The organism is Methylobacterium sp. C33D (assembly GCF_053345825.1).
The window spans coordinates 1-108,682 of sequence record NZ_JBKFAV010000007.1 but is presented as its reverse complement, the minus strand read 5'-3'; the positions used below and the strand labels follow the sequence as shown (position 1 = coordinate 108,682).

The 108,682-nt window shown below is 73.2% G+C and carries 116 protein-coding genes and 1 pseudogene (1 of these 117 cut by a window edge); 67 read left to right on the top strand and 50 right to left on the bottom strand.

Annotated elements, in window-relative coordinates; all coding sequences use genetic code 11:
* The 6 genes from proC to ACLBXO_RS07095 all read right to left on the bottom strand — a co-directional run.
* Positions 1-681, bottom strand: the 5' portion of a protein-coding gene (proC, locus tag ACLBXO_RS07120) for a pyrroline-5-carboxylate reductase (RefSeq protein WP_447685023.1). The gene continues 123 nt to the left of window position 1, outside the view; the window shows 681 of its 804 coding nt (coding positions 1-681); its start codon is at positions 679-681; the stop codon falls past the left edge of the window.
* 26 nt (positions 682-707) lie between these two features.
* Positions 708-1,217, bottom strand: coding sequence for a type III secretion system chaperone family protein (locus ACLBXO_RS07115; RefSeq protein WP_020090942.1), 510 nt, complete (start codon positions 1,215-1,217; stop codon positions 708-710).
* Between the two features lie 290 nt (positions 1,218-1,507).
* Positions 1,508-1,792, bottom strand: coding sequence for an accessory factor UbiK family protein (locus tag ACLBXO_RS07110; protein ID WP_447684940.1), 285 nt, complete (start codon positions 1,790-1,792; stop codon positions 1,508-1,510).
* Positions 1,793-1,996: 204 nt separating this feature from the next.
* Entirely contained in the window at positions 1,997-2,245 is a 249-nt protein-coding gene (locus ACLBXO_RS07105) for a hypothetical protein (protein WP_331315544.1), read from the bottom strand.
* Between the two features lie 133 nt (positions 2,246-2,378).
* On the bottom strand, positions 2,379-3,095 hold the full coding sequence (locus tag ACLBXO_RS07100; protein WP_331315543.1) for a PhoH family protein: 717 nt from the start codon (positions 3,093-3,095) through the stop codon (positions 2,379-2,381).
* 576 nt (positions 3,096-3,671) lie between these two features.
* Positions 3,672-6,071 carry an ATP-dependent helicase gene (locus ACLBXO_RS07095; protein WP_447684939.1) on the bottom strand — a complete coding sequence of 800 codons (2,400 nt, stop codon included), beginning with the start codon at positions 6,069-6,071 and terminating at the stop codon, positions 3,672-3,674.
* A 357-nt stretch (positions 6,072-6,428) separates the two neighbouring features.
* Here ACLBXO_RS07095 and ACLBXO_RS07090 point away from each other — a divergent pair, with 357 nt between their 5' ends.
* The gene (locus ACLBXO_RS07090; protein ID WP_447684938.1) at positions 6,429-9,866 is read left to right on the top strand and encodes an AsmA protein; all 3,438 of its coding nucleotides are present in this window, start codon (positions 6,429-6,431) and stop codon (positions 9,864-9,866) included.
* Between the two features lie 96 nt (positions 9,867-9,962).
* On the opposite strand, the gene ACLBXO_RS07085 is transcribed toward ACLBXO_RS07090, so the two are convergent.
* The gene (locus ACLBXO_RS07085) at positions 9,963-12,098 is read right to left on the bottom strand and encodes a S9 family peptidase (RefSeq protein ID WP_447684937.1); all 2,136 of its coding nucleotides are present in this window, start codon (positions 12,096-12,098) and stop codon (positions 9,963-9,965) included.
* Positions 12,099-12,469: 371 nt separating this feature from the next.
* Between ACLBXO_RS07085 and ACLBXO_RS07080 the strand changes: the two genes are divergently transcribed.
* The 3 genes from ACLBXO_RS07080 to ACLBXO_RS07070 all read left to right on the top strand — a co-directional run bounded on the left by ACLBXO_RS07080 (position 12,470) and on the right by ACLBXO_RS07070 (position 15,460).
* The gene (locus tag ACLBXO_RS07080) at positions 12,470-14,167 is read left to right on the top strand and encodes a porin (protein WP_447684936.1); all 1,698 of its coding nucleotides are present in this window, start codon (positions 12,470-12,472) and stop codon (positions 14,165-14,167) included.
* A 124-nt stretch (positions 14,168-14,291) separates the two neighbouring features.
* Positions 14,292-14,519, top strand: a complete 228-nt coding sequence (locus ACLBXO_RS07075) for a hypothetical protein (protein WP_331315561.1) — start codon at positions 14,292-14,294, stop codon at positions 14,517-14,519.
* Between the two features lie 92 nt (positions 14,520-14,611).
* Complete coding sequence (locus ACLBXO_RS07070; protein ID WP_447684935.1) at positions 14,612-15,460, top strand: DUF6456 domain-containing protein; 849 nt, start codon at positions 14,612-14,614, stop codon at positions 15,458-15,460.
* A gap of 15 nt (positions 15,461-15,475) precedes the next feature.
* On the opposite strand, the gene ACLBXO_RS07065 is transcribed toward ACLBXO_RS07070, so the two are convergent.
* Positions 15,476-15,904 carry a SufE family protein gene (locus ACLBXO_RS07065; protein ID WP_331315535.1) on the bottom strand — a complete coding sequence of 143 codons (429 nt, stop codon included), beginning with the start codon at positions 15,902-15,904 and terminating at the stop codon, positions 15,476-15,478.
* Positions 15,905-15,984: 80 nt separating this feature from the next.
* A complete protein-coding gene (locus tag ACLBXO_RS07060) occupies positions 15,985-17,076 on the bottom strand; it encodes a sensor histidine kinase (RefSeq protein WP_447684934.1) in 1,092 nt (363 codons plus the stop codon).
* 405 nt (positions 17,077-17,481) lie between these two features.
* On the opposite strand from ACLBXO_RS07060, the gene ACLBXO_RS07055 reads away from it, so the two are divergent.
* The 3 genes from ACLBXO_RS07055 (at position 17,482) to ACLBXO_RS07045 (ending at position 19,863) form a co-directional block, all read left to right on the top strand.
* Positions 17,482-17,817 carry a DUF3761 domain-containing protein gene (locus ACLBXO_RS07055; protein ID WP_331315532.1) on the top strand — a complete coding sequence of 112 codons (336 nt, stop codon included), beginning with the start codon at positions 17,482-17,484 and terminating at the stop codon, positions 17,815-17,817.
* Between the two features lie 116 nt (positions 17,818-17,933).
* The gene (locus ACLBXO_RS07050; protein ID WP_447684933.1) at positions 17,934-18,590 is read left to right on the top strand and encodes a hypothetical protein; all 657 of its coding nucleotides are present in this window, start codon (positions 17,934-17,936) and stop codon (positions 18,588-18,590) included.
* Complete coding sequence (locus ACLBXO_RS07045; protein WP_447684932.1) at positions 18,559-19,863, top strand: DNA-packaging protein; 1,305 nt, start codon at positions 18,559-18,561, stop codon at positions 19,861-19,863. Before ACLBXO_RS07050 ends, ACLBXO_RS07045 begins: the two co-directional genes overlap by 32 nt.
* 327 nt (positions 19,864-20,190) lie before the next feature.
* On the opposite strand, the gene ACLBXO_RS07040 is transcribed toward ACLBXO_RS07045, so the two are convergent.
* A complete protein-coding gene (locus ACLBXO_RS07040) occupies positions 20,191-20,424 on the bottom strand; it encodes a hypothetical protein (RefSeq protein WP_447684931.1) in 234 nt (77 codons plus the stop codon).
* Positions 20,425-20,482: 58 nt separating this feature from the next.
* Positions 20,483-21,469: a hypothetical protein gene (locus ACLBXO_RS07035; protein WP_447684930.1), complete on the bottom strand. Its 987-nt coding sequence runs from the start codon at positions 21,467-21,469 to the stop codon at positions 20,483-20,485.
* A gap of 30 nt (positions 21,470-21,499) precedes the next feature.
* On the opposite strand from ACLBXO_RS07035, the gene ACLBXO_RS07030 reads away from it, so the two are divergent.
* The 3 genes from ACLBXO_RS07030 to ACLBXO_RS07020 are packed head-to-tail and all read left to right on the top strand — an operon-like array spanning position 21,500 to position 24,617.
* Entirely contained in the window at positions 21,500-22,693 is a 1,194-nt protein-coding gene (locus ACLBXO_RS07030) for a phage portal protein (RefSeq protein ID WP_447684929.1), read from the top strand.
* 41 nt (positions 22,694-22,734) lie between these two features.
* The gene (locus ACLBXO_RS07025) at positions 22,735-23,301 is read left to right on the top strand and encodes an HK97 family phage prohead protease (protein WP_447684928.1); all 567 of its coding nucleotides are present in this window, start codon (positions 22,735-22,737) and stop codon (positions 23,299-23,301) included.
* 23 nt (positions 23,302-23,324) lie between these two features.
* Positions 23,325-24,617 (top strand): phage major capsid protein, encoded by a 1,293-nt coding sequence (locus ACLBXO_RS07020; protein WP_447684927.1) that lies wholly within the window; start codon positions 23,325-23,327, stop codon positions 24,615-24,617.
* A gap of 49 nt (positions 24,618-24,666) precedes the next feature.
* Here ACLBXO_RS07020 and dps read toward each other — a convergent pair whose 3' ends face one another.
* From dps to ACLBXO_RS07005, 3 genes are all read right to left on the bottom strand, one after another.
* The gene (dps, locus tag ACLBXO_RS07015) at positions 24,667-25,212 is read right to left on the bottom strand and encodes a DNA starvation/stationary phase protection protein Dps (protein WP_331315528.1); all 546 of its coding nucleotides are present in this window, start codon (positions 25,210-25,212) and stop codon (positions 24,667-24,669) included.
* Positions 25,213-25,339: 127 nt separating this feature from the next.
* Complete coding sequence (locus ACLBXO_RS07010) at positions 25,340-26,251, bottom strand: S1 family peptidase (RefSeq protein ID WP_447684926.1); 912 nt, start codon at positions 26,249-26,251, stop codon at positions 25,340-25,342.
* Between the two features lie 119 nt (positions 26,252-26,370).
* The gene (locus tag ACLBXO_RS07005; protein WP_447684925.1) at positions 26,371-27,120 is read right to left on the bottom strand and encodes a S1 family peptidase; all 750 of its coding nucleotides are present in this window, start codon (positions 27,118-27,120) and stop codon (positions 26,371-26,373) included.
* 25 nt (positions 27,121-27,145) lie between these two features.
* Between ACLBXO_RS07005 and ACLBXO_RS07000 the strand changes: the two genes are divergently transcribed.
* The 12 genes and pseudogenes from ACLBXO_RS07000 (at position 27,146) to ACLBXO_RS06945 (ending at position 37,510) form a co-directional block, all read left to right on the top strand.
* Positions 27,146-27,709 (top strand): head-tail connector protein, encoded by a 564-nt coding sequence (locus tag ACLBXO_RS07000; RefSeq protein ID WP_447684924.1) that lies wholly within the window; start codon positions 27,146-27,148, stop codon positions 27,707-27,709.
* Between the two features lie 22 nt (positions 27,710-27,731).
* Positions 27,732-28,085, top strand: coding sequence for a head-tail adaptor protein (locus ACLBXO_RS06995; RefSeq protein WP_447684923.1), 354 nt, complete (start codon positions 27,732-27,734; stop codon positions 28,083-28,085).
* On the top strand, positions 28,082-28,510 hold the full coding sequence (gene gp17 / locus ACLBXO_RS06990; protein WP_447684922.1) for a tail completion protein gp17: 429 nt from the start codon (positions 28,082-28,084) through the stop codon (positions 28,508-28,510). Before ACLBXO_RS06995 ends, gp17 begins: the two co-directional genes overlap by 4 nt.
* Positions 28,511-28,521: 11 nt before the next feature.
* Complete coding sequence (locus ACLBXO_RS06985; RefSeq protein WP_447684921.1) at positions 28,522-28,932, top strand: phage major tail protein, TP901-1 family; 411 nt, start codon at positions 28,522-28,524, stop codon at positions 28,930-28,932.
* 5 nt (positions 28,933-28,937) lie between these two features.
* A complete protein-coding gene (locus ACLBXO_RS06980; protein ID WP_447684920.1) occupies positions 28,938-29,345 on the top strand; it encodes a gene transfer agent family protein in 408 nt (135 codons plus the stop codon).
* 50 nt (positions 29,346-29,395) lie between these two features.
* Positions 29,396-29,560, top strand: a pseudogene (locus ACLBXO_RS06975) (phage tail assembly chaperone); the annotation flags it as partial.
* Between the two features lie 9 nt (positions 29,561-29,569).
* Positions 29,570-30,184, top strand: coding sequence for a phage tail tape measure protein (locus ACLBXO_RS06970; RefSeq protein WP_447684919.1), 615 nt, complete (start codon positions 29,570-29,572; stop codon positions 30,182-30,184).
* 42 nt (positions 30,185-30,226) lie between these two features.
* On the top strand, positions 30,227-30,868 hold the full coding sequence (locus tag ACLBXO_RS06965) for a phage distal tail protein, Rcc01695 family (protein WP_447685022.1): 642 nt from the start codon (positions 30,227-30,229) through the stop codon (positions 30,866-30,868).
* Positions 30,869-30,882: 14 nt separating this feature from the next.
* On the top strand, positions 30,883-31,758 hold the full coding sequence (locus ACLBXO_RS06960) for a DUF2163 domain-containing protein (protein WP_331315522.1): 876 nt from the start codon (positions 30,883-30,885) through the stop codon (positions 31,756-31,758).
* A complete protein-coding gene (locus ACLBXO_RS06955) occupies positions 31,755-32,339 on the top strand; it encodes an NlpC/P60 family protein (protein WP_447684918.1) in 585 nt (194 codons plus the stop codon). Before ACLBXO_RS06960 ends, ACLBXO_RS06955 begins: the two co-directional genes overlap by 4 nt.
* Positions 32,327-36,235 (top strand): baseplate multidomain protein megatron, encoded by a 3,909-nt coding sequence (locus ACLBXO_RS06950; RefSeq protein WP_447684917.1) that lies wholly within the window; start codon positions 32,327-32,329, stop codon positions 36,233-36,235. The genes ACLBXO_RS06955 and ACLBXO_RS06950 overlap by 13 nt, the downstream gene beginning before the upstream one ends.
* 18 nt (positions 36,236-36,253) lie before the next feature.
* Positions 36,254-37,510, top strand: coding sequence for a DUF2793 domain-containing protein (locus ACLBXO_RS06945; protein WP_447684916.1), 1,257 nt, complete (start codon positions 36,254-36,256; stop codon positions 37,508-37,510).
* Positions 37,511-37,532: 22 nt separating this feature from the next.
* On the opposite strand, the gene ACLBXO_RS06940 is transcribed toward ACLBXO_RS06945, so the two are convergent.
* On the bottom strand, positions 37,533-38,093 hold the full coding sequence (locus tag ACLBXO_RS06940) for a GDSL-type esterase/lipase family protein (protein WP_447684915.1): 561 nt from the start codon (positions 38,091-38,093) through the stop codon (positions 37,533-37,535).
* A 78-nt stretch (positions 38,094-38,171) separates the two neighbouring features.
* Between ACLBXO_RS06940 and ACLBXO_RS06935 the strand changes: the two genes are divergently transcribed.
* From ACLBXO_RS06935 to ACLBXO_RS06855, 17 genes are all read left to right on the top strand, one after another.
* On the top strand, positions 38,172-38,666 hold the full coding sequence (locus ACLBXO_RS06935) for a phage tail tip lysozyme (protein ID WP_447684914.1): 495 nt from the start codon (positions 38,172-38,174) through the stop codon (positions 38,664-38,666).
* A gap of 61 nt (positions 38,667-38,727) precedes the next feature.
* Positions 38,728-39,258, top strand: a complete 531-nt coding sequence (locus tag ACLBXO_RS06930; RefSeq protein WP_447684913.1) for a hypothetical protein — start codon at positions 38,728-38,730, stop codon at positions 39,256-39,258.
* 56 nt (positions 39,259-39,314) lie between these two features.
* Positions 39,315-39,659, top strand: coding sequence for a hypothetical protein (locus ACLBXO_RS06925; protein ID WP_331316555.1), 345 nt, complete (start codon positions 39,315-39,317; stop codon positions 39,657-39,659).
* Between the two features lies 1 nt (position 39,660).
* Positions 39,661-39,879, top strand: a complete 219-nt coding sequence (locus ACLBXO_RS06920) for a hypothetical protein (protein WP_447684912.1) — start codon at positions 39,661-39,663, stop codon at positions 39,877-39,879.
* Between the two features lie 197 nt (positions 39,880-40,076).
* Entirely contained in the window at positions 40,077-40,448 is a 372-nt protein-coding gene (locus tag ACLBXO_RS06915) for a PepSY domain-containing protein (RefSeq protein ID WP_012321896.1), read from the top strand.
* 34 nt (positions 40,449-40,482) lie between these two features.
* The gene (locus ACLBXO_RS06910; RefSeq protein ID WP_012321897.1) at positions 40,483-41,160 is read left to right on the top strand and encodes a response regulator transcription factor; all 678 of its coding nucleotides are present in this window, start codon (positions 40,483-40,485) and stop codon (positions 41,158-41,160) included.
* Positions 41,157-41,324, top strand: a complete 168-nt coding sequence (locus tag ACLBXO_RS06905; RefSeq protein WP_447684911.1) for a hypothetical protein — start codon at positions 41,157-41,159, stop codon at positions 41,322-41,324. Before ACLBXO_RS06910 ends, ACLBXO_RS06905 begins: the two co-directional genes overlap by 4 nt.
* Positions 41,325-41,339: 15 nt before the next feature.
* Positions 41,340-42,758, top strand: coding sequence for an ATP-binding protein (locus ACLBXO_RS06900; protein WP_331315518.1), 1,419 nt, complete (start codon positions 41,340-41,342; stop codon positions 42,756-42,758).
* A gap of 199 nt (positions 42,759-42,957) precedes the next feature.
* The gene (gene ccmI, locus ACLBXO_RS06895) at positions 42,958-44,445 is read left to right on the top strand and encodes a c-type cytochrome biogenesis protein CcmI (protein WP_447684910.1); all 1,488 of its coding nucleotides are present in this window, start codon (positions 42,958-42,960) and stop codon (positions 44,443-44,445) included.
* Positions 44,446-44,643: 198 nt separating this feature from the next.
* Positions 44,644-45,156 (top strand): cytochrome c maturation protein CcmE, encoded by a 513-nt coding sequence (gene ccmE / locus ACLBXO_RS06890; protein WP_447684909.1) that lies wholly within the window; start codon positions 44,644-44,646, stop codon positions 45,154-45,156.
* Positions 45,157-45,166: 10 nt separating this feature from the next.
* Entirely contained in the window at positions 45,167-47,167 is a 2,001-nt protein-coding gene (locus ACLBXO_RS06885) for a heme lyase CcmF/NrfE family subunit (RefSeq protein ID WP_447684908.1), read from the top strand.
* The gene (locus tag ACLBXO_RS06880; RefSeq protein WP_447684907.1) at positions 47,167-47,631 is read left to right on the top strand and encodes a cytochrome c-type biogenesis protein; all 465 of its coding nucleotides are present in this window, start codon (positions 47,167-47,169) and stop codon (positions 47,629-47,631) included. The genes ACLBXO_RS06885 and ACLBXO_RS06880 overlap by 1 nt, the downstream gene beginning before the upstream one ends.
* A 97-nt stretch (positions 47,632-47,728) precedes the next feature.
* A complete protein-coding gene (locus ACLBXO_RS06875) occupies positions 47,729-48,385 on the top strand; it encodes a glutathione S-transferase family protein (protein ID WP_447684906.1) in 657 nt (218 codons plus the stop codon).
* Positions 48,386-48,782: 397 nt separating this feature from the next.
* Positions 48,783-49,256 (top strand): formate dehydrogenase subunit gamma, encoded by a 474-nt coding sequence (locus tag ACLBXO_RS06870; protein ID WP_447684905.1) that lies wholly within the window; start codon positions 48,783-48,785, stop codon positions 49,254-49,256.
* Positions 49,253-50,812 (top strand): formate dehydrogenase beta subunit, encoded by a 1,560-nt coding sequence (locus ACLBXO_RS06865; protein WP_447684904.1) that lies wholly within the window; start codon positions 49,253-49,255, stop codon positions 50,810-50,812. The genes ACLBXO_RS06870 and ACLBXO_RS06865 overlap by 4 nt, the downstream gene beginning before the upstream one ends.
* 10 nt (positions 50,813-50,822) lie before the next feature.
* Positions 50,823-53,684, top strand: a complete 2,862-nt coding sequence (fdhF, locus tag ACLBXO_RS06860; protein WP_331315506.1) for a formate dehydrogenase subunit alpha — start codon at positions 50,823-50,825, stop codon at positions 53,682-53,684.
* 9 nt (positions 53,685-53,693) lie between these two features.
* Positions 53,694-53,987 (top strand): formate dehydrogenase subunit delta, encoded by a 294-nt coding sequence (locus ACLBXO_RS06855; RefSeq protein ID WP_447684903.1) that lies wholly within the window; start codon positions 53,694-53,696, stop codon positions 53,985-53,987.
* Between the two features lie 201 nt (positions 53,988-54,188).
* Here the strand turns inward: ACLBXO_RS06855 and ACLBXO_RS06850 are convergent, their stop codons facing one another.
* On the bottom strand, positions 54,189-54,851 hold the full coding sequence (locus ACLBXO_RS06850; RefSeq protein ID WP_447684902.1) for a 3-oxoacid CoA-transferase subunit B: 663 nt from the start codon (positions 54,849-54,851) through the stop codon (positions 54,189-54,191).
* Between the two features lie 24 nt (positions 54,852-54,875).
* Positions 54,876-55,616, bottom strand: coding sequence for a CoA transferase subunit A (locus ACLBXO_RS06845; protein WP_331315502.1), 741 nt, complete (start codon positions 55,614-55,616; stop codon positions 54,876-54,878).
* 319 nt (positions 55,617-55,935) lie between these two features.
* On the opposite strand from ACLBXO_RS06845, the gene ACLBXO_RS06840 reads away from it, so the two are divergent.
* A complete protein-coding gene (locus tag ACLBXO_RS06840; RefSeq protein WP_447684901.1) occupies positions 55,936-57,768 on the top strand; it encodes an AsmA family protein in 1,833 nt (610 codons plus the stop codon).
* Between the two features lie 67 nt (positions 57,769-57,835).
* Entirely contained in the window at positions 57,836-58,615 is a 780-nt protein-coding gene (locus ACLBXO_RS06835; RefSeq protein WP_447684900.1) for a DUF1499 domain-containing protein, read from the top strand.
* Positions 58,616-58,628: 13 nt separating this feature from the next.
* Here the strand turns inward: ACLBXO_RS06835 and ACLBXO_RS06830 are convergent, their stop codons facing one another.
* Together ACLBXO_RS06830 and ACLBXO_RS06825 are read right to left on the bottom strand one after the other, a co-directional pair.
* Complete coding sequence (locus ACLBXO_RS06830) at positions 58,629-59,507, bottom strand: MBL fold metallo-hydrolase (RefSeq protein ID WP_447685021.1); 879 nt, start codon at positions 59,505-59,507, stop codon at positions 58,629-58,631.
* Positions 59,508-59,750: 243 nt separating this feature from the next.
* Positions 59,751-59,927 carry a hypothetical protein gene (locus ACLBXO_RS06825; protein WP_447684899.1) on the bottom strand — a complete coding sequence of 59 codons (177 nt, stop codon included), beginning with the start codon at positions 59,925-59,927 and terminating at the stop codon, positions 59,751-59,753.
* Positions 59,928-60,132: 205 nt separating this feature from the next.
* Between ACLBXO_RS06825 and ACLBXO_RS06820 the strand changes: the two genes are divergently transcribed.
* Complete coding sequence (locus ACLBXO_RS06820; protein ID WP_007568853.1) at positions 60,133-60,309, top strand: DUF1328 domain-containing protein; 177 nt, start codon at positions 60,133-60,135, stop codon at positions 60,307-60,309.
* A 190-nt stretch (positions 60,310-60,499) separates the two neighbouring features.
* Here ACLBXO_RS06820 and ACLBXO_RS06815 read toward each other — a convergent pair whose 3' ends face one another.
* Positions 60,500-60,847, bottom strand: a complete 348-nt coding sequence (locus ACLBXO_RS06815) for a NepR family anti-sigma factor (protein ID WP_331315489.1) — start codon at positions 60,845-60,847, stop codon at positions 60,500-60,502.
* Between the two features lie 174 nt (positions 60,848-61,021).
* Here ACLBXO_RS06815 and ACLBXO_RS06810 point away from each other — a divergent pair, with 174 nt between their 5' ends.
* Both ACLBXO_RS06810 and ACLBXO_RS06805 read left to right on the top strand, forming a co-directional pair.
* On the top strand, positions 61,022-61,825 hold the full coding sequence (locus ACLBXO_RS06810) for a response regulator (RefSeq protein WP_192706375.1): 804 nt from the start codon (positions 61,022-61,024) through the stop codon (positions 61,823-61,825).
* 449 nt (positions 61,826-62,274) lie between these two features.
* On the top strand, positions 62,275-62,637 hold the full coding sequence (locus tag ACLBXO_RS06805) for a hypothetical protein (protein ID WP_331315488.1): 363 nt from the start codon (positions 62,275-62,277) through the stop codon (positions 62,635-62,637).
* 165 nt (positions 62,638-62,802) lie between these two features.
* On the opposite strand, the gene ACLBXO_RS06800 is transcribed toward ACLBXO_RS06805, so the two are convergent.
* On the bottom strand, positions 62,803-62,991 hold the full coding sequence (locus ACLBXO_RS06800; RefSeq protein WP_010683678.1) for a con-10 family general stress protein: 189 nt from the start codon (positions 62,989-62,991) through the stop codon (positions 62,803-62,805).
* Positions 62,992-63,231: 240 nt separating this feature from the next.
* On the opposite strand from ACLBXO_RS06800, the gene ACLBXO_RS06795 reads away from it, so the two are divergent.
* A complete protein-coding gene (locus ACLBXO_RS06795) occupies positions 63,232-63,438 on the top strand; it encodes a hypothetical protein (protein WP_331315487.1) in 207 nt (68 codons plus the stop codon).
* A 16-nt stretch (positions 63,439-63,454) separates the two neighbouring features.
* Here the strand turns inward: ACLBXO_RS06795 and ACLBXO_RS06790 are convergent, their stop codons facing one another.
* Complete coding sequence (locus ACLBXO_RS06790) at positions 63,455-64,171, bottom strand: electron transporter (protein WP_447684898.1); 717 nt, start codon at positions 64,169-64,171, stop codon at positions 63,455-63,457.
* Positions 64,172-64,349: 178 nt separating this feature from the next.
* Here ACLBXO_RS06790 and ACLBXO_RS06785 point away from each other — a divergent pair, with 178 nt between their 5' ends.
* Positions 64,350-64,793, top strand: a complete 444-nt coding sequence (locus ACLBXO_RS06785) for a cyclic nucleotide-binding domain-containing protein (RefSeq protein WP_331315484.1) — start codon at positions 64,350-64,352, stop codon at positions 64,791-64,793.
* On the opposite strand, the gene ACLBXO_RS06780 is transcribed toward ACLBXO_RS06785, so the two are convergent.
* A complete protein-coding gene (locus ACLBXO_RS06780) occupies positions 64,794-65,234 on the bottom strand; it encodes a VOC family protein (protein WP_447684897.1) in 441 nt (146 codons plus the stop codon).
* A 171-nt stretch (positions 65,235-65,405) separates the two neighbouring features.
* Between ACLBXO_RS06780 and ACLBXO_RS06775 the strand changes: the two genes are divergently transcribed.
* Complete coding sequence (locus tag ACLBXO_RS06775) at positions 65,406-66,086, top strand: L,D-transpeptidase (protein ID WP_447684896.1); 681 nt, start codon at positions 65,406-65,408, stop codon at positions 66,084-66,086.
* A 25-nt stretch (positions 66,087-66,111) separates the two neighbouring features.
* On the opposite strand, the gene ACLBXO_RS06770 is transcribed toward ACLBXO_RS06775, so the two are convergent.
* Positions 66,112-66,405 (bottom strand): hypothetical protein, encoded by a 294-nt coding sequence (locus ACLBXO_RS06770; protein ID WP_447684895.1) that lies wholly within the window; start codon positions 66,403-66,405, stop codon positions 66,112-66,114.
* A 209-nt stretch (positions 66,406-66,614) separates the two neighbouring features.
* On the opposite strand from ACLBXO_RS06770, the gene ACLBXO_RS06765 reads away from it, so the two are divergent.
* Positions 66,615-67,118, top strand: coding sequence for a thermonuclease family protein (locus tag ACLBXO_RS06765; RefSeq protein WP_331315478.1), 504 nt, complete (start codon positions 66,615-66,617; stop codon positions 67,116-67,118).
* A gap of 13 nt (positions 67,119-67,131) precedes the next feature.
* Here the strand turns inward: ACLBXO_RS06765 and ACLBXO_RS06760 are convergent, their stop codons facing one another.
* Positions 67,132-68,250 carry an AI-2E family transporter gene (locus ACLBXO_RS06760; protein WP_331315476.1) on the bottom strand — a complete coding sequence of 373 codons (1,119 nt, stop codon included), beginning with the start codon at positions 68,248-68,250 and terminating at the stop codon, positions 67,132-67,134.
* Between the two features lie 301 nt (positions 68,251-68,551).
* Between ACLBXO_RS06760 and ACLBXO_RS06755 the strand changes: the two genes are divergently transcribed.
* The 6 genes from ACLBXO_RS06755 to ACLBXO_RS06730 all read left to right on the top strand — a co-directional run bounded on the left by ACLBXO_RS06755 (position 68,552) and on the right by ACLBXO_RS06730 (position 71,832).
* Positions 68,552-68,860 carry an acyl carrier protein gene (locus tag ACLBXO_RS06755; protein ID WP_010683687.1) on the top strand — a complete coding sequence of 103 codons (309 nt, stop codon included), beginning with the start codon at positions 68,552-68,554 and terminating at the stop codon, positions 68,858-68,860.
* A gap of 22 nt (positions 68,861-68,882) precedes the next feature.
* Positions 68,883-69,362: a 3-hydroxyacyl-ACP dehydratase FabZ family protein gene (locus ACLBXO_RS06750; protein WP_331315474.1), complete on the top strand. Its 480-nt coding sequence runs from the start codon at positions 68,883-68,885 to the stop codon at positions 69,360-69,362.
* Between the two features lie 7 nt (positions 69,363-69,369).
* Positions 69,370-70,518 carry a beta-ketoacyl-ACP synthase gene (locus ACLBXO_RS06745; RefSeq protein ID WP_447684894.1) on the top strand — a complete coding sequence of 383 codons (1,149 nt, stop codon included), beginning with the start codon at positions 69,370-69,372 and terminating at the stop codon, positions 70,516-70,518.
* Positions 70,519-70,889: 371 nt separating this feature from the next.
* Positions 70,890-71,099, top strand: coding sequence for a cold-shock protein (locus tag ACLBXO_RS06740; RefSeq protein ID WP_012321928.1), 210 nt, complete (start codon positions 70,890-70,892; stop codon positions 71,097-71,099).
* 124 nt (positions 71,100-71,223) lie between these two features.
* Positions 71,224-71,592 (top strand): DUF6481 family protein, encoded by a 369-nt coding sequence (locus ACLBXO_RS06735; RefSeq protein ID WP_331315499.1) that lies wholly within the window; start codon positions 71,224-71,226, stop codon positions 71,590-71,592.
* Between the two features lie 39 nt (positions 71,593-71,631).
* On the top strand, positions 71,632-71,832 hold the full coding sequence (locus ACLBXO_RS06730; protein WP_331315498.1) for a hypothetical protein: 201 nt from the start codon (positions 71,632-71,634) through the stop codon (positions 71,830-71,832).
* Positions 71,833-71,844: 12 nt separating this feature from the next.
* On the opposite strand, the gene ACLBXO_RS06725 is transcribed toward ACLBXO_RS06730, so the two are convergent.
* A complete protein-coding gene (locus tag ACLBXO_RS06725; protein WP_447684893.1) occupies positions 71,845-72,333 on the bottom strand; it encodes an N-acetyltransferase family protein in 489 nt (162 codons plus the stop codon).
* On the bottom strand, positions 72,330-73,097 hold the full coding sequence (locus tag ACLBXO_RS06720) for an NAD kinase (RefSeq protein WP_331315496.1): 768 nt from the start codon (positions 73,095-73,097) through the stop codon (positions 72,330-72,332). Before ACLBXO_RS06720 ends, ACLBXO_RS06725 begins: the two co-directional genes overlap by 4 nt.
* Before the next feature lie 143 nt (positions 73,098-73,240).
* Between ACLBXO_RS06720 and cutA the strand changes: the two genes are divergently transcribed.
* The gene (cutA, locus tag ACLBXO_RS06715) at positions 73,241-73,594 is read left to right on the top strand and encodes a divalent-cation tolerance protein CutA (RefSeq protein WP_447684892.1); all 354 of its coding nucleotides are present in this window, start codon (positions 73,241-73,243) and stop codon (positions 73,592-73,594) included.
* Positions 73,595-73,950: 356 nt separating this feature from the next.
* Positions 73,951-74,523 carry a hypothetical protein gene (locus tag ACLBXO_RS06710; RefSeq protein WP_447684891.1) on the top strand — a complete coding sequence of 191 codons (573 nt, stop codon included), beginning with the start codon at positions 73,951-73,953 and terminating at the stop codon, positions 74,521-74,523.
* 46 nt (positions 74,524-74,569) lie between these two features.
* On the opposite strand, the gene ACLBXO_RS06705 is transcribed toward ACLBXO_RS06710, so the two are convergent.
* The 4 genes from ACLBXO_RS06705 to ACLBXO_RS06690 all read right to left on the bottom strand — a co-directional run bounded on the left by ACLBXO_RS06705 (position 74,570) and on the right by ACLBXO_RS06690 (position 79,103).
* Positions 74,570-75,706 (bottom strand): glycosyltransferase, encoded by a 1,137-nt coding sequence (locus ACLBXO_RS06705; RefSeq protein ID WP_447684890.1) that lies wholly within the window; start codon positions 75,704-75,706, stop codon positions 74,570-74,572.
* A 67-nt stretch (positions 75,707-75,773) separates the two neighbouring features.
* Positions 75,774-76,532 carry a lysophospholipid acyltransferase family protein gene (locus tag ACLBXO_RS06700; RefSeq protein WP_447684889.1) on the bottom strand — a complete coding sequence of 253 codons (759 nt, stop codon included), beginning with the start codon at positions 76,530-76,532 and terminating at the stop codon, positions 75,774-75,776.
* Positions 76,533-76,627: 95 nt separating this feature from the next.
* Positions 76,628-78,157: a phytoene desaturase family protein gene (locus ACLBXO_RS06695; protein ID WP_331315473.1), complete on the bottom strand. Its 1,530-nt coding sequence runs from the start codon at positions 78,155-78,157 to the stop codon at positions 76,628-76,630.
* Positions 78,158-78,254: 97 nt separating this feature from the next.
* Entirely contained in the window at positions 78,255-79,103 is an 849-nt protein-coding gene (locus tag ACLBXO_RS06690; RefSeq protein ID WP_331315471.1) for a type 1 glutamine amidotransferase, read from the bottom strand.
* 197 nt (positions 79,104-79,300) lie between these two features.
* Between ACLBXO_RS06690 and ACLBXO_RS06685 the strand changes: the two genes are divergently transcribed.
* Both ACLBXO_RS06685 and ACLBXO_RS06680 read left to right on the top strand, forming a co-directional pair.
* Entirely contained in the window at positions 79,301-79,615 is a 315-nt protein-coding gene (locus tag ACLBXO_RS06685; RefSeq protein WP_331315469.1) for a hypothetical protein, read from the top strand.
* A 115-nt stretch (positions 79,616-79,730) separates the two neighbouring features.
* The gene (locus tag ACLBXO_RS06680) at positions 79,731-80,228 is read left to right on the top strand and encodes a cache domain-containing protein (RefSeq protein ID WP_447684888.1); all 498 of its coding nucleotides are present in this window, start codon (positions 79,731-79,733) and stop codon (positions 80,226-80,228) included.
* 29 nt (positions 80,229-80,257) lie between these two features.
* Here ACLBXO_RS06680 and ACLBXO_RS06675 read toward each other — a convergent pair whose 3' ends face one another.
* The 7 genes from ACLBXO_RS06675 to croR form a co-directional block, all read right to left on the bottom strand.
* Entirely contained in the window at positions 80,258-81,451 is a 1,194-nt protein-coding gene (locus tag ACLBXO_RS06675) for an ABC transporter permease (protein ID WP_331315465.1), read from the bottom strand.
* Complete coding sequence (locus ACLBXO_RS06670) at positions 81,448-82,425, bottom strand: ABC transporter ATP-binding protein (RefSeq protein WP_331315463.1); 978 nt, start codon at positions 82,423-82,425, stop codon at positions 81,448-81,450. Before ACLBXO_RS06670 ends, ACLBXO_RS06675 begins: the two co-directional genes overlap by 4 nt.
* A 4-nt stretch (positions 82,426-82,429) precedes the next feature.
* Positions 82,430-82,849 (bottom strand): DUF2141 domain-containing protein, encoded by a 420-nt coding sequence (locus ACLBXO_RS06665; protein ID WP_331315461.1) that lies wholly within the window; start codon positions 82,847-82,849, stop codon positions 82,430-82,432.
* Between the two features lie 38 nt (positions 82,850-82,887).
* Complete coding sequence (gene crtI, locus ACLBXO_RS06660) at positions 82,888-84,477, bottom strand: phytoene desaturase family protein (protein WP_331315459.1); 1,590 nt, start codon at positions 84,475-84,477, stop codon at positions 82,888-82,890.
* Between the two features lie 243 nt (positions 84,478-84,720).
* A complete protein-coding gene (locus tag ACLBXO_RS06655; protein WP_447684887.1) occupies positions 84,721-85,722 on the bottom strand; it encodes a helix-turn-helix domain-containing protein in 1,002 nt (333 codons plus the stop codon).
* A 179-nt stretch (positions 85,723-85,901) separates the two neighbouring features.
* Positions 85,902-86,729, bottom strand: coding sequence for a TrmH family RNA methyltransferase (locus ACLBXO_RS06650; RefSeq protein WP_447684886.1), 828 nt, complete (start codon positions 86,727-86,729; stop codon positions 85,902-85,904).
* 1 nt (position 86,730) lies between these two features.
* On the bottom strand, positions 86,731-87,204 hold the full coding sequence (gene croR, locus ACLBXO_RS06645) for a 3-hydroxybutyryl-CoA dehydratase (RefSeq protein ID WP_020090850.1): 474 nt from the start codon (positions 87,202-87,204) through the stop codon (positions 86,731-86,733).
* Between the two features lie 189 nt (positions 87,205-87,393).
* On the opposite strand from croR, the gene ACLBXO_RS06640 reads away from it, so the two are divergent.
* From ACLBXO_RS06640 to ACLBXO_RS06630, 3 genes are all read left to right on the top strand, one after another.
* Entirely contained in the window at positions 87,394-87,999 is a 606-nt protein-coding gene (locus ACLBXO_RS06640; RefSeq protein ID WP_331315453.1) for a cation transporter, read from the top strand.
* Positions 88,000-88,032: 33 nt separating this feature from the next.
* Positions 88,033-88,884 (top strand): metallophosphoesterase, encoded by an 852-nt coding sequence (locus tag ACLBXO_RS06635; RefSeq protein WP_447684885.1) that lies wholly within the window; start codon positions 88,033-88,035, stop codon positions 88,882-88,884.
* A 141-nt stretch (positions 88,885-89,025) separates the two neighbouring features.
* On the top strand, positions 89,026-89,910 hold the full coding sequence (locus ACLBXO_RS06630; RefSeq protein ID WP_447684884.1) for a transporter: 885 nt from the start codon (positions 89,026-89,028) through the stop codon (positions 89,908-89,910).
* A gap of 185 nt (positions 89,911-90,095) precedes the next feature.
* Here the strand turns inward: ACLBXO_RS06630 and ACLBXO_RS06625 are convergent, their stop codons facing one another.
* Positions 90,096-91,541, bottom strand: a complete 1,446-nt coding sequence (locus ACLBXO_RS06625; RefSeq protein ID WP_427507275.1) for a homospermidine synthase — start codon at positions 91,539-91,541, stop codon at positions 90,096-90,098.
* A 377-nt stretch (positions 91,542-91,918) separates the two neighbouring features.
* Here ACLBXO_RS06625 and ACLBXO_RS06620 point away from each other — a divergent pair, with 377 nt between their 5' ends.
* The 4 genes from ACLBXO_RS06620 (at position 91,919) to ACLBXO_RS06605 (ending at position 96,903) form a co-directional block, all read left to right on the top strand.
* On the top strand, positions 91,919-92,095 hold the full coding sequence (locus ACLBXO_RS06620; RefSeq protein WP_331315446.1) for a hypothetical protein: 177 nt from the start codon (positions 91,919-91,921) through the stop codon (positions 92,093-92,095).
* Between the two features lie 112 nt (positions 92,096-92,207).
* Positions 92,208-92,897, top strand: a complete 690-nt coding sequence (locus tag ACLBXO_RS06615; protein ID WP_331315445.1) for an invasion associated locus B family protein — start codon at positions 92,208-92,210, stop codon at positions 92,895-92,897.
* Between the two features lie 137 nt (positions 92,898-93,034).
* A complete protein-coding gene (locus ACLBXO_RS06610) occupies positions 93,035-96,427 on the top strand; it encodes a hypothetical protein (RefSeq protein WP_447684883.1) in 3,393 nt (1,130 codons plus the stop codon).
* Positions 96,424-96,903: an AAA family ATPase gene (locus ACLBXO_RS06605; RefSeq protein ID WP_331315440.1), complete on the top strand. Its 480-nt coding sequence runs from the start codon at positions 96,424-96,426 to the stop codon at positions 96,901-96,903. Before ACLBXO_RS06610 ends, ACLBXO_RS06605 begins: the two co-directional genes overlap by 4 nt.
* A 19-nt stretch (positions 96,904-96,922) precedes the next feature.
* On the opposite strand, the gene fliP is transcribed toward ACLBXO_RS06605, so the two are convergent.
* Genes fliP through ACLBXO_RS06590 form a run of 3 tightly spaced genes read right to left on the bottom strand, consistent with a single transcriptional unit; the run spans position 96,923 to position 99,280 of the window.
* Positions 96,923-97,699 carry a flagellar type III secretion system pore protein FliP gene (gene fliP / locus ACLBXO_RS06600; RefSeq protein WP_447685020.1) on the bottom strand — a complete coding sequence of 259 codons (777 nt, stop codon included), beginning with the start codon at positions 97,697-97,699 and terminating at the stop codon, positions 96,923-96,925.
* A gap of 29 nt (positions 97,700-97,728) precedes the next feature.
* The gene (locus ACLBXO_RS06595) at positions 97,729-98,796 is read right to left on the bottom strand and encodes a lysylphosphatidylglycerol synthase domain-containing protein (RefSeq protein WP_447684882.1); all 1,068 of its coding nucleotides are present in this window, start codon (positions 98,794-98,796) and stop codon (positions 97,729-97,731) included.
* Positions 98,797-98,851: 55 nt separating this feature from the next.
* A complete protein-coding gene (locus ACLBXO_RS06590) occupies positions 98,852-99,280 on the bottom strand; it encodes a hypothetical protein (RefSeq protein ID WP_447684881.1) in 429 nt (142 codons plus the stop codon).
* 195 nt (positions 99,281-99,475) lie between these two features.
* Between ACLBXO_RS06590 and ACLBXO_RS06585 the strand changes: the two genes are divergently transcribed.
* Both ACLBXO_RS06585 and ACLBXO_RS06580 read left to right on the top strand, forming a co-directional pair.
* A complete protein-coding gene (locus ACLBXO_RS06585; RefSeq protein ID WP_447684880.1) occupies positions 99,476-100,786 on the top strand; it encodes a capsule biosynthesis protein in 1,311 nt (436 codons plus the stop codon).
* Positions 100,787-100,887: 101 nt separating this feature from the next.
* Complete coding sequence (locus ACLBXO_RS06580; protein ID WP_273561427.1) at positions 100,888-101,172, top strand: hypothetical protein; 285 nt, start codon at positions 100,888-100,890, stop codon at positions 101,170-101,172.
* A gap of 115 nt (positions 101,173-101,287) precedes the next feature.
* Here ACLBXO_RS06580 and flbD read toward each other — a convergent pair whose 3' ends face one another.
* The 8 genes from flbD to ACLBXO_RS06540 all read right to left on the bottom strand — a co-directional run.
* Positions 101,288-102,649: a sigma-54-dependent transcriptional regulator FlbD gene (gene flbD / locus ACLBXO_RS06575; protein WP_331315434.1), complete on the bottom strand. Its 1,362-nt coding sequence runs from the start codon at positions 102,647-102,649 to the stop codon at positions 101,288-101,290.
* Positions 102,650-102,706: 57 nt separating this feature from the next.
* Complete coding sequence (gene fliN, locus ACLBXO_RS06570) at positions 102,707-103,039, bottom strand: flagellar motor switch protein FliN (RefSeq protein WP_012321962.1); 333 nt, start codon at positions 103,037-103,039, stop codon at positions 102,707-102,709.
* Between the two features lie 10 nt (positions 103,040-103,049).
* A complete protein-coding gene (locus tag ACLBXO_RS06565) occupies positions 103,050-103,661 on the bottom strand; it encodes a FliH/SctL family protein (RefSeq protein WP_331315432.1) in 612 nt (203 codons plus the stop codon).
* Positions 103,658-104,716 carry a flagellar motor switch protein FliG gene (gene fliG / locus ACLBXO_RS06560; protein ID WP_331315430.1) on the bottom strand — a complete coding sequence of 353 codons (1,059 nt, stop codon included), beginning with the start codon at positions 104,714-104,716 and terminating at the stop codon, positions 103,658-103,660. Before fliG ends, ACLBXO_RS06565 begins: the two co-directional genes overlap by 4 nt.
* 25 nt (positions 104,717-104,741) lie before the next feature.
* Entirely contained in the window at positions 104,742-106,373 is a 1,632-nt protein-coding gene (gene fliF / locus ACLBXO_RS06555; RefSeq protein WP_447684879.1) for a flagellar basal-body MS-ring/collar protein FliF, read from the bottom strand.
* A gap of 367 nt (positions 106,374-106,740) precedes the next feature.
* On the bottom strand, positions 106,741-107,016 hold the full coding sequence (gene sciP, locus ACLBXO_RS06550; RefSeq protein WP_007569077.1) for a CtrA inhibitor SciP: 276 nt from the start codon (positions 107,014-107,016) through the stop codon (positions 106,741-106,743).
* Between the two features lie 91 nt (positions 107,017-107,107).
* Positions 107,108-107,794, bottom strand: coding sequence for a flagellar hook assembly protein FlgD (locus ACLBXO_RS06545; RefSeq protein ID WP_331315427.1), 687 nt, complete (start codon positions 107,792-107,794; stop codon positions 107,108-107,110).
* A 90-nt stretch (positions 107,795-107,884) separates the two neighbouring features.
* Positions 107,885-108,682 (bottom strand): flagellar hook-length control protein FliK (locus tag ACLBXO_RS06540; protein ID WP_447684878.1); only part of this gene is annotated, 798 nt, incomplete at its 5' end.

Here is a 108,682-nt window from a genome sequence, read left to right as displayed (position 1 = left end):
GACGTTGCGGCGCAATTCCGCCGCCTCCGCCGGGCTGGCATCGAGGAGCGCGCCGGCCCCCGCCACGGTCGCCCGGGCGAGGCTTCGGGCGACGTCGGGTTCCAGGCCGGCCGCGATGCCGGCCTCCGCCAGGGTCTCGGCCAGCAGGAAGACGTAGGCCGGTCCGGAACCCGAGACCGCCGTCACCGCGTCGATCTGCGCCTCGTCGGCGAGCCACGCCACCGCGCCGTTCGCCGCGAACAGCGCCTCCGCGGCCGCCCGCTGCTCCGGGGTGACTTCGGAACTCGCGCAGGCGCCGGTGGCGCCCCGGCCGATGCTCGCCGGCAGGTTGGGCATCGCCCGGACGATCGCGCGCGCCCGCGGCAGCCGGACGCGGAGATCCGCGACGGTCTTGCCGGCCAGGATCGAGACGAGGAGCGTGTCGCGGCCGATGAGGCGGTCGAGCCCGGGAGCGGCCGCGTCCAGGCCCTGGGGCTTGATCCCCAACACCAGGACGGCACCGGGCTCGGGATCGGGCGGGTTCAGGGCGATGCCGCGGTCGGCGCAGAGATCCACGATCGGCCGCGCGGGCACCGGGTCGATGATAGTGGTGCGGCGCGGGTCGAGGCCCGCCTCCAGCCAGCCCGCCAGCATCGCGCCGCCCATCTTGCCGGCCCCGGCCAGGACCAGGGAGGCGGGCATCCGCGCCGCGGAGGCGCCCGCGGCGGTCACGCCTCGCCTTCGGTCTCGAACAGGACGGCGTCGAGAGCCTCGCGCGCGCTCTTGCCGGCCCAGAGGACGAACTGGAACGCCTGGAAGTAGCGCTCGCAGGCGTCGACCGCCGTCTTCATCATGGTGGCGCATTGCGGGTGGGTCGGGACGGCGCCGCCGGTCAGCAGGAGCGCGTGCCGGAACATCACCACGCTGTCGGTCGTCCAGAGGTCGAAATGGCCGACCCAGAGCTGCTCGTTGATCAGCGCGATCAGGCGCATCACCTCGGTGCGCTGCCGCTCCGGCACCTTCAGGTCGAAGGCGCAGGCGACGTGCAGCGCCTCGACGTCCTCGATCCACGTGAAGGCGACGTTGTAGTCGGTCCAGCGACCGGGGCTCGTGACCGACATCTCGTCGGTTTCGGCCCGGTCGAAGATCCAGTCGCGCAGTGAGGCCAGCCGCTCGACGACGTCGAGCGGATGCTCGTTCCGGTCCGGGTCGTGGAAGTCGACGTTGAGAAGCGGCATGACGATCCAGAAGGACGACCCGGACGAGATCCGGCCCGACGTGGCGGAGACGCGAAACCGGAGCGCGAGAACACTCCGAGAACTTGAACGACCGGCAGATCTAGGCCGGCGGTGACACGATCGACTGTCGAAGCTCTGCGGACATCGCCCCGCAGCCCCCGAATCACCCTATGCCCGACTATAGACCGGCCGTGACTCGCGACACAAAGTGCAGGTCACATTCAGTGAACAGGAAACCGGATCGTCGACGCCGCTTCCTGTGTAAAAGCCCGCGGCGTTGCCGCGGAGACTCAGACCACCTCGCTCAGGCCCGCGGCGCCCGCTCCGGCGGCGCCGGATCGCGCCTCCAGGTTCGCCACGCGGGCCGTCAGGGCCTCGTTCTGCGCTTGGAGCTGGGTCACGAGGTCGCGGAGTACGTCGAGCTCCTCGCGGGAGGCGATGTCGAGGTCGCGGACGACGCGCTCGAGCTGCGCCCGGACCACGGTCTCGGCCTCGCGGCGGACGCCCTGGGCGGCGCCGGCGGCGTCGGTCATCAGGCGGGCGAGGTCGTCGAACAGTCGATTGGAGGGGGGCATCGGGGTCTCCCGGATCGGCCGGCTGCCGCGGCGGCCGCCTGACGGCGCGATTCGAGACGACGAGATAGGAATCTTCGCGATGGGGAGCAACGCCCGGACCGGCCCGAGCCCGGCCCAGGTCCGGTCCAGGTCCGGTCCAGAACCGCTCCAAGTCCGGCCGGGGAGGCGGAGCAGGGCCGGTCGGGGCCCGCTCCGCCGACGCCATCACATGTGGCGCATCATGCGGCGGTGCATGCGCCGGTGCATCATGCGGCGCTCCATCCGACGGTGCATCATGCGATGCTCCATGCGCCGGTGCATCATGCGGCGCTCCATCGGGGTCATGCGGACATGCGTCACCGCGTCCGGGGCCGCGACGGCACCGGGCATGGCGGGGGCCGCCGAGGCCGGCTGGACGAGGGCGGCGCCGCCGAGGGAGGCCAGCACGGCGAAGGCGAAGGTCAGTTTCCTCACGAGGAGACTCCAGTTCTCTGAAGGCCGGGCTTGGCGCCCGGTTCATCCTCCCGGGCGGGAGGTGCGGAGAGTCGTCTCGTGCCGGGGGACGGCACGGCGGGTCTGCGAGGACCCGCCGCCATCAACTTCCGATTCAGAGATTCGTTTCCTCGAACGCCTTCACCCACTCGGCGCAGATCCCCGAGCGGACGATGTCGTTGCGGGTGAACTCAACCACCGGGACCGGCATCATCCGGCTCTTGACCATGTGCATGACGGTGCGCAGGCCGGAGGTCTCGCGCAGATCCGTCTGCGAGACGTCGCCGTTGATGATGACCTGGCAATCGTCGCCGATCCGGGTCAGGAACATCTTGATCTCGTTGATCGTGGTGTTCTGCGCCTCGTCGAGGATCACGAGGCAGTTCTTGAAGGTCCGGCCGCGCATCACCTCGAACGGGACGATCTCGATGTCGCCGGTCTTCAGGGCGATCTCGAAGGCGGCGGCGCCCATGCGCTCCTTCATGGCCTCGGTGAGCGGCGCGACCCAGGGGGCGATCTTCTCTTCCAGGGTGCCGGGGAAGTAGCCCAGCGACCGGCCCGAGGGCACGTTCGGGCGGGTGATGACCACCTTGGCGATGCGGCGCTGGCGGAGCTGGTCCGCCGCGCGGGTGCCGGCGATGAAGGTCTTGCCCGTGCCGGCGGGTCCCAGGACGATGACCTGCGGCGAGCGGGCGAGGGCGTCGAGGTACTCGGCTTGGCGTTCGGTGAGCGGTTGGATGGGAGCGAGATTGCGTTCTTCGTCGAAGCGAGTGCGATGAATGCGGGACGTGCGGTCTTCAACCAGTTCAAGTCGTGCGCGGCGTCTCTTCATGGATGTACACTCCAACGGGACTTGCCAACCTGGATCTGTTTCTGAACTGCCGTTTACCTGCTTGCTCCCGGTTCTACTCGTTTGCGGAACTTAATACCGGCCCCAGGCCGAAGGTTCCGCCCCGCGCTCGCCCGCCTGTGGAGAGCGTCACGACGTTCCGTGCGCGGCCGAATACGCGATGCAACTGGCGCACCATCGCGATTCGCGCCCGACGATTGCGCGTCGGGTGTGACTAAGGGGTGACGGTCGGTGGCGAGGCTTCGAAAAAGCCGCGCGGCTGGCGCGGATGCATCAGCGACGGGCCGCGCGACGCGACGTCCGGCTGACGGGCCGCCGCCGTCCTCGCGAGCGGGGCGAAGCGATCCCGGCGGCGCCAGGCTCGCCGATGTCGGGCCAGCCTGGATGGCCGCGCTCCGCTCGCGAAGACGGTGCGGGCTGCAGGGACGGAAAACGCTGGCCGGGAACCGTATCACACGGGATGGTGCGGCATCCGGCACGATCTCCGATCCTCCCCGCCCGAGCGGGCGAAGCCGGCCGACCCTGCCGCCCTGACACGTCCGGGCTTGGTCGGCGGGACTAGCTCGATCCGGCCTGGACGAAGCTGTCGAGGACCATCTTCCGGCCGGCCTTGTCGAAGTCAACGGTCAGCTTGTTGCCGTCGACCGCCGCGACCGTTCCGGGGCCGAACTTGGTGTGGAAGACCCGCTGGCCGCCCTGGAAGGCCGAGGGCGCGCCCGTCGACTTGGCGATCAGCTCGCCCTCGATCTGGCGGGGGCCGCCGGCATGGCCGCCGGACCGCCCGCCCGGGCCCGCCGAGCGGAAGCCGCCTCCGGACCCCGATCCGGACCCGAACCGGCTTCCCGGCGCGGTGTTGGCCTGCGCCCGCTGCCAGCCCGGCGTGCCGTAGCTCGACCCGAACGGCGCCGGGTTGCGGTCGAACCGGGAGGCGCCGGCCGAGAAGTGGGCCGGGGCCTCGACCACGTCGACCGCCGTCTCGGGCAGCTCGTCGATGAACCGGGACGGGATGGTCGAGGACCAGAGCCCGTGGATGCGCCGGTTGACCGCGAAGGACAGCTTCGCGCGCTTGCGCGCCCGGGTCAGCCCGACATGGGCGAGGCGCCGCTCCTCCTCCAGGCCGGCCCGGCCGCTCTCGTCCAGCGCCCGCTGGTTCGGGAACAGGCCGTCCTCCCAGCCGGGGAGGAACACGGTGTCGAACTCGAGCCCCTTGGCGGCGTGGAGCGTCATCAGCGAGACCCGCTCGGCGCCCTCCGCCTCGGAGGCCTCCATCACCAGGGAGACGTGCTCCAGGAAGGCCGCGAGGTCGGGGAACTCCTCCATCGAGCGGACGAATTCCTTCAGGTTCTCCAGCCGGCCGGCGGCGTCGGCGGAGCGGTCCTTCTGCCACATCTCGGTGTAGCCGGACTCCTCCAGGATGGTCTGCGCGACCTCGCTGTGCGGCTGCGACTCCGCGAGCCGCGCCCAGCGGGTGAAGCTCTCGGTCAGCGCCCGCAGGGTCGAGCGGACCCGGGGCTTCAGCTCGTCGGTCTCGCACAGGCGCGCGGCGGCGATCCGCAGCGGCACCCGGTTGGCGCGGCCGTAGGTGTGGAGCTGCTGCAGGGTGGCGTCGCCCAGCCCGCGCTTCGGCGTGTTCACGATCCGCTCGAAGGCGAGGTCGTCGCTGACGTTCACGGTGGCGCGCAGGTAGGCCAGCGCGTCGCGGATCTCGGTGCGCTCGTAGAAGCGCGGGCCGCCGATGACCCGGTAGGGCAGCCCGAGCTGGACGAACCGGTCCTCGATCTCGCGCATCTGCGCGGAGATCCGCACCAGCACGGCGATCTCCGACAGGGGGTGCTGCTTGGACTGGAGGGACTCGATCGATTCGGCGAGCATTCGCGCCTCCTCCTCGGAATCCCACGCCCCCGTCACGGTGACGCGCTCGCCCGGCTCGTCGTCGGTGCGCAGGGTCTTGCCGAGGCGGCTCTCGTTCTTGGCGATCAGCCCGGAGGCGGCCGCCAGGATGTGGCCGGTGGAGCGGTAGTTGCGCTCCAGCCGCACCACCACCGCGCCCGGGAAGTCGTGCTCGAAGCGCAGGATGTTGTCGACCTCGGCGCCGCGCCAGCCGTAGATCGACTGGTCGTCGTCGCCGACGCAGGCGATGTTCTTCCGGGACTGCGCCAGCAGGCGCAGCCACAGGTACTGGGCGACGTTGGTGTCCTGGTACTCGTCCACCAGGATGTAGCGGAACCGGTCCTGGTAATTGGCCAGGACGTCGGGGTTCTCCCGCCAGAGCTTGAGGCAGAGCAGCAGGAGATCGCCGAAATCGACGGCGTTCAGCGTCGCGAGCCGGGCCTGGTAGGCGGTGTAGAGGGCGCCGCCCTTGCCGAACGCGAAGGAAGCGGCCTCTCCCGGGGGCACCTGCTCGGGGCCGAGGCCGCGGTTCTTCCAGCCGTCGATGGCGTGGGACAGGGCCCGGGCCGGCCAGCGCTTCTCGTCGACGTTCTGGTCGGCGATGACCTGCTTCATCAGCCGGAGCTGATCGTCGGTGCCGAGGATTGTGAAGTCGGATTTGAGCCCGACCAGCTCGGCGTGGCGGCGCAGGATCTTGGTGCCGATGGCGTGGAAGGTGCCGAGCCAGGGCATGCCCTCGCCGGCCGGCCCGATCAGCGCGCCGATCCGGTGCTTCATCTCCCGGGCGGCCTTGTTGGTGAAGGTCACCGACAGGATGTCGAAGGGCCGCGCCCGCCCGGTGGCGATCAGGTGGGCGATGCGAGTGGTCAGCACCCGGGTCTTGCCGGTGCCGGCGCCGGCCAGCACCAGGATCGGGCCCTCCGTGGTCTCGACGGCGCGGCGCTGCTCGGGGTTCAGCCCCTCGAGGTAGCCGGCCGCCTCGCGGCGGAGGGCGCCCATGGCGCGGGCGGCGATGGACGTGGCGGGCGCGCCGTCCCCGGCGGACTGCGGATGCGGGGGGTTCTGCATCCCGCATCCCTGGACCAAATCGCGAACGGCGTCGAGGCCGTTCGCGCCGCGGCGGGGGCGCGGAGCCATGAAGCGCGGCTGTCCGCGCCGGGGTGATCCGCGCTCCGCAGGGGCGTGCGGCCTTCCCCTCGGCGGCCGCGGATCGGCGCGCGGATGTGATCGGTTTCGACAGCGGCGGAGCGCACCGTCTCCCGCACGGGAGCCGGGACCCGCGCCCGCTCCGGACCGTGGCATCGCCGCTGGCGCCCCCGGCGGCTTATCGTGCTATGGCCGTGGCGACTGACTCGCGGGGGCACGCGGGGCACGGCGGCCCGGTGAGGTCGCGGCCTCGCGCAGAGATGGTGCGGAACGGGACCATTGCGTGATCTTCTGACCGCGCTGGCGTGCGCCGTCATCCTGGTTCTCGTGGCGGCGCTCGCGGTTCCGCCCTTCGTCGACTGGCAGGCCCATCGCGGGCTCGTCGACCGGGCGCTCGCCCGGTCCCTCGGCGTTCCGGTCCGGACCGACGGGCGGATCGAGGTCCGCCTGCTGCCGTCGCCGCGGCTGCGCGTCGACCGCCTCCTCCTCGGCGGCGACCCGGACCGCCCGAGCCTGGATGCCCGGTTCGTCAAGGCCGAGATCGCCCTCGCGCCGCTCCTGAAGGGCGAGTTCCGCTTCACCGAGACCCGGATCGGCCGGGCCGAGATCAAGCTCCCAGTCGCCGGTCCGGACACGCTGAAGCTGCCGCCCGATTTCGGCGGCGCCCTGCGCGACCGCGACCTCGCCATCGAGAACCTGCAGATCCAGCAGTTCCTCGTCACCACGCAGGTCCCCGCCACCGGGCGGACCGACCAGCTCTACGTCCAGGACCTCCGCCTGCAGGCGCCGGCCCTGATCGGACCCTGGCGGATCGAGGGGACGAGCGGCGGCGTCCCGTTCCGGGCGGTCAGCGGCACGCCGGGGCCGGACGGGCGCCTCGCCGCCAAGATCTCGGGCGGCGGCGACGCGACGCCGCGCTTCGAGGCGGACGCGCGGTTCGGCCTCGTCCCCGCCGAATCCGGCGGCGCCCAGGTCGAGGCCGAGGGCTCCGCCCGCCTCGTCGTCGGGCCGCCGACCCAGGCGGCCGGCGCCTACCTGCCGTTCTCGCTGGCCGGCACCTTCAAGGCCCGGGGCACGCAGGTGCGGTTCGAGGCGGTCGACCTCGCCATCGACCCCGGCGGCCGGGCCCTGCGCCTCGGCGGCACCGGCCGGCTCGACCTGCGCCAGTGGCGCGCCGGCCTGACCCTGGACGCCCGCCGCCTCGACCTCGACGCCTTCCTGGCCTCGGCGGAGGGGCAGAACCTGATCGCCCGCGGCCTGCCGCGCTCGGCCGGCGGCCTGCCGGCGATGCTCGACCTCGACCTCACGGTGGGCAGCGCCGTGCTGGGCGGCGAGGAATGGTCGAACCTCGCCGTCACCGGCACCCTGGAGCGGGCCGGCGGCCTGCTGCTGCGCCGCTTCGCGGTGACCGGCCCGGCCGAGTCCACCGTCACGGCGAGCGGGCAGGTGGAGACGGCGCCGCTGCGCTTCTCCGGCCCGGTGGCGCTCGCCGCCCCCGACTCGGAGGCGCTCGGCCGCTACCTGCGCCGCCTCGGCGCCGAGGGGCCGCTCGTCGCGCTCCTCGACGGGCGGAAGATCGAGGCCGCCGCCGACCTGTCGGCGGCCGGGAACGGCCTGTCCCTGCGCAACATGCGCCTCGCCCTCGGGCCCGCACGGATCACCGGCAACGCCCGCTACACCGCCGCCGAGGGCACCGAGCGCGGCCGGTTCGAGGCCCAGATCCGCGCCACCGGCCTCGACATCGCCGGCCTGCCGCCCCTCGGCACGGCCCTCGGCACCCTGCGCGACACCGACCTCGCCCTGACGCTCGAGGCGAAGGACGTCCGGTTCGGCACCGCGGGCTCCGGCACCGGCACGATCGCGGCGCGGATCCAGTCGGACGGCGCCGGCCTCGCGGTCGACAGCCTCGACGTCACCGACCTCGCCGGCGCCAGCGCCCGGCTGTCCGGGCAGATCGGCGCGGACGGGACCGGCCGCGTCTCCGGGCGCCTGAAGGCACCGGCGGCGGCGCCGCTGCTCGGCCTGCTCGAGCGGGTCTGGGTGGGCGAGATCCGCCTGCTCCCCGCCTTCCTGCGGGACGCGCCCCTCGACCTCGCCGTCACCCTCGACCGGGAGGGCGGCGCGGCCGCGGCCCTGAGGACCCAGGCCCGGGGCAGCGCCGGCGGCGGCAGCCTCGACCTGACCCTCGCGAGCCGCGGCACGCGGATCGAGGGCGGCACCGCCACGCTCACGGCGCCGCGGGCGGGCCCGTGGTTCGGCCGCACCGACATCGCGGGCCTCCAGCAGCCCGCCGAGCTGCACCTGACCGCCGAGCGGCCGGACGGCCAGGCCCTCGCCCTGACGGCGAACGGCACGGTCGCGGGCCTGCGCCTCGCCACGGGCCGCCCGATCCTGGTCGGTCCCGACTTCGTACCCACCGCCGGCACGCTCCGCGCCGACACGGCCGACCTGGCGCCGTTCCTGACGCTGGCCGGGGCCGCGACCCTGGCGCCGGGGGCGTGGCCGGCCGACCTCACCGTCACGCTGTCGCGGCAGCAGGGCGAGGCCGCCGCCGCGCTCGCCGGCACGGTCGCGGGCGCTGGCGTCAACGGGACGCTGCTTCGGGCGGCGGGCGGCGCCCTGCACGGCCACCTCGCCCTCGACCGGCTGTCGATCCCGCAGCTCGCCGCCGCCCTGGTGATCCCGCCGGGAGCGAACGGCACGTTCGGCCCGCCGACCGCGCACCCGGCGCTGTCGCTCGACGCCCGCGTCACCAGCCTGGATCTCGGCCGCGGCCTCGTCGCCACCGACGCGACCGCCGCTCTCGGCCTCGCCGAGACGGGCCTGACCCTGCGCGACCTGACCGGCAAGCTCGCCGGCGGCCGGCTGGCGGGCTCGGTGACGATCGCGCGGCTCGGGGCCGGCGCCTCGGTCTCCGGCTCCGGCAGCCTCGACGGCGCGGCGCTTCCGACGCTGGCCGGCGGCCCGTTCGGCGGCCGCCTGAGCGCCGACCTGCGCTTCGCCGCGACGGCCGAGACCGTGCCGGGCCTCGCCGACAGCCTCTCGGGCAGCGGCGCGCTCACTCTGACGGACCTGAGCCTGCCCGCGGCCGATCCCGCGGCGCTCGGCCGGGCGCTGGCCCGCGCGGCCGAGATGGACGACCCGCTCCGCGAGGGGCGGCTCCAGGCGCTCGTGACCGAGGAACTCGCCCGGGGCGGCGCGCAGGCGCGGGGATCCGCCCGGGCCCCCGCCACCATCGTGGGGGGCGTGCTGCGGGCCGGGCCGTTCGACCTCGATCTCGGACCGGCCCGCTGGGCCGGCACCGTCGGCGACGACCTGCGCGCGGGCCGCCTCGACGTCCGCGGCACGCTCGCGGGCGGCCCGGTGCCGCGCGGCTGGAATTCCGGGCCGCCCGCAATCCAGTTCGGCCTGACCGGGCCGCTGGGCGCGCCGGAGCGGGTGCTGGACGTCGGGACCCTGTCGAACGGCCTCGCGGCCTTCGTGCTGCAGCGCGAGCTGGAGACGATCGAGCTGACCGAGGCCGACCAGGTGGAGCGGCAGCGCCGCCGCGCCCGGATCGAGATGGACCGGGCCCGCGCGGCCGCCCTCAAGGCCGCGGCCGAGAAGGCCGCCGCCGACAGGATTGCCGCCGACAGGGCCGCCGAGGAGGCGGCGAGGCGGCCGCGCAATCCGGAGGCGGGCGCCCCCTCGCCGGCGCCCGCAGAGGTTCGCCCGTGAGGCCGGCCGCGTCCTGAGGGCGGGAGGGAGCCGGCTTCCGTGAAGGCCTCGGGCCAGCACCCTGTCGGGCCCTCGTGCCCGCGCGCGGTGGCGGCTCTACGCCTTCCCCACCACCATGAGCGCGAAGGCGTAGATCAGCGCCACCTCCTCCAGCCGGTCGAACCGGCCGGCGGCGCCGCCGTGGCCGGCCTCCATATTGATCCGCAGGAGCACCGGCCCGCCGCCCGTCATGGTGGCGCGCAGCCGCGCGACCCACTTGGCCGGCTCCCAGTAGGTCACCCGCGGGTCGGTGAGCCCGCCGAGCGCCAGGATCGCCGGGTAGTCCTTGGCGGCGACGTTGTCGTAGGGCGAGTACGACAGGATCGTCCGGAAAGCGGCCTCGCTCTCGCCCGGGTTGCCCCATTCGGGCCATTCCGGCGGGGTCAGCGGCAGCTCCGCGTCCAGCATGGTGTTGAGCACGTCGACGAAGGGCACGTCGGCGACGATCCCGGCGAACAGCTCCGGCGCGAGGTTGGCCACCGCCCCCATCAGCATCCCGCCCGCCGACCCGCCATGGGCGACGATGCGCTTCTCGGACGTGTAGCGGGCCTCGATCAGCGCCCGCGCGCAGGCGATGAAGTCCGTGAAGGTGTTGGGCTTCTTCTCGCGCTTGCCGTCGAGGTACCAGCGCCAGCCCTTCTCGGTGCCGCCGCGGATATGGGCGATCGCGTAGACGAAGCCGCGGTCGACGAGGCTCAGCAGGTTCGTGCGGAACGCCGCCGGCATCAGCGTGCCGTAGGAGCCGTAGCCGTAGAGCAGCAGCGGCGCACCGCCGTCGAGGGTGAGGTCGCGGCGGTGCAGGAGCGAGATCGGCACCTGCTCGCCGTCGGGCGCGGTGGCGAAGAGCCGCCGGGTCACGTAGGCGGCCGGGTCGTGGCCGCTCGGCACCGCCTGCCGCTTGCGCAGGAGCCGGGTGCGGGCCGCGCAGTCGTAGTCCCAGGTCTCCGACGGGGTCGTCATCGACGAGTAGACGAAGCGGATCCTGGCCGTGTCGAAGGCGAGGCCGGCCCGCAGGCCGAGGGAGTAGGCCTCCTCGGCGAAGGCGACCGTGTGCTCGGTGCCGTCGGCGAGGTCGCGCACGACGATCCGCGGCCTGGCGTTCTCGATCTCCAGCCGGACGAGGTGGCCGGCGAGGAGGTGCAGGTGGCGGATCATGACCCCGGACCGGTGCGGCACGAGGTCGGTCCAGCGGGCGCGGCCCGGATCGTCGAGCGGCGCTGTGACGATCTTGAAGTCCTCGGCGCCGTCCGCGTTGGTGCGGATGAACAGGCGGTCGCCGCGGTGCTCGACCCCGTAGATCAGCAGCGGCGTGCGCGGCTCGACGACGCGCAGGGGCGCGTCCTCGGCGTGCCGGTCGAGCAGCCGGACCTCGGAAGTCTCGTGGTCGCTCACCGTCACGTCGAGGAAGGCGCCGGACTGCGTCTTGCCGATGTGGACGAAGTAGCCGGCGTCGGCCTCCGTGTAGACGGTCTCGTCCGCGCTCTGCCCCGTGCCGACGCGGTGGCGCATCACCTTGGCGGGCCGGTGGTTCGCGTCCACCGCCACGTACCAGAAGCTCGCACCGTCCGCGGCCCAGACCGCCTCGCCGGAGGTCGCCTCGACGCGGTCGTCGAGGTCGAGGCCGGTGGCGACGTCGCGCACCCGGATCGTGTAGAGTTCCGAGCCCTTGGTGTCGACGCTCCAGGCGAGCCGGGCGTGGTCGTCGGAATGCACTGCGGCGGCGATCTCGAAGAACGGCAGGCCCTCGCCCTCGCGGTCGCCGTCGATGAGGATCGTCTCGTCCGGGTCCGCGCCCGAATCGGGTACGTCGGGCGACGTTGCCGGCCGCCGGCAGATCAGCGGGTGCTGCCCGCCCTCGCGGTGGCGCGTGTAGTAGGCGAAGGGCCCGTCCGGCTCTGGGACGCCGCTCTCGTCCTCCTGGATCCGCCCGCGCATCTCGGCGACGAGCTGCCGCCGCAGATCCGCGCTGCCGGCGAGCGCCGCCTCGGCGAAGGCGTTCTCGGCCTTCAGGTAGGCGGCGATGTCGTCCGGCAGCGCGGCCGGGTCCTTCAGGACCGTCTGCCAGTTCTCGGCCTTCAGCCACGCGTAGTCGTCGGTGATCTCCTGCCCGTGGACGCTGAAGCGTCGCGGCCGGGCCTCGGCCACCGGGGCGCCGGTCCTGTGCGCGAGCAAGCCGTGGCCGATCTCCGTCATCGTCTCTCCCGTCGGGTCCCGTCGCGCGCCGGTGTCGCGTCCGGGTGAGCGGATGTGTCCCGCCGGGCGCGCGGATGCAAGGCGTCCGGGGGCAGGGCCGGGGCGGGAGCCCTGTGCCGCCGGCGCGCTCCCGCGCCGGGGCGGCGCCCGGACCCGCGCCGGGGCGGCCCGGTCGGACGGTCTCGGCGAGGCCCTCGAACCCGTCGGGAGCTCGGCGCAGCGGCCGATCCCGGCCGGGCACCGGCACCGGAGCGCCGCGGGCGCGGCACAGATCCTGACAAGTCGAGCCGAGCACAGGCTGGAGACAATCGCCCCGGGATTATCCGGCTCCGCGATCCGTCCGACCTAATGGGGGATGTGTGGATGGTGGAATGGCAGATTCGATGCATGTTCTGTGTGCGGAGTACCGGAAACATCGTACGGGACGGGGGACAACGGGCGTTCTGGCGGGTGTGGCGGGGTTGCTGAGTCTGCCGGCGGAGGCGGCGGAACTTCCCGATCGGCGAAAATCTCAGCTCATCGAGCACGTGCGGATCTGCTCGGCCTACGGCCAGGCCTTCTTCTTCATCCCCGGCACGGACACCTGCCTGCGCCTCTCCGGCCGCGCGCGCTACGAGTACGCGTACCAGCCCTCCTACAGCCGCTCGGGCACCGCCACCGCCACGCCCGGGGATTACAGCGGCTACCAGGGCCGCCTCCGGATCAACCTCGATGCGCGGAGCCAGACGTCCTACGGCACCCTGCGCGCCTTCCTGCGCCTCGACGCCGGGAGCCGGACCGGCTTCGCCACGATGCATGCCGGCGCGCTGAACCGGATCGGCGGCGCCTTCCCGGCCCTGGGCGCCGACCAGTTCGGCCGGGCCCAGCAGCAGTTCAACGTCGACAAGGCGTTCATCCAGTTCGCCGGCATGACCGCCGGCCGCGCCTCGTCGTTCTTCGATTTCTACGCCCACGACTTCGAGTTCATCGTCGCCAGCATGGGCTCGGACAATCCCGCGACCAACCTCGCCGCCTACACGGCGACGCTGGGCAAGGGCCTGTCCGCCTCGCTGTCGGTGGAGGACCCGATGTTCCGCCGAACGCCGGTCTACGCGTCCCAGAACGCCGCGGCCTCGGCATTCCCGAACCCCGGCGCCATCTTCTCGCCCGGCAATCCGGTCGCGCCGATCTTCGTCGGGTACGACGCCGCCGGCCGGCCGACCGGCGTGGGCTTCGTCGACACGGTCCAGCGCAGCCGCATGCCCGACATCGTCGGCGTGCTGCGCTCCGACCAAGCCTGGGGCTCCGCGCAGCTGTCGGGGGCCGTGCACGAGGTCAACCACGGCCTGCTCAGCAGCGTGTCGTTCGCCGGCACGAACCTGGGCGCGCCCGTCTCGGTGGGCAACAACCGCGCGCCGGGCGGCGCGGCCTCCGCCTTCGGCTGGGCCGTGCAGGGCGGCGTGAAGGTCAACCTGCCGTTCATAGCGACCGGCGACACCCTCTACCTTCAGAGCGCCTACGGGGAGGGCACCGCCCTGTATACCGGCCTCCCGGCCTATAACGGCCCCTGGGCACAGTCGGCCACCGCGGTGCAGGGGGCGGCCTTCTCCCAGTTCTTCAGCGACGGCGTGATCAACCCCTTCACCCAGCGCCTGGAACTGTCGACGAGCTACTCGTTCACGGCGGCGATGCTGCACTACTGGACGCCCGCGATCCGCTCCGCCTTCTTCGGGTCCTACGGCGCCCTGAGCTTCGCCCGCGGCGCCCGCGCGGCGCAGGGCGCCTATTTCGGCGTGACCGGGACCGGGCCGGGCACCCCCGGCACGCGGTTCTTCGACCTGAGCCAGGTCCTGCGGGACAGCTACCGCTTCGTCGTCGGCGGCAACCTGATCTGGTCGCCGGTGAAGGAGTTCGATATCGGCGTCGAGGCGATCTACACGCGCTACGGGCCGCGGAGCGGCCGCATCCTCGACCTGGGCCGGTATCCCAACCAGAACGCGGCCTACGTCAACAACCTTGCCAACCCGGTCTCGACCGCCCGCCACGTCGACGTCATCCAGGTGCGCGCGCGGGTGCAGCGGGACTTCTGAAGGCGGCCGCGGATCGGGCGTGAGCCGGGAGAGCCGGCTCGGCCGGGAGCCGGTTCCGACCTCGGGCGTTGATCCGCCGGCCGTGGCGCCGATCACGGTCGCCGGTTCGATCCCGAGGTGCAACATGGACGCGATCCCCGACCCGCAGCCGGATCCCCAGGACGATCACCCCGCCGCGGACCTGGAACGCGTGAACGACGTCCTGGCGACCTGGGCGGCGCGCTCCGCCGCCGAGAGCGCCGCGCTGATCGAGCGGTTCGAGGCGATGGGCTACGAGGTCAGCGGCAAGTCGGAGAGCGAGATCGCCGACATCCTGCACCGTCCGCCGACGCGCGCCGCCGCCGCGAGATAGCTGTGGGTTGTAGGTAAAAAAGCCTTGACCTTCTGAGTCTTCCTGGCAAACTGGGGGTTCTCACGTCCGTCGTAGCATACACGGAACAAAACATGAACAAACTTGCCAAGGGCGGCCGTTCTGCCTCGACCGGGGCGGGATCGCGCGGCGCTTCCCCGGACGGTCTGCCGGCGGAGGCGACGCGCCTGCTGGCGCGGCTCGGCGAGCCGGGCGCCTACGCGCGGCCCGACCCGCTGGTGGAGGACGCGCTGGTCGCCCGGCGCGGCGGCGACGGGATCTCGGTGGGGAGCGGGCGCTTCGCGGCCGGCTCCGGGCGGGCCCTGGCGGCGGCCGATCTGGCGACGTGGAACGCGGCCGGCACGCGCCTGACGATCAGCGAGGCGGGTCGGGCGCGCCTGCGCCGGGAGGCCCGGCCGGGCGACCTGACTTTCGCGGCCCAGCACCGCGACCTCGCCGTCGTGGAGGGCGGCGCCGGGCCGGTCCTGCGCAACGCCGCCGAGAACCCCCTGGCCTGGATGGTGCGCCGGCGCGACCGCGACGGCGCGCCGCTCATCGACGCGGCCGCCTTCGAGGCCGGGGAGCGGCTGCGGCGGGACATGACCACCGCCGCCCTGCTGCCGCGGATGGGCGCGGATCTCGGGGCGCCCCGGATCGACGGCGGCGGCCCGCGCGACCCGGCTTCCGCGGCCGACCACGTGATCGCGGCCCGGCAGCGGGTGCGCGGCGCCCTCGACGCGGTCGGGAGTGACCTGTCGGGCCTGCTGATCGACCTGTGCGGCTTCCTGAAGGGCCTGGAGCGGATCGAGGCCGAGCGGCGCTGGCCGGCCCGCTCCGCCAAGGTCGTGGCCCGCATCGCCCTGGGGCGACTGGCCGAGCATTACGGTCTGGAGCGGGAGGCGACCGGTCCGGACCGGGCCCGCCTGCGCCTGTGGCGGGGGTGAGGCCGCCCGGGCGGCTCAGGCCTCGGCGGCGAGCCGGACCGCGTCGCGGTGGATGCGCTCCGCCATCGCCCGCACGCCGTTGGAGCGCTTCGACGTGACGTGGGCGCCGAAGCGGAGCTGCCGGAACAGGTCGAGGCCGTCGGTCTCGGCGGCCTCCTGGGGCGTCTTGCCGGTGTAGAGCGCGATCATCAGCGCCACGAAGCCGCGGACGATGAACGAATCGCTGAAGCCATGCAGGACGAGGCGCGGCGTGCCGTCCGCCGGCTCCGCCCGCGTGTCGATCCAGACCTGGCTCTCGCAGCCGTGGACGCGGTTCGCCTCGGTCCGCTCCGACTCGGGCATCGGCGGCAGCGCGCGGCCGAGCTCGATCAGGTACTCGAGCCGCATGTCGTCGTCGTCGACGATCTCGAAATTCTCGATGATGGTGTCGATCGGAGGGAGCATGCTCGGCCGGGTCCGGAAGGGTCTGCGCCGCTATAGGCCGGCCGCGCCGCCGTGGCGACGGGGTCCGGCGCCGCGGGCGCTCATTGCGCGCCGGGGCGCGTCGACGGCAGGGTCAGCCACAGGGGATCGCCCGGGCTGGCATCGCCCGCGACCGCGATCTCGGCCTGGGCCGCGTAGGCGGCGATGAGGCGCGGGCCGAGCTTCGGGACGTTCGGCCGCCCGGACGCGGCCATGTCGCTCACCCCCGAGACGATCGAGAGGCGCAGCGGCGTGCCGGCCTCGATGCCGATGGCGATCGAGCAGGCGACGTGCTCGGCGGTCGCGTCGAGGCACTCGGCCACGATCTCCGCGACGATCATGCCCAGGGCGTTGGCGGTGCGCGGCTCCACGAGGCCGTTCCCGGAGCCGCCGACCTGGACGCCGATCCGCCCGGCCCGCCGGAGCTGCCCGAGCCCGGAGGCGAGGCGGTGCAGGTAGTCCTTCAGGTCGATCGACGCGATGTGCGGCGCCTCGTGCAGGTGCTGCTGCACCAGCGCGATCGCCCGGACCCGCTGGCCCAACGCCTCGAAACTGCCGCGGCAGGGATCGGGGGCTGCCCGGCCGTACAGGCCGATCAGGCTCACCATCACCTGGAGGTTGTTGCGGACCCGGTGGTAGACCTCGGCCAGCAGCGCCTCCTTCTCGGCCAGCGCGTGCTCGATGTGCTCCTCCGCGTGCTTGCGGTCGGTGATGTCGAAGCAGGAGCCGAGATAGCCCTGGAACCGGCCGTCCTCGACGAGGGGCCGGGCGGTGTCGAGCAGCCAGCGGTACTCGCCGTCGTGCCGCCGCAGGCGGAACTCGACGGTGAACGGCGCCCGCGCCTCGAAGGCCGCGGCGACGATCCGGGCATGGCGCTCGAAATCCTCGGGATGCAGCCCGCTGCGCCAGCCGAGGCCGAGCTCCGCCTCCAGGGGCCGCCCGGTGAATTCCAGCCAGCACTCGTTGTGGTGGATCGCGTGGCCGGCCTCGTCCGAGCGCCACATCATCAGCGGCACGACGTCGGCGAATCGCCTGAAGCTGTCGCTCAGGGCGGCGGCTTCCGCGGTGCCCTGTGCCGGACCCCGACCAGGATCCCCCGTGGGGCCGCAGCCGAGCGGGTCTTCCGCGCCGGACCCTGGTGGCTCACCGACCATTCTGTACCCGATTCACTCTGACGGACTGCGTGAGAGGCGACGCCTGCGTGCGGATGGCGCCGGTCAACGTGTCGACCGGACGGCCGTTCCGGTCCTGAACCGCCTTCAGAACTGCCATTCACCAAGACATTAGCGACAATACCTTTCGAGCCCGTTCAGCATGCCGTCGCCGAGGGGTCCCGCACGGGGCATGCGGATTGACCTGCGGCCCTGCCCGCGATCCGCCGCGCGGGCGCGGGCGCGGGCGCGGGCGAGCCGGTCGGGCGGCCCCGGCCGAGGCCCGGTCCGCGCGCTGCCCGCGAACCGCTTGCACAACCTGTAGCCGGCCTTGGGATAACCACAGATCGTTCGTGACGCCTCGCCTTGGTTGTGTCTCTTGGCTTTAGACACAACCTTGAGGCTGCTGTGCTGCCTGTGCCGATCGCGACACCGTCCGTCCACCGCGGGCAGGCGCCTCCCCGGGGCGCCGCCCGGTGGCCGGTGCTGGCCGGCCTCGTCCTCCTCGGCCTGTCGGGCGGCGCCGTCGCCCGGCCGTTCGCGGAGCCCGACGACCGGAACCTCGACCGCCACGGCCATTACCGGAGCCGGGACGGGTCCGACGTCCACCGGCCGGCCGAGAGCCTCGACGGCCGGAAGCCCGCGGGCGCCACGGCCAAGTGCCGGGATGGCACCTGGAGCTTCAGCCACACCCATCGCGGCACCTGCTCGGGCCACGGGGGCGTGTCGCGCTGGGAGGCCTGAGCCTGCACAAGTGCCTTAATTCCTATTTCGGTCGAGAGATAGGAATTTGCGCTTGACACCGGCGCGCTGCCGGGGTATCAACCAGGCACGGTCGAGACGTGTGCGGAGAGACGCCGATGTGGCCACCCCCTCCCAGCAGGGCGGACAGCCGCGCCGAGGCCCTGACGCTGCTGCGCGAGACCGACCTGACCTGCGACGCGATCGGGGCCCGTCTCGGCGTCCACCCGAAGACGGTGCACACTTGGAACGTCCGGGCCGGCTGGCCGAGGCCGCGGCGGCAACGGCCGCGGCTCCTGACGGGGCGCTGGCCCGCGGCGCGCCGGGCCGCCCTGATCCGCCTGCTGTGCACGCCGGGCGCCGATCCCGGCGACGTCACCGAGATCCTGGGGCTCGGCCGGCTCGACCCGGCGATGATGGCCACGGCCTTCGGGGCTGACCTGCCGCTGCCGCCGGCGGTCACCGGGCGCGGCGACCCCGCGGCCGACCCGGCGACCCTGCGGGCGCGCTTGCGCGCCCACATCGCCCGGCAGATCGCCGCCTTCGACGCGGCTCTGAGCGGGGCGGGGTCGGGCGCGGGCGACTCCGCCCGGGTCCTGCGCGACCTCGGCGGCCTCAAGCGGCTCCTCGACACGGTGGATGCGGAGGGCGCGCGCGGCGCCGCGGGGGAGGGGGGCGATGGCACCGGACCCGACACCGGACCCGACCTGCCCGCCCTGCGCGCGGAGATCGCGCGACGCGTTGATGGCTTTGTCCGCGGCGGGGCGGCTGCCTGACTTCCTCGGGACGCTGCCGCCGGACCTCCTCCGGGCGCTCGCGGGCGACTGGCTTCACCAGGCCCGGCCGGACCAACTGCCGCCGCCCGACGCGGCACCCTGGACCACCTGGGCGGTGATCGGCGGCCGCGGCAGCGGCAAGACCCGCACCGGGGCCGAGTGGGTCGACGCCCTCGCGCGCGGCGACCCGGCCTTCGCGGGCGCGCCGGTCGGGCGGATCGCCCTCGTGGGCGAGACCCATCTCGACGTGCGCGACGTGATGGTCGAGGGGCCGTCCGGCCTGCTCGGCCTGCCGGCGCGGGGACGGGCCCGGCCCAGCTGGTCGCCGAGCCGCCGCCGGGTGGAGTGGAGCAACGGCGCCGTCGCGCTCGCCTTCTCGGCCGAGGAGCCCGACGCGCTGCGCGGCCCGCAATTCGGCGCCGCGTGGTGCGACGAGGCCGCCAAGTGGCGCCGGCCCGAGGCGGCCTTCGACATGCTGCAGTTCGGCCTGCGCCTGGGCGCACGGCCGCGCAACCTCGTGACGACGACGCCCCGGCCGGTGCCGCTGATCCGCCGCCTGCTCGCCGACCCGCGCACGGTGGTGAGCCGCGCCCGGACCGGCGACAACGCCGCGCATCTCGCGCCCGACTTCCTCGATCAGGTGGTCGGGCGCTACGCCGGCACGCGGCTCGGCCGGCAGGAACTCGACGGCGAACTCATCGCCGACCGGGACGACGGCCTGTGGACGCGCGCCGCCCTGGAGGCTGGCCGCCTCGCCGCGGCGCCCGATCTCGGCCGGATCGTCGTGGCGGTGGATCCCCCCGCCGCCTCGGGCGCGCGCTCGGATGCCTGCGGGATCGTGGCGGCCGGGCGCGCGGGCGGGCACGCCTACGTGCTGGCCGACGCGAGCCTCGCCCGCGCCACCCCGCAGGCCTGGGCGGCCGCGGCGCTGGCGCTCTACCACCGGCTCCGGGCCGACGCCCTGGTGGTCGAGGTCAACCAGGGCGGCGAGATGGCCGCCGCCGTGCTGGGCCAGTGCGACCCCGCCGTGCCGGTGACCCGGGTCCACGCCACGCGGGGCAAGTACCTGCGCGCCGAGCCGGTCTCGCTGCTCTACGCCCGCGGGCTGGTCCACCACGTCGGCGCCTTCCCGGCGCTGGAGGACGAGCTGTGCGATTTCGGTCCGGACGGCCTGTCCGGCGGGGCCTCGCCCGACCGTCTCGACGCCCTGGTCTGGGCGCTCACGCACCTGATGCTGGAGCCCCGGGCCGCGCCCCGGATCCGGCGGCTGTGACAGGGGTAGCCAGAAACAATTCGGCGCGCTTCGGGTGAAGCGCGCCGGAGTCGGTTCGTGGTCTCTGGAACGAACTGCATGCTGTATACACAATGTCGTGCGCCAAATCTGTAGCGATCAGGCCACGGCCTCCGGTCCTGTGGTGGGAATCCCCACCGTAATTCCCCGTATTGCGCGGCTGCGGCCGGCGGATTGAGCGGCGCATCTGTCGGCTTGATCCATGCCGTCCTTCCGGCGCGCCGCGGCCCGGCCCCGAATCCTGAACCGTCGTCGATGCCCGACTCCGGCACATCGCCGTGTTCGGGTCCCCGGCGACCGATCGGGCGCTCAATCGCCGCCGCCGCCACCATCGCCGCCGCCCCCGTCGCCGCAGCTGCCGCCATCCCCGCCGTGGCAGCCGCCATCGCCGAAGCCGACGCCGCCGTCGCCACCCGAGCCGTAGCCGAGGGCGCCGGAGCGCCGAGGCCCCCGAGAGCGCGTCGCGGAGGGCATGAGGCAGCGGAGGAAGGGGACGAGCGCGATGACGAAGATCGCGAGTTCGAGGGCCTGCTTCCTGTCCATCGGAACCTCCGTCGGTTCGTCGGTCCGGGCAGTGTAGCACGGGCCGGCGCCGGGGCCGTCACGGGGGCGCGGTCAGGCTCCGCAGGGCAGCCCGGACGTCGGCGAGGGCGCCGACCAGGGCGTAGCAGGCGAAGTCGTGCGCGCCGGCGGCGGCGTTCGCCAGCCGGAAGCGGCAGCTCAGGCGGTTCGCCCCGGCCTCGGGGTCGACCGCGAAGCCCGGCCGCGGCGCGTCGGGCTCCTGCTCCGGCGGGCCCGGGGCCCAGACCGCGAGGGCGTGCGAGCCCTCCGGCGTCGCCAGGATCACCGGGTCCGGCCGCTCCCCGGCGCCGGGGTCGAGGGGTGCGATCCCGCCGGTGGCCGGGTCGAAGCGCCAGGCGGCGGAGAATTCCGCCGGCACCGCGGCGGCGAGGGGTTCGAGACGCAGCGCCGCCGCGGGCTCGGCCAGGACGAAGCTCGCCTGCACCTCCACGGCGTTGCCGAGGCCCGGCAGGCCGAGGGCGACCCGCTTGCGCAGCAGCGGGGCCGGGATCGCGGGGCCCGCGGAGGCGGTCGGGCAGTCCGCGGGCGGCTCGTCGGCCGGGTCGGCGGGGCCGTCCCAGGCCATGCGGGTCTCGGTCTCGGCCCAGCTCCGGCCGGCGCGCAGGGCGCGCAGGCGGCGGGCCGCGGGCGCGCCGGTCCCGTCCTGCGGGGTGCCGGCCTCGCTCGCGCGGCGGCAGCCGGCGCCCGACCCGACCTCCGCGCGCGCCTGCAGGGCGTCGCCGGGCTCGGTGTCGGCCAGGAAGGTGACGCCGTCCCAGGTCAGCGTGTCCACCGCCCCGGCGACCCGCCGCGACAGGCGCAGGCTGATCTCGGACCGGCCGAAGGGACGCGCCAGGATCAGGGTGCCGTCGGGTTCAGGCCACGGGGGTGCGGGCGCATCGCCGGCCCGGGCCGGCGCGGCGAGGAAGGCGGCGAGGACGGCAGCGAGGAGCGCGGCGACGCGGGCACCCGCCCGGACCCGCCCTCGGAACCGCGCCTGGGGCCGTTTGGGGATCCGGGGCTGCATCGCGTGACCATAGCTCAGGAACGGACCGCCATGTCGACCCTCCTCGAACGCCTGGCGCGGGCGGCGCGACGCGCCGCCGGCGGCCCGGCCCTCGCCACCAAGGCCGCCGCGGCCCCGGCCTTCGCCCTCTACGCCGAGGGGAGGGCCAGCTGGACGCCCCGCGACCCGGCCGCGCTCGCCCGGGCCGGCTACCAGGCCAACCCGGTGGTCCACCGGGCGGTGCGGCTCGTCGCCGAGAGCGCCGCCGGCCTGCCGCTGATCGCCACCGGCCCCGGCGCCGAGCGCGCGGGCGACCTGCTCGCCCTGCTGGCGCGGCCGAACCCCCGGGAGAGCGGCCCGCACCTCCTGGAGACGCTCTACGCCGACCTTCTCCTCACCGGCACGGCCTACCTGGAGGCGGTGAGCCTCGACGGGCGGGTCGCGGCCCTCCAGGCCCTTCGGCCCGGACGGATGCGGGTGCTGCCGGGCCCGGACGGCTGGCCGGCGGCCTACCTGTACACGGCGGGCGGGCGCAGCCGCCGGTTCGACCTGCCCGAGCCGGGGACCGCCGTGGCGCCGATCCTGGCGCTGACGCTGTTCCACCCGGAGGACGAGACCGGCGGCCTCGCCCCGATCGCGGCGGCGGCCGCGGCCCTCGACATCCACAACGCCGCGAGCGCCTGGAACAAGGCGCTGCTCGACAACGCCGCCCGGCCGTCCGGCGCCCTGGTCTTCGCCGGGGCGACGCTGTCCGAGCCGCAATTCGACCGGCTGAAGGCGGAGCTCGAGGCGAACTACCAGGGCGCCGCCAATGCCGGCCGGCCGCTGCTGCTGGAGGGCGGCCTCGACTGGAAGCCGCTCGCGCTCTCGCCGCGCGACATGGATTTCGTGGCGGCCAAGGACGCGGCCGCCCGGGAGATCGCCCTGGCCTTCGGCGTGCCGCCGCTGCTGCTCGGCCTCGCCGGCGACAACACCCACGCCAACTACGCCGAGGCCAACCGCGCCCTCTACCGCCAGACGCTGATCCCCCTCGCGGCCCGCACCGCCCGGGCGCTGGCGGGCTGGCTGGAGCCCGCCTTCGGCGCGGTCGACCTCGAGCCGGACCTCGACCGGATCGAGGCGCTGGCCGGCGAGCGGGAATCCCTGTGGCGCCGGGTCCAGGCTGCGGATTTCCTCTCGGTGTCGGAGAAGCGGGAGGCCGTGGGCTACCCGCCGGCGATGCCGCGGGCGCCGGGCCCGCCCTGAGGCGCGGGGCGGGCCCTCACTGTCCCATCCGAGGATCCCCCATGGACGGCCATTTCTCCGGCTATGCCAGCCTGTTCGGCGTGCCCGATCTCGGCCGCGACGTGGTGGTCTCGGGCGCCTTCGCGGCGAGCCTCGCCCGCCGCGGGGCCGCGGGCGTGCGGCTCCTGTTCCAGCACGATCCCGCCGAGCCGATCGGCCGCTGGCTCGCCCTGCGCGAGGACGGTCGCGGCCTGTTCGCGGAGGGGCAGCTCAACCTCGCGGTGCAGCGCGGCCGCGAGGTCGACGCCCTGCTGCGCGGCGGCGGCCTCGACGGGCTCTCGATCGGCTTCCGCACGGTGCGCGCCGGGAAGGGCGCCGGCGGCGAGCGCCGGCTCCAGCAGGTCGACCTCTGGGAGATCTCGCTCGTGACCTTCCCGCTGCAGCCGGGGGCCAGGGCGCGCCCGGTCCCGAGCCCGGGCGCCGACCCGGAGGCGGACGCGATCCGCGGCCTCGCCGGCCTGATCGCGCCGAAGGGCGCCGCGAGACCTGCCGCGAGACCTGCCGCCAGACCTGCCGCGAGACCCGCCGCCGGACCCATCGCTCGGCCGCTGCCGGCCGCGCGCTCCTGACTTCCACCCCGACGAGGCCCGCCATGGACGCCCAGACCCCGATCGCCGATCCCGCCCTCGCGCCGCCCTGCGGCCTGCCGCCGCTGGAGAACAAGGCCGCCCGGCCCGAGGGCGGCCCGGTCCGCTCCGCCCTCGACGAGCTCGCCGCCGCCTTCGCGGCCTTCAAGGAGACGAACGACGCGCGGATCGACCGGATCGAGGGCCGCCTCGGCGTCGACGTCCTCACCGAGGAGAAGCTCGCCCGGATCGACGCGGCCCTCGACGCCGCCCGCACCCGCCTCGACCGGATCGCCCTGGAGCGGGCCCGCCCGCCCCTCGGCCAGCCGGACGTCCGGGAGGCGGGGGCCGCGCACGAGCACAAGGCCGCCTTCGACCTCTACGTCCGGGCGGGCGAGAGCGCCGGCCTGAAGCGCCTGGAGGCCAAGGCGCTGTCGGCCGGCTCCGGGCCGGACGGCGGCTACCTCGTCCCCGACACGATCGAGCGGACCGTGCTGGCGCGCCTCGGCCAGGTCTCGCCGATCCGGGCGATCGCCAGCGTGCAGCCGATCTCGGGCGCCCAGTACAAGCGCGCCGTCTCGGTGGGCGCGCCGGTCACCGGCTGGGCCGCCGAGACCGCGCCGCGGCCCGAGACCGCCGCGCCGGCCCTGTCGGAGATCGCGTTCCCCGCCATGGAACTCTACGCGATGCCGGCCGCCACCCAGACGCTCCTCGACGACGCCGTGGTCGATCTCGACGCGTGGCTCTCGGCCGAGGTGGAGACCGCCTTCGCCGAGCAGGAGGGCGTCGCCTTCGTCTCCGGCAACGGCGCGAGCCGCCCGCGGGGCTTCCTGAGCTACGACACGGTCGCCAACGCCGCCTGGGTGCCGGGCAAGATCGGCACGGTCGGCACCGGGGCGGCCGGGGCCTTCCCGTCGGCCAGCCCGGCGGACGTGCTGTTCGACCTGATCTACGGGCTGCGGGCGGCCTACCGGCAGAATGCCGGCTTCGTCATGAACCGGCGCACCCAGAGCGCGATCCGCAAGTTCAAGGATTCGGAGGGCAACTATCTCTGGCAGCCGCCCCTCGCCGCCGGCCGGGCCGCGACGCTGGTCGGCTTCCCGGTCACCGAGGCCGAGGCGATGCCGGACCTCGCCAAGGACAGCCTCTCGGTGGCCTTCGGCGACTTCCGCCGGGGCTACCTCGTGGTCGACCGGACCGGGATGCGGGTGCTGCGCGACCCGTACTCGGCCAAGCCCTACGTGCTGTTCTACACCACCAAGCGCGTCGGCGGCGGGGTCCAGGATTTCGACGCGCTCAAGCTGCTGAAGTTCTCCTGAGCGCCCACGGCAAGGTGGACCGCGGTGTGGCCGCGGTCCGCGTCGGCACTCAGCGGCCCGGGTTGCCGTCGCGCAGGGTGCCGGTCGGCTCCTGCACGTGCGCCTCCAGGAACCAGAGGTGCTTGTCGACCGCCCGCGAGATCTCGGTGAACAGGTCGGCCGTGCCGGGATCGCCCGCCTCGTCGGTCTCGTCGATGTTCTGCCGCACCGCGTTGGCGTAGGCGGCGTAGCTGTCGATCAGCGCGGCGATGTGGTCGGCGATGGCGTAGATGCCGGTCGGGTAGGCCGGCAGCTTGGTGCGCTCGGCGACCGTCTGGGTCGAGCCGAAGGCCGTGGCGCCGAGCTGGACCGCGCGCTCGGCGACGCTGTCGTTCAGCTCGTCGAGCTGGGTGCGGAACCCGTCGAGCATCTCGTGGACGCCGATGAATTGCGGACCCTTGAGGTTCCAGTGGGCCTGCTTGATCGCGAGCGCGAGGTCGATCCCGTCCGCGAGCCGCGCGTTCAGCGCCTCGATCGAGACCTTCTTGGCGTTCGAGTCGGTGTTGTTGCGGGTCTTGTGCGTCCGCGGGGTGTTGCTGGTGCCGGTGTCGGCCATGCTCTCGCTCCGTGAGCCGGGAAGGTTCGGATGCGAAAAGTGCCGATCGGCCCCCGGGTTCCCGCAGGCGCGAAGGATCCGGGGGAGGGCGGCGGGTTTGCCGCGGCGGGGCCGTGCCGGGGTCGTTCTAGTGGCGGCGGCCCGGGCGGGCCATCCAGTCCGACCGGGTGCCGCGGGGCGCGGTCTCGCCGACCTGGATGCGCGACAGCTCCGCCGCGCGCGCGGCGATCCAGCCGGCATGCTCGGCCACCGGGGTCACGGCGGTGAAGCCGCCGCAGGCGGTCCGGCGCGCGCCCTGCTGCAGGGCGCCGCTGGACCAGCTCACCACGCCGACGATCCGGTAGCCGCCGGGGCCGCCGGTCAGGATCGGGCCGCCGGAATCGCCCAGGCAGGCGCCGGCGCCCGAGGTCTCGGCCATGCGCCGCCGGTCGGTCACGACGGTCACCCGGTTGGCGACCTGGAGCGAGCCGATCGACACGAGGTGGGCGAGGCGCAGGGTCCGCGCCGAGTTCCGCCGGTTCTCGGCCACCACGCCGAAGCCCGCGATGTCCACGGGCTGCCCGTCGGAGATCGAGGCCGCGCCCCGGGGATCGAGGGGCACGAAGTCGTTGCCCAGCGGACGCTCGAGCTTGAGCAGGGCCAGATCGACCCCGGGCTGGTCCTCGGGCGTCGTCCCGGGCACGAAGTCCGGGTGCATGGAGGCGGTGATCACCGCGGTCCGGTGCTGGCGGAAGTTCCGGTCGACGCTGATCACCGTGTAGCCGGCCGGCCGCATCACGCAGTGGGCCGCGCTCAGCACGAGGTCCGGGGCGATCAGCGTCCCCGAGCAGATCTCGCCCTCGGTGCTCTCGATCCGGACCACGAAGCTGCGCGCCCCGTTCGGGTCCCGCGTCGTCGTGCCGTTGATCACCGCCGCGGCGGGCGTGGGCAGCAGGCCGCCGAGGGCGCCGAGCAGCGCCACGCCCAGGATCCCGCCCCACAGCCCGCCGCGCAGGCTGCGCTCGCGGGGGCCGGCCTTTCGGATCGGGCGAGGGGACATCGGGAACTCCGGGCGCGCGGAGGCGCGGGTGTGTGACGCCGGGGGCGGCGCCGCGTGAGCCTAGAGCAAGGCAATAGCCCGGCCAAGCTGAGGTTCCCCGCGCACGCGGCGCCGCGACGCTACTCCGACCAGCGCGCCGTCCGGTCCCAGCCGCCGAGCACGCGGTCGATCCAGCCCCGCTGCGGCCCCACCAGGACGCCCTGGGTCAGGCCGCCGCAGGCGCCGCCGATCCAGGCCGACAGGGCGAGGATCGCCCCGTCCGGCCCCGCGATCGGGCCGCCGGAATCGCCCTGGCAGGCGCCGCCGCCCGCGCCCTTCAGCCAGACCAGGAGGCGGCTCGGCCCGTAGGGCTCGATCACCGGCAGGCCGATGCTGCGGTAGGTGCCGGTGGAGCGCGGGTCGCCGGGCCGGGCCGCGCCGTAGCCCGCCAGGGTCAGGGTCTCGCCCGCCCGCGCCGGGGCGGCGCTCAGGGTCACGGGCGCGAAGCGCGCCGGCAGCGGCGTCGCGGTGCGCAGCAGCGCGAGATCGACGGAGCGCCGCCGGTAAGCGGCCGCGCCGGCATCGTAGCCGGGATGGAGCGCCTGCGCGGCGACGTCGACGAGCACCGGCGCCCCGGCGGCGTCGCGGAAATGGACGCGGTGCTCCCGCGCGTCGGCGAGGCAGTGGCCGGCGGTCAGCACCGTGTCGGGGGCGAGCACCACGCCGGTGCAGACGCCGCCCTTCGACGACAGGACCATCACGGCCCCGCCGGCCGGCGCCTCGGTGCCGCCGACCACCGCCCGCGCCGGGACGGCGGCGAGCGCCGGGACCGCCATCAGGGCCACCGCCAGCGCGGCGCGGGCCGCCGGGCGGCGCTTCGGGATCGGCATCGGACCACCTGCAGAGAGACGCGCGATGATCCCGTTACGCATCGCCGCCGCCGCCGTCGAGCCGGTGGGCGTGCCAGACCTGCGCGCCTACCTGCGCGTCGACTCCGACGCGGGCGCCGACGAGGACGGCCTGCTCCAGGCCCTGATCGCGGCGGCCCGCGCGAGCCTGGAGATCGAGACCCGCCGGATCCTGGTCCCGGGGCGGTACCGGATCGCCCTGACGGCTTGGCCGCCGGACGGGCAGGTGCCGCTGCCCCTGAGCCCGCTGGTCGCGGTCCTCCGCGCCGGCCTCGCGGACCCGTCCGGAAGCGTCACCGACCTCGATCCCGGGCTGGTGCGCCTCGGCCCCGACCCGGACGCAGCGCCGTCGCTGCAGGTGGATCCGGCCGCGCCGGATCCCGCCGGCCGCACCGTCCTGATCGAGGTCGCGGCCGGGTACGGCGGCGACGGGCCGCCGCTCCCCGAGCCCCTGCGCCTCGCGATCCTGCGCCTCGCCGCCGCCCGCTACGAGCGTCGCGGCGACGAGCCCGACGCCGCCCGCACCGACGCCGCCGCGCTCGCCGCGCCGTTCCGGCGCCTGCGGCTGTGATCCTCGCACCCGGAGTTCGCCCATGGCCTCCCCGTCCCAACGCCCGTCCCTCGGCGCGCGGCGGCGCCGCTTCGTGCTCGAGCGGCCCCTGGAAGAGCCGGACGGGTTCGGGGGCGTGCTGCGCCGCTACGTGGCCGGCCCGGTCCTGTGGGGCGCGATCGCCCCGGCAGGGCTGGCCGACCGACCGGCCGGCGGCCGCACCGACACGCTGCCCGCCTACCGCGTCACCCTGCGCAGCCGGTCCGCGCTCGACCCGACGATGCGGCTCGCCGCGGGGCCGCGCCGCTTCGCGATCCGCGCCGTCGCCGAGCCCGACGCGCGGGGCCGCGACCTGATCTGCCACGTCGAGGAACTGCCCGGGGAGGGCCGGTCGTGAGCGATCCGGGCCCGCTCCTGGCGCTCCGGGCGGGCCTGATCGCCCGCTTCGCCGCCGACGCCGACCTGGCCGCCCTGCTGGGCGGACGCGTCCGGCTCTACGACGAGCCGCCGCGGGGCACGCTCCCGGTCTACGCGCTGTTCGGCGATGCCGAGATCGCCGACGAATCCGTCGACGGCGCCGAGCGCCACCGGCACAGCCACGCGATCGCGGTGATCGCCCGGGCCGGCTCGGTGCGCACCGCCCTCGACGCCGCGGCGCGGATGGCGGCCCTGCTCGCCGACGGGGCGACACCCCTCGTCCTGCCCCTCGTGGACTGCCGGCTCGTCACCCTCCGGGTGCGGGCCGTCCGCGCCCGCCGCGACGCCCGGACCGGCGAGGCGCGGGCGACCCTGACGGTCGAGGCCGTCACCGAGAACCTGTGAGGAGGGTGCCGATGGGCGCGCAGAAGGGCAAGGACCTGCTGATCCGGGCCGGCGACGGCGCGGGCGGCTTCGCGGCGGTGGCGGGCCTGCGCAGCCGCCAGATCACCCTCAACGCCGAGACCGTCGACGTCACCAGCGCCGATTCCGCCGGGCGCTGGCGCGAGCTGCTCGCCGGGGCCGGGGTGCGCCGCGCCGCGATCGCCGGCTCCGGCGTGTTCCGCGACCAGGCCTCGGACGCGCGCCTGCGGCTGCTGTTCTTCGAGGGCGCGGTCGAGGCGTTCCAGATCGTGATCCCGGATTTCGGGACCCTGGAGGGGCCGTTCCAGATCGCGAGCCTGGAGTACCGGGGCGACCATGCCGGCGAGGTCACCTTCGACATGAGCCTCGAATCCGGCGGCGCGCTCGCCTTCGCGGCGGTGTGAGCGCCGTGGCCAACCGGATCCGCGGCGAGGTGCCGCTCACCCTCGGCGGGCGGCGCTACACGCTCTGCCTCACGCTCGGGGCGCTCGCCGAGCTGGAGGCCGCGCTCCGGGCCGGCGACCTCGCGGGCCTCGCCGCGCGCTTCGCGGGCGGGCGCGTCTCGGCCCGCGACCTGATCGCCCTCCTGGGCGTCGCCCTGCGGGGCGGCGGCCACGACCTCGACGACGCGGCGGTGGCGCGGCTGCCGCTGGCGGGCGGGCTCGACGCCGTCTCGGTTGCCCTGGGCGACGTCCTGGCGGCGGCCTTCGGGGAAGCGCCGGGCGGGGAAGCGCCGGGCGGGGAAGCGCCGGGCGGGGAAGCACAGGGCGGGGAAGCACAGGGCGGGGGGGCGCCGAGCCTGGCAAACCCTCCGTAGGGCCGGACGCGGACCCGCCGCGTCCGGCCCCGTGGCGCTTCCCCTGGGACGACGCCCTCTCCCTCGGTCTCGGAGCGCTGGGCTGGCGGCCCCGCGACTTCTGGTCGGCGACGCCGCGGGAACTCGCCGCCGCGCTCGGCCGGCGCCCCGGCCCGGAACCTCTGAGCCGCGCCGCCTTCGCGCGGCTCCTCGCCGCCCATCCCGATCCACCGTGAGGCACCGCCATGGCCGAGACCGACCCGCAGACCGATCCGCAGACCGATCCGCATGCCGATCCGTATGCCGACCCGCTGGCCGACGACCGGATCCGGCAGCTCGAGACCCTGGACCGGCTGGCGCAGAGTTTCGGCCGCAGCCTCGACACGGCGCTGACCCGCGGGGCCGCGTCCGGCCGCAGCCTCGACGGCGTGCTCGGGACGATCGGGGCGCGCCTCGCCGGCGTCGCGGCGCGGGCGGCGGCCGGGCCGATCCAGTCGGGCCTCACGGGCCTCATCGGCGCGATGCTGGGCTCCGGCGCGGAGACCGGCTTCGCCCGCGGGGGCGTGTTCCGGGGCGGCCGCGTCCAGCCCTTCGCCGCCGGCGGCGTCGTGGCCGCGCCGACCTACTTCCCGATGGCGGGGGGTGCCGGCCTCATGGGCGAGGCCGGCCCGGAGGCGATCCTGCCTCTCGGCCGCGGGCCGGACGGCCGCCTCGGCGTGGCGGCGGGCGCCGCCGCGGCGCGGCCGGTCTCCGTGACGGTCCATATCGCGACCCCCGATCCGGGGGCCTTCCGCCGCTCCGAGGCGCAGGTGACCGCGAGCCTCGCCCGGGCGGTGGCGCGCGGCCAGCGGGCGACGTGACGACGCCCGCCGCCGATGCCCGTTCCGGAAGCCGAGTTCGCCATGGCCGACGATTTCCACGAGGTGCTGTTCCCCCTCGACGTCTCGCTGCGCGCCGGCGGCGGCCCGCAGCGGCTCACCGAGATCGTGACCCTGGCCTCGGGCCGGGAGCACCGGAACGGCCGCTGGGCCGATTCCCGCCGCCGCTACGAGGCCGGCTTCGGGCTGCGCGGCCTCGACGCCCTGCACGCCGTGCTGGCCTTCTTCGAGGAGCGGCGCGGGCGGCTCTACGGCTTCCGGTTCCGCGACCGGGTCGACAGCCGCTCCGGACTGCCCGGCCGGCCGATCGGCGCCCTCGACCAGCCGCTCGGCACCGGCGACGGCGCCACCGCGTCCTTCCCGCTGGTCAAGACCTACGGCGCCGGCTTCGCGCCCTACCGGCGCCGGATCGCCAAGCCGGTGGCGGGCAGCGTCCGGGTCGCGGTGGCGGGCCGGGAGGTCGAACCCGGCGCCTGTGCGTGCGACCCGACCACCGGCCTCGTCGTCTTCGCGCCGGGCCACGTCCCGCCCGCCGGCGCCGCCGTGACGGCGGGCTTCACCTTCGACGTGCCGGTCCGCTTCGACACCGACGCGCTGACGATCGACCTCGCCGCCTTCACGGCCGGCGAGATCCCGAAGGTGCCGCTCGTCGAGATCGTGCCCTGAGGAGGCGGGACCCCATGCGCGACATCCCGGAAGCCTTCGCGGCCCATCTCGCCGGCGGGGTGACGACCCTGTGCCGCTGCTGGTCGCTGCGGCGGCGGGACGGGCTCGCCCTCGGCTTCACCGACCACGACCGCGACCTGACCGTCGCGGGCCTCGTCCACGCCGCCCGAACCGGGCTGGAGGCGGCCGAGGCCGGTGCCGAGCTGGGCTTCGCGGTCTCGGGCGGCGACGTGGCCGGGGCGCTGAGCGGCCTCGGCCTCACCGAGGCGGACATCGCCGGCGGCCTCTACGACGGCGCCGCCGTGGAGACCTGGCTGGTCGACTGGACCGAGCCCGAGACCCGGCTCCTCCTCGACGTCGCCACGATCGGCGAGGTGCGCCGGGACGGCGACGCCTTCGTGGCCGAGCTGCGCGGCCTCGCGCACCGGCTCGGTGCCGAGCGGGGCCGCACCTACCGGGCGACCTGCGGCGCCGATCTCGGCGATGCCCGATGCCGGGTGGACCGCGCCGCGTGGACGACGGCCGGCCGGGTGACCGGCGTCCCGGAGCCGGCCACGCTCGCGGCGGCGCTCGCCGGGTCCTTCGCGGACGGCCTGTTCACCGGCGGGCGGCTGACCTGGACGATGGGCGCCAATGCCGGGCTCGCGGCGGACGTGCGCCTCCAGTTCGGGCCGCTGATCGAGCTCTGGACGGTGCCGCCCCGGCCGGTCGCCGCCGGCGACGGGTTCAGCCTCACGGCCGGGTGCGACAAGCGCCTCGCCACCTGCCGCGACCGCTTCGCCAACGCGGTCAATTTCCAGGGCTTCCCGCACATGCCCGGCAACGACGCGGTGATGCGGGCGGTCCCGGGCTCGGACCCGATCCTCGACGGCGGGAGCCTGTTCCGATGAGCGCGATGCGGCGCGAGAGCGGCCGAGATATCGGTGTCGCGGCGCTCGGCGAGGCGCGGCTCTGGCTGGGCACGCCCTACCGCCACCAAGCGTCGCTGCGCGGCGTGGGCTGCGACTGCCTGGGCCTGCTGCGCGGGGTCTGGCGCGGGCTCTACGGCGCCGAGCCGGAGGTGCCGCCGCCCTATTCCGGCACCTGGGCGGAATCGGCCGCGCCCGGGACCGACCCGCTCACCGAGGCGGCCGCCCGCCACCTCGTGCCGGTGCCCGGATGCCTGCCGGGCGCGGCGCCCCGGGCGGGCGACGTCCTGCTCTTCGCCTTCCGCCGCCACCTGCCGGCCCGCCACTGCGCCATCGCCACCGGCGCCGGCGCGATGATCCACGCCCACGACGGGGCCGCCGTCACCGAGGTCGCGCTCACCGGATGGTGGCGGCGGCACGCGACGGGGGTGTTCCGGTTTCCGGAGGTCCCCACAGGCTGCGGCGACGCGGAGTCCGACCTGCAGCCCGGCCCCGGTGAGCGCCGAGGCCGGCGTGTCGCGGGCGAGTCGGTCGATCCCGGAGCCCCACCATGGCGACGCTGATCCTGTCCTCGGCCGGCGCGGCGGTCGGCACCGCCCTCGGAGGCCCGATCGGCGGCCTGGTCGGGCGCGCGCTCGGCTCGGTCGCGGGCGCGGCCCTCGGCGGCGCCCTGTCGGGGGCCGGGCGGCACGCGCGCCTCGTCGAGGGGCCGCGGCTCGCCGACGTCGCCGGGCTCACCTCCACCGAGGGCGATCCGATCCCCCGGGTCTACGGGCGGGCGCGGATCGGCGGCACCCTGATCTGGGCGACCCGTCCGCTGGAGGTCGCCAACACCACCGTCGCCCGCGCGGCCGCGCCCGCCAAGGGCTTGGGCGGGCTCGCGGGCGGCCCGAGGACCGTCACCACCCGCTACAGCTACTTCGCCAACATCGCGGTCGGGCTGTGCGAGGGCGAGATCGCCTGCGTCCGCCGGATCTGGGCGGACGGGCGGGAGATCGACCAGACCGGCCTGACCCTGCGGGTCCATACCGGCGGCCCCGGCCAGGAGCCCGACCCGCTGATCGTCGCCAAGGAGGGCGCGGCGAACGCACCCGCCTATCGCGGCCTCGCCTACGTGGTGTTCGAGAACCTCGCCCTCGCGAATTTCGGCAACCGCGTCCCGCAATTCGCCTTCGAGGTGATCCGCCCGGTCAACGGCCTGTTCGACCGGGTGCGCGCCGTCGACCTGATCCCCGGCGCCAGCGAGTTCGGCCTCGATCCGGACCGCGTCACCGTCGATCTCGGGCTCGGCCGCACCGAGGCCGCCAACCGGCACCAGCTCCAGCGCGGCACCGACGTGATCGCCTCCCTCGACGCGCTCCAGGCGCTGTGCCCGAACCTGCGCCGGGTCGCCGTGGTGGCGACGTGGTTCGGCACCGACCTGCGGGCGGGATCCTGCCGGGTCGTGCCCAGGGTCGAGGCCGCCGGCAAGCGGGCCCGGCCGGAGGATTGGCGCGTCGCCGGGATCGCCCGCGACCGGGCCGAGACGGTCTCGACCCTGCCGGACGGCAGCCCGGCCTACGGCGGCACGCCGGCGGATGCGGGCCTGACCCGGCTGGTCGCCGAGCTGGCGCGCCGGGGGCTGGCGGTGTCGCTCTACCCGTTCGTCATGATGGACGTGCCGGCCGGCAACGCGCTCCCCGATCCGCACGCCCCCGGCGCCGCGCAGCCCGCCTATCCCTGGCGCGGCCGCATCACCTGCGACCCGGCCCCCGGCCGTCCGGGGAGCCCGGACGGGACCGCCGCGGCCGACGCGCAGGTCGCGGCCTTCTTCGCGGGCGGCTACCGCGACGCGGTCCTGCACTACGCCGACCTCGCGGCCGGCTGGGCGGCCTCGGGCGCGCCGCTCGCGGCCTTCGTGATCGGCAGCGAGCTCGTCGGCCTGACCCGGGTGCGCGGCGCGGCCGGCTACCCGGCGGTGCAGGCCCTGCGCGCGCTCGCCGCCGCGCTCCGCGACCGCCTCGGCCCGGCCGTCACCCTGGTCTACGCGGCGGACTGGACCGAGTACGGCGCCCATGTGGGCGACGGCGGCGCCACCGTCCGGTTCCCCCTCGACGACCTGTTCGCCGACCCGAATATCGGCGCCGTCGGGATCGACTGGTACCCGCCCGTCTCCGACTGGCGCGACGACCCGGACCACGCCGATCTCGCGCTGACGGGCGACATCGCCGACCGGGCCTATCTGAAGTCCCGGGGGGCGTCCGGCGAGGCCTTCGACTGGTACTACGCCGATGCCGCCGACCGCGCCGCCCAGGCCCGCCGGCCGATCACCGACGGCGCCGCCGGCAAGCCGTGGCTCTACCGGGCCAAGGACCTCGTCGCGTGGTGGTCGAGCCCGCACGTGGAGCGCGACGGCGGCGTCGAGACCCGCACCACCGCCTGGGTGCCGGCCGGCAAGCCGATCTGGCTCACCGAGATCGGCGTTCCGGCGGTGGACAAGGGCACCAACGGCCCCAACGTCTTCCCGGACCCGAAATCGTCCGAGAGCGCCTTCCCGCCGGGATCCCGCGCCCTGCGGGACGAGCTGATCCAGCTCCGCGGGCTGGAGGCCGTGATCGCGCGGTTCGACCCGGCCGTGCCGGGCTTCCGGGAGGCCGACAACCCGGTCTCGCCGGTCTACGGCGGCCGCATGGTCGATCCCGACGGGATCTTCGTCTGGGCCTGGGACGCGCGGCCCTTCCCGGCCTTCCCGACGGTGCGGGGCGTCTGGGCCGACGCCGCCAACTGGCGCGTCGGCCACTGGATCACCGGCCGGATCGAGGGCTGCGACCTCGACCTGCTGGTCCAGCGGATCCTGGCGGATTTCGGGTTCGACGCGCCGGTCTCCGTGGAGGCCGCCGCCTATCTCGACGGCTACGTGATCGACCGGCCACTCACGGCGCGGGGCGCCCTGGAGACCCTCGCGGAGGTCTACGGCCTCGACGTCTCGGCGGTGGCCGGGACCCTGCGGCTGCGCGGTCCACGGCGCGACCGGCCCGCGATCCTGGCCGAGGGCGACCTCGTCCGGCTGTCGGAGGAGCGGCCGGTCCTGCACCAGGTCCGGGCCGAGGAGAGCGCCCTGCCGCGCTCCGTGGAACTCGCGATCACCGATTCCGAGAGCCCGGATTACCGCCGCGCCGCGGCCTCGGCCGTGCGGCCCGCCGGCCTGCGGCGGCGCGAGACCCGGGTCGAGGCGGCGATCGTCACCCGCCGGGAGACCGCCGACGGGCTGGCGGAGGCGCTGCTCGACCGGCTGATCGCGGCCCGCGACACCGCGGTGTTCACGCTGAGCCCGCGCCGGGTCGAGCTGGAGCCCGGCGACCTCCTGGCGGTCCCGGCGGACGTGCCCGGCGGCGCGGTCCTGCGCCGGATCGACCGGATCGACGACGCGCCCACCGGCCGCCGGATCGAGGCGAGCGGCGTGCCGCCCCGGGCGGGGCCCGGGCGCGGGCTGCCCCGCGCGATGGCCCTGGCCGAGGTGGCGCCGCCATCCTTCCCGGGACCGCCGCTCGCCCTCGCCCTCGACCTGCCGGTCGACCGCGGCGAGCCCACGATCCTGCAGTCCTGCGCGGTAGCGGCCGAGCCCTGGCCCGGCGCCGTCGCGATCTGGCGCGCCGCGGGCGACGGGCCGCTCGCCCTGCACCGCCTCGTCGACTACCCGGCCTGCCTCGGGCGCACCCTGTCGGCGCTGCCGCCCGGCCCGCTCTGGCGGATCCAGAGAGGCGTGCACCTCGACGTCGCCCTGCGGCGCGGCGCGACCCTCGCGTCGATCGGGGCGGGCGCGATGCTGGCCGGGGGCAACCTGTTCGCCCTGCTCGGCGCGGACGGGACCGTGGAGCTGCTCGGCGCCGCGTCCGCGGTCCTGACCGGGCCCGACGCCTACCGGTTGTCCGGGTTCCTGCGCGGGCTCGCGGGCAGCGAGGCGGCGGCGGGGCGGGTCAGCCCGGCGGGGAGCCTGATCGTCCGCCTCGACGACGGTGCCGTGACGCCCCTGGTCGACCGGCTGGACGAGGTCGGCCGCGCGTTCCGCTACCGGATCGGGCCGGCGGACCGCGATCCGGCCGATCCGGCCTTCACCGAGATCACCGCCACGGCCGGCCTCGCGGCGCTGATGCCCCTGCGGCCGGTCCACCTGCGGGCGCGGCGCGCGACCGACGGCGTGCGGCTCTCGTGGATCCGCCGGGCCCGTCGCGACGGCGACTCCTGGGAGCCGGCCGAGATCCCGCGCGACGAGCCGGAAGCCTACGCGGTGACGGTGTTCTCGGCCGCCGGCGCGGCCCTGCGGACGGTCCGGGCCGAGGCCCAGCACTGTCTCTACGCGGACGAGGCGGCCGATTTCGGCGGCGCCCAGACGCATCTCGACGTCGCGGTGGCGCAGATCGGTCTCGTCGCCGGCCCCGGCCCCGCCCGCCGCGTCCGAATCCCCGTCCGCTCGGCCTGACTGTCCGGGAGCCGCCCCATGTCCGACGCCACGCCCCGTCTCGGCCTGCCGCTGATCGCCGCGAGCCAGGCGCAGAAGCACGTCACCCACAACGAGGCGCTCGACCTCCTCGACGCGCTGGTCCAGCTGGCGTGCCTGGACAAGGACCTCGCCGCGCCGCCCCCGGCCCCCGCGGAGGGCGACCGCTACCTCGTGGTCGCCGCCGAGCCCGGGGGCGCCTGGGCGGGGCTCGCGGGCCAGGTGGTGCGCTACGCCGACGGCGTCTGGACCGGCGCGGTGCCGCGGGCCGGCTGGCTCGCCTGGCTGATCGACGAGGCCGACCTCTACGTGTTCGACGGCGCGGCCTGGACGAGCCTCCGCCGGATGCTGGGCGCGCTCCAGAGCGTCGCCCGTCTCGGGATCAACACGGCCGCCGACGCCACGAACCGCCTCGCGGTGAAGTCCGATTCCGCGCTCCTGACCTGGGACGACGCCACGCCGGGCACCGGCGACATGCGGGTCTCCGTCAACCGGCAATCCGCCGCACGCGACGCCGCGCTGGTCTTCGAGACCGGCTACGCGGCGCGGGCGCTGCTGGGCACCCTCGGCAGCGACGACTTCACCCTGAAGGTCTCGCCCGACGGGGCCGCGTTCGCCACGGCGCTCACCGCCTCGGCCCGGACCGGCGGGATCGACTTCGCCTCGGCCGAGACCGCCCTCGCGGCCGCGCCGACCACCGACCTCGGCGCGAGCGGCACGCGGCGGGTCCTCGTCACCGGCGCGGCGCGGATCGCGAGCTTCGGCGCCGCCGCCGACCGGGAGCGGTTCGTGCGCTTCGCGGGCGCCGCGACCCTGGTGCACGATCCCGAGGCGCTGGCGCTGCCGACCCGGGCCGATCTCGTCACGGCCCCCGACGACACCTGCATCGCCACCTCGGACGCGGCGGGCCGCTGGCGCGTGCGCCACTACCAGCGGGCCGACGGGACGCCGCTGGCGACCGGCGCGCAGGCCCTCGCCGCGAACGGATCGATCCGGCTCCCGGGCGGCCTGATCGCGCAGTGGGGGCTCGTCACCGCGGCCGAGGCGGATGTCGCGGTGGCGTTCGGCATCGCCTTCCCGGGACACTGCCTCGGCGTCTGGGCGCAGCCGGTCGCCGGCGCCGGCGACGCACTCCACGCCGCGCAGGTCAGCGAGGTGGCGGCGACCGGTTTCACGCTCCGCAGACGCCGCGCGACGGCCGGCGCGGTGGCGGGCGTCGGGTCGGTGCCGACCTACTGGCTGGCGCTGGGCGCCTGAGCGCCCGACCCCGCGGCCGCCGTCATTCCGGAACGGCGCCGAGGGCGCGGAGCATCGCCGGCTCGACGGCCGCGTAGCCCGCCGCGTTCAGGTGGATGCCGTCGTCGGTGAAGTCCCGCCGGAGCGCCCCCGCCTCCGTGGCGAGCGGCGGCCCGTAATCGACGAGGCGGGCCGGACCCGCCGCGCAGTAGGCGCGCAGCCACCCGTTCAGGGCGCGGATCCGCGCCACCGGCCGCAGCTCGGGGCGCCAGCCCCAGAAATCGCTCGGCATCACGGTGCCGATCGTGAGCGGCAGCCCGGCCGCGAAGGCCATCCGCGCCATCGCCATGATGTTCCCGGCGATCGCCCGGTCCGGGACCGGGCCGCCGATCTCCGCGATGTCGTTGATCCCGCAGAGCAGATGAACGCCCCGGGCGCCGGCCGCGTCCCGCAGGAAGCGCGCCCGGATCTGCCCGCTCGTCTCGCCCGGCACGCCCCGGGCCACGAAGCCGTGGCGCGCGAAGGTCTCGGCCCGCACCGCGCCCCAGGCGGCGGTGATCGAGTCGCCGATGAACACGAGCGGCCGGTCCTGTCCGCGTCCCACGCTTCCCCCTCGGCGCCGCCCACGGCGCCGGCCGCCTTAGCCCGGCGCGCCCGGGGAGGCCAGTTCCGGAGCAAGCCCATGCCGCCATCCGACCCGGCCGCGCGGGAGCCCTTCGCCGCCGCCTGCCGCCGCCTCGGCCCGCGGCTGATGCGCGATCTCGGCCTGAGCGACGTCCAGGCCGCCGGCCTGCTCGGCAATCTCGGCCACGAGACCGCCGGGTTCCGCCGCCTCCAGGAGGTCGCCCCCGCGGTGCCGGGCTCCCGCGGCGGCTGGGGGCTCGCCCAGTGGACCGGCCCCCGGCGCGGCGCCATGGAGGCGTGGTGCCGGGCGCGCGGCCTCGATCCCGCCGACCCCGAGGCGAGCTACGGCTACCTCTGCGCCGAGCTGCGCGGAACCGAGGCGCCGGCCCTCGCAGCGCTGCGGGCCACCACCACCCTCGCTGCCGCCACCGAGGCGGTCTGGCGCCGCTACGAGCGGCCCGGCGTCGTGGCGCCCGCGCGCCGGCTCGCCTGGGCGCGCCGGGCCCTCGCCGCCCTCCGCGACGCTCCCGCCGCCACGCCGGGCAGGCCCTGACCGTCGTCACCCCATCCCGAGCCGGCCGGGTCCGCCGCGCGCTCATCCACGGAGTTCCACGATGTCGCACCGTATCCGCGCGGCCCTCGTCCTGGCCGGCACGAGCCTGCCGCTCGCCGCCCTCGCCGGCCCCGCGTTCGCCCGTGCCTCGGCGTCCGTCACGGGCCCGGCGCTGCCGTGGGGCGACTGGCTCGCCGGGCTGCTCCAGCCGGTCACGGCCGCCCTCGTGCCGCTCGCCGCCGCCGCCGTCACCGCCGGCATCGCCCGGGTCGCGCCCTGGGCCGCCTCGGTGCTCACCCGCGACCGGATCGAGGCCGCGATCCGCGCCGGGGCCGAGTTCGGCCAGAACGCCGTGGCCGGGGCCGCCCGGGGCCGGACCGTCAGCGCGGATCTCGGCGCCGCGGTGGTGGCCGCCGGCGCCCGGCACGTGCTCGCCACCGCCCCCGCGCACGTCGTGCGAAAGGCGGGCGGTGCCGAGGGCGTGGCCGCGCGGATCTTCCGCGCTCTGCCGCTCGATCCGCAGGCGAGCGCCGCCAACGTCCTCGTCCCGGCGCTCGCGCAGCTGCGCGGGGCGGACAAGCGCCCGGCCTGAGGCCGGGCGTCGCCGCCCCGGCGGCACAGGGGGGCCGTGAAACAGGGATCGTCACCATGAAGCCCCTCCGCACCGAGACGCGGCGGCCCGCGCACCCCGAGGACGCGGCCGGCGCGGGGGTCGCCCTCGGCGGGCGGCCCCGGACGATCCGGTTCCCGCCCGTCTGGCACGCGTGGTTCGCCCGCCAGTCCGAGCCGCGACTCGCCGCCCTCGACGAGCTGGTCGACGCGCATCTCGAGCGCCGCGCGCTGCGCCGCTACCTGCGCCGGCTCAAGCACGCGGCGGTACTCGCCTTCGTCGCCGCGGCGGCGGCCGCGCACTGGTTCTCCGACCAGGTCGCGTGGCTCGCCGCGCATGTCCCGGCCCTGCGGGCCCTCTGGAAGCTGCTGACGGGAGCGTGAGATGCGCCTGCGCTGGGACAGGGTCCTCGACCGGGCGTGGCTCGCCCTGGCGGCCGCCGCGGCGGTGACGGTCGCCGTCCACGAGGGCGCGGCGGTCGGCCGGCGGGCCTGGACGCTCGAGTCCGCCGGCGCCGCGCTGGCCGCGCCGGCGGGATCCGGCCGGGCCGTCCCGCCGGCCCGCGCCGCCGCCTGCGGTCCCGGGCCGGCGCCGTCACCGTGAGACCGGCCGCGGCGCCTGTGGGAAGCGGCGCGCGGCGTGGAACCGGGCGCCGCCTCGGCCGTCATGTCCGCACGATGCCGCCCGCCACCGAGTCAACCGCGAAGGGACTGTCCGGACCGCCGCCGACGAATGCCGGGGCCGACGCACGGCTACGTATTCAGGACGCATTCAGTGCCCTGGGCTCACATCGTCTGCCAATGCGCTACGCCATCGCCCTCGTCGCCATCAGCCTGACCGCCGCGGCCCTCGCCGCGGGCGGTCTCGGCTCCATGGCCGATGACGGGCCGGCCCCCCAGACGGGCGCGGTGTCCAGCCAGGCGCCGCTGCGGATCGAGAGCTGCCTGTCCCCCGCCGACCTCCGCGAGGAGGTCGGCGAGCGGCGGGTGATCCCTCCGGTCGCGGCGATCCGCGCCGCCCGCACGGTGATCCCCCGGGCCGAGATCCAGCGGGCGAGCCTCTGCCGCCACGCGGACGGTCTCGTCTACATGCTCACCGCCTTGCGCCGGGACGGGCATTTCGTGCACGTGATTGTCGATGCGCGCACCGGCACCGTGGCGGGACAGTATTGAGCGGGCGCCGGGACCGTTTCGGAGGGAGTGAGCCGTGCGTCTGCTGGTTGTGGAGGATGACAAGGACATCAATCGGCAGGTCGTGGCCGCGCTGGAGGAGGCCGGCTACGTCGCCGACAAGGCCTATGACGGCGAGGAGGGCGGCTATCTCGGCGAGAGCGAGCCCTACGACGCCATCATCCTCGACATGGGCCTGCCCAAGGCCGACGGCGTCACGGTGCTGCAGAAGTGGCGCCGGGCCGGCGTGAAGACCCCGGTGATCATCCTCACGGCCCGGGACCGCTGGTCCGACAAGGTCGACGGCTTCGACGCCGGCGCCGACGACTACGTCACCAAGCCCTTCCACATGGAGGAATTGATGGCCCGGGTGCGCGCCCTGCTGCGCCGCGCCGCCGGCCACGCCACCAGCCAGATCGCCTGCGGGCCGGTGACCCTCGACACGCGCTCCGGCAAGGTTTTCGTCGACGGCGCCCAGGTGAAGCTGACGAGCCACGAGTACCGGCTGCTCTCCTACCTGATGCACCATACCGGCCGGGTCGTGTCCCGCGCCGAACTCACCGAGCACCTCTACGACCAGGATTTCGACCGCGACTCGAACACGATCGAGGTGTTCGTGGGCCGCCTGCGCAAGAAGCTCGCGGTGGACCTGATCCAGACCGTCCGCGGCCTCGGCTACCTCGTGGATCCCAACCAGCCGCCGGCCCGGATGTGAGCGCGGCCGCGCGTTCCGGCACGCCGGCCGCCCTGGAGGCCGCGCCGGGCTTCCGCGACCGCGCGGCGCGGATCGGCGTCGGGGCGGCCGCGCGCGTCGCCCGCGGACCCCTCGACGATCGCGTCGACGGTCGCCTCGTCCACGACTCGGCGCCGCCCGTCTGAGCGACCGACGCCTCCATGATCGACCTCATCGGCCTCTTCTCCCTGCGCCGCCGCTCCATCGCGGTGCGACTCGCCGTGTCGGCGTTCCTGTCGAGCTCCGCGATCCTGCTGATTGCGGCCTGGATCCTCACGACCCTCTACCGCGAGAACACCGAGCGCTCCTTCGACAGCCGGCTCCTCGTCTTCGCCAACAATCTCGCCACCGACCTCGTGTCGCCCAACGACCCCGAGAGCCGGACCTTCTCGCTCGGCGACCCGCGCTTCGATCTGCCCCTGTCCGGCTGGTACTGGCAGGTCGGCAAGCCCGACGCGAAGCCGCGCGACGTGCGCACCTCCCGCTCCCTGGTGGGCGTGCCGCTCCCGCCCGCCACCGATTCCGACGGCAAGGTCGGGGTCGGGCAGATCCGCCAGGGCTACGGCAAGGGGCAGGACGGACGCCTCCTGCGCATCATGGAGCGCGACGTCGATCTCGGCGAGGAGGGCCGCTACACGGTCCGGGTCGCGGGGCCAGCCGACGAGATCGTCAACGACGTCGACCGGTTCCGGAACTCGCTGACCATCACCTTCGGCCTGCTCGGCCTGTCGCTGGCGATCACCACCCTGCTGCAGATCCGGTTCGGCCTCGCGCCGCTCAAGAAGATGCGGGCCGCGCTCGGCGCCGTCCGCCGGGGCGAGGCCGACCGCATCACCGGCACCTATCCCCGCGACATCGCGCCGCTCACCGGCGAGGTGAACCTCCTGATCGAGACCAACCGCGAGATCCTGGAGCGCGCCCGGACGCAGGTCGGCAACCTCGCCCACGCCCTGAAGACGCCGCTCTCGATCATCGTCAACGAGGTCGGCGCCTCCGACGCCCCCGAGGAGCTGGCGCAGAAGATCCGCGAGCAGGCCGCGGTCATGCGCGATCAGGTCAACTACCACCTCGACCGGGCCCGCGCCGCGGCGCTCGCCGGCACGCTCGGCACCTCCACGGAGGTGGAGCCGGCGCTCGCCGGCCTCGTGCGCACCTTCGGGAAGATCTACCGCGACAAGGACATCGCCTACGACGTCCACGTGCCGCCGGGCCTGCGCTTCCGCGGCGAGCGCCAGGATTTCGAGGAGATGGTCGGCAACCTCGTCGACAACGCGTCCAAGTGGGCCCACGGCCGGGTGGCGATCCGGGCCGAGGCGGTGAGCAAGGACGATTATCCCCACCTCGTCGTCGCCATCGAGGATGACGGTCCGGGCCTGCCGCCGGAGGCCCGGCAGGCCGTGCTCGGCCGGGGGCGCCGCCTCGACGAATCGAAGCCCGGCTCCGGCCTCGGCCTGTCGATCGTGGCCGACCTCGCCGCCCTGTACCGGGGGCGCTTCACCCTGGAGGAGGCGGCGCTCGGGGGCCTCCGGGCGGTGCTGGAGGTGCCGGGCGACCTGCCGGTCGGCACCCCGGCCCACTGAGGCCGCCGCCGCGCTCCGGGCACGGGCCGGGCGACGCCCGCGCGGCGGCGCGCGGCCTCATGGATCCGCCCGGGGCCTTGTCATCGCAACAGAGTTGCGTGACACCGTGCCGCCGTCGGGAGGCGTCGTGGCGTCACGCTGCCGGCTCCACATGGCGTGGGGAGGGGCGGGCCGGTCCGGCTCGTTGGCGATAAGGTCCATGACGGCGATCTGGTTCATCCTGGCGGCCATGACCGCGGCGGCCGTGCTCGGCCTGCTCTGGCCGATGTCGCGGCGCGCCGCCGTACCGACCGGCGAGGCCGGCGGCAGCGGGCTCGCCACCGAGACGGCGTTCTACGAGGACCAGGTCGCCGAGATCGAGCGCGACCGCGAGCGCGGCCTGATCGCCCCCGACGAGGCCGAGACCGCCAAGGCCGAGGCGGGGCGCCGCCTGCTCCGGGCGAGCCGCGAAGCGCAGCGCGAGGCCGAGGATGACGGCCTCGCCGAGGCCGCGCGCCCTGCCGAGCCGCGCCTGCGCCGCCGGCGCGCCGCCTCGGCCTTCGCGCTCTCCACCATCCCCCTCGTGGCGCTCATCGCCTACGGGCTGTACGGGTCGCCCGAGGTGCCGGCGCAGACCGAGGCCGACCGGCAGGCCGCCCGCGGCGGCGCCGACGAATTGATGAAGGCGGTCGGCCAGATCGAGGCGCGCCTCGCCCGGGACCCGAACGACGCCCGCGGCTGGGCGGTGCTCGCCCCGGTCTACATGCGCACCGGCCGCTTCGACGACGCCGCCCGCGCCTACGCCAACATCGCGCGGATCAAGGGCGAGACCGCCGACCTCCTGGCCGACCAGGGCGAGGCGCTCACGGCCGCCGGCGACGGCACCGTCTCGCCCGAGGCCAAGGCGCTGTTCGAGAAGGCGCAGGCCAAGGAGCCGAACGCGCCCAAGCCCCGCTTCTACCTGGCCCGCGCGGCCGAACAGGCCGGCGACACCGGCGAGGCGATCCGCCAGCTCACCGAACTCGAGGCCGCCAGTCCGCCGAACGCCCCCTGGCTCGGGATCGTCAAGCAGAGCCTCGCCCGCCTCAAGGGCGAGCCGCCGCCGCCCGCGACCCCGCAGGCTGCCCCGAAGATCCCGGCGGAGCAGCAGGCGGCGATCCGCGGCATGGTCGACGGGCTCGACGCGCGCCTCAAGACCGGCGGCGGCACCCCCGACGAGTGGCTGCGGCTCGTCCGGTCCCGGATGGTCCTCGGCGAGCGCGAGCAGGCGACCGACGCCCTGGCCCGGGCGCGCGCGGCCCTCGCGGGCGACCCGCAGGGCCTCGCCCAGGTCGAGCAGGGCGCCCGCGCCGTGGGGGTCGGGGCGGAGGGCGATGCGCCCGCGCCGGCCGAATCGGGCCCGGCGGCCCCGAGTGCCCAGGCCGAGAAGGAGGCCGCGATGGCGGCCGTGCGCGCCATGCCCCAGGCAGAGCAGCAGGCGGCGATTCGCGGGATGGTCGAGGGGCTCGACCGGCGCCTCGCCGCGCGGGGCGGCACCCCGGACGAGTGGATGCGGCTGGTGCGCTCCTACAGCGCGCTGGGCGAGCGCGACCAGGCGGTGAAGGCCCTCGACCGCGCCCGGATGGCGCTGGCCGCCAACAGCGAGGCGGTGGCGCGACTCGACGGGCTCGCCCGGGAGCTGGAGCTCCCCGCCAAGCCCAATCCCTGACCAGCCGGACCTCCGCCAAGCCCTGTCACCGGCACCACAAGATCGCGAGCCCGCCGCCGCGGAGCGCTCCGTACGACAATCGGTCCCGACGCCCGCCCTTGACCCGCGGGCGCCTGGAGCCGACACCCTCAAGACTAGAATGAGAACGGTTCCGGTCGGGGCGGATCTCCGCGCGCCGGACCGCGGGGTGGAAGTATCGTGACGCGTAAGAAACGCCGCCTGATCCTGATCGCCGCCTGCGGCAGCGTCCTGGCGCTCGCCGTGGGCCTGATCCTGTACGCCATGAGCGGCTCCATCGTGTTCTTCCGCTCGCCCACCGACATCGCCAAGCAGGCCATCGCCCCGGGCACGCGCCTGCGCCTCGGCGGCTTGGTGAAGGACGGCTCGCTCAGGCGAGGCCCCGACCAGGCGGTCGACTTCGCCGTCACCGACACGAACGAGACCGTCGAGGTCCACTACAAGGGGCTGCTGCCGGACCTGTTCCGGGAGGGGCAGGGCGTGGTCGCCGAGGGCGTGCTGGAGCCGGGCGGGCAGTTCCGCGCCGACACGGTGCTGGCCAAGCACGACGAATCCTACATGCCCCGCGAGGTGGCCGACGCGCTGAAGGCGCAGGGGCGCTGGCAGGAGGGCGGCCCGAACAAGGGTGGCCCCGCGCCGAAGCCCGCCACCGCGGCGGCGGACAGCACCCTCCGTCCCCGCAGCGAGCGGTGAGGGAACCCGCATGATCGTCGAGACCGGCCACTTCGCCCTCGCGCTCGCGCTGGCGATCTCCCTCGTCCAGGTGGTGATGCCGATCTGGGCCGCCCGCTCGGGCGACCCGGCGCTCCGCCAGATCGCCTCCCAGGCGGCGCTCGGCGCCTTCGCCTGCGTGCTCTTCGCCTTCGCGGCGCTCACCTACGCGCACGTCACCTCGGATTTCTCGGTCCAGAACGTCGTCGAGAACTCGCACACGCAGAAGCCGCTGATCTACAAGATCTCCGGCGTCTGGGGGAATCACGAGGGCTCGATGCTCCTCTGGGTGCTGATCCTCACGCTGTTCGGCGCCTGCGTGGCGGCGGCCAGGAACTCGGTGCCGCCGCGGCTCCGGGCCAGCACGCTGGGCGTGCAGGGGCTGATCACCTTCGTGTTCGTGCTGTTCATCATCACGACCTCGAACCCGTTCACCCGCGTGATCCCGGCGCCGCTCGAGGGCAACGACCTCAACCCGCTGCTGCAGGATCCCGGCCTCGCGATCCACCCGCCGCTCCTCTACGTCGGCTATGTCGGCTTCTCGATCAGCTTCGCCTTCGCGGTGGCCGCGCTGATCGACGGGCGGATCGACGCCGTCTGGGCCCGGGCGGTGCGGCCCTGGACGCTCGCCGCGTGGTGCTTCCTGACGCTCGGGATCGCGATGGGCTCCTACTGGGCCTATTACGAGCTCGGCTGGGGCGGCTGGTGGTTCTGGGACCCGGTCGAGAACGCCTCCCTGATGCCGTGGATCGCCGGCACGGCGCTGCTGCACTCCACCGTGGTGATGGAGAAGCGCGACGCCCTGAAGGTCTGGACGGTGCTGCTCGCCATCCTGACCTTCTCGCTCTCGCTGATCGGCACCTTCCTGGTCCGCTCGGGCGTGATCACCTCGGTGCACTCCTTCGCCACCGACCCGACCCGCGGCGTGTTCATCCTGGCGATCCTGATCCTGTTCATCGGCGGCTCGCTGACGCTGTTCGCGTGGCGGGCGCCGCTGCTGCGGCAGGGCGGGCTGTTCGCGCCGATCTCCCGCGAGGGGTCGCTCGTCCTCAACAACCTGTTCCTGGTCGCGGCCTGCGCCACCGTGCTGGTCGGCACGCTCTACCCGCTGGTGCTGGAGATGCTGACCGGGGAGAAGATCACGGTCGGGCCGCCCTTCTTCAATTCCACCTTCGTGCCGCTGGCGATCCCGCTGCTGCTGATCGTGCCCATGGGGCAGGCGCTCGCCTGGAAGCGCGGCGACGTGCTCGCCGCCGCCCAGCGCCTGTTCGCCGCCCTGGCGGTCGCCCTCGCGGTCGGCCTCGCGGTGGTGGCCATGACCTGGGGCGGGCCGGTCATGGCGCCGGTCGGGATCGGCCTCGGTGCCTACCTGCTGATCGGGTCCGTCCTGGAGATCGCCACCCGCGCCCGGGGCTACGGGGCGAGCCGCGCCCGGTCCCTCGGCCAGATCGGCCGCCGCGCGCTCGGCCTGCCGCGCTCGGCCTGGGGCACCGCCATCGCCCATGCCGGGGTCGGCGTCGTGGTGCTGGGCATCGCCGCGCAGGGCTGGGCCACCGAGGGTCTGGCGACGCTGAAACCCGGCCAGAGCCTGGCGACAGGCCCGTACGTGGCGACCCTGGACCGGGTCGCGCCGCGCAAGGGACCGAACTACGAGGAGGCCGCCGCCTACCTGACGATCCGCACCCGCGGCGGCGACGAGGTCGGGAAGATCGAGACCGGCAAGCGCTTCTACCCGAGCCGCAAGATGGCGGTGACGGAATCGGGCCTGCTGACCAACGGCGCCAGCCAGGTCTACGCGAGCCTCGGGGAGATCGGTCAGGACGGCGGCGTCGGCCTGCGCCTCTACTACAAGCCGCTGGTCCTGCTGATCTGGCTCGGCGCGGTGGTCATGGCCGTGGGCGGCGGCCTGTCACTCACGGATCGGCGGATGCGCGTCGGCGTCCCCGCCAGGGCGAAGGCGCGTCCGCTCCCGGTCGCGGTGCCGGCCGAGTGATGGCGCGCCGCCCGCTCCTCCGGCCCGCGCTGGCGGCGCTCGCCCTTCTGGCGGCGTTGCCGGCCCACGCGGTGCAGCCCGACGAGGTGCTGAAGGACCCCGTCCTGGAGCACCGCGCCCGGGAGATCTCGGCCGAACTGCGCTGCCTCGTCTGCCAGAACCAGTCGATCGACGATTCCGACGCGCCGCTCGCCAAGGACCTGCGCCTGATCGTCCGCGAGCGTCTGGAGAAGGGCGACAGCGACACGGCGGTGCTCGACTACGTCGTGGCCCGCTACGGCGAGTTCGTGCTGCTGCGCCCGGTCTTCGCGCTGCACACCCTGCTGCTGTGGCTGACGCCCGTGCTCGCGGTCCTGCTCGGCGGGCTCGGGATCTGGCGCCTCGCCCGCCGCCCCCCCGCGACGGCGCGGAATCTGTCGGCCGCCGAGGAGGCGGAGGTCGCGGCGCTGCTGCGGCGGGAGTAGAATCGCGGGCGGATGCGATTCGCCCGCCCCGTTCGGCACGAGTCTTGGATCGGGCCGCGCAGACCGCACGATCGGCGACGCGCCCCGGGGCAGGACGATGACGGCCGCTACGCTCACCATCTCGAGCCGCAACTACTCCTCGTGGTCCCTGCGGGGCTGGCTGATCTGCCGGATGGCCGGGCTCGACTTCCGGACTGAGGTCCTGTCCGGGACCGACGCGACCACGCGGGCGGAGCTGCTGCACCTGTCGCCGTCGTTCCTGGTGCCGCGCCTGCGCCACGGCGACGTGGTCGTCTGGGACACGCTGGCGATCGCCGAGTATCTCGCCGAGACCTTCCCGGAAGCCGGATTCCTGCCCGGCAACGCGGCGGAGCGGGCCCATTGCCGGTCCATCTCGGGCGAGATGCATTCCGGCTTCGTCAATCTGCGCTCAGCGCTTCCGATGAACCTGCGCGCCTTCCACCCCGATTTCCGCGTGTTCAACGGTGCGAAGGCCGATATCGAGCGCATCGTCACGATCTTCGACGATTGCCTGGACCGCTACGAGGGCCCGTACCTGTTCGGCGCCCGGCCGTGCCTGGCGGACGCCATGTTCGCCCCGGTCTGCACCCGCTTCCGCACCTACGACGTCGCGCTGCCGCCCCGCGCCGCCGCCTATCGCGACACGATCCTGCACTGGCCCCTGATGGTCGAGTGGGCGGAAGCCGCCGCCGACGAGCCGGACGAGATCGAGGAACTGGAGATGGAGTTCTGATCGGGGCCGAGGCTTCGGCCACGGAGCGCGCCTCCTTACGAGCGGAGCGCAGCTATCCCGTCGCACCAGAGCCGGCCGAGGTCGCGCCAACTTGGATTGCTTCGCTTCGCCACCAAGGACGGCCGGCCCGGCCCCGACAGTGAGGACCGGATGCACAGGAATGCAATTTCTTGCAGGGCACAAATTTATGTTGCGCCGCACGCAAGAAAAGTTGAGACTTCCGGCGGGTCGAAAAAACGAGTTCTGACAGTCCGTTAACGAAACGCCTGCACGCCTCCGATCGGCGAGTTACAGCTCGACAAACGTCCTTTGTCGAGCGACCGGACTGCGCGATTGAAGCCAACCGGCATTTCTGTTCCTCTTCGCATTAGAACAGGAACAGACTGGGCTGGAAACCATGGCGCGTCACGAGCCCTGGAGCGCGGAGCGCGCATCCGGGATCATCGCCGAACACACCCATCTTGAGGGGGCCACGCTGCCGATCCTGCACGCGCTGCAGGAGACCTTCGGCTACGTGGACCAGGGCGCCGTGCCGCTGATCGCGGACGCTCTGAACCTGTCGCGCGCCGAGGTGCACGGCTGCGTCACCTTCTATCACGACTACCGCGCCCACCCGGCCGGCCGCCACGAGGTGAAGCTGTGCCGGGCCGAGGCCTGCCAGGCCATGGGTTCGGACAAGTTGCACCGCGAGATCCTCGGCCGCCTCGGCTGCGGCTGGCATGAGACCACCGCCGACGGCAGCGCCACGGTCGAGCCGGTCTACTGCCTCGGCCTCTGCGCCAACGGCCCCGCCGCGCTGGTGGACGGTGAGCCCGTCGCGCACCTGACCGCCGACGCCCTCGAAGCTGCCCTGACGGAGGTGCGCCAGTGAGCGTCACGCTCTACGTTCCGCGCGACGCCGTCGCGCTCGGCCTCGGCGCCAACAAGGTCGCCCGGGCGCTCTTCGCGGGCGCCGAGCGCCGCGGCCTCGACGTCACCATCGTCCGGACCGGCTCCCGCGGCCTGTTCTGGCTGGAGCCGATGGTCGAGGTCGGCACGCCCGAGGGGCGCGTCGCCTACGGGCCGGTGACGGTCAAGGATGTCGACGCCCTGCTCGATGCCGGCCTGACCACGGGCGGCGACCATGCCCTGCGCCTCGGCGATCCGGAGAAGATCCCCTACCTCGCCCGGCAGCAGCGCCTGACCTTCCACCGCTGCGGCGTGGTCGATCCGGTCTCCGTCGAGGATTACCGGGCCCATGGCGGCTATCGCGGCCTCGAAGCCGCCCTGAAGCTCGATGCCGAGGGCATCGTGGCGGCGGTGCGCGATTCCGGCCTGCGCGGCCGGGGCGGTGCCGGCTTCCCGGCCGGCATCAAGTGGAACACCGTGATGCTCGCCAAGGCGGACCAGAAGTATGTGGTCTGCAACGCCGACGAGGGCGATTCCGGCACCTTCGCCGACCGGATGATGATGGAGGGCGACCCCTTCAACCTCATCGAGGGCATGACCATCGCGGGCGTCGCGACCGGTGCCACCCGCGGTTACATCTACCTGCGCTCCGAGTACCCGCAGGCCTTCGCCACCCTCAAGGAGGCGATCGCCAACGGTGTGACGGCCGGCGTGCTCGGCGACAACATCCTGGGCTCGGGCAAGACCTTCCACCTGGAAGTGCGCCTCGGCGCCGGCGCCTACATCTGCGGCGAGGAGACCTCCCTGCTGGAGAGCCTGGAGGGCAAGCGCGGCATCGTGCGGGCGAAGCCCCCGATCCCGGCACTCAAGGGCTTCCTGGGCAAGCCGACGCTGGTCAACAACGTCATGACCTTCACGGCCGTGCCGTGGATCCTGGAGAACGGCGCCAGGGCCTACGCGGATTACGGCATGGGGCGGTCGCTCGGCACGCTGCCGATCCAGCTCGCCGGCAACGTCAAGCACGGCGGCCTGATCGAGATGGCCTTCGGCATCACCCTCCGGCAGGTGATCGAGGATTTCGGCGGCGGCACCCGTTCGGGCCGCCCGGTCCGCGCCGTGCAGGTCGGCGGGCCGCTCGGGGCCTACTTCCCCGACCATCTCCTCGACACGCCCCTCGACTACGAGGCGATGGCGGCCAAGAAGGGCCTCGTGGGCCACGGCGGCATCGTGGTGTTCGACGACACCGTCGACATGGCGGCCCAGGCCCGCTTCGCCTTCGAGTTCTGCGCCACCGAGTCGTGCGGCAAGTGCACCCCCTGCCGCATCGGCGCCACCCGCGGCGTCGAGACCATGGACAAGGTGATCGCCGGCATACGGCCGGACGCGAATCTGAAGCTGGTCGAGGACCTCTGCGAGGTCATGACCGACGGGTCGCTCTGCGCCATGGGCGGGCTGACCCCGATGCCGGTGATGAGCGCGATCACCCATTTCCCCGAGGATTTCAGGCGCGCCGGCGATCTGCCGGCCGCGGCCGAGTAAGGAGGCGTCGATGGGCCTTATCAAGGAGATCGACTACGGCACGCCGATCCGCGTCAGCGAGCAGACGGTGACGCTGACGATCGACGGCATGTCGGTGACGGTGCCGGCCGGCACCTCGGTGATGGCGGCGGCGATGCATGCCGGCACGCAGATCCCGAAGCTCTGCGCCACCGACTCCCTGGAGCCGTTCGGCTCCTGCCGCCTCTGCCTCGTGGAGATCGAGGGGCGGCGCGGCACCCCGGCCTCCTGCACGACCCCGGCCGAGAACGGCATGGTGGTGCACACGCAGAACGAGAAGCTCGCCAAGCTCCGCAAGGGCGTGATGGAGCTCTACATCTCCGACCACCCGCTCGACTGCCTGACCTGCGCGGCGAACGGTGACTGCGAGCTGCAGACCCAGGCGGGCGTCGTCGGCCTGCGCGACGTGCGCTACGGCTACGAGGGCGACAACCACGTCCGGCCGAGCTCCGAGAAGTACCTGCCGAAGGACGAGTCGAACCCGTACTTCACCTACGACCCGTCGAAGTGCATCGTCTGCAACCGCTGCGTCCGGGCGTGCGAGGAGGTGCAGGGCACCTTCGCGCTGACCATCGCGGGCCGCGGCTTCGACAGCCGCGTGGCGGCGGGCCCGACCAATTTCTTCGAGTCCGAGTGCGTGTCGTGCGGCGCCTGCGTGCAGGCCTGCCCGACCGCGACCCTCCAGGAGAAGTCCATCCACGAGTTCGGCCAGCCCGAGCACGCGGAGGTCACGACCTGCGCGTATTGCGGCGTCGGCTGCTCGTTCAAGGCCGAGATGCAGGGCGAGCGCGTCGTCCGCATGGTTCCCTACAAGGGCGGCAAGGCCAACGAGGGCCACAGCTGCGTCAAGGGCCGCTTCGCCTACGGCTACGCCACCCACAAGGACCGCATCACCAAGCCGATGATCCGCGAGAAGATCACGGATCCGTGGCGCGAGGTCTCGTGGGAGGAGGCCATCGACCGGGCGGCCTCCGAGTTCAAGCGGATCCAGGCCAAGTACGGCAAGGATTCGGTCGGCGGCATCACCTCGTCGCGCTGCACCAACGAGGAGGCCTACCTCGTCCAGAAGCTCGTGCGCGCCGCCTTCGGCAACAACAACGTCGACACCTGCGCCCGCGTCTGCCACTCGCCGACCGGCTACGGCCTGATGTCGACGCTCGGCACCTCGGCCGGCACCCAGGACTTCAAGTCGGTCGAGAACTCCGACGTGATCCTGGTGATCGGTGCCAACCCGACCGACGGCCACCCGGTCTTCGGCTCGCGAATGAAGAAGCGCCTGCGTCAGGGTGCCAAGCTGATCGTCGCCGATCCGCGCAAGATCGACCTCGTCAAGTCGCCCCACATCAAGGCCGACTACCACCTGCCGCTGAAGCCCGGCTCCAACGTCGCCTTCATCAACTCGCTGGCGCACGTGATCGTCACCGAGGGGCTGGTCGACGAGGCCTATGTCCGCGAGCGCTGCGACCTCGCCGAGTTCGAGTCCTGGGCGCGGTTCATCGCCGACGAGCGCCACTCCCCGGAGAACCAGCAGCAGTTCACCGGCCTCGACCCTGAGCAGGTCCGCGGCGCGGCCCGGCTCTACGCCAAGGGCGGCGCGGCCGGTATCTACTACGGGCTGGGCGTCACCGAGCACAGCCAGGGCTCGACCATGGTCATGGGCATGGCCAACATCGCCATGGCCACCGGCAACATCGGCAAGCTCGGCGCCGGCGTGAACCCGCTGCGCGGCCAGAACAACGTGCAGGGCTCCTGCGACATGGGCTCGTTCCCGCACGAGCTCACCGGGTACCGCCACGTGTCGGACGACGCGACCCGCGAGAGCTTCGAGGCCCTCTGGGGTGCCAAGCTCGACAACGCGCCGGGCCTGCGCATCACCAACATGCTGGACGAGGCCGTCGAGGGCACGTTCAAGGGGATGTACATCCAGGGCGAGGACATCGCGCAGTCCGACCCCGACACGCACCACGTGACAGCGGGCCTGATGGCGATGGAGTGCATCGTCGTCCAGGACCTCTTCCTGAACGAGACCGCCAAGTACGCCCACGTCTTCCTGCCGGGCGCCTCGTTCCTCGAGAAGGACGGGACCTTCACCAACGCCGAGCGCCGCATCTCGCGGGTCCGCAAGGTCATGGCGCCGATGGGCGGCTACGGCGACTGGGAGGGCACGGTCCTGCTCTCCAACGCGCTGGGCTACCCGATGACCTACAGCCACCCGTCCGAGATCATGGACGAGATCGCCTCGCTCACCCCGAGCTTCACCGGCGTGTCCTACGCCAAGCTCGACGAGCTCGGCTCGGTGCAGTGGCCCTGCAACGAGAAGGCGCCGCTCGGCACGCCGATGATGCACGTCGACCGGTTCGTCCGCGGCAAGGGCCGGTTCATGATCACCGAGTTCGTGGCCACCGAGGAGCGGACGGGGGCGAAGTTCCCGCTGATCCTCACCACGGGCCGGATCCTCTCCCAGTACAATGTCGGCGCGCAGACCCGGCGCACCGAGAATTCGCGCTGGCACGAGGAGGATGTGCTGGAGATCCACCCCTTCGACGCGGAGCTGCGCGGCATCGTCGACGGCGACCTCGTCGCCCTGGAGAGCCGCTCGGGCGACATCGCCCTGAAGGCCAGGATCTCCGAGCGGATGCAGCCGGGCGTGGTCTACACCACGTTCCACCACGCCAAGACCGGCGCCAACGTCATCACCACCGACTACTCGGACTGGGCGACCAACTGCCCCGAGTACAAGGTGACGGCGGTGCAGGTGCGGCGGACCAACCGGCCCTCCGACTGGCAGGCGAAGTTCTACGAGGAGGACTTCTCCCTGACCCGGATCGCCCAGACCCTCGACGCGGCAGAGTAAGAGTACCCGATGAGTGCCGTGACGCAGGCGGACAAGCTCGTCCGCATGGCCAACCAGATCGCCACCTTCTTCCGGTCCTACCCGGAGGAGGAGGCGGTCGCCGGGGTCCAGAAGCACATCAAGGCGTTCTGGACGCCCAAGATGATCGCGCATCTGGAGGCCGCCCTGCCGGAGCAGGGCGACCGCGTCGACGACCTCGTACGCCAGGCTCTGCACGGCGGGGAGCCGGCCGCCGACAGCCCGGTGCGCCCGGCGACCCGGGACCCGCAGCTCGCCGGCGCGGGCGCCAGCGACGCGGGCTGACGCGTCCGCGGCCGGACGGGCTCCAGCCCCGCGGCCGGGCCTGCACACGGCCGCGCCAAAGCCCCCCTGTCCCGCTCGGGACAGGGGGGCTTTGGCGTCTCAGTCGAGGCGCGTCCGCGGGGCCGTTCGACGATCGGTCGCCCGGCCGGGGCGGCGCAGCCCGCGACGGGCCCGGCGACGTCGGCCGCCGGGCCCCGGGCGTCAGGTCTTCAGGGCGACCGCGAAGTCGGCCTCGGTCTTGCCGCGGATCTCGTCCTCGGTGACGCCGTCGGCGAGCTCGACGAGCGTCATGCCGCCGTCGCCCTTCTTGTCGATCTCGAACACGCCGAGATCGGTGATCACCAGATCGACCACGCGGGTGCCGGTGAGCGGCAGGTCGCAGGCCTTGAGGAGCTTCGGGCTCTCGGTGCCGTCCTTGTTCTTGGCGACGTGCTCCATCACCACGACCACGCGCTTCACGCCGGCCACCAGGTCCATGGCGCCGCCCATCCCCTTCACCATCTTGCCGGGGATCATCCAGTTGGCGAGGTCGCCGTTGCCGGCCACCTGCATGGCGCCGAGGATCGACAGGTTGATGTGCCCGCCGCGGATCATCCCGAAGGAATCCGCCGAGGAGAAGTAGCTCGTCGTCGGCAGCGCGGTGATCGTCTGCTTGCCGGCGTTGATCAGGTCCGGGTCCTCCTCGCCCTCGTAGGGGAAGGGGCCCATGCCCAGCATGCCGTTCTCCGACTGGAGCTGCACCGACATGCCCTCGGGGATGTAGTTCGACACCAGCGTCGGGATGCCGATGCCAAGGTTCACGTAGAAGCCGTCCTCCAGCTCCTTGGCGGCGCGCGCCGCCATCTGCTCGCGGGTCCAGGCCATCGTTCTCGCTCCCTTCCCGTCCGATCAGTGCGTGCCGCCGCCGGCCGCCGCGGCCGGGGTGCTGTCGCCGCGCTTGCGCGTGGTGCGCTGCTCGATGCGCTTGTCGCGCTGCCCGACGTCGATGATCCGCTTCACGAAGATGCCGGGCGTGTGGATCGTGTCCGGATCGATCTCGCCCGGCTTCACGAGGTGCTCGACCTGCGCCACCGTCATCTTGGCGGCGGTGGCCATCATCGGGTTGAAGTTGCGGGCGGTCATCCGGTAGCGCAGGTTCCCCTCGGTGTCGCCCGTGTGGGCGTGGACCAGGGCGAGGTCGGCGAACAGGCCGCGCTCCATGACGTACTGCTCGCCGTCGAACTCGCGGACTTCCTTGCCCTCGGCGACCTTGGTGCCGACGCCGGTCTTGGTGAAGAAGGCCGGGATGCCGGCGCCGCCGGCGCGGATCCGCTCGGCCAGGGTCCCCTGCGGGTTGAACTCGATCTCCAGCTCGCCGCCGAGGTACTGGCGGGCGAACTCCTTGTTCTCGCCGACGTAGGACGAGATCATCTTCCGGACCTGCCGGGTGTCCAGCAGCTTGCCGAGGCCGACCCCGTCGATGCCGGCATTGTTCGACACCACGGTCAGGCCCTTGACGCCCGAGAGGCGCACCGCCTCGATCAGTTCATCGGGGATGCCGCAGAGGCCGAAGCCGCCGCACATCACCATCATGTCGTCGTGCAGGAGACCGGCCAAGGCGGCGGCGGCATCCGTGTAGACCTTCTTCATCGAACCGTCCTTTTCCCGCCGGACCCGACCGGCCGAAACCTTGGGAAGCGCGTGTCCTCGCGCCTGCTCTCCCCGATTCCGCGCGCGAAATCCAGTGGTGCGCCGCGCCGGTCCGCGCGGCCGCGGGCGATCCGTAAGGCGATCCGTCACCGGCACTGCGCTGGGGAGGGCAGGGCGGCCCTGCGCGGGCCCGGCAGACAAAGCCGGCCCGGGACGCTAAGTTGCCCACTCGACGTGCAGACCCTGCTGGGCCGTGGCAGCCCGAGGGGCCGGCGCGGCGCCCGGCTTCCGGCCACAGCCGCCGCCCCTTCGGAGCATGATGTCGCTGCGCCGCCCGATCTTCGTCCTCGCACTCGGGAGCCTGATCGCTGCCGGCCTCGGCCTGCGCGACTGGCCCCTGGAGGACGGCCGGGCCACCGCGTTCGCCCGCCGCGCATTCGACGCGTACGGCCTCGGGCTGACCCTGCACGGGCCCGCGCACCTCGCGATCCTGCCCTGGCCGCGCCTGACCCTCGACCGCGTCCGGCTCGCCGCGGGTTCCGACGGCCCGGTCCTGGCGGATGACGGCCGCCTGACCATCGATCTCGACCCGCTGAGCCTCCTCGGCGGACGCGCCGCCGTGAGCGGGCTCCGGCTGGACGGCGCGCGGCTGTCGGATGACCCCGCGGGTTGGGACGCTCCCCTCGCGCGGCTCGCAGAGCAGGCGCGGTCCGGCGAGACGGCCCGGCCCCGCCGGATCGTCCTGCGCGACGCGCGCCTCGCCGGCGGCGACACGGCCCGGGACATCGACGTCGACGTCGCGTGGCCGCTCTGGGGCAAGGCGGCCGAGGGCCGCGCCAGCCTCACGTGGCGGGGCGTGCCGACCCGGATCACCCTGACCCACCTGCGTCCGGCCGAGATGGCCCAGCACCGCCGCAGCCCGTTCACCGCGGAGGTCACGTGGCCGGGCGGCAGCGTCGCGGCGGACGGTACGGTGGCACCTCCCTCGGAGGGGAACGCGCTACCCGTCCTGTCCGGGCATGTCCGGTTCGAGACGCGATCCCTGCCTGAGAGCCTGGCCTGGATCGGGCGCGACGCGCCGCTGGCGCCGCTCGCCGGCGCGTTCTCGATCGACGGCCGGTTCGAGACAGCCGAGCGCTCCGTCTCGTGGCCGAGCCTGCGCATCGGTCTCGGCCAGAACGTCCTGGAGGGCGCCGGCGCCGTCGCGTTCGGTCCCGCCAAGGCGCCGCGCCTGTCGGTGCAGGCGACCCTGGCGGCCGAGACGCTCGATCTCACGCCCCTGGTCGCGGATCTGTCGCGCCTCCTCGACCCCGCGCCCGCGTCGATCGCCCTGGCGCCCTTCACGCGAGGCGACCTCGATCTGCGCCTGTCGGCCGCCGAGGGGCGCGCCGGCGCCGTCCGGGTGCGGGATCTGGCGGCGAGCGTCCTGGTTCGGGAGGCCGCCCTGGAGGTGGCGCTGAACCGGGCCCGGATCCAGGACGGCACGTTCAAGGGGCGCGTCAACCTGACGAGCGGGGCCGATCCGGCGGCGACCGACGTGCGCACGCAGGGAAACCTCGACCGCGTCGATCTCGGCGCGCTGCTCGGCGAGATCGGCGCGGCCCGCTGGGTGGTCGGGCCCGTGCAGGGGCATTTCGCCCTCGAATCCAGGGCTCGCGACACGGTCGGGCTGCTGGCGCACCTGAACGGTCGGGCCACGCTCGCCGTGGATGGCGGTGCCATCGCGGGCCTCGACCTCGCCGACGTCATTCATCGCAACGGCGCGGTCGCGTCCGGTGCCCTGGCGCGCCGCAATGGCCGGACGGCCTTCGAGCGGGCCGTGGTGACGCTGCGCTTCGCCGACGGCGTGGGCGAGATCGCGGAGTCGGGGCTGCTGGGGCCGAGCGTCGGGGCAACCCTGCACGGTCAGGTTTCGCTGCCGGAGCGGCGGCTCGATGCCAAGGGCGACCTCGTCCTGCGGCCGCCCGGCGATGCCTCCCGCGGGATCCTGTTCGCCGTGACGGGTCCCTGGAGCGCCCTGACGGCTCAGACGGTCGCCCACAGCGAGGCCTCCGACCCGGCCGGCCGCTACGGGGACGCGATGCTCCCCGATCCGCTCAAGCTGCCTGCCACGCTCGGCCTGCCCGGCACCGCCCGCGCGTACGCGCCGTGACCGCGGCGCCATGGCGCCGGTTCCGGCCAAGCTCTAAGATCGGGCCTCGAACGCCTTCATGATCCCCATGCGCCGCCTGCTCATCGAGGAACCCGTGACCCGCGCGGGGCCGCTGGCCCGGCGGCTCGCCGTGTTCTCCGTCATCGCCACCGGGATTGCCCTGGTCCTGGTCCGCGATCCGCGCTCCGACACGGACGCCGCCCTCGTGGCCCTCGTGGCCGGGCTCGGCGTCGCGCTGATGGCGGCCACGGCCGCGATCTTCGCCTTCGTGCGGGTCTGGCGCGAGGGCGCCCGCGGCTTCGGCGCCGCCCTCGCCGGGCTGATCCTCGCGCTGGCGGTTCTCGGCTACCCTGCCTTCCTGGGCCTGCGCGGCCTGCGTCTGCCCGCGCTCTCGGACATCACCACCGATATCGACAACCCGCCGGCGTTCTCGCGCTCGCGGGCGGCCTTCGCGGCCCGCGGCGGACGTTACCCCGCGGATCCGACCCCGGCGGCGCGCGAGAGGCAGCGCGGCGCCTACCCGCAGATCGCGCCGCTGACCCTCGATATCGGCGCCGACGAGGCCTTCGAACTCGCCCGGCAGGCGGCCCTGAAACGGCACTGGCAGATCGTCGAGGCGATCCGGCCGGGCGGCCGGACCGGCAATGGCCGGATCGAGGCCGTGGCGCGGGGACTGATCCTGAACCTTCCGGACGACGTCACCGTGCGCATCCGTCCCCGCGCGGACGGGGCGCGGATCGACGTGCGCTCGGCCTCGCGGCTCGGCGGCCGCGACTTCGGCAGCAACGCCGACCGGATCCGGGCCTATCTCGACGACGTCGCCAACCTCGCCCTCGCGGTGAAGTGAGCCGCCGCGCCCGTCAGGCCGGCGCGTAGGTCCCGTCGAGCCGCGGGGCGCCGTCGGAGGACGCGAGTCCCCGGCCGACCAGATCCTCCAGGTGGGCGAAGACCGACAGGGCCGCCGCGCCGCGGAGCCGCGGATCGAGACCCTGGTAGATCGCCGCGACGATGTCGGCGATGCGACCGTCGCCGGCCGCCAGCCGCGCCCGGATCGCCGCCTCGCGCTGGCGGCGATGCCCGGCGAGCCCCCGGAGGAACCGCGCGGGCTCGCGCACCGGGCCGCCGTGGCCCGGCCAGTAGACCGTCTCGGCGCGCCCGCGCAGCTTGTCGAGCGACTCCATGTAGGCGCGCATCGCGCCGTCCGGCGGGGCGACGATCGTCGTCGACCACGCCATGACGTGGTCGCCCGAGAACAGCGCCCGCGCCTCCGGCAGCGCGAAGGCGAGATGGTTCATCGTGTGGCCGGGTGTCTCGACGGCCACGAGGGTCCAGCCCGGGCCGGATACGGCGTCGGCCTCGGCCATGATCCGATCCGGCGCGTGGCCCCGGTCGGCGCTGGCGTCGAGCATCGGGGTCTCAGTCTCCGACAGGGCCCGCGCGGCCCTGTGCGGCCCGCATCCGACGACCGGCGCGCCGGTGCGCGCGGCGAGCAGCCGCGCTCCGGGCGAGTGATCCCGATGCGTGTGCGTGACCACGATCGCCTCGACCCGCTCGGTGCCGAGGTCCTGAAGCAGCGCTGCGACGTGGGCCGGGTCGTCCGGGCCCGGATCGATCACCGCGACGCGGTCCTGGCCCACCACGTAGGTGCAGGTGCCGCTCGCCGTGAACGGGCCTCCGTTCGGCGCGACCCGCCGACGGATCAGCGGCGCGACCCGGTCCAGCCGGCCGGCCGGAGGCATCGATGGATCGAAGGTCAGGGTGGTCTCGTCGGTGTCCGCCATCGCGATCCCGTGCGATCGAAACGGCGGTTCCTTGGACGGTTCACAGCTGCGTGGCAATCGCGCCGAACGCTGAGCGGGACGGCGGCCGCGATTCGAGGTCGGTCTGACCGGGGCAGGATCGGTCGGTCGCGTGGCCCGAGACCTGACGCGGCGATCCCGCGCCGGGCCGGTCCGGGTTCGAGCCCGCGCCCGCCGCCGCGGTCAGTCGTGGCGGCGCGGCTGGCGCGCGCGCACGCGGACCGGCACGGGCGCCGGTGCCGGCATGAGACCGAGCGCGGCCGCGCGCAGGGCGTCGGCGGACCTCTCGACGATCTCGGTCACGCGCGCCGCCATCGCGGCGGCCTTCGATCGAACGGTACTCTTGGCAGATTGCAGCATCGCAAATCCCGGATCGAGCCTGGAGACCTATCTCCGAACGCTAGCGCCCCCGTCTCGTTCCGTCACCCCGTGTCGCGGACGGGCCTCGCGGCCGCAGGGACTCACAGGACTTCGCCATAGGGGCGGAACCGGAGCGAAACCTTGGCGTTTTCGTGTGCAGAACGACGCGGCCCGCCCGCGTTGGTACTTTCTAAGGATACGAACCATGCTCGGTTGGGCCGTAACTTTTCTCGTCGTCGCCCTCGTGGCCGCTCTGCTTGGCTTCGGCGGCATCGCCGGTACCGCCATGGAGGCGGCCAAGCTGGTGTTCTTCGTGGCCATCGTCCTGTTCGCGATCTCGGCTGTCGTCGGCCTGATGCGGGGCCGTTCGCCGACCCTCTGACCGGTGGCCGGAGCGGCCGGCCCACGTCCCGGGCCGGCACTCGGGCACGCGAGGAAGCCGTCGCCCCTGGGCGGCGGCTTTTTCCGTCCGGCGTCTGTATTGCCGGAGCGGTTGGCCGGGCGGATCGGTCCGGTCGCTCGCGGGACACGGGCGGCGTGCCGGGGCCGCGACATCGGCAGGACGTCGCGTTTCAGGCCTTGCGATCGGCGCTATCGAGCTTGGCGATCAATTCGGCGAAGCGGTCGGGGACGGGCTGCTGCGTGACCGTGTCGTACATCGCGCGGAGTTGCGCGGCGATGCGAGTGCGGGTCTGATCACTCAGGCCGTTCCGGCTTCGGGCGCGATCGCGGGGGCCGTGGCCGTCGGGAGCGGAGGCGTCGACGGAGCTGTCCTCGGGCTCCGATGAGCGATCCGAAGCAGTCTCGGCGAGCGGATCGCGCGCGCGAAGACCTGCCTCCTTCCCCTGGTCCGTCATCAACACGCCCCTTGTTGCCGAAGTCGGCGTGGCCGCATTGTGCTGCGGCTCGACATACGCCATGGCTGCGGCGGCAACGCCTGCGCGCCGGCATCGGTTCCGCTGGGGGGTGGAACGGAGTGCGGGCCTCCGCGTTGGGCGGTAGGCTGCGCAGGACACAAAGCCGGCCCCGGCAGGCCCTCGGTAACGGATCGAGGCGTTCGCGGCCGGGCAACACGGCGAGGCACAGGGGATCGAATGTCGACATCGCAACTCGTGGTACAGCACCTGCCGTACCTGCGCCGCTACGCGCGCGCGCTCACGGGTAGCCAAGTGGCGGGTGACGCGTACGTCGCCGCCACCCTGGAGACCCTCGTCAACGAGCCGGACACGCTCGGTCGCAGCACCAACATCAAGGCCGACCTGTTCCGCGTGTTCACGCGGATCTGGAACTCGCTCTCGGTCAACGGCCGCAGCGAGCAGGTCCAGCACGACCTGCCGGCGGAAGTCCGCCTCGGCCAGATCACGCCGCTGCCGCGCCAAGCCTTCCTGCTCTCCTGCCTCGAGGGCTTCTCGGAGGAGGACGCGGCCATCATCCTGGGCGTCGACGTGTCCGAGGTTCGGGACCTCGTGGACGAGGCCGGCCGCGAACTCGCCGCCGACATGGCGACCGAGATCCTGATCATCGAGGACGAGCCTCTGATCGCGATGGATCTGGAGGCGCTGGTCGAGGGGCTCGGCCACAACGTCATCGGCGTGGCGCGCACCCGCACCGAAGCGGTCAAGATCGCCGGCGAGGGCAAGCGGCCGGGCCTGATCCTGGCCGATATCCAGCTCGCCGACGGCTCCTCCGGGCTCGACGCGGTGAACGACCTGCTGAAGTCCTTCGAGGTGCCGGTCATCTTCATCACCGCCTATCCGGAGCGCTTCCTCACGGGTGAGCGGCCGGAGCCGGCCTTCCTCATCGCCAAGCCGTTCCAGCCCGCCAACGTCTCGGCGGTGATCAGCCAAGCCCTGTTCTTCCAGCAGACCGCCCGTCGGCGGGAAGCCAAGACGGCCTGAGCTCCGACCCGGCGGGTCGCGTCCGGGTTCGCCCCGGCCGCCCGCGTTCGAGCAAGGTGGCAACGAGAAACCCCGGCGCGAGCCGGGGTTTTTTTGTTGCGGGCCGGCCGCCCGGGTCCGGCGCGGCGCACAAAAAAACGGGCCGGAGAGAGCTCCAGCCCGTCGCGAAGGTTCCGGCCGATGCACAAGGGGAATGCGGGGAGGACCAGGTGGCCGGGTGCACAGAGAACGGATGCCGGCACGGGAGGTTCCGACACGGACGCTTTTTCAGCGACCGTGATTTTTCTGCAACTGTGCGGGGCTGTGGACAGCGGGCGTGCGCCGCCGCACCAACGGCCGAGCTGCGTTCGAATACTCAGGCTGCGTAGACGCGACACAGTTTAGGAACCTGCGATTGCAGGGCGCGTTGTACGAACATCCTGTCAAGCTCTCGCAATGAGGTCGGGGCGATGCTGCGGTCTGGTTTCATCCTGGGCGTGAGTGCTCCTGCCGCTCTTCTCACCGTTCTGGTCCAGCCGGTGGTTCGCGACACGGCGGATCGCTGGACGATGCCGGTGCCCACGGCCCAGATCGTCTCGGCGCCGCTGCCTGGAATGCGCCCCGTATCGCTGTCGATCAGCCCGACCCGGGTGGCGGGCGTGCAGCGCCTCGAGAGCCGGAACGCGCCTGTGGCCGGCGAGGCTCAGGATCTCGAGATCAAGCCCATCCTGCGGCAGCCGCCGCGGCGGATGCGCGAGGGCTGCGAGGCGGCTCTCAGTTCCCTGGTCGGTCCCGAGGCGCGCCGCATGACTCCCGGCCGCTGCATCTCCTGATCGGCGCCACGACGAAGCGACACAGCAGAAGGCCCCGCCGTCTCGGCGGGGCCTTCTGCTGTGTCGGGCCCCGCCGCGCCGCGGTCCGCCATCGTGGCCCGAAATGGAAACGGCGCCCGTCCCGGGGGACGCGGCGCCGCTACGCGATACGGTTCTGCGGCGGCCTCACTCGGCCCGGCCGGTCCCCGTGGACTGGCCACCCTTGCGGCCGGCGGACGAGGCGAGCTCACGGTCCTGCGAGAAGGAGCGCTTCTCGGCCGGCACGCTGCGGCCACCCTTGCTGGCGATCTCGCGCTGCCGCTCCAGATCCATCGAGGCAAAGCCCCGCTTCGAGGTCGAATTTCCGGATGCCATCAGTTCCTCCTCAGGCTTCGCTTCACCCCGCAACAACCTTCAGCAATAACCAAGGTTCCTATCCCGAGACCTGCCCAAGCTTCCGACAGCTAAGCTTGGCGGCAACCCGGACTTGTGTCCCGCGTTGGTCGACATTCGACCTTCGTTGCGGTCCGCGTCCGCTCCGGCAGCCCCGGAGGCCCGGCGACTTGTTCCGGGTGGAGCGCGCGGCCGCGCGGCACGAGAGAAGGGTTTTGGCGAATGACGAACCGCAACATGGTCAAGGATGACGCTCCGGGCGCACCGGCGACGCGGCCGAACACGCCGCCGCTCCCGCCGATGCCCGCGCCGGAGGATTCCGCCACGCCGACCACCCGCGAGGAGCCGATCGACTCGCCGCACCTGAACGCCAGTCTGAAGCGCGATGCGCCGCCTCCCGGGGGGCAGGGGCTCTCGACGAAGCGCTGAGCCGGGCGGAGGGGCCTCAGGCCCGGCGCCGTCGCGCGAGGCGCGTGAGGCCCCCCACGAGAAGGGCGATCGCCAGGATCGTGACGATCCCGGCCGCCGTCAGGATGCGCTGGATGAGCGGCGTGTAGACGCCGCGCGCGGCGTCGTAGCCGTAACACAGCAGGGTCAGGCGGTCGGCGACGCTGCCGACCCGGCCCTCTCCGGCCTCGATCAGGGCGAGACGGAGGTCGCGCGCGGTCAGCGCCAGGGGTGAGAGCACCCGGGCGACCCGGCCGTCGGGGGCGATGAGCAGTGCCGCTGCGGGATGCGCGAAGCTGTCGGTCCCGGCATCGTAGACCGCTTTGTAGCCGAGCGCGCCGGTGAGGCGCGCGAGCGCGCCGTCCGACAGGATGAGTGCCCGGGGTCGAATGGTGTCAGCCCGGTTCCCGAGCGTCTCCGCCAGCATGCGGCGCGCGGCCGCGGCGTCGTCGCGCGGGTCTATGCCGACCAGGACGAGGGCGTAGGCGTCGACCGGAAGGCCCGTGGCGGCCAGCGCGTCCGCCGACAGGGACAGCATGGGGTCGCAGACGTTTCCGCAGGTGTAGTCCACCGGCAGCAGCAGGGCCGTGTGGCCTCCGAGGGCTTGCCCCAGGGTGGTCGGTTGATCGGAGCGCGCGTCGGTGACGGCGAGGTCGAGCGGGGCCCGGGCGCCCGGAGGCGGCGCGACCGCGACGCGGGCGAGGTCGGCCTGCACGAGGCGGGCCGCGGCCTGTCCCGACGCCAGGACGAGACACAGTGCCAGAAGGGCACCGAGACCACACCGACAGGTTGCGTCAGGTGCGGGGCTGGACAAGTGCCTGACGAACCGCATGGATAAGCGGGCCCGTCCGGCCCCGCCGTCCTGGGCGTGAGACCCGTCGCGGAGCCCCCGAATGACCCTCGACACCGAGGTTTCCTCCCTGAAGCAGGTGCCGCTCTTCCGCGAGGTGGAGCCGGCGCGGCTGAAGCTCCTGGCCTTCACCAGCGAGCGGGTTCATTTCGAGCCCGGGCAGCGATTCTTCGCCCGCGGCGACGTGGCGGACGCGGCCTACGTGATCCTCTCGGGCACAGCGGAGGTCAGCATCGACGGTCCCGCCGGGCCGGTGCGGCTGGCGCTGCTCGGCCAGGACGCCCTCGTCGGCGAGATGGGCATCCTGGCCGAGCAGCCCCGCTCCGCCACCGTGACGGCGCAATCCGCGGTGACCGCGCTGCGCATCGACCGCGGCGTGTTCATGGAATTGCTGGCCCAGTTTCCACAGATCAGCATCGCCCTGATGCGCGTGCTGGCGCTGCGGCTGGAGCAGACCAACCAGGCGCTGGCCGAGAGCCGGAGCTGATCATCCCGCGTAGGTGATGAACTCCAGCAGCGAGCCGTCCGGATCCCGGAAGTAGACGCTGATCCCCGCGCCCGCGGCGCCGTGCCGCTCCACCGGGCCGAGCTCGACCGGGATTCCGGCCGCCTCCAGATGCGCGATCGCGGTCTCGATCGCGCCCGACCAGCGGAAGCACAGGTCGCTGTTGCCCGGCTGGACCGGCCGCGCCGCCACCGGCACCGCCGTGACGCCCGGGCCGTGGCAGTTGAGCTGGACGCCGCCGAACCGGTAGGCGAAGCCGGGCCCGCGCTCGATGATCTCGGCACCGACCACGTCCCGGTAGAAGGCGTTGGAGCGCGCCCAGTCGCTCACGTGGATGACGCAGTGATCGAGGTGTATCGCCGGGCTGAGGGGGACATCGGGGACGACCGTCGCCTCGGTCGGAAGAGTTTCGGTCTCGGCCATCGTTCACCTCCGCGCCGTGCGCAATAGAGCACCGCTGCGATTCAGAATTAGGGCACAACCGTGGCCGCGGGAGCGGCCCGCGCGCGGCCCGCTGCGGCGGAAAAGCTACATCGTCACCGGCGTGGAGACGGTAGGCATGGCGCGACGACCGTATCCCGCACGACAGGACCTATGATCGCCACGCTTCCCTCGGCCTGGAGCCGCCTGCGCCGGATCGTTCTCTCGCGACTCCTCCTCGCCGTCGTGGCGATCGCGCCCCTGGCGGCCTGCCAGACCCGTCCGGCCCAGATCGCGCAGGACGACGAATCAGCGTGGTACATCGGCAGCAAGCCCGACAAGCCCTTCGATATCCCGCTGGTCGACACCCAACGCCTCGATCCGAAGTACCGCCGCCAGCAGGTCAGCTACAACGGTCCCGAGCAGCCCGGCACCATCGTGGTCGACATCGACAAGCGGCAGCTCGTCCTCGTGCAGGCAGACGGAACGGCGATGCAGTACGGCGTCGGCGTGGGCAAGGCCGGTTTCTCCTGGAAGGGCGAGGCGCGGGTCGGGCGAAAGGGCGTCTGGCCTGACTGGAGCCCGACCGTCACGATGGTCTCGCTGCATCCCGACCTGCCGCGCACCCGCAAGGGCGGTCTCGACAATCCTCTCGGCGCCCGCGCTCTCTACCTCTACCAGGGCAACCGCGACATCCTGTTCCGCATCCACGGCACCAACGAGCCCTGGAGCATCGGCGAGCAGATGTCGTCGGGCTGCGTGCGCATGCTGAACGAGGATATCGCCGACCTGTACGAGCGCGTGCCGGTGGGCACCCGCGTTCTCATCAAGCGCAACGGCAAGTACCGGAGCTGATCGGCAGGCCCGATCGCCGCACCGCTCAGCCGGCCGGCGTAGCCGCGGCGGAGGCGTCGCGGACCTCGCCGGAGACCTTTCTCGCGAGACGGTCGAAGGCCGCGCGATCCAGACGGCCCCGATCCGGGTCGGCACGGCCCGCAGCGGCCTCGCCCGGCCGACCGTCCGGCGCCATGCCGTCGCTGGCTAGCACCGTGGCGGTGGTCAAGCCCGGACCGGTCCGCTCGGCCTGTCGTTCCGGACCGATCGCGAAGGCAGCCCAGACGAGCAGAGCCGCGCAAACGGCCAGACTGGCCAGCAGGGTCTTGAGAAAGGTCATGCGGCATAACGAACGCATCGGGGCCGGCGTTCCGGTGCCGAGCTTCGCAATGGTGCGCGGAACAGTTTCGCAACCATGGCGGGCGACACTCGTCCAGGGCCTGCGGGGCTGATCCGGCCGCCCGGCAAATTCGCCACATTGCTCGGGCACCGTCTCCTCCTCGACGAACCCGCTACAGCCTTCTCGCCACCCGCGTGGACCTTCCCGCCATGATCAGACCGATGCTCGTCCTGCTCCTCCTCTGCGGCCACGCGGCCGCGGCCGGGACGATCAGCGGCCCGGCGACCGTGATCGACGGCGACACGATCGAGGTGCAGGGCACGCGCATCCATCTCTACGGGATCGATGCCCCCGAGACCGCGCAGAGCTGCGAGACCGCCAAGGGGCGGGAGTATCGCTGCGGCCGCGAGGCCGCGCAGGCCCTGCGCGCGCGGATCGGCGGCGGCGTGGTCACTTGCGAGCGGCGCGAGGGCAACGTCGCCGGCCGCGTCGCCGGGATCTGCCATGTCCAGGGCGAGGATCTGTCCGCCTGGATGGTCGGCCAGGGGCTGGCGCTGGCCAGCCGCCAGGTGACGGCCCCCTACATCCGCCAGGAGGGCCACGCCTGGGCGACCCGCCGCGGCATCTGGGCCGGCACCTTCGAGAAGCCGGCCGACTGGCGCCAGGACCGGCGCCGGGTCGAGGCCGCCGCCGGTACGAGCGCGGCCGACTAGCGGACCCGGCGGCTCAGGCCGTCGCGTCCTGCCCCTCGGTGAATTCCCGCCACAGCAGGACCAGGGCGGCCATCACGGCCGGCCCGACGAACAGGCCGAGGAGCCCGAAGGTCTCGACGCCGCCGAGGATGCCGAGGAGCACCCACAGGAAGGGCAGCTTGGTCGTTCCGCCGATCAGCGCCGGGCGGATGAAGTGGTCGGCCACGAAGGTCACGACGAGGCCGGCCGCGGCCACCACCAGGGCCGCCGTCACCGACCCCGCCGCCACCAGCAGGAGCGCCGCGATGGCGATCGCCACGGCGGCGCCGAAGGGGATCATCGCCGCCACCGCGGTGAAGGCGCCGAGCAGCACCGGGTGGGGCACACCCGCGAAGTGGTAGACGATCCCGAGCACGAAGCCCTCGCCGAGACCGACCAGTACCAGCCCGTCGACCGTGCCGTGCACCGAGGCCACCATCTGGCGGGCGACGCGCTCGCCGCGCGGGCCGAACAGCCGGTGGCAGGCGGTGAGCGACTGGTCCCGCACGGTCCGCCAGTCCCGGAACAGGAAGAACAGCGCCACGAGGCTGAAGCCGAACAGAACGATCCGGTGCACCACCTCCCGCCCGACGTTGCGCGAGGCCCCGAGCACCGAGTGATTCTCGAACCGGCGCAGCAGGTCGGAGCCCGCCTGCGCGTGGCCGAGATTGTCGTTCCACCACGCGGTCGCCTGTGCGGCGCCGTAGGGCAGGTGCTGGAGGAATTCCGGCGCCGGGATGCCGTTCGCCTCGGCGTTCCGGACGAACTCGGCGACGTCGTGGGCCTCGCGGGCGGCCTGGATGCCGAGGATCGCGAGCGGCGCCAGGAAGACCAGCGCCACGGCCGCGGTCATCAGGGTCGGCAGGAGAATGTTGTGCTTCCCCGGCGGGAAGCGGTGCTCCAGCCGCTGGTAGACCGGCCAGAGGGCGATCGCCAGGACCACTGCCCAGGCGAGGGCCGGCAGGAACTCGTGCAGGATCCAGAGGCCCAGGGCCGTCAGGGTCAGGACCAGCAGGACGCGGGCCGCCCCCTGGGAGCGCGCGCGCTCCTGCGGCGGCAGGGGCGGCGTCTCGATGCGCGCCGGCTTGGCGGCGGGCTTTGTGATCGGTGGCATCCGTCTGATCTCCTGAGGACGCGCCTCGTCTCGCCGTCAAGCTAGGGCCGGCGCGTCCGGAGCGTACGCGCGTCCCCGCACCTGGCGGCGCACGCCTGTGGACAGGCGCTGAAACGTCGGGGAAGCGCCGCGGTTGCCGCTTCTGACACCCTCGTGTAGAGGTCGCCGCCATTCGACCGGGCCGCGTTCCAGGCCCCGTCCACGCGTAGGGCGGACGCGCGGGGCGCTTGCGCCGGGCCGCCCGAGCGGCGAGGGGGCTCCCGCACCACCGATCCGGAACTCGAACAGCCCGCGAGAAGACATGTCCGACGAGCCCGCCCACGGCAGCGCCACCTTCGAGCGCGTGGCCGACATCATAGCCGAGACCGCCGACATCCCGCGGGACAAGATCACGCCCGAGAGTCACGCCATCGATGACCTCGGCATCGACAGCCTCGCCTTCCTCGACATCGCGTTCGCGGTGGACAAGGCTTTCGGGATCAAGCTGCCGCTCGAGCGGTGGACCCAGGAGGTCAACGAGGGCAAGGTCCCGGCCGAGGAGTACTTCGTCCTCAAGAACCTGTGCGCGCGCATCGACGGCCTCGTGGCCGAGAAGGCCGCGAAGGTCTGAACCGAGGCCGATCCGACCCGCCATGCGCCTCGAATATTTCGAGATGATCGATTCCGTGCGGCTCCTCGACAGGGCCGCCGGCCGCATCGAGGCGCTCGCCCGGGTGCCCATGGCCAGTCCCGTCTTCGAGGGGCACTTCCCCGGCCACCCTCTGGTGCCGGGGGTACTCCTGACCGAGACGATGGCCCAGGCCTCCGGCTACCTCGTGCTCGCCCATCTCGAGTTCGCGCGGATGCCGTTCCTCACCGGGGTGGACAAGGCGCGCTTCCGCTCCTTCGTGGGGCCCGGCGCGGATCTCCTCGTCACGGCGACCCTCGAGCATGACGGCTCGGGCTACGCGGTGACCAGGGCGGCGATCAGCCACGACGGCAAGGCGCTGTGCGACGCGGAACTCCGCTTCCGCACCATGCCGTTCCCGGACGGCCTCGACGCGCCGATGCGCGCGCGGGCGCGGGCGATCGGCCTGTTTCCCGATTCGGCGCCGGCCGAACGCGAGCCCTGAGTCAGCCATGACCCGCCCCGTCGTCGTCACCGGCCTCGGCCTCGTCTCCTGCGCGGGTGAGGGCGTCGACGCCCATCTGGCCGCCCTCGCCGGAGAGGCGGCCCCGCGCACGGACAGCGCGAGCTTCGCGCCCTACCCGGTCCATCCGGCCCCGGCGATCGCGTGGGATGGCCAGATCCCCAAGCGCAGCGACCAGCGGCAGATGGAGGCGTGGCAGCGGCTCGGCGTCTACGCCGCCGGCCTCGCCCTCGACGCGGCGGGCGTGAAGGACGACCCGGCCTTCAAGCAGGCACTCCACCTGGTCGTGGCCGCGGGCGGCGGCGAGCGCGACTACGCGGCGGACGGCGCGATCCTGACCGGCCTGCGCGACGCCGCCGATCCGGGCGCCTACCTGAACGAGCGGCTCCAGAACGACCTCCGTCCGACGCTGTTCCTGGCCCAGCTCTCGAACCTGCTTGCCGGCAACATCGCCATCGTCCACGGGGTCACGGGCGCCTCGCGCACGTTCATGGGCGAGGAATCCGCCGGGGTCGACGCCCTGCGGATCGCGCAGGCGCGGGTGGCCTCGGGCCAGATCGACGCGATCCTGGTCGGCGGTTCCTACAGCGCCGAGCGGCCGGACGTTTTGGTGATCCACGAGATGGGCGGCTATCTCGCCCGCGACGCCTATCGCCCGGTCTTCGCGCGTGACGAGGCGAGTGGGAATGCGGGCAGCGAGGCGGGCGGGTTCATCCTCGGGAGCTGCGCGGCCTTCCTGATGCTCGAATCCGCCGGGCACGCCGCGGAGCGCGGCGCCCGCGCCCTGGCCCGGCTGGAGCCGGTGGCGAGCGATCGGACCCGGCGCGCACCGGGCAGCGTCGCCGGCAGCCTCGAGACCCTCTGGCGACAGGCCGGCCTCTCGGCTCCCGACCACGTCCTGTCCGGCGCGACCGGGGTCACCCCGATCACCGCCGAGGAGCGCGCGGCGCTGGCCCGGCTCGCAGAGGGTGCCCGCCTGCGTGCCCTCGGGGACGTGATCGGGCACGGGCTCGAGGTGGCGGCCCCCTTCGGCGCGGCGCTTGCCGCCGCGCTCGTCGCCGACGGCGCCCGCGAGGTCGCCGTGACCGCCGTCGGCCACCGGCGCGGCGAGGGGGTCCTGCGCCTCGTTCCGGCCTGAGCGAAACCGCGCCGCGGGGTGCGCGTCGGCCGCGTCCGATCGTCCGGCCGGCAGCACAGCTTTCGCGCGACCGTGCTGCATCGATATCCCTTATCCCGTTGTTCAAGCGACCGTTCTGGCGCTGCTCAATCGGAAGTTCCGAAAAGAATTTCCCGCATCGCCGGGGCGCTGGCCGCTGGAAATATTTCCCCGCGCTTGCCAAAGAACCGCTGGCGGTCTACTTGTACGGCATCGGCACGTGTCCGGATATCTTGGACCGTTACGCCTTCGCAGGGCGGTTCTGACTTTCCTATCGCTATCGGTCGATGCCGGCGCTCCCTCGTTCGAGCGAGTGCCATCTCTCACTATGCCTGCGAAGATCAAGGACTTCCATGAGCACCGGAACCGTCAAGTGGTTCAACGAGACCAAGGGCTACGGCTTCATCCAGCCGGATGACGGCGGCAAGGACGTGTTCGTCCACATCTCGGCCGTCGAGCGCGCCGGCCTGCGCGGCCTGAACGAGGGCCAGAAGGTCTCGTACGAGCTGGAGACCGACCGTCGCAGCGGCAAGCAGTCCGCCGGTCAGCTCCAGACGGCCTGATCGCCGTCCTCAGCGTTTCTCCGGAAGCCGCTCCTCTGGGAGCGGCTTCTTCGTATCTGCCGCCGTGTTTCTACTTTCCCCTCTGCGGGTGACGGTCTTCGCCGCACCCGATCCAGGAGTGTCTGTGAGCTTTCTGAACAAGCAGGGTGTCACCGATCGCCTCGAGACCGCCGCCAAGGCGCGCTCCGAGATGCTGGCCCGGTTCCGGGCCCGCCCGTCCGCCGATGACCCGGCCGTCCTCGCCCGCCAATCCGCCCGCCGCGCGGTGGTCGATGCCCGGGAGGCCCGCGCGGCCGAACGCGCCCTCCAGCGTCAGGCCGAGATCGAGCGCGCCGCCGCCCTGGCCGAGGCCGAACGCCTCGCCGAGATCGAGCGCAAGCACGCCGAGCAGTTGGCCGCCCAGGAGCGTGCCAAGGCCCTGCAGGCCGAGCAGAAGGCCCAGCGCGACGCGCGCTATCTCGCCCGCAAGGCGAAGGCGCAGAAGAAGCGCTGAGGCGCGACCACGGCCATACCCGTCCAAGATCCCGCCGGCATGTCCCACAAGTTCAAGATCGGCCAGCGCGTCTGCCGGCCCCGGCCGGGCCTCCCGGGCGAGACGGGCGAGGCCGAGGTTTTCGAGATCCTGCGGCTCATGCCGGAGGATCAGACCGGCGAGCCGAGCTACCGGATCCGCACGAAGACCGGCGAGCGGGCGATCCGCGAGGGCGACCTCGTCGCGGCCCCGCAGGCCTGATCCGGGCGCGCCTCAGAGCGTCCGGAACATCACCAGCGCGTCGACCGGCCCGAGCGCCGGGTGCCGGAATGCGCCCGGCAGCCGGCCGACCACGTCGAAGCCGAAGCTCTCCCACAGGCGGACGGCGCGGACGTTGGTGCTCACCACGAAATTGAACTGCATCGCCGCGAAGCCCCGCGCCCGCGCCCGATCGAGCGCGTGCGCGCACATGGCCCGGGCGACCCCGCGGCCCCGGGCGGCTGCTCCGGTCATGAAGCCGCAATTAGCGACGTGGCCGCCCCCGCCCGCCTGGTTCGCGCGCAGATAGTACGTGCCGAGCACCGTGCCCGCCTCCTCGGCCACGAAGGTCTCGCGGTCGAGGCCGGTCCAGTACGCGAGGGCCTCGGCCTCGCCGAGGTCGCGGTCCAGCGCGTAGGTCTCGCCCGCCCGGATGGTCGGCACGATGATGCCGGTGACGGCCGCGCGGTCGGCCGCTTGCGCGGCCCTGACGTGCAGACTCACCCGAATTGCTCCCGCAGGATGCGCTCGTCGAGGCTGTGGCCGGGATCGTGCAGCAGCACGAGCTCGGTGGCGCGGTCGAGGGACGTCTCCACCGTGCAGACCCGGCGGAACTCCGTGTGGTCGGCCACCGCCGCGACCGGGCGGTGAGGCGCGTCGAGCACGTCGATCCGGATCCGGGCGTAGTCCGGCAGGAGCGCGCCGCGCCAGCGCCGGGGACGAAAGGCCGAGATCGGTGTCAGCGCCAGCAACTTGGCGTCGAGGGGCAGGATCGGGCCCCCGACCGACAGGTTGTAGGCCGTCGACCCCGCCGCGGTGGCGACCAGCACGCCGTCGGCGATCAGGAGGTCGAGCCTGACATTGCCGTCGACGGCGATCTTCAGCTTGGCGGTCTGGTGGGTCTGGCGCAGCAGATAGACCTCGTTGATCGCCCGCGCCCGGTGGGACCGCCCCTCCGTGTCGAGCACGTCCATCACCAGCGGGTGGATGACGCTGCGCTGAGCGTTCTCCAGATGCTCCAGGAGATCGTCGTCGCGGAACTCATTCATGAGAAAGCCGACCGTGCCGCGGTTCATCCCGTAGATCGGCTTCGGGTGGTCCATGAAGCGGTGCAGCACCTGAAGCATCAGGCCGTCACCGCCGAGGGCCACGACGACGTCGGCCTCCTCGGGCGGGACGTGGTCGTAGCGTCGCATCAGGGCGGCCGCGGCCTCGCGGGCATGGCCGGTCGGGCTCGCCACGAAGGCGATCTTCTGGAGGCGCGGCATGGATCAGGCGCAGCCGCGCAGGCGCGTCGGGATCGCCTCAGGGTTCACGTCACGGCTCCAGTCTGACGAGCGAACCGCCCGGTTGACGTCCTTGCCCGGCATGCGCCTCACTCCGCGAGCACACGCGCTACCGGAGGCATAGCATGGAGCGTCCGCTCCTCGTCTACACCACCTTTCCCGACCTCGCCTCGGCGCTGAACATCGGCGAGGCGCTGGTCCGCGAGCGCCTCATCGCCTGCATCAACGTGCTGCCGGGCATGCAGTCCGTCTACAGCTGGAAAGGGGCGGTGGAGCGCGGCGCCGAGGTCGCCGCCATCCTGAAGAGCCGCGAGGGGCTGGCCGACGCGCTGGCGGTCGCGCTGAAGGCGCGACACCCCTACGACACGCCGATCATCCTGCATCTGCCGATCTCCGGGGCGGATGCCGACACCGCCGCCTGGATCTTGGCGGAGACGCGGCTCGGCGGCCCGGCCGGCACCGGGACTTCGACGGACTGATCCATCAGGAAGCGCCGCTTCCCGGCCCGACCGGTTCCGACAGGATGCTGGAATGGGCGCCAGACGCCTGTGGACAAGCGCGCCTTGCCGTCCGTGGGAGCGCCTCGATGGCCCGTCAGCGAACGCAGCCGTTACCACTGTCTTGCGGCCGAATAACGAAGTTGAGAAATAGAAAAATCTGAGTATTGTACTCAATAATTACTTGCATTCGATACAATAAATCTCAGAGATAGAACCGAGAGATTGAATCGGCCGGGTCCGGCTGATTAGGGAACCTTCGTGCAATCACCGCACGCGATGCGACGCCGAGGGGAATCATGGGACGGTTCAGGAATGCAGGGCGGTTGGAGCTGGTCGTGCTCGCTGCGGTCGCGGGCGCCGGGAACGCGCAGGCGGCCGGGGCGCCGAAGAGCGAGCCGCTGATGACCATCGCGCCGGCGCCGTCCGGTCCGGCCGGCCTCGCATCGGCCGACCCGCCCGCCTTGCGGTACGGGGTGCTCTATGCCGACGACAAGGGCCACAGCCATGTCCAGTATTGCGACCTGAAGAACTTCATCTTCAAGAGCTACGCGCCTCCGGCAGCGCCGCAATACGTCGGCTTTCCGCCGGGGGAGGTGACGTCGATCAAGTACGCGGTCCTGCCGGTCGGCTATGTCGGCACGTGGCACACGGCGCCGGGCCCCCAGTGGGTGATCACCCTGTCGGGCCGCTGGTCCGTGGAGGCCACGGACGGGTCCGTGCTGGAGCAGGGGCCTGGCGAAGTGGAGTTCAATGCCGACATGGGGTCGACGCCGCAGGGTCCGGACAGCCATGTCGGGCACCTGACCCGGCAGGTCGGCGACGTGCCCAACGTGCAACTCATCGTCTCGCTCAAGCCGCAGATCGGAAAGGCCCGCTCCACCGATCCGTGCCAGCCGTCCCAGCCGTGAGGCCCGGGCGCGGGCCGGCACCCTCTGGTCCGCCGGCCCGCGCGGGTCAGCCGCCGCTCACCGGATAGCTGCGGCCTTTCCAGGTCGCCGCGCCGGCCCGCTCGCGGCGCAGAAGCACGTTCCACTGGATCGCCAGGGCGACCGCGACCGCCGCCGGATGAAGCGGGATCGTCGCCCAGGGGGCCCGAACCGCCACGGTGACGGCCGTCCGGGTGGCCAGGGACAGGCCGAGGGCCAGGATGGCCGGGATAAGGGCCGAGGCTGGCAGCAGCCCGAGCAGCCCGGCCAGGACGAGGAGCGGCGGCAGAACCTGGCCGCAGCCGAGAAGCAGGGTCCAGACCGGGAGGGCGCGGGGCGTGGCCATGCCCTCGTGGGCATTCTTGGAGAAGCCGGCCCAGGCCTGGCCGAAGCCGTCGTACATCCGGCATGTGGCCAGCGCGGCGGCGGCCACGAGATCCGTCCGGTAGCCCGAGGCCCGGAACAGCCGGGGCAGGCGGACTCCGTCGTGCAGGGAGGTGCGGATCGCGTCGTGGCCGCCGGTGGCCGCGTAGGCCGCCCGCTCCATCAGGATCAACTGACCACAGGCCGCGCCGAGCGATGCGTCCGACAGGCGGCGCATCAGCGGTATGGGGAGGAAGCCGAGGAGCAGGAAGTCGATCATCGGCACCGTCAGCATCTCACCGACCGTGTCGGTCCGCTGCCGGGGCACGCCGCTGACGAGGGCCGCGCCGGTGCGCCGGGCCTGCGCCGCGAGGGCGGCGGCCGCCCCGGCCTCGAGGCGGACATCGGCGTCGATGAACAGCAGGTGGTCGCCGCGGGCGAGCCCGGCCATGTGGCTGCAGGCGTGGTTCTTTCCGGTCCATCCCTCGGGCAGGGCCGGCACCGAGACGAGACGCAGGCGCGGATCGCCGACGGCGCGCACGATCGCGGCGGTCGCGTCGGTGGAATGATCGTCGCCGACGATCACCTCCACCGGGACCGCGATGCTGGCGAGCGCCGCCCGGACGGTGGCGTCGATGTTGCCCGCCTCGTTGCGCGCCGGGATCAGGATCGAGACGAGGCCCGCGCCGGCCTCCGTTACGGGCCGGCGCAGGGCCGCGAGATTCACCGCCACGAGCACGGCCGGCAGGAGGGCCGCGGCGAGGGAGGTCAGCGCCAGGGCCGTGAGAATCGAGTCGGTCATCGTCCGCGCCGGGAGTGTGTCGCGCCACGATAGGCGATGGCGCAGGGTTTGGCGCGCGCGGACGGCCTCATCCGGCGCGATCCTGTCCGCCCATCGCGCGATGCGCCGGGTCGAACCGGCGCCCGGAGAGGCGTGCCGCCAGCCGCCGCCACAGGTCATAGAGGCCGCCGACGCCCTTCCGGCCGGAAACCAGGGTGCGGAAGCGTCCGGGCTCCCGGCTGATCACGTCGGAGCTCAGGCGATCGAGGGTCTGCGTCAGGTCGGATTCCAGGCGGGCGAGCCGCTCGGCGCGCGGAAGCGCGGCGAGGTCGGCTCCGGCGATTCCAGGACCGAAGGCCGCGAAGGCGCCCGCCCCGCGCTCGTCCCAGAAGGCGTACTCGACGGCGAGCGGGACGAAGAGCGCGTCGGGGGCGATCTCGGCGAGGCGCGCCACGCCGGGACGCAGGACCAGCGGCCGCGCGCGGGCATCGGCGAAACGGCCCTGCGCGGTGATCCAGAGCATGCTATCGGGCGCGCCCAGGATCGACCGGGCGGCGGCCAGGAACTGCGCCGCCCCGCGCGGGCTGTCGAGATCGACGCCGAAGGCGCCGATCCGCTCGAAGATGCGGTAGCGTGCCAGCATCGCGGCGTCGAACGGCGCGCGGCTCGCCCGCTCCGGATAGAGGCGGCCGGCCAGCACGATGATCAGCGCGGCGTCCCACCACGCCGGATGGTTGCAGTAGACCACGATCGCGCCCGGATGACTGGCGGCGGGCAGGGTGCTCCAGAGGGGCAGCCGCAGCGCGTCGAGGTGGCGGTGCAGGTAGCGCTCGAGCCACGCCACCATGAAGGCGCGGATCCGGGGCGAGACCGGGGGCAGGGGGGCGCCGCGCCTGCCTCTCGCGCCCCCCGCGACGGGGGGCGGCGATGGCGGCGTCGCGGTCACGCCGAGGCGCGCAGGGCGCCGCGGGCGTCCTGGTCGTGCGCGTCGGCGGCGATCCAGCCCGACATCATCACCATCGGCATACCGGGTCCCGGGTGGGCGGCGCCGCCCGCGAGGTACAGGCCGCGCACCTGCCGCGACCGGTTGCCGGGCTTGAACGCCCCCATCACGCGCCCGTGGGAGGCGAGCCCGTAGATCGCGCCGTTGAGGACCTTGTAGCGCTCGTGGATGTCCTGCGGCGTGAGGTGACGCTCGACCACGATGCGCTCCTCGAGGTCCGGCATGCCGGCGGTCCGTTTGAGCTTGTCGAGGATCGTTCGGCGATAGTTCTGGAACAGCGGGCCGTCCGGCCGCCAATCGTGGTGCGGGCGCAGATACGGCGTGTGCACGAGGACGTAGAGCGCCTCGCCGCCCTCGGGCGCCACGCTCGGATCGGTGGAGGAGGGGGCAGCCAGGTAGGCGGTCGGGTCCGGGGCCGGCTCGCCCTTGTTGTAGATGTAGTCGAACTCCTCCTCCGGGTCGCGGGAGAAGACGAAATCGTGGTGGTTCAGGTGCTCGTAGCGCCTGTTCAGGCCGAGATAGAGCACCACGCCCGAGCAGGCCGGCTCGGGGTTCTTCCTCGCGTAGGCCTTGGCGGCCTCACCGCCGACGAGCTCGCGGTAGGTGCGGACCGAATCCATGTTGGAGATCACCGCGTCGTAGGGCGTGACGCCCGCGGCCGTCCGCACGCCCCGGACCGCGCCGTTGGCGGTCTCGATGCCGGTCACCTCGGTGTCGGTCTTGCAGGTGGCGCCGAGTTCCTGGGCGAGCTTCGCCAGCCCCTCGGCGACGGCCCGGGTGCCGCCCATCGGGTACCAGACGCCATCGGCCGTCTGCATGTGGGCGATGGCGCAGAGGACCGCCGGCGCGCCGTAGGGTGAGGAGCCGACATACTGCACGAAGTGGTCGAGCATCTGCGCGAGCCGGGCATCCTTGACCTTGCCGCGGATCGTCGACGCCACCGAGGCGTGCATGCGCAGGGACAGCACATCGCGCAGCGTCCCCGGATTCATGTTGGCGCGGATGTTGATCGTGTCGAACAGGTCCTCGACGGGCTTCCAGAAGAAGAATTTCTCGGAGACGCCGTGGAGATGCTGGGAGATGGAGATGAACTTCTTGTAGCCCTCGCCGGTGCCGGGGGCGAAGCGCTCCATGTCGCCGGCCATCCGCTCGACGTCCTGCATCAGGTCGATGTGGGTCCCGTCGTCGAAGAAGCAGCGCCACTGCGGGTCGAGGCGGCGCAGGTCCATGTAGTCGTGGACCGAGCGGCCGGACTCGGCGAAGATACGCTCCAGCACCCGCGGCACGGTCAGGATCGTCGGTCCCATGTCGAAGCGGAAGCCGCCCTCGTGGAGCACCGCCGCCTTGCCGCCGAGCCAGCCGTTCTTGTCGTAGACCGTCACGCGGTGGCCCCGCGCGGCGGCGACGCACGCGGCCGCGAGTCCGCCGAGCCCGCTGCCGATGACGGCGACCGTGGAATCCTGGCTCATCCTGCTGGCTGGCTCCCCGGGCCGAAGAAGGCGTGGCCCGCAGAGCGAAGCTAGACCTGGGGCCGGGCGGGTCAACGCGCCACCCGGTCGCGGCCGCCTACCGGCGGCGCTCGCCTGTGGACAGGCGCGCCAGGAAGTTCCCGATCTCCCGGCGGCGGAGACCGGCCTCCAGCACCTCCGGCCCTATGCCGTGGCGCCAGGCGAGGCGGCGCGCGGCCTCCGGGTCGCTGCCCTGGAGCGTCGCGATCTCGTCGGCGTAGGCCGCCACGGCGCGCGGGTTCTCGGCGAGTCCCGCCTCGACGATGGCGGTGTCGCAGAGGCGCAGCATCGCGGCCAGTTCGTCGAGGTCGAGCTCGGGATGATACTGGGTTCCCCAGAACCAGCCGCGGCCCAGGCGTATCTCGAGGGCCTGAACGCCGAGCACGGGGTTGCCGGCGAGCACGCGGGCGCCCGGGGGCGGCTGCAGCACGGCGTCGGAGTGGATCGCCGGGGCGTCCCAGGTCGCCGGCCGTCCGGCCAGGAGCGGATGGGTCCGGCCCTCCTCGGTCGGGGTGATCGCCCGGGCGAAGCCGTATTCCGGCCCGCGCGGGTTCTCGGCGGCGTGGCCGCCCGTCACCGTGGCGGCGACCTGCACGCCCCAGCACGAGCCGAAGACCGCGCGTCCCGCCTCGAGAGCCGCGCGCATCAGGTCGAGCTGCCGGGTCACGGCCGGCGTGCCCTCGGAGACCTTGAGGGTCGAGCCGGTGAAGATCAGCCCGTCGAACGCGGCGAGATCCGCCGGCAGGGTCGCGTCGGCGTCGGCAGCGTTGACGTGCTGGCAGACGGAGCCCGGCGCGAGGTCGTGCACCACCGCCGCGTAGGACTCGGCCGAGGTCCTTCCCGTAGCCGCGACGTGGCGGTCGCGGGCGGCGCGATCGTTGCCGTCGGCGATGAGCAGGCGGAGCATGTGGGATACCGTGGAGCGCGGCCGTAGCGGAGGCGTCTCTATGTCGGTGCGCACCGCGTCGCAGGAACGGCGCGGATCGTCGCGGGAGGTGAGCGCCGCTGGCATGCCCGACTCCTCCAAACGGGTGATGCGCGCCGCCCTGCCGGGTCTATCCCTGCCGTGTCGAACGCCGAGGGTCGATCATCGCGGAGGACAAGATGCCAGATCTCGCCGAGGTGGAGCTCTACTGCGCGGAAGCCCGGGACATCCTCGCCCACGCGGAGGACATCGTTCACGACCTGTGTCGGAGAGGTGCCTGCGAGGGGCACCGCATGATGGCGGACCAGGGCCTCGCGGCGCTGCGGAACCTCGACCGCATCATCGAGCGGCACCGCAGGCGCTTGGCGTTCCAGGCGCTGCCCAACGCGGTCGTCCAGCCTCCGCCTCCGTCCCCACCGCGGAAGCGGAACTGGCTGGTCTTCCTCCGGCGGGGCGGCGGGCACGCGGGCCATGGCGTCGAGGCGCATTCCTAGCACGCACGCGGCGGGGCGCCCGAGCCTGAGCGGTCTTGCCCGCGCGCATGAGACCGGCCGGGTCTCGCGCGGCGGGGCCAGCCACGCGCGGCGGGACGATCCCCTGGTTCCGGCGGTGCGACGGCGCGACGGACGGTCGAGCACCCTGCTGATCTGGGCCGTGCTGCTCGTCCTCGGGACGGCCGTTCCGGCCCCCGCCCGGCGAGCCCCCCCGCCGCTGCACCGGGCCGCCGAGATCGAGGCCCTCGTCAACAGGGCGGCCGACACGCTGGAGGCCGAGGGCGCGCGGGCGTTCGACGCGTTCCGGCGCAGGGGAAGCGTCTGGCGATACGGGGACGTCTACCTGTTCGTCGTCGACCTTCGGGGAGTCATCCTCTTCAACGCCGCCCACCCGAACCGCGAGGGGCACGACCTGCTCCACGAGCGCGACGCCGACGGGAAGCCATTCCACCAGGACCTCATCGACGCCGTCACGCGGTTCGGGTCCGGCTGGGTCGACTACATGTTCCCGAAGCCCGGCCAGTCAACGCCGAGCGTGAAATGGAGCTACGTCTGCGCCACGCACGTGGCGGGCGTGGAGGCGCTCGTCGGCGCCGGTGTCTACGTGGAGTAGCACCGTCCGTGTCGGGACGGCAGCGGGCCCTACGCCGTCCGCCGCGCGGCCAGCGCCAGAGCGAAGGCGAGACCGGCCAGGGTCAGAGCCGCCAGGACCCCCAGGGCCGGGGCCGCGGCAAAGAACCCCTCGCCGAGGGCGCTCTGGTACGCCTCGATCGCCCAGGCGTTCGGGGTGAGCCATCCGGCCTGCTGCAGCCACGGCGGCATCAGGAACCGCGGGACCATCGAGCCCCCGACAGCTGAGAGGAGCAGCACCCCGAAGGTCGAGGCGAGATGCGCCTGCTGGCGCGAGGCCGCGAGCGCGCAGGCCGCGAGCGCCAGGCCGGCCGCCATCGCGGAGACCAGGAGGCAGGCGGCCAGGAAGGCTGGCCAGTGCGGTCCGATCTCGACGCCGTAGAGGAGGGCGGCGGCCAGGAAGATCAGCCCGGCCTGGACGAGCCCCTGGAGCGTCAGGAAGGCGAACTTGCCGAGCACCACGACCGGCAACCCGCCCGGCCCGGCCATCAGCCGCTCGGTGAGGCCCGTCTCCCGTTCCTCGACCAGCGACATGGCGCCCTGCATGGCGGCGAAGAGCAGGAAGACGGCGGTGATCGCGCCCGCGTAGTAGCTCACCCGGGCATTGGCGGTCCCGGCCGCGGTGCTGCGCCGCTCCACCAGCGAGGCGAAGCTGAACGGCTCCTTCTTGGCACGCTGCTCGGCGAAGGCCTCGTCGAGGAACCGGCGCTCGTCGGGGCCGATCTTGCCCGTGCGCTCGACGTCGGCGACGACCCGCGACAGGACCACGTCGGGCAGCGCCTCGTTCAGGACCCGCTGGAGCTGGCCGAGGGCGATCGGCGTCGCCAGCGCCTTGGCGGGGTTCTCGACCAGCACCACCGGCTGATCCGCGGGACCGGGCGCGGCGATCAGGTCCCCGCGCAGGACCAGCGCCACGTCGACCTCGCCGGCCCGCACCGCCTGCGCCACGGCGTCGATGTCGCTCGCGGGCAGCCGCGTCACGCGGAGCGACGGATCGGCCGCGAGCGCGTCGGCGAGGCGCTCCGTCGCCGCGGTGTGGGCCAAGTCGGCCAAGCCGAGATGGATACGGATTCTGTCGCCGATCGCCCCGGAGAAGATCGCCGCGAAGATCGAGAAGATCACGGTCGGCAGGACGAAGGCCATCACCAGCGCGGCCCGGTCGCGCAGGAGGGTCAGGAGCATCACGCGGAAGGCGGCGGCGATCATCCGGCGGCCCCGGCCCGGAGCGGAGCGGCCGCGGCATCCGCCAGTTCCCGCGGGCGGAGGGCGTCGAGATAGAGCGTCTCCAGCCGCGGCGCCCGCACCCGGATCTCGGCCACCGGGACGTTCTGGGCGCGCAAGGCGCCGAGCAGCGCCGCGCCGTCGAGGCCGGACCGCTCGACCGACCGCCAGACGAGGCCACCCGCATCGGCAGGCACGAAGCCGGCCCGGCGCAGCACGCCCTCCGCCTGTCCCGTCGCCGGACCGGCGAGGCTCAACTCGCGCTCGGGCGCGCCGGTGCGCAACTGCGCGAGCAGGTCGGCGAGACGGCCGGCGCGCACGACCCGCCCCTGAGCCAGGAATGCCACCCGCGAGGCGAGGCGCTCCGCTTCGGCGAAATCGTGGGTGGCGATCAGGATCGCGGTGCCGGCGGCCTTCAGACGGTCGAGCACCGCGTGGATTGCCGCCCGGGCGGCGAGGTCGACGCCGCTGGTCGGCTCGTCGAGGAGAACCAGGCGGGGCCGGTTCATCAGGCTCGCGGCGATGTTCACCCGGCGCCGGTACCCGCCCGACAGGACACCGACCGGGCGTCGAGCCACGTCGGCGATGTCGGCCATGGCCAGTGCGGCCTCCACGGCCACAGTCCGGTCGCGCCGGGAGACCCCCGCCAATTGCCCGAACACGCCGAGGTTCTCCGAGACGGTCAGTCGCGGATAGAGGGCGATCTCCTGCGGCACCCATCCGATGGCGCGGCGGGCCTGTCCCGCCCGGTACGGATCCGCTCCGGCCACGCGCACTGACCCCGCGCTCGGAGCGAGGCGCCCGGCCACGAGGCGCATCAGCGAGGACTTGCCGGCCCCGTTCGGTCCGAGCAGCGCGAGGGTCTCGCCGGCGCCGAGGTCGAGATCGATCTGATCCAGGACCCGTCGGCCGCGGAGGTCGAGGCCGACGCCCGCGATCCGGACGAGGGGATCGTCCATCAATTCACCGGCTCGGCAGGGCGCGGCCGAGGCGCACCCGCACGGCGACACCGGGCTCCCGGAGGGCGAAAGCGGCCTCGGCGAAATCGGGCCGCGCCCGCCGCCCGACGGCCCCCGAGAAGCCGTAGGGCTCCAGCGGCAGGCCGAGGCCGGTGCGGTCGAGGCGCCCGTTGCCGTTGGCGTCCTGGTAGGCCGCCACAGCGTAGGCGCCCGGCGGGACATCCCGGAAGGTGAACCGCGCCCGCTCGGCTGTGGCCGGCGCATCGTCGCCCCGCAGGCACGACGTCTCCGAGAGACCGCCCTGGCAGAGGGCGACGCGCACTTGCCCGCCGCCGGGCTCGATCCCGTCGACCTCGACCTGGACGGCGGCGGCCCGGGCGGGCACGGTCGCGGCGCAGAGCCAGACCGCGAGGACAACCGTCACACGGCCTGCCCGGAGATGTCTCCGGTCGGTCGCCGCGCTCACGAGGCCTCGCCGGAGGTCGCCAGCGGGGCGGTATCGGGAATGCCGGCGGTGGCGGCGGCGCGGGCGCCGGCGAGTTCCTCGATCAGGAGCCGTGCCGAGATGCGCGCGCCCTCGTAGATCACCGGCAGGCCCGAACCCGGATGGGTGCCGCCGCCGACGATGTAGAGTCCCGGTCCGAAGCGGTTGTGCGGTCGGAAATACAGCATCTGCATCAGGTCGTGGGCGAGGTTGAAGGTGGCGCCCTCGTGAACGGCGAAATCCTCCTCCCACTGGGTCGGGTCGATGATCCGCTCGTAGCGGATGCGGGACTCGAGATCGTCGATCCCGAGGAGTTTCAGACGCTCCACGATCAGGGCGCGGTAGGTTTCCCGCATGGCCGCCCAGTCGATCCCCGCCTTCAGGTTGGGCACCGGCACCAGCACGTAGAGGGCCGTGTGACCGGGCGGCGCCATGCCGCCATCCGTGTAGCCCGCGTGCTGCACGTACAGGGACGGCTGCATCGGCAGCGTGCCCTCGGTGATCTCGCGGATGTTCTTCTCGTAGCCGTCGGCCAGGAGGATCGTGTGATGCCCGAGGCTGTCGGGCATTTTCCCCTCGAGTCCGAGGTACAGCATGAAGGTCGAGCAGGAGAGCCGGGCCTTCCGGATCTTGGCGTCGCGCCAGCGCGGCCGGTGCCGCTCCGGAACGAGGGCGCGGACGACCTTCGCGAAGTCGCCGTTGATCAGCACCGCGTCGGCGTTGAAGGTCTCGCCGTCCGCCACCAGACCGCTCGCGCGCTTTCCATCGAACAGCACCTCCTCGACGTTGCTGTTGAGCCGGAGGTCGACGCCCATGCGGCCGGCCAGGCCGGCCATCGCCTCGGAGACGGCGCCGCAGCCGCCTACCGGGTGATAGACCCCGTGCTCGTATTCGAGGAACGACAGGATGGTGAACAGGCTCGGGCACCGGAACGGCGACATCCCGAGGTATTTGGTCTGGAACGAGAAGGCGAGGCGCACCCGCGGGTCGGCGAAGTGGCGCTTCAGGTCGCGGTCGACGCTCCGCCCCGGATGCAGGTAGGGCAGGGCGGCCAGCATGGCCGGGCTCGCCATGCTGCGCAGGGTGTGGAAGGCCTGCTCGAGCACGGGCTTGAAGTAGTTCAGCTTGGTCCGGTTCTCGGCGAAGAAGGCCTTGACGTTCTTGGCGTCGTCCGGCGCGATACGGGCGATCTCGCGCTCCAGGCGCTCGACGTCACCGGTGGCGCTTATCGTCCCCGAGATGCCCTCCGCGCCCTCGAACACGAGGTGGTACTGGGGGTCGAGCCGCTCGAGCTTGACGTGGTCCTCCAGCCGCTCGCCGCAGCTCGCGAAGATGTCCGCAAGAATCTGTGGATAGAGGAAGAAGGTCGGGCCGATATCGAACCGGTAGCCGCCGGGCGCCTCGACGGTCTTCGTCCGACCCCCGACCTGCGGGTCCTTCTCGAAGATGGTGACGTGAATCCCGGCCCGCGCGAGCAGCAGGGCGGCGGCCAGTCCGCCCGGCCCGGCACCGACCACGGCCACCCGGCGTCCGGTCAGCGCCCGCAACCCATCCCCAGACTGAAGCAACGTCCCCAACTCCTCACAGAATCCCGATACCCCATGCGGCCAAGCTAGCTTCGCATCATCGCGCGGCAATTGCAGCCGTTTGTCGCGCGCATAACGCTGTATACGATCATACCGTGAATACGCATCCGCAAGGATTCCCGAGGCGCGCCGCGTCGCGGGCGCCCGTTGCCTCGCCGGCGGACTGGGCCGGCGGACTGGCCGGCACCGGAGCGTGTGTCGGACCGTCCTCGGAGGAGCGGGGCGTCAGCGCTGGCCCAGGCGCTCGTACCAGGCGTGGGCCTGGGCGGGCGTCCGCTCGTAGGTCCGGGTGCCGTGGGGGGCCCGCGTCTGGCGCCATTCCCGCGGCGTCACCCCGAACCGGGCGCGGAAGGCGCGGCTCAGGTGGGCGGGATCCTTGAATCCGTGCTCGCTCGCCAAGCGCGCGAGCGCCCGGGTCTCGAGCGGATCCTCCAGGGCGATCCGGATCGCCTCCAGCCGCTTCTCCCAGACGCGGTGCATGACGCCGCCCGCGTTCTGGAAGGCGCGGTACAGCACCGTCCGCGAGACGCCCGCGCCGTCGGCGAGCCGGTCCGGCGTGAGGTCGGGCGAGGCCAGCTGGAGATCCATCAGACGCTCGGCCAGCGCGACGAACCCGGCATCCAATTCCGGTCCCTGCAGCACGTCCGAGGCCGCGGACGAATCGAACAAGCGCCGGATGAAGCCGGTCAGTTCGCCCGCGATCGCCGGCTCTTCGTCGGCGGTGGTGGTCGGCAGCCGGCGATACAGGGCGTGCAGGCGCGCGACGAGCAGACGGTTCCGCTCCCTGTCGAGGAAGATCGGGATCCGCTCGACCGTGCAGTCGGCCAACAGGCGGCGCGGGATGGTCAGCCCGATCGCGCTGGAACTCACTCCGCGGGCATCCAGCTCCCGACCCATATTGGCGGCCATGATCCGGTTGCGCTGCCGCAGCACCGGGCTGCCCGCGACGTCCCCGGACAGGCCGCCCGACACGTAGAGCATGAACGTGAAGTGGTCCGGCGTCGCCGCGGCGTGGCGGCGATCGCGGACCATGTGCTGCGCGGAGAAGATCATCCGGCTGGCGAGGATGTCCCCCAGAACCGTGCAGGACAGGTTCCCGCGCGGCACCGGCGCCCCCTTGATCCGCTCGATCCGGACAATCGGTGCCATCAGGTCGCGCCAGGCCGCGAAGGCCTGCGCGGGGCTGAGGTGATCGGTGTTGAAGTGAAGCGTCGGGATGTTCGACATGCGATCCGGCGCGGCGTCGGGACGGTCGTCCGAGCCCAGCTTGCGCCGGCCGGTGCGCAGCGTCGAGATGTCAATGTGTTACAGCTGGACAGTTGCGCGCCAGTCCCGTTTTTTCGCAGGACGTACCGAGTTCGGAAACCGGCCGGCCGTGCGCCGAAGAGCTTGTCGCCGCGGCGTGTTCACGGCCCGCCGAGGCGCCCTTGGCCGCGGGCGATGGTGTAGAGGGCGATGCCCGCCGCGGTGGCGACATTGAGCGAGTCGAAGCCGGGGGCCATCGGGATCCGGATCGGCCGCGCCCGGGCCAGCGTCGCCGCATCGAGGCCGGGTCCCTCGGTGCCGAGGATCAGCAGTGCCCGCGCCGGGATGGGGAGCATGTCCAGCGTCCCGGTCGCCCCCGGGCTGAAGGCCAGCGGCTGCAGATCGAGGATTTCGGCGAGCCCGAGCCAGTCCTGACCCTCCGGGAGCCGCGCGAAGGGCTGGATCAGGGCGGCTCCCGCCGAGACGCGGATGCTCTTGCGGTAGAGCGGGTCGCAGCTCGCCCCGTCGAGGAGCACGGCGTCGGCCCCGAAAGCCGCCGCGTTGCGGAAGGCGGCGCCGACATTGTCGTGATTGGTCAGGCCGGCCAAGCCGACCACCAGGGCGGGCGCGGGCGGGGGCGGCACGAGGGCGGCCGCGTCGGGATCCGGCCCGCGCAGGCCGACCGCGAGGACCCCGCGGTGGATCGGGAAGCCCGTCACGGCGCTCATCACCGCTTTCGCGGCGCTGAAGACCGGCGGCGGCTCCGGGGAAGCGGCGATATCGGCGGCCAGGCCCGGCCAGCGCTCGGGCGCGAGAAGGATCGATTCGGCGCGGAACCGGCTGCGGCGGCCGAGGAGCAGCCGCAGGGTCACCTCGCCCTCGACGATGAAGCGTCCGCCCCGGCCGACGAGGTCGCGCTCGCGCATCCGGGTGTAGGGCTCGAGGCGGGGGTCGTCCGGGTCGGTGACGGGCTCCGGGGCCGGGGTCACCTCAACCCTGGGAGCGATCGGAGCGGTTCGCCAGCGGGTCGGCCTCGGCCTTGGTCGGCACCTTCACCAGCGCCTCGCCGTCGAGGACCGTCTCACCGCCCACCGAGCACTTGCAGGCGAGGCGCGCGCGCCGCCGCTCGGGCATGAGTTCGGCCACCGTCACGGTGACGTCGACCACGTCGCCGATCCGCACCGGGGCGCGGAAATTCAGGGTCTGGGAGATGTAGACCGCGCCGGGCCCCGGCAGCCGCGTGCCGAGCACCGCCGAGATCAAACCGGCCGTGTAGAGGCCGTGGGCGATGCGGGTGCCGAACGGGGTGCGCGCGGCGAAGTGCTCGGACAGGTGGATCGGGTTGCGGTCGCCGGTGATCTCGGCGAAGCCCACCACGTCCGAGGAGGCGATGGTCTTCGACAGGGTCTCCGACAGGCCGACCTCGAGATCCTCGAAATAGAGCACGCGCAGTTCGGGCAGCATGACGCGGCAGACCTCCGGTTCCGGCCGGTCATAGGTCTCGTGCAGCCGGCTCCGGCAACGGCGTCGCACGATCCCGGCGGCGAATCCACCCGGACAAAGGCGTAACCGCCTCGAACTTTCTTGAGCCGCGGACAGGCTTTTCTCAACAGCCGCTCGACAGGGCCGCGCGCGTCGGCGAAGAGGCGTCCCGTGATCGCCGATGATGCGCCCCGGCCCGCGCCGCCCGCCCTCCGCCCGGTCGTCGCCCGCGTGGCGGCGCTCAACCTCGGCTATTTCGGCATCGAGATCGCGGTGGCGCTCGCCATCGGCTCGGTGGCGCTGATCGCCGACAGCGTCGATTTTCTCGAGGACGCGGCGATCAACCTGCTGATCTTCGCGGGCCTCGGCTGGAGCGCGCGCAACCGCGCCCGCCTCGGCACCGCCATGGCGGGGATCCTGCTCCTGCCGGCCCTGGCGGGCGCCTGGGCGGCCTACGGCAAGATCGCCGACTTCACCGCTCCCGCGGCACTGCCCCTGACGCTGGCGGGGCTCGGGGCGCTCGCCGTGAACCTCACCTGCGCGCTCATGCTCGCCCGGCACCGCTCCGGCTCGGGCAGCCTGACCCGGGCGGCCTACCTCTCGGCGCGCAACGACGCCGTCGCCAACCTAGCGATCATCGCCGCCGGTCTGGTGACGGCCCTCTACCCGTCCCCCTGGCCCGACCTCGTCGTGGCGGCCGGGATCGCGATCCTCAACGCCGACTCGGCCGCCGACATCCTCAAGGCGGCCGCGGCCGAGCGCAGAGCCGCGCGGTAACGGTCCCCGAGCGGCGACACGGCAGCGACCATCATGCGCATCTTCCCCATCTCGGATCTGCACCTGGAGCGGCGCCGCCTCGACCTGATCGCGCCGCCCGCGGCGCCGTTCGACCTGCTCGCCTGCCCGGGCGACCTCCACGAGGGACATCCCGAGCGGGGGCTCGCGGCGCTGCTGCACCTCGCGCAGGGGCGGCCGATCGTGCTGGTGCCGGGCAATCACGAGCGCTACGCGCCGACCGGCGACCGGCGCACCGCGCCGGAGCTTCTCGCCGGTCTCGAGGCCGAGGTCGGCCGCCTCAACGGGCTCGGCGCGCGGATCCACCTGCTCCAGCACGCGCGGAGCTGCGTCATCGACGGCGTCCGCTTCGTCGGCACCACCCTGTGGAGCGACTGGACCCTCGCCGGGCGCTGGCTCGCACCGGACGCGCCGGACCGGCCCGACGATCCGGTGGCCTACGCGGCGGCCCGCATGACCGATCCCGTGACGGGCTCGCGGGAATATCTCGGCGCGATCCGCAAGATGGACGGCAGCCCCTGGCAGCCGGCGGACGCGATGGCGGAGCACCGGATCGAGCGGGCGGCCCTGCACGCGGCGCTCCGGACCCCGCACGACGAACCGACCGTGGTGGTGACTCACCATCCCGCGAGCCCGCTCGCGGCCGACCGGTACCGGGACGCGCCCGGCGTTCCCTGGTGGGTGCCGGCCTTCTACGCCAGCACGGCCCTCGACGACCTGCCGGAATCCCAGCGGCCGGCGCTGTGGATCTCCGGGCATTTCCACGCCGGCCACGACTTGCGTGTCGGCCGGTGCCGCTGGGTCTCGAACCCGGTCGAGGGCGCGACCTATCGTGGGGACTTCGTCGTCGAAGTCGAGGATCAGTGATTTAGTCCCGCCGCGAAGAGATCGGCCCGTCGACTCTGTGCGGTCGCGCACGGCTTGGCCGTAACGGCGGGATGCCGTCGGAGTGAACGGCCGTCAAACCCTGATCGGCCCCGAATGACGGGGCTCAGGTTCGGGGTTCCCATGGCCGGATTTAGCCTGACGTCACGTTGGGTCGCGGCGGCGGCTCTTGCCGGCTCGGCCCCGATCGCCGCCGCGACGACGGCGCGGGCGGCATCCGCGGCGCAGCCGGGACAGACGGTCGGTCTGCCGGTGGGCGACCAGCTGCCGGTCGGCCTGTATTTCGTGAACCTGTCGAGCTTCGGCGTGCGCGGCACCCTCCCGCGCGACTCGTCGACCAACGTCAACCTGCCGACCTTCGCGTGGGCGACGCCCTGGGATGTCGCGGGGGCGCGCCTGCAGGTCTTCTTCACCCAGCCGATCGCGGCGGCGAGCAGCCAGGGGGCGCCCTATCAGAGCGGCGTCGGGCAGCAGCTGCTGGCGGCCCAGCTCGCCTGGGACCTCGGCGGCGATGTCGGCTTCAGCTACCTGTTCGGCGGCTACCTGCCGATCCAGACGCGGTTCCTGACGCAGTCGGCCTCGCTGACCCACCGCTTCGCGCTGAGCTACACCGGCCAGGGCTGGAACCTCACGGCGAACCTGCTCTACGGCGTCTTCCTCGACACGCGCTCGCCCAGCGGCACCCTCTACCCGGACTACATGAACCTCGACCTGACCATGACCAAGAAGTTCGGCTCCTGGCAGATCGGCGCGGTGGCCTTCGGATCGACGGACCTTCCCACCGGCGTGGCGAGCTATCGTCCGCAGGGCCAGATCGCGGTGGGCGGTCTCGTCGGCTACAATTTCGGGCCCGTGAACCTGCAGGCCTACCTCACGCACGACGTGGTCGAGCGCAATTACGGCGGCCGCGAGGTCCGCGGCTGGCTGCGCGCGATCGTGCCGCTGTACCAGGACAAGAACGAGGTCGAGCCGGGCCGCACCCTCGTGACCCGGCGGCAGGCCGAGTAGCCGAGCGGACTGAAACTGTCCGGGCCGGTGTCATCCCAGGCATAGGCCGCGGGGCCGGACGGGGGCGTACGCACGAGCGGGGCCGCCGAGATCGTCGCATCTCGGCGGCCCCATCGCGTCCGCGGGACAGCACCGCCGATACGTCGGCGGATCCGCGCCCCGGCTCGCGGGGCGCGGCAGAGCCTTCAGCCGTGCACGAGCACGTTGCGGAACTGCCAGGGATCGCTGGTGTCGATGTCCTCCGGGAACAGGCCCGGACGGTCGGTGAGCGGCGTCCAGTCCGTGTAAACGCCCACGACCGGGCCGAGATACGGGGTCTGGACCTCCAGGCAGCGGCGGAAGTCCATCTCGTCGGCCTCGACGATGCCGGCCTCCGGGTTCTCCAGGGCCCAGACCATGCCGGCGAGCACCGCCGAGGTGACCTGGAGGCCGGTGGCGTTCTGGTAGGGGGCGACCCGGCGGGTCTCCTCGATGGAGAGCTGCGAGCCGTACCAGTAGGCGTTCTTCGCGTGGCCGTAGACGAGCACGCCGAGCTCGTCGATGCCGTCGACGATCTCGGTCTCGTCGAGGATGTGGTGCTGCTCCTGCACCTGAGCCGCCTTGCCGAACATCTCGTGGAGCGACAGCACGGCGTCGTCGGCCGGGTGGTAGGCGTAGTGGCAGGTCGGCCGGAAGACCGGCTTATCGCCCTCGCGCACCGTGTAGTAGTCGGAGATCGAGATCGCCTCGTTGTGCGTGACGAGGAAGCCGAACTGCGAGCCGGCGGTCGGCACCCAGGTGCGCACCCGCGTGTCGGCGCCCGGCTGCAGCAGGTAGATCGCGCAGCGCGAACCCTTCTCCTGCTCGCGGGCGTTGGCGGGCTTCCAAGTCTCGTGCGTGCCCCAGCCCAGCTCGGCCGGCTGGTTGCCCTCGGAGACGAAGCCCTCGACCGACCACGTGTTGACGAAGACGCCCCGCGGCTTCGGATTCTTGGCGCGCTGCGTGTCCCGCTCGGCGATGTGGACGCCCTTCACGCCCAGATCCTTCATTAGGGCGGCCCACTCGGCCTTGGTCTTCGGCTCGGGCCGCTGCAGGCCGGTGTCCTGGGCGATGTTCAGGAGCGCCTGCTTGACGAACCACGAGACCATGCCGGGATTGGCGCCGCAGCACGACACCGCCGTGGTGCCGCCGGGCTTCTGCGCGCGGGCGTCGAGGATGTTCTCGCGGAGCGCGTAGTTGGTGCGGTCGCCCTGGCTCTTGGTCTTGTCGAAGTAGAAGCCCGGCCAGGGCTCGGCCACGGTGTCGATGTAGAGGGCGCCGAGCTCGCGGCAGAGCTCCATGATGGCGCGCGAGGAGGTGTCGACCGACAGGTTCACGCAGAAGCCCTGGCCGCCGCCCTCGGTGAGGAGCGGGGTGAGCACGTCGCGGTAGTTCTCCGGCGTCAGGGCCACCTTCTCGAAGCGCAGGCCGTGCTTCTCGGCGAGGGGCCGATGGGTGTCGACCGGGTCGATCACCGTGAAGCGGGCGCGGTCGTACTCGAAGTGGCGCTCGATGAGCGGCAGGGTGCCCCGGCCGATCGAGCCGAAGCCGATCATCACGATGGGGCCGGTGATGCGGCCATGGATCGGGTGATGGGTCGGCTGGTCGGTCATGCGGGAGATCCTCGTCTGGCGGACGCCGGGCGCGTCCGCTCATCTGGCTCGCGGGCGGGTTATGGCGCGCGTGTGACAGTGCGGCGACAGACCCGCGCCGCCGGAGCGGTGCCGGTGCGGTCAAGAGCCCGTGTCGCCGGAAACGCGCTCAATGGCGGCTTGCCCGTCGCCGGTCAACCGCGCCCGCGCAACCCTTCGTGAACGGATCCTTACCCGCGCGCGCGTCGAATCATGATTTCAATGCATGTGACCCCCGACAGCTGCTCAGTGGCAGGCTCGGAGCGCAGGGCTCATATTGCGGTGCAGCAAGGTCGCTCAGAGGACCGCAGGCATTGGGGAGCGTGGAAACGCCCGGGACCTCGCATTTGGAGTCCGTCATGCTCGCGCTCATCACATCCCGGATCCCCGGCCCGGCCGTCGAGACCGCCGATCGCGATCCCGGCTTCCTGACCCTCGTCTTCGCGGTCGCCCGCACGCTGCGCAGCGGTGCGGAGAGCGCCTTCGCGCGCCGCTGCGCGCTCGCCCGCTCCATCGGCGGCCCGAACCCGCTCTGAGACGCGCGTGACCTGGAGGCGCCGCCTCCGATGGCCTCTGGCGATTGCGTCGCACCGGCTTGAGCATTAGGCGGCACTGCCGCCCAATGGCTCTCCGGGGGATCGTGATTCCATGCCGACACTTCGTGCGCTTCTGCGTCTCAGCCTGATCGCGACGTCGCTCACGGCGGTCCCGACGCTGGCGGCGCGCGCGCAGGATGCCGAGCCCGAGGCCGCGCCGGCGTCCGAAGCGCCCGCCAAGCCCAAGCCCAAGCCACGGCCGAAGCCGGCTCCCCACAAGGCGACCAAGCCCGCCGAACCTGCGAAGACCGAGGAGGCCGCCGCGCCTGCATCCGCTGCGGCGCACGCCGCGTGGCCCACCGGCGCCAGCACCGTCAGCGAGAGCTACGGCGACTGGACGATGACCTGCACGCGCCCGAGCGACAAGGTCACCTGTATCGTGGCCCAGGCGCAGGGCGATTCGCGGACCGGCCGGCGCAAGTTCGGCTTCGAACTGCAGACGCCCGCGAACGGCCGCGCCGAGGGGATCGTGCTGATGCCCTTCGGCCTCGCCATCGAGCCCGGCGTGACCTTCAAGCTCGACGAGCAGACCCTCGGCAAGGGCGCCCCCTACACGACCTGCAGCGCCGAGGGCTGCATTGTGGCGATCAGCTTCCCGACGCTCGCCCTCGACGGCATGCGCACCGCCAAGGCGCTCACGGTGACCGGCGAGAAGACGGGCGGCACCGAACCGGCGACCATCACGGTGCCGCTGACGGGCTTCTCGCAGGCCTTTGACCGGGCCGTCGCGCTCAGCGGCTGAGCCGCACGGCGACCCGCGGCCTTTTCCGGTTACGGTTAAGCCAGCGTTAGCCGCGGTCGCTCAGGATCCCGCCGAGATGTGGCGCCGCGCGCCGCGGCCCCTCCGGAGCCGCGCGCCGGGTTCGGATCGGCGAGGCGATGAGATCGGTGGGCGGGCGACCCCGGGACGGTCGAGGGCGCGGCGCGCGGCTGCTGACCGCGGCGCTGGCGCTGCTCGCCCTTCTGGCGGGAATCGCGCCCGCGCTGGCCGCGCGGCTCGTCAGCATGAAGGGCAGCGAGGTCGGCACCGGGGCCGGCGGCTACGGCCGGATCGTGCTGACCTTCGACAAGCCGGTCACGGTCAGGACGAAGCTCGCCGGCGGCGTGCTGCTCGTCAGCTACGGCGAGCGGGTCTCGCCCGGGCCCGAGCATCTCGCGGACGAGATGCCGGCCTTCATCGCCAGCGTCCGCCGCGACCCCGACGGCACGGGCCTCCGCCTCGCCCTGCAGCGACCCTACCGGGCCAGCGTGCAGTCGGCCGGCGAGCGCGTGTTCGTCGACCTGCTCCCGGAAGGGTGGTCCGGCCTCGTGCCGCCGCTTCCGCCCGAAGTGGTGGCCGAACTCGCCCGGCGGGCCCGGGTTGCCGAGGAGGCGCTCAAGGCGCGCACACCGGAACCGGTGCGCCGGGCCCTGTCGCTCGAGCTGGCGCTGCTCCCGACCCTGACGCGGCTGTCGCTGCGCCTCCCCGCGGAGGCCGTCTCGATGGTGACCGCGGAGGGTCCCGTGACGCGCGTGCGGGTGATCGGCGCCTGGACCATCGATCCGAGCGGCACCCGCGGCCGTCAGCGACCTGGGATCGCCAAGCTGGCGACGGAGACCGACGCGAACTCGGCGAGCCTCCTGATCACGCCCGAGGACGGGTTCACGATCGGGACCGAGCGCGAGGACGGCGCCATGTACGTGGACGTGGTCCGCCGCAAGCCGCTCGAGCCCGTCGCGGCTACGGTCGACGTGCCCGGTCCCGCCGCGAAGCAGGCCCCGGCGCTGCCTGTCGCGCCGCGCCCGGCTCCGGCCCAGGCCGCAGCCCCGGCCCCGGCGATTGCGCCGCGCCCGCCCGAGTCGCCGCCGACGCGCCGGGCCGGCGGCGGCATGCTCTTCCCGTTCCAGACCCTCCCGCCGGCGGTTCTGTTCGAGCGCGGCGGCATCGCGACGCTCGCCTTCGAGACCGCCGAGCCGGTCGTCGTCCCGCCGTCGAGCGAGGGCCTCGCGCCGACCGGCGCGCCCACTCGGACGGGTCCGCTCACGGTCGTGCGGTTCCCGGTGCCGCCCGGCCGGCTCGTCGACCTCAATGCCGTCACGACCGGGTCCGGCGTGGCCTGGGAACTCTCGGCGGGCGATACGTTGAGCCCGAGCGACACGATCGATCCCGTCCGCAAGCCCGACCCGTCCGGCCGCATCGCCGTCACCCTGTCGCTGCCCCATCCCGGATCGACGACGTGGCTTTCCCTCGACGACGAGCGGATCGCGGTGGTCCCCTCGGCCGCGCAGCGCCCCGTCGGCAATCCGAAGAACCGTCGCTTCGTCGATTTCGAGATCCTGCCGAGCCGGCACGGCCTCGCTGTGCTCGCCGGCGCCGACGATCTGGCGGTGCGGCCCGAACTCGACGGCGTCTCGATCGGCCGAGAGGGCGGTCTCGCGGCGTCGATGGCGGCGCGCAAGCCGGACGTCGTGCTGACCGACGCGGGGGCCCTCGCGATCGAGAGGGAGTCCTGGGAGCGCGCCAGGATGGGGAATGTCCGCACGGCCCTCCGAGGCCTCTTCGACGCCGCCGTCGCGGCACCGCCGTCGGAGCGCGGGCCGGCCCGTCTGGCGCTGGCGCGCGCGGATCTGGCCAACGGCCTCGATTACGAGGCCCTCACCGCGCTCGAGATCGCGGCCGCCGACGATCCGCTCCTGGCCACCCAGCGCGAGACCGCGCTCCTGCGGGGCATCGCCCTGGTGCGGATCGGCCGAAACGCCGAGGCGCTGAAGGCGCTCAGCGTCCCGCTCCTGGTCGACGACCGCGAGGCCGCTCTGTGGCGCGCGATGGCCTCGGCCGGGGCCGGCGACTGGAAGAGCGCGGAGTCCGGCTTCCTCAAGGTGCTGCCGCTGGCCAACGGCTATCCCGCGGACGTCGCGCAGCTGATCCGGGCCCGGGCCGCCGAATCGGCGATCGAGAACGGCGATGCCGAGACCGCCGCCGCGCGCGCCGAGGCGGAGCGCGATGTGCCACCCTGGATCCGCGACCGGCTGGCCATGGTCCGCGCCCGCGTGGCGGAGGCGACCGGCCAGACCGAGGCGGCCCTAGACGCCTATGCCCGCCTCGACAATTCGGCCGTGCGCCCGGTCTCGGTCGAGGCCGCCCTGAGAGGGGCGCTGCTGGCGCAGGCCTCGGGCAAGCTCGCTCCCGACGCCGCCATCGAGCGGCTGGAACGGCTCGCCCTGACTTGGCACGGCGGTCCGACCGAGGATGGCATCACCGCCGGTCTCGCCCGCCTCTATCTCGCCGCCGGCCGGTGGCGCGACGCCTTCACGGTGGTGCGCCGGGCCAACGTCTTCGCGCCCAACGCCCCCGCTACGGCGGCCCTGTCGCGGGACGCGCAGACGGCCTTCGAGAACCTCTACCTCACCGACAAGGGCAACAAGCTCTCCGGGGTCGAGGCCGTGGCGCTCTTCTTCGATTTCCGCGAGCTGAGCCCGATCGGGCGGCGCGGCGACGAGGTGGTGCGCCGCCTGGCCGACCGCCTCGTGACCCTCGACCTCCTCGATTCGGCCGCCGACCTGCTGCAGTACCAGATCGAGAATCGCCTCACCGGCCCGGCGCGATCCGCGGTGGCGGCGCGGCTCGCGACGGTCCGGCTGATGGACGACAAGCCGATGGAGGCCCTGAAGGTCCTCGACGCCACCGAGCTGCCCGAGCTTCCCGGCGAGCTCAAGCGCGCCCGTGGGCTGATCCGCGCCAGGGCCCTGTCCGACCTGACCCGCACCGACCTCGCGCTGGAGACGATCGAGGACGAGAGCGGGCCGGATATCGAGCGTCTGCGCGCCGACATCTACTGGGGGGCGCGCCGCTGGCGCGAGGCCGGGGAGGCCCACGAGGGGCTGCTCGGCGCGACGTGGCAGTCCGGTCAGCCCCTCGACGATCAGGCGCGCGCCGACGTCGTGCGCGCCGCGATCGCCTACGATCTCGCGCACGAGGCCATCGGCCTGGAGCGGCTGAAGGCGAAATTCTCGGAGGGGATGGCGGCGAGCCCGGATGCCCGCACCTTCGCGCTCCTGACCGGCACCGACCCGACCCGGGCACCGGGCTTCCGGGACATCGCGGCGCGCGCCACGAAGGTCCAGACGCTGTCGGCCTTCCTCGCCGAGTATCGCAAGCGGTACCCGGATGCCGCTGCGCCCGCGCGCGGCCGACCCGAGGCACCGGGTGCGGGCGGCGAGGCGCCCGCACCCGGTGCCCAGGGCGGACAGCAGCAGAGCAGCGCCGAGACACCCGGCGCGCCGCCCGGGTGAGCGCGGTGGTCGTCATCGACCCGGACGCCCTCCTCGAGACCGAGCGCGGCCGCGTCTGGACGCCCGAACGGAACGCCGAGGCGTGGCGGCTGGCCCTCGCGGCGCTGCGCGCGGCGCTCGCCGCGGGCTCGGTCGAGCGGCTCGTGGTTGTGTGCGGGCTGCAGGGGGCCGGCAAGTCCACCTGGATAGCGCGGCAGCGGCCCCGGCTCGGCCGCGTCTACTTCGATGCCGCCTTGCCCGGCCAGCGGCACCGTGCGCCGATCCTCGCCATCGCGCGAGCCTGCGGCGTCGCCGCGGAAGCGGTCTGGATTCGCGCGCCGCTCGCGGTCGCCCTGGAGCGAAACCGGCGGCGCGCTGCCGACCGACAAGTTCCCGAAGAGAGCATCCGCTCCGTCGACCGCCTGTTCGAGCCGCCGTCGCGCGCGGAGGGCTTCGCGGCGGTCCGGACCGTCGACGCGACGTCCCGCGCCGGCTGACGGCCCGGCACGGCTGCCGTCAGCCGCCGTAGCTCTGGACCAGGGAGCCGGCGACCAGGGTCCAGCCGTCGACCAGCACGAAGAAGATCAGCTTGAACGGCAGCGCGACCGTGGCCGGCGGGACCATCATCATGCCGACGGCCATCAGCACCGACGCGACCACGAGGTCGATGATCAGGAACGGGATGAACAGCAGGAAGCCGATCTCGAAGGCGCGGCGCAGCTCCGAGATCATGAAGGCGGGTGTCACGATCTCCAGGCCGACATCCTCGGGCCCTTTCGGCGTCGGCACCTTGGCGAGGTCGAGGAACAGTTTCAGGTCCTTCTCGCGCACGTTGCGCAGCATGAAGGTCTTGAACGGCGCCGAGGCACGCTCGAACGCCTGCGCCTGCGTGATCCGGCCGGCGATCAGCGGCTCGATGCCGGCGCTGTAGGCGGCGCGGCCGGTCGGGGCCATCACGAAGGCGGTCAGGAACAGCGCGAGGCTGACCAGCACCGCTGTCGGCGGCGCGGTCTGGGTGCCCAGCGCCGACCGCAGGATCGACAGCACCACGACGATGCGGGTGAAGGCCGTGGCCATCACCAGCACCGAGGGGGCCACCGCCAGGACGGTGATCAGCGCCACGAGCTGGAGGGCGCGCTCGGTGGTGCCGCCGGCACCGAGATCGAGGGTGACGCTCTGCGCGAGGGCCGGACCGGCGGCGAGCACTCCGCCGGCCAGCGCGCCCAGGGCGGCGAGCGCGACGAGCGCCACCGGCCGCAGGCGCGGCGTCGGGACCTTGCGCGTCCGGCGCATCGGGCGTGTCGGCACGGGGAGGTCTCGGGTCACGGACGGTCGCAGCTGGGTGTGGCCGGGCGGACGCCGGCGCGGCGGGCCTCGAGGTTCTGCCAGACGAGCAGGGCCGGCAGGCCGAGCACCACGTCGGGCACGCGGCGCGCCAGCGACAGGGCGAGGGCGGTCCCCGCGTCGATGCCGAACAGGCCGCAGACCAGCACGAGCCCGCCCTCCTGGACGCCGAGTCCGCTCGGAACGAGGAACGCGGCGGCCTTGATCGCCTGGCTCAGCGCCTCGATCACCAGGATGTCGGCCAGGCCGACATGGTCCACGCCGATGCACGCCAGGACGACAGCGACCTCGGCCGTTCCGAGCAGCCAGGCCAGGGCGTGGAGGGCGAAGGACTGGGCGAGATGGCCCCGGCGGTCCGGCGCCCACACCGTGTCCAGGGCCCCCTGGATCCGGCGGTTCGGCTCGGGGCGCGCCTCGGCCTCGCGCACGAACCGCCGGCCGAGGGCGGCGAGGCGGTCCTCGAGCACCCGCACGACGCCGGTCCGCTGCAGGGCGAAGAACGCCGCCACCACCAGCCCGGCCACGACGAGGGTCCGCAGCGTCCAGCTGGCGAGCGCGGCCGCCTCGGCGCCGTCGACCCGGCTCAGGAGGCCCGCGCCGAGCCCGGCGAACAGGGCGAGCGTTCCGACCTGAAACAGCATGTCGGCCAGCACGGAGGCGGCCGCGAGGGAGCCGGCGACACCCCAGAAGGTCAGGAGGCGGGCCCCCAGGACGTCGCCACCCACCGAGGCCACGGGCAGCAGCACGTTGATGCCTTCGCGGACGAAGCGCAGGATCAGGCAGGCCGAAGCCGTCCCGGGCGCCAGCCCGTCGAGGATGCGCGCCCAGGCGAGGCCGCAGAGCAGGATCACCGCGACCCGCACCAGCGTGACGCCGGCAAAGCCCGCGACGCCGATCCGCCCGAAGGCCGCGGCCACCGCCGCCAGATCGTTGGTGGCCACGAGCCAGACGGCGAGGCCGAGGCCGATCAGGGTGCCGAACAGCGGCAGGCGACGCAGCACGGCGTGGGCCGCCCGCCGCTTCCGGGAAACAGGCTCGCCGGTCACGGTGTGCGGGCCTCGCGTCGAGAGGCGGGCAAGAGCGCGCTCCAGGTTGTGCCGGTCAGCGAACCGGCGGCGATTCGTCGGGTGGTATCGCCGCTAGAGAGGTATTGGGGCCGAATTCGGGGATTGCCCGACGCGGGAGGACGGGATTGAGCACCGCGGCGAGCGCCTCGGCGGGCTCGGCGGCGGGATCGAGCAGGACGACCCGGCCCTCGGCCAGGCTCGTGCCGGTGGCGACCGCCACGGCGCGCTTCGGGCAGGGACCGAGGCAGCCCGATTCCACCACGAGGAGCTTCCGCCTGCGCCCGGCTCCCTCGTCGCCGGCCGCCCGCTTCCCGGCCTTCTTCAGCAGCGCGCGGAGATCCCGCCCGCGCAGGCCCTGCCGCTTGGCGCATTTGGAGCAGACGACGACGATCTCGGAGAGCTTGGTCTTGGCCGTGCGGCCGGCCGGACGGCCATCCGGGGCCGTGACACGCGGTTCTGTCATCATCCAGAGACTGTAGGACGCGATACCGGTCCCGGGCTACGGCGCCCGTCGCCGCGGTGCAGCAGCCGCGGGATGACCCGGACCGGGCGCCATAAAAAGGGCCTAAAAGAACGGGATTCCGGTAGCCGCGCACGGGCCGCCCCTCGGCCGGCGCCGCGGCAGCGGAACCGGCGCAGACCCAGGAACAATGAGCGGATGAGCTTCGACGACGTCAAGGACGACACGCGCGAAGGCGAGATCGTGACGTTCGCCGCCCCGACCATGACGGAGCTGCGGCGGGGCGCGGAGACGATCCGGCCTGTGCCGGAGAAGCGGACCGCGCGGGCCCTCGTGGCCACGGCGCGGCAGCGCCTGGACTGGACCCGTCTGCCGGGCCTGCGCCCCCGCGAGGAGGACACCTCCACCTACGGCGCGCGGATCATCCGCCGCGTCAGCCTCTTCGTGCTCCTGCCCACCCTCGTGGTCGGGCTCTATCTGTTCGCGTTCGCGTCCAACCAGTACGTCGCGGAAGCCCAGTTCGCGGTCCGCGGCAACGTCGAGCCGATGGAGAACATCTCGCTCGGCCAGTACACGAACCTGATTCAGAAGCACAACAGCCAGGACAGCTTCATCGTCCGCGACTACATCAACAGTCAGACGCTGGTCGAGGCGCTCGAGAAGAGTATCGGCATCTCCAAGATGTTCTCCCGGTCCGAGGCGGATTTCTGGACGCGCTTCGATCCCAGTGATCCGATCGAGGACCTGACCAAGTACTGGCGCAAGCACGTCGATGCACATATCGACTCGATCTCGGGCGTGATCCGCCTGTCCGTGCGCGCCTTCACGCCCGAGGACGCCCTGACCATCGCGCAGGCGGTGGTGTCGCGCTCCGAGGCGCTGATCAACGACATCTCGAAGCGCGCGCAGGCCGACATGGTCGCCCAGGCCGAGGCCGACGCGAAGGTCGCCCAGGACCGGTTGCGCAAGGCGCACGTGGCGCTGCAGGCGTTCCGCAATCAGTGGGGCGTGATCGATCCGATCAAGACCGCCGAGGGGACGCTGACCACGCTGACCCTCCTGCGCAAGGACAAGCTGAAGGCCGAGAACGACCTGCAGGTCCTGCGCGGCTCCAGTCTCGACGAGCGCTCGCGCTCGATCCAGACGCTGGTGGCTAACATCGCGGCGATCGACCAGCAGATGAAGTCGCTCCAGGACGAGCTGACGAGCGCCAACGCCGCCGCCGGCGGCCAGAACATGACCGAGGCGCTGCTCCAGTACGAGGGTCTGCTGGTCGAGCGGACGATCGCCGAGAAGCTCGAGGAATCGGCCCACTCTCTGCTCGACCGCGCGCGCATCTCGGCCAGCAAGCAGCACATCTTCCTCGCCACCTTCGTGCCGCCTGTCCTGCCGACCGACAGCCTCTATCCGGAGCGGGGCCACTCGCTCTTGGTCTCCTTCTTCTGCTTCCTGGTGATCTGGAGCTCGTCGTCGCTGCTGATCGCCGGCATCCGCGACCAGAGGATGTAGCGGCGACCGCAGCCCGGGATCTGGATCCCGGGCTGCGCGGTCTGTAGAGGGAGGCGGCCCGGAGAGCCGGGCGCCCCTGGATGAGCGAAGTCTAACGGTCCATGTCGGATTTCTCCGATCTCGTCGCGAAGGCGATCCAGCCGACGATGACCCGTGAGGAGCGCGAGGCGGTCTACACGGTCGTGCGGCAGGCCGTGCTCCGGCTGCAGGAGCGGGAGGCGTTCCCGCCGGACGATCCGCGGGTCGCCCTCCAGCGCCACCTCGTCGAGGAGACGATCCGCGACGTCGAGGGCGACGTCGCGCGCTACGAGTCCCTGCGCAAGCTCGACGCGGCCTTCGCGGCCCAGGCCGAAGCCCACAAGGCGGCTCAGAGCGGGCGGCGGTAGGCCGGCGCGCCCGCGCTCCCCCTCACGGCACGGGTGCGCCCGATCCTCCCGACCCGTGACGTTGGACATCGGCGCCCGGCACGGAGGCGCCGAGGCCGCTGCGCGGATGCGCGCGTCAGCCGCAGGCGACGCTCGCCCGGACGCTGCCCGGCTCGGCCACGTCGAGGCCCGCAGAGACATACTCGTTGAGCTTGTTGCGCAGGGTCCGGATCGAGATGCCGAGGATCTTGGCCGCGTGCGTCCGGTTCCCGAGGCAATGGTCCAGCGTGTCGAGGATCAGGTCGCACTCGACCTGCGCCACGGTCCGGCCCACCAGCCCGCGGGTTGCGGCCTCGGCGACCTGCGCGGCGCGCGCGGCCGGTCCCTCGGCCGCGAAGGTCTCGCCCTCGGGTGAGAGGATCGCCTCCGGGCCGATCGCGTCGCCGGAGGCGAGCAGCACCGCCCGGTGCAGCGTGTTCTCCAACTCGCGCACGTTGCCGCGCCACGGATTCCGCAGCACGAGTGCCCGGGCCTCCGCGGAGAGCGGGCGGACAGGCATGCCGTTCACCGCGGCGTATTTCCGGCCGAAGTGGGTGGCGAGTTCGAGGATGTCGGCCGGGCGCTCGCGCAGCGGCGGCAGCCGCAGGCCGACGACGTTGAGCCGGTAGAGCAGGTCCTCGCGGAACGTCCCCTTGCGGACCTCCTCGGCGAGGTTGCGGTTCGAGGTGGCGAGCACGCGGATGTCGACCCGCACCGGGGCCGTCCCGCCGACCCGGTCGATCACCCGCTCCTGCAACGCCCGCAGCAGCTTGGCCTGCAGGCGCACGTCCATCTCGGAGATCTCGTCGAGGAGCAGCGTGCCGCCGTTGGCCTCCTCGAACCGGCCGATGCGCCGGGCGACCGCGCCGGTGAACGCGCCCTTCTCGTGGCCGAACAGCTCGGATTCGAGCAGGGCCTCGGGGATCGCCGCGCAGTTCACCGAAACGAACGGCTTGCCCGCCCGGTTGGACTTCTGATGGACGTGCCGGGCCAGCACCTCCTTGCCGGTCCCGCTCTCGCCGGTGATCAGCACCGAGGCCTCGGAGCGGGCGACCTGCTCGGCGAGCTTGACCACCCGCTCCATCGACGGGTCGCGCCAGACGAAGGCGGCACGGTCGGTGGCGACCGCTTCCAGCACGGCCGCGATCATCTCGGGATCGGGCGGGAGCGGGATGTACTCCTTGGCGCCGGCCCGGATCGCCGCCACGGCGGCCGAGGCGTCCGCCGAGACGCCGCAGGCGACCACCGGCGTGCGGATCCGCTCCTCTTCCAGAGCGGTGACGAGGTCGCGGATCGGCAGACCCACGTCGATCATGATGAGATCGGCGCCCCGCGCGCGCAGGACGGTGAGGCCCTGCGGCACGGCGTCGGCCTGCGTGACGGCGGCGCCGCGCTGCATGGCGATCTTCGAGGCGGTGATCAGCTCGCCGTTGAGCCGCCCGATCATCAGGAGCCGCATGGTTCGTCCCTCTCAAAACCCGGGCGCGGACAGCCCCCCGGCGTCCGCGCCGAACAATCACTCACCCTTGACGATCTCGGTCATCGTCACGCCGAGCCGGTCCTCGACGAGCACGACCTCGCCGCGGGCGACCAGCCGGTTGTTGACGAACACGTCGATCGCCTCACCGACCTTCCGGTCGAGCTCGAGCACCGCGCCCGGCGCGAGCCGGAGAAGGTCGCCGATCGGCATCCGGGCGGAGCCCAGCACCGCCGAGACCATCACGGGCACGTCGAAGAGCTGCTCCAGGTCGGCCGCCGTCTTCGGGGTGGTGGGCGCGTCGCGGATCGAGCCCGCCGCGTAGTCGGTGTCGTGCTCGCCGAGCTGGGGCAGGCTGAAATCGTCGGACATCAGGATCTCCTCACGGGTCCGTCGGCAGGCCGAGGGCGTCGAGAACCGCGGCCTCGATGCGGGCGCGTTCCCGCACGATGCCACCGTCCGCCCACTCGATGCGGGCGTCGCCCGCCGCCATGTCGGGGTCGCCCAGCACCACGAGCCGGCCCTCGTAGCCGCGCTCGCGCGCGAGGCGCTTCACCAGGGTCTCGGCGTCCTCGACGAGGCTGTCATGCACCCGCACCACCAAGTGCGGCACGCCGCGCAGGTGCTGGAGCGCCGTCCGGGCCGCCTCGCCGATACCGGCGAGCGGGGCGGCGTCGAGGGCGTCGCCCGCGACCTTGCGGGCGATCAGCATCGCCACCTCGACGGCCTGCGCCTCGCGCTCGGCGTCGCGCGCGTCGGCCTGGGCGATCAGGCCCGCGGCGGCCAGCGCCAGTCGGGTCATGGCATCGGCGAGCCGGCCCTGAACCTGCGCCTCGGCCTGGACGCGGCCCTCCTGCACGCCGCGGGCATGGGCCTCGGCCTCGGCGCGGGCCGCGGTCTCGGCGGCGCGCACAGCCTCGGCGCTGGGGCGGGCGCTGCGGAAGTCGGTCTCGAACAGGAACGGCTTCGCGCTCCGGGCGGATTGGGCGCTCAATAGACCAGCTCCTCCTCGGCGCTATTCTTGGCGATCATGATCTCGCCCTTCTCGGCGAGGTCCTTGGCGATCTCGGTCATCTTGGCCTGCGCCTCGTCCACCTCCTTGAGGCGGACCGGCCCGAGCGAGGACATCTCGTCCGTGAGGTTCTTGGCCGCGCGGGTCGACATCTGCCTCAGGAAGAAGCCGCGGGTCGGCTCGTTGGCGCCCTTGAGCGCGCGGCACAGGGTCTCGTTGTCGATGCTGCGCAGAAGGGTCTGGACGCTGCCCGGATCGAGCTTCAGCAGATCCTCGAAGGTGAACATCAGCTCCCGGATCCGCTTGGCCGAGCCGCGGTTCGCCTGGTCGAGGGCGGCGAGGAAGCGGCCCTCCGTCTGCCGGTCGAACGCGTTGAACACGTCGGCCATCATCTCGTGCGCGTCGCGGCGCTGGGTCTGGGCGATGGTCGACACGAACTCGACCCGCAGCGTCTCCTCGATGTGGCGCAGCGCCTCCTTCTGCACCGTCTCCATGCGCAGCATGCGGTTGAGGCAGTCGATGGCGAAATCCTCCGGGAGGATGGTCAGCACCTTGGCGGCGTAGTCGGCCCGCACCCGCGACAGCACCACCGCCACGGTCTGCGGGTACTCGTTGCGCAGGAACGACGCGAGGATCTCCGGGTCGACCTGGGCGATCGAGGCCCAGACGCGCTTGCCCGACGCGCCCTTGATCTCCGCCATGATCAGGGAGACCTGGTCGCTCGGGAAGATCTTGAGGAGCAGCGCCTCGGTCCGCTCGAAGTTCGACGAGATGCCGCCGCTGTTGCCGAGCTTCGTCACGAACTCGATGATCAGCTTCTCGACGGTCTGCGCCTCCAGCGTGCCGAGCTGGACCATCGCGGCGCTGACCTTCTTGATCTCCTCCTCTTCGAGCGCCTGCCAGATCGGCGCGCCTTCCTCCTCACCGAGCATCAGCAGGAGCGCGGCGGCGCGCTGCGGGCCGGGCATCGTCGCGAACGAGTCGCCGCCCGCCGTCGCCAGCGTGTTCGCCAGAGCCTGTCCCGCACCTGCCGCCATCGTGTTGCCCTCGACGCCCTACGCTTCACTCTTCCTGGATCCAGGTGCGCAGCACCTCGACGGTCTCGGACGGGCTCGCCCGGACCATGTCGACCACGCGCTGGACCGTCTCGGCCTGGACCTGGCCGTTGATCTTGGCGAACTCCATCAACCGCGCGGTCGGGCTGTCGCGGTCGATGACCGTCACGGTCCCGCCCGGACCCGCGACGACGGAGGCGTCGCCGGGGATCGCCATCCCCGACGCGGTCAGGGCCGGGGCATCCGGCACCGGCGCGAGCACCTGGCGCACCAGGGGACGGACCACCGTGAGCAGGACGATGAGGGTCAGCAGCGCCAGGACGGCGAGCTCGGCCATGCGCAGCACGTCCTCCTTGGTGGGGGCGAGCAGCGACTCGATCAGCGTCGGCTCGTTGAACTGCGGCACGCTCGGCGCTTCCGCGAAGCGCAGGTTCACCACCTCGATCTGGTCGCCGCGGGCCTTGTCGAAGCCGACCGCGCCGCGCACCAGGGCGGTGATCCGCTCGATCTCGGCGGGCGTGCGCGGGCTGTAGGTCTGCTTGCCGTCGGGCGCCGCGGCGTAGACGCCGTCGAGCACCACGGCGACCGACAGGCGCTTGATCCGGCCGCCCTCCGCGATCTCGGTCTTGGTGACCCGGGAGATCTCGTAGTTCGTGGTCTCCTCGTTCTTGTTGGTCGCGTCCTTGGGCGTCGGCGCCTTGTCGCCGCCATTGGCGCCCGGCAGCTCGTTACCGACGCTGACCTGCCCCTCGGCATTGCCGGTGACCGCCGATTCGGTGCGGGTCTGGGCGGAGCGCACGACGCGGCTCTCGGGATCGAACGTCTCGGAGCGGCTCTCGACCCGGTTCAGGTCGAGTTCCGCGTTGACCTGGACGCGGGCCCGGCCCGGGCCGACGATGCCGGCGACGACGTCCTCGATCTGGCCGCGCAGGCGCCGCTCGAGGGCGACCTGCCGGTCCTCGAAGCCGCTGGCGACGTCGGTCGCGGCGTCCCGGGCGCCGTCCGCCAGCAGCCGGCCGCGCTCGTCGACGATCGAGATCCGCTCGGGCTTGAGACCCTCCACCGCGGAGGCCACGAGATGGCGGATCGCCCGGACCTGCCCGGCGTCGAGATCGCCCATCAGCTTCAGCACGATCGCCGCGCTCGGGTTCTCCCGGTCCCGCTCGAAAAGGCGGCGCTCCGGCAGGACGAGGTGGACACGGGCCGCCTGCACCCGGCCGATCGCCCGGATGGAGCGCGCCAGCTCGCCCTCCAGGGCGCGCAGGTGGTTCACGTTCTGAACGAAGTTGGTGGACGAGAACGCGTCGCCCTTGTCGAAGATCTCGTAGCCGACGCCGCCCTGGGTCGGCAGCCCCTTGCCGGCGAGGTCCATGCGCAGCTTGGCGAGGTCCGGGCGCGGGGCCAGGATCGTCTGCCCGGCATCGCCCCGCGTCTCGTAGCGGATGCCGCGGCTGTCCAGCTCCCGGACCACGGAGGCCGAGTCCTGCATCGACAGGTCGGAGAACAGCACGCCCATATCGGGGCGCGAGACCCGCAGGATGATGAAGGCGAAGAAGCCGATGAGCGTCAGCGTCACCGCCGCCATGGCGGCGATCCGGGCCGGTCCGAACTTCGTGACGAGATCGAGAACCGGCTTCACGGGAGGATTCGCTGCACTCTAACGCTGGCGGGCCCCGGCGGCCCGCTCGGCAGAAATTGCCCAGGTCGTGGTTAGCGGGTCGTTAATGCGGGTCTCCGGCGGGCTCGAATGCGTCCCCGGAACGGCACGAAGCCGCGCCCGGGCTGCGGACGCGGCTTCGTGGATCCTCGGATTCGACCGGGCCAGCCCCTCGGCGCCGTCTCAGGTCGTCGCGGCGGGCGTGAGGCCTTCGCGTCGGTCCGGGTCCGCGGAGCGGCGCCCTCGACCAGAGCCGCCGGCGCGCCGGGTCCCGGCACCCGCGGTCTCGACATGTCCCGGGATCGCCCGCGGCGCCCCGGGACCCTGGCGCCCGGCGGGGCGCCGAGGTTCAGTGACGGTAATGCTGGATCCGGGTCGTCCGCAGGCCGGCGAGGCCGTGCTGGTCGATGGAGAACTGCCAGCTCAGGAATTCCTCGGTGGTCAGCGTGTAGCGCTTGCACGCCTCCTCCAGGCTGAGGAGGCCGCCGCGCACCGCGGCCACGACCTCGGCCTTGCGCCGGATCACCCAGCGACGGGTGCTCGGGGGCGGAAGATCCGCGATCGTCAGGGGGCTGCCGTCGGGCCCGATCACGTACTTCACTCTCGGGCGGCTCGGTTCGGTCATGATACGCTCTACACTCGACTGACCTGTCGAGCATTGAAGGTACTTGTGCCCGCTTAAGAGATGTTGAAGCGAGTCACTCGGATGTGATTCGTTAAGTGCCACTTGTGGACAACCCGATGGTCTGCACGCTGGACAGCGGCACCCGCTGCGAACCGATCACAAGCACCGGCGACGTTCCGCTGAGATCGACCTCGTCGACGGTGCCCGTGAGGCTCGTGTCGACCGAAACGCTCGAGCCGGTTGCATCGGTGGCCGCCACCTTGATCGAGTAGTTCCCGTCGGGCGCGGTCAGGCCGGCCGAGGTCTTCCCGTTCCACGTGTAGGTCTGGCTGCCGGCACTGAGCGCGGTGGTCTGTGTCGCCACGACGTTGCTCTTCGAATCCAGGACCGTGATCACCGCCTTCGTAGCGGCCCGGGCCGGGTTCAGCGTCCAGGAGGCGGAGCCGCCGGACAGCTGCGACGCGCTGCCGTCCGCCGACACGGTTTTCCCGATGTAGCTCGTGGCCGAGGCCGAGCTCGCCGATTGCGAGGCGCTCAGGATGCTGTCGAGGCGGTCGTTGGTCTTGAGCTGCTGCTCGACGCCGGCGAACTGGACCAGCTGCTGCGTGAACTGGTTGGTATCCATCGGGTCGAGGGGGTTCTGGTTCTTGAGCTGCGTGGTCAGCAGCGTCAGGAACTGCGTGAAGTTGCTGGCGATCTCGGTGGCGTTGCCGCTGCTGCTCGTCGACGTGCCCGTCGTGTTCGTGGTGCTGGTTAGGCTGGATATGCCGCTCGTCATACTGATCTCTCCCGTGTCGCGTCCTGGCGCGGGGGCCGGATGCGCGCTGTGTCGGTGTCCGTGTCGGTCCGCGATGCCGGTGCCGCCCGCCTAGATTCTCATGTCCACACCGCCGTAGCCGCGCAGGTAGCGGATCGGGGCGACCTCCTGCGGGACTTCCGCCTGCTCGCGGGACCAGCCCGCGCCGCCCCCGCGCGGGGAATCGCCCGGTTGACCACCGTTGCCGCCGCTCTGGGCGCTGCCGTCGCCCCGCAGCGACAGGTTGATGCCGCCGGCCGACGGATCGAAACCGGCCTGGGACAGCGCCTGCTGCAGCTGTCCGGAATCGCGCTGCAGCAGCGCGAGCGTCTCGGGCCGGTCGACCACGAGGTGGGTCATGACGCGGCCGTGCGCCTTGTCGATCTCCAGCTTGACGTCGATGCGCCCGAGTTCGGCCGGATCGAGCCGGATCTGGAACTCGTTGGATCCGCGCAGGGACCGCAGGCCGATGGTCATCGGCACTTGGCCGATCGGGATGGGCGGATCGGTCTGGACCGGCGCGGTGGCCTGGGTCGGCGCGGCGGTTTCCTGGGTGGCACCGGTCGTACCCGCGGCCTGGCCGGGCGGTACGGGCGGCGTCGCGGCCCCCTGCGTCGCCGGCATCGCCTGGAGCTGGCCCGCGCCCTGGCCCGCATCGGTGAGGGCGGTGAGGAAGTCCTGGGCCGCCGCGTCGCCCGCCGCGCCGCCGGCGCCGCTCGTCGGGCCGTCGACCGGGACGCTGCTCGCCCCGACCTTGCCGGGTTCGTGACCGGCGCCGGCCGACGCCGTGGCGGGGCCGGCGATGCCCGAGACGGCAATGCCCGAGACGCTGCCGCCCGCGCGGCCGCCGCCCTGCGCGCCCGCGCCGGG

Bases quoted from the DNA above. Each gene is read 5' to 3' on its own strand.
- ACLBXO_RS06915 (WP_012321896.1), top strand. From the start codon at position 40,077: ATGCGCTACGCCATCGCCCTCGTCGCCATCAGCCTGACCGCCGCGGCC.
- ACLBXO_RS06820 (WP_007568853.1), top strand. From the start codon at position 60,133: ATGCTCGGTTGGGCCGTAACTTTTCTCGTCGTCGCCCTCGTGGCCGCT.
- ACLBXO_RS06900 (WP_331315518.1), top strand. From the start codon at position 41,340: ATGATCGACCTCATCGGCCTCTTCTCCCTGCGCCGCCGCTCCATCGCG.
- ACLBXO_RS06720 (WP_331315496.1), bottom strand. From the start codon at position 73,097: ATGCCGCGCCTCCAGAAGATCGCCTTCGTGGCGAGCCCGACCGGCCAT.
- fliP (WP_447685020.1), bottom strand. From the start codon at position 97,699: ATGCGCCGGACGCGCAAGGTCCCGACGCCGCGCCTGCGGCCGGTGGCG.
- cutA (WP_447684892.1), top strand. From the start codon at position 73,241: ATGGAGCGTCCGCTCCTCGTCTACACCACCTTTCCCGACCTCGCCTCG.
- ACLBXO_RS06620 (WP_331315446.1), top strand. From the start codon at position 91,919: ATGCTCGCGCTCATCACATCCCGGATCCCCGGCCCGGCCGTCGAGACC.
- ACLBXO_RS06970 (WP_447684919.1), top strand. From the start codon at position 29,570: ATGGCCGAGACCGACCCGCAGACCGATCCGCAGACCGATCCGCATGCC.
- ACLBXO_RS06670 (WP_331315463.1), bottom strand. From the start codon at position 82,425: ATGGACGATCCCCTCGTCCGGATCGCGGGCGTCGGCCTCGACCTCCGC.
- ACLBXO_RS07000 (WP_447684924.1), top strand. From the start codon at position 27,146: ATGATCCCGTTACGCATCGCCGCCGCCGCCGTCGAGCCGGTGGGCGTG.
- ACLBXO_RS06750 (WP_331315474.1), top strand. From the start codon at position 68,883: ATGCGCCTCGAATATTTCGAGATGATCGATTCCGTGCGGCTCCTCGAC.
- fliG (WP_331315430.1), bottom strand. From the start codon at position 104,716: ATGGCGGCAGGTGCGGGACAGGCTCTGGCGAACACGCTGGCGACGGCG.
- croR (WP_020090850.1), bottom strand. From the start codon at position 87,204: ATGCTGCCCGAACTGCGCGTGCTCTATTTCGAGGATCTCGAGGTCGGC.
- ACLBXO_RS06960 (WP_331315522.1), top strand. From the start codon at position 30,883: ATGCGCGACATCCCGGAAGCCTTCGCGGCCCATCTCGCCGGCGGGGTG.
- ACLBXO_RS06845 (WP_331315502.1), bottom strand. From the start codon at position 55,616: ATGAAGAAGGTCTACACGGATGCCGCCGCCGCCTTGGCCGGTCTCCTG.
- fdhF (WP_331315506.1), top strand. From the start codon at position 50,823: ATGGGCCTTATCAAGGAGATCGACTACGGCACGCCGATCCGCGTCAGC.
- ACLBXO_RS06700 (WP_447684889.1), bottom strand. From the start codon at position 76,532: ATGGTGGCGTGGCTCGAGCGCTACCTGCACCGCCACCTCGACGCGCTG.
- ACLBXO_RS06875 (WP_447684906.1), top strand. From the start codon at position 47,729: ATGACGGCCGCTACGCTCACCATCTCGAGCCGCAACTACTCCTCGTGG.
- ACLBXO_RS06850 (WP_447684902.1), bottom strand. From the start codon at position 54,851: ATGGCCTGGACCCGCGAGCAGATGGCGGCGCGCGCCGCCAAGGAGCTG.
- ACLBXO_RS06805 (WP_331315488.1), top strand. From the start codon at position 62,275: ATGCTGCGGTCTGGTTTCATCCTGGGCGTGAGTGCTCCTGCCGCTCTT.
- ACLBXO_RS07035 (WP_447684930.1), bottom strand. From the start codon at position 21,469: ATGCAGCCCCGGATCCCCAAACGGCCCCAGGCGCGGTTCCGAGGGCGG.
- ACLBXO_RS06755 (WP_010683687.1), top strand. From the start codon at position 68,552: ATGTCCGACGAGCCCGCCCACGGCAGCGCCACCTTCGAGCGCGTGGCC.
- ACLBXO_RS06795 (WP_331315487.1), top strand. From the start codon at position 63,232: ATGACGAACCGCAACATGGTCAAGGATGACGCTCCGGGCGCACCGGCG.
- ACLBXO_RS06635 (WP_447684885.1), top strand. From the start codon at position 88,033: ATGCGCATCTTCCCCATCTCGGATCTGCACCTGGAGCGGCGCCGCCTC.
- ACLBXO_RS06705 (WP_447684890.1), bottom strand. From the start codon at position 75,706: ATGACCGACTCGATTCTCACGGCCCTGGCGCTGACCTCCCTCGCCGCG.
- ACLBXO_RS06995 (WP_447684923.1), top strand. From the start codon at position 27,732: ATGGCCTCCCCGTCCCAACGCCCGTCCCTCGGCGCGCGGCGGCGCCGC.
- ACLBXO_RS07115 (WP_020090942.1), bottom strand. From the start codon at position 1,217: ATGCCGCTTCTCAACGTCGACTTCCACGACCCGGACCGGAACGAGCAT.
- ACLBXO_RS07070 (WP_447684935.1), top strand. From the start codon at position 14,612: ATGAACAAACTTGCCAAGGGCGGCCGTTCTGCCTCGACCGGGGCGGGA.
- ACLBXO_RS07030 (WP_447684929.1), top strand. From the start codon at position 21,500: ATGTCGACCCTCCTCGAACGCCTGGCGCGGGCGGCGCGACGCGCCGCC.
- ACLBXO_RS06690 (WP_331315471.1), bottom strand. From the start codon at position 79,103: ATGCTCCGCCTGCTCATCGCCGACGGCAACGATCGCGCCGCCCGCGAC.
- ACLBXO_RS07100 (WP_331315543.1), bottom strand. From the start codon at position 3,095: ATGAAGAGACGCCGCGCACGACTTGAACTGGTTGAAGACCGCACGTCC.
- ACLBXO_RS06765 (WP_331315478.1), top strand. From the start codon at position 66,615: ATGATCAGACCGATGCTCGTCCTGCTCCTCCTCTGCGGCCACGCGGCC.
- ACLBXO_RS07010 (WP_447684926.1), bottom strand. From the start codon at position 26,251: ATGTCCCCTCGCCCGATCCGAAAGGCCGGCCCCCGCGAGCGCAGCCTG.
- ACLBXO_RS06880 (WP_447684907.1), top strand. From the start codon at position 47,167: ATGGCGCGCCGCCCGCTCCTCCGGCCCGCGCTGGCGGCGCTCGCCCTT.
- ACLBXO_RS06835 (WP_447684900.1), top strand. From the start codon at position 57,836: ATGCGCCGCCTGCTCATCGAGGAACCCGTGACCCGCGCGGGGCCGCTG.
- ACLBXO_RS06580 (WP_273561427.1), top strand. From the start codon at position 100,888: ATGTCGGATTTCTCCGATCTCGTCGCGAAGGCGATCCAGCCGACGATG.
- ACLBXO_RS06965 (WP_447685022.1), top strand. From the start codon at position 30,227: ATGGCCGACGATTTCCACGAGGTGCTGTTCCCCCTCGACGTCTCGCTG.
- ACLBXO_RS07040 (WP_447684931.1), bottom strand. From the start codon at position 20,424: ATGGACAGGAAGCAGGCCCTCGAACTCGCGATCTTCGTCATCGCGCTC.
- ACLBXO_RS06945 (WP_447684916.1), top strand. From the start codon at position 36,254: ATGTCCGACGCCACGCCCCGTCTCGGCCTGCCGCTGATCGCCGCGAGC.
- ACLBXO_RS06630 (WP_447684884.1), top strand. From the start codon at position 89,026: ATGGCCGGATTTAGCCTGACGTCACGTTGGGTCGCGGCGGCGGCTCTT.
- ACLBXO_RS06590 (WP_447684881.1), bottom strand. From the start codon at position 99,280: ATGACAGAACCGCGTGTCACGGCCCCGGATGGCCGTCCGGCCGGCCGC.
- ACLBXO_RS06770 (WP_447684895.1), bottom strand. From the start codon at position 66,405: ATGACCTTTCTCAAGACCCTGCTGGCCAGTCTGGCCGTTTGCGCGGCT.
- ACLBXO_RS06825 (WP_447684899.1), bottom strand. From the start codon at position 59,927: ATGCTGCAATCTGCCAAGAGTACCGTTCGATCGAAGGCCGCCGCGATG.
- ACLBXO_RS06780 (WP_447684897.1), bottom strand. From the start codon at position 65,234: ATGGCCGAGACCGAAACTCTTCCGACCGAGGCGACGGTCGTCCCCGAT.
- ACLBXO_RS06885 (WP_447684908.1), top strand. From the start codon at position 45,167: ATGATCGTCGAGACCGGCCACTTCGCCCTCGCGCTCGCGCTGGCGATC.
- ACLBXO_RS06830 (WP_447685021.1), bottom strand. From the start codon at position 59,507: ATGCCTCCGGCCGGCCGGCTGGACCGGGTCGCGCCGCTGATCCGTCGG.
- ACLBXO_RS07085 (WP_447684937.1), bottom strand. From the start codon at position 12,098: ATGACGGAGATCGGCCACGGCTTGCTCGCGCACAGGACCGGCGCCCCG.
- ACLBXO_RS06840 (WP_447684901.1), top strand. From the start codon at position 55,936: ATGTCGCTGCGCCGCCCGATCTTCGTCCTCGCACTCGGGAGCCTGATC.
- ACLBXO_RS07095 (WP_447684939.1), bottom strand. From the start codon at position 6,071: ATGCAGAACCCCCCGCATCCGCAGTCCGCCGGGGACGGCGCGCCCGCC.
- ACLBXO_RS06545 (WP_331315427.1), bottom strand. From the start codon at position 107,794: ATGACGAGCGGCATATCCAGCCTAACCAGCACCACGAACACGACGGGC.
- ccmI (WP_447684910.1), top strand. From the start codon at position 42,958: ATGACGGCGATCTGGTTCATCCTGGCGGCCATGACCGCGGCGGCCGTG.
- ACLBXO_RS07075 (WP_331315561.1), top strand. From the start codon at position 14,292: ATGGACGCGATCCCCGACCCGCAGCCGGATCCCCAGGACGATCACCCC.
- ACLBXO_RS07025 (WP_447684928.1), top strand. From the start codon at position 22,735: ATGGACGGCCATTTCTCCGGCTATGCCAGCCTGTTCGGCGTGCCCGAT.
- flbD (WP_331315434.1), bottom strand. From the start codon at position 102,649: ATGCGGCTCCTGATGATCGGGCGGCTCAACGGCGAGCTGATCACCGCC.
- ACLBXO_RS06785 (WP_331315484.1), top strand. From the start codon at position 64,350: ATGACCCTCGACACCGAGGTTTCCTCCCTGAAGCAGGTGCCGCTCTTC.
- ACLBXO_RS06800 (WP_010683678.1), bottom strand. From the start codon at position 62,991: ATGGCATCCGGAAATTCGACCTCGAAGCGGGGCTTTGCCTCGATGGAT.
- ACLBXO_RS07065 (WP_331315535.1), bottom strand. From the start codon at position 15,904: ATGCTCCCTCCGATCGACACCATCATCGAGAATTTCGAGATCGTCGAC.
- ACLBXO_RS06985 (WP_447684921.1), top strand. From the start codon at position 28,522: ATGGGCGCGCAGAAGGGCAAGGACCTGCTGATCCGGGCCGGCGACGGC.
- ACLBXO_RS06610 (WP_447684883.1), top strand. From the start codon at position 93,035: ATGAGATCGGTGGGCGGGCGACCCCGGGACGGTCGAGGGCGCGGCGCG.
- ACLBXO_RS06740 (WP_012321928.1), top strand. From the start codon at position 70,890: ATGAGCACCGGAACCGTCAAGTGGTTCAACGAGACCAAGGGCTACGGC.
- ACLBXO_RS06775 (WP_447684896.1), top strand. From the start codon at position 65,406: ATGATCGCCACGCTTCCCTCGGCCTGGAGCCGCCTGCGCCGGATCGTT.
- ACLBXO_RS06615 (WP_331315445.1), top strand. From the start codon at position 92,208: ATGCCGACACTTCGTGCGCTTCTGCGTCTCAGCCTGATCGCGACGTCG.
- ACLBXO_RS06685 (WP_331315469.1), top strand. From the start codon at position 79,301: ATGCCAGATCTCGCCGAGGTGGAGCTCTACTGCGCGGAAGCCCGGGAC.
- ACLBXO_RS06695 (WP_331315473.1), bottom strand. From the start codon at position 78,157: ATGAGCCAGGATTCCACGGTCGCCGTCATCGGCAGCGGGCTCGGCGGA.
- dps (WP_331315528.1), bottom strand. From the start codon at position 25,212: ATGGCCGACACCGGCACCAGCAACACCCCGCGGACGCACAAGACCCGC.
- ACLBXO_RS07005 (WP_447684925.1), bottom strand. From the start codon at position 27,120: ATGCCGATCCCGAAGCGCCGCCCGGCGGCCCGCGCCGCGCTGGCGGTG.
- ACLBXO_RS06675 (WP_331315465.1), bottom strand. From the start codon at position 81,451: ATGATCGCCGCCGCCTTCCGCGTGATGCTCCTGACCCTCCTGCGCGAC.
- ACLBXO_RS06950 (WP_447684917.1), top strand. From the start codon at position 32,327: ATGGCGACGCTGATCCTGTCCTCGGCCGGCGCGGCGGTCGGCACCGCC.
- ACLBXO_RS06760 (WP_331315476.1), bottom strand. From the start codon at position 68,250: ATGCCACCGATCACAAAGCCCGCCGCCAAGCCGGCGCGCATCGAGACG.
- ACLBXO_RS06870 (WP_447684905.1), top strand. From the start codon at position 48,783: ATGGCGCGTCACGAGCCCTGGAGCGCGGAGCGCGCATCCGGGATCATC.
- ACLBXO_RS06955 (WP_447684918.1), top strand. From the start codon at position 31,755: ATGAGCGCGATGCGGCGCGAGAGCGGCCGAGATATCGGTGTCGCGGCG.
- ACLBXO_RS06935 (WP_447684914.1), top strand. From the start codon at position 38,172: ATGCCGCCATCCGACCCGGCCGCGCGGGAGCCCTTCGCCGCCGCCTGC.
- ACLBXO_RS06745 (WP_447684894.1), top strand. From the start codon at position 69,370: ATGACCCGCCCCGTCGTCGTCACCGGCCTCGGCCTCGTCTCCTGCGCG.
- ACLBXO_RS07020 (WP_447684927.1), top strand. From the start codon at position 23,325: ATGGACGCCCAGACCCCGATCGCCGATCCCGCCCTCGCGCCGCCCTGC.
- ACLBXO_RS06625 (WP_427507275.1), bottom strand. From the start codon at position 91,541: ATGACCGACCAGCCGACCCATCACCCGATCCATGGCCGCATCACCGGC.
- ACLBXO_RS06925 (WP_331316555.1), top strand. From the start codon at position 39,315: ATGAAGCCCCTCCGCACCGAGACGCGGCGGCCCGCGCACCCCGAGGAC.
- ACLBXO_RS07110 (WP_447684940.1), bottom strand. From the start codon at position 1,792: ATGCCCCCCTCCAATCGACTGTTCGACGACCTCGCCCGCCTGATGACC.
- sciP (WP_007569077.1), bottom strand. From the start codon at position 107,016: ATGACCGAACCGAGCCGCCCGAGAGTGAAGTACGTGATCGGGCCCGAC.
- ACLBXO_RS06655 (WP_447684887.1), bottom strand. From the start codon at position 85,722: ATGTCGAACATCCCGACGCTTCACTTCAACACCGATCACCTCAGCCCC.
- ACLBXO_RS06855 (WP_447684903.1), top strand. From the start codon at position 53,694: ATGAGTGCCGTGACGCAGGCGGACAAGCTCGTCCGCATGGCCAACCAG.
- ACLBXO_RS07060 (WP_447684934.1), bottom strand. From the start codon at position 17,076: ATGGTCGGTGAGCCACCAGGGTCCGGCGCGGAAGACCCGCTCGGCTGC.
- ACLBXO_RS06920 (WP_447684912.1), top strand. From the start codon at position 39,661: ATGCGCCTGCGCTGGGACAGGGTCCTCGACCGGGCGTGGCTCGCCCTG.
- ACLBXO_RS06585 (WP_447684880.1), top strand. From the start codon at position 99,476: ATGAGCTTCGACGACGTCAAGGACGACACGCGCGAAGGCGAGATCGTG.
- ACLBXO_RS06810 (WP_192706375.1), top strand. From the start codon at position 61,022: ATGTCGACATCGCAACTCGTGGTACAGCACCTGCCGTACCTGCGCCGC.
- ACLBXO_RS07080 (WP_447684936.1), top strand. From the start codon at position 12,470: ATGGCAGATTCGATGCATGTTCTGTGTGCGGAGTACCGGAAACATCGT.
- ACLBXO_RS06730 (WP_331315498.1), top strand. From the start codon at position 71,632: ATGTCCCACAAGTTCAAGATCGGCCAGCGCGTCTGCCGGCCCCGGCCG.
- ACLBXO_RS06815 (WP_331315489.1), bottom strand. From the start codon at position 60,847: ATGGCGTATGTCGAGCCGCAGCACAATGCGGCCACGCCGACTTCGGCA.
- ACLBXO_RS06930 (WP_447684913.1), top strand. From the start codon at position 38,728: ATGTCGCACCGTATCCGCGCGGCCCTCGTCCTGGCCGGCACGAGCCTG.
- ACLBXO_RS07050 (WP_447684933.1), top strand. From the start codon at position 17,934: ATGTGGCCACCCCCTCCCAGCAGGGCGGACAGCCGCGCCGAGGCCCTG.
- ACLBXO_RS07045 (WP_447684932.1), top strand. From the start codon at position 18,559: ATGGCTTTGTCCGCGGCGGGGCGGCTGCCTGACTTCCTCGGGACGCTG.
- fliN (WP_012321962.1), bottom strand. From the start codon at position 103,039: ATGTCCGACGATTTCAGCCTGCCCCAGCTCGGCGAGCACGACACCGAC.